This window comes from Micromonospora sp. NPDC047670, from assembly GCF_043204915.1.
Classification (GTDB): domain Bacteria; phylum Actinomycetota; class Actinomycetes; order Mycobacteriales; family Micromonosporaceae; genus Micromonospora.
Genome location: NZ_JBIDDA010000009.1, coordinates 1 through 112,555, shown reverse-complemented (window position 1 = coordinate 112,555; position 112,555 = coordinate 1). Strand labels below are relative to the sequence as shown.

Sequence of the window (112,555 nt, the reverse complement as noted above, 5' to 3'; positions counted from 1 at the left end):
CGCCACCCCGGTCGCCCGGCCGACCGCTCCCGTCGAGCCGACCAGGGCGAGCACACCGGCGCCGCGGGTGCCCGCCGGCACCGCCCCCGACAAGGCTTTCGCCGTCGGCGTACGCACCCTCAAGCTGAACCGTGACGGGGACCGGCCGCTGCCGGTGACGGTCTGGTACCCGGCGGCCGGCGAGGCCGGTGGGCAGCCGGAGCGGTCGGCGGCGGCCGCCACGGGGAGGTTTCCCGTCGTCATGTTCAGTCACGGCCTGAACGGGCGCCCGGCCGACTACGAGGCGCTGCTCACCCGGTGGGCGACGGCCGGGTTCGTGGTGGCCGCGCCGACCTTCCCGCACACCGCGCGGGGCGGCGACGGAAACGTGCTGGACGTGCTCAACCAGCCGGCCGACGTGTCGTACGCGCTGACCCAGGTGCTCGCCCTCGACGGCAGGGCCGGCGACCCGCTGCGCGGCCGGCTGGCCACCGACCGGGTGGCGGCGGCCGGGCACTCGGCGGGCGGGGTGACCACGATCGGCCTCTTCACGGCCGGGCGGGACGAGCGGCTGGACGCCGGGGTGGTCTTCGCCGGCACGGCGCTCGGCGTCGGCACCGCCTTCGCGGGCGCCGCCGCCCCGCAGCTCTTCGTGCACGGCGAGGCCGACGAGGTGGTCGAGTACGCCGCCGGCAAGGCCGCCTACGACAAGGTGCCCTGGCCGAAGGCGATGCTGAGCCTGCCGAAGGGCGACCACGGCCGGGCGCTGCTCAGCGACGGCGCCGCGCTGCGGGTGGTCTCGGACACCACCGTCGAGTTCCTGCGCTGGTCGCTCTACGGCGACGAGGCCGCCAAGCGGCGAATCCCCACCGACGCCGCCCGCAACGACATCGCCACCCTCGACAACCGCCTCTGACCGGCGCCCCAGGCCCTTCCCACAAGATCCGCACAACTGCCCGGAAGAAGTGGCCTCCCGGTGCTCGGGAGGCCACTTCTTCCGGGAAAGAGCGCGATCCCGCCGATCACAGCGCGGCGCGCCGGGTGCGGTGCGGCGCGCCGGGTGCGGTGCGGCGCGCCGGGTGCGGTGCGGCGCGCCGGGTGCGGTGCGGCGCGCCGGGTGCGCGAGAGAGGCGTCAGGCGGTGTGGTCGACGACGACCTTGCCGAAGACGTCGCCGGAGTGCAGGCGGGCGAAGGCGTCCTCGACCCTGCTGAACGGGACCACGGTGTCCACCACCGGCCGCACCCCCCGCTCGGCGCAGAACGCGAGGAGGGCGGTCAGCTCGTCGGGGGTGCCCATCGAGGTGCCCAGGATCTCCAGCTGCATGGCGAATACCCGGCGCAGGTTGACCTTCGGCTCGTGCCCCGCGGTGGCGCCGGAGACCACGATCCGGGCCATCGGCGCGGCCGACTTCATGGAGTGGTCGAAGGTGGCCGCGCCGACCGTCTCGATCACGACGTCGACCCGCTCCGGCAGCCGGGCGCCGGGCTCGACGGCGGTGGCCCCCAACTCGGCGATCCGCTCCCGCTTGGCGGCGTCGCGGCTGGTCGCGTACACCCGCTTGCCCATCGCGGCGGCGAGCGCGACGGCCGCGGTCGCCACGCCGCCGCCGGCGCCCTGGACCAGCACGGCGTCGGCCTCGTCGACCCGGCCCCTGGTGGTCAGCATCCGCCACGCGGTCAGCCAGGCGGTGGGCAGGCAGGCCGCGTCCGTCGCCGCCAGGCCCACCGGCAGCGGCACCAGGTTCGACCGGGGTACGGCGACCCGCTCGGCCAGCGTGCCGGAGAAGTGCTCGGAGAGGATGGAGACGCCGCGCGGGTCGCCCGGGGTGGCGACCACGGGGTAGACGACGACCTCGTTGCCGTCCGGGTCCACCCCGACGGCGTCGCAGCCGAGGATCATGGGCAGTTGCTCCGCGCGCAGCCCGACCCCGCGCAGCGACCAGAGGTCGTGGTGGTTGAGGGAGCTGGCCCGCACCTGCACGGTCACCCAGTCGTCGGCCGGGTGGGCGGGCTCGGGCCGCTCGCCGACGGCGAGCGCGGCGAGCGGGTTGGCGTCGTCGAAGCGGGAGGCGAAGGCGGCACGCATGATCGGCACGGTAACAAGCTGAGCGGGCGTTAAGAAGGGCTTCCCACCGCGCCGGGGGCTCGGAGGGGCCCCTCGGGTGAGGAAGGCCCCTCCGCGCACCGTCAGCGGGTGACGCCGTCGCGGCGGGCGGCTTCGGCCACCGCCTCGGCCACCGCGGGGGCGACCCGGGGGTCGAGCGGGGACGGGACGATCGCCTCGGCGGTGAGCGACTCGGCCACGACGCCGGCGATGGCGTCGGCGGCGGCCACCTTCATCCCGTCGGTGATCCGGGTCGCCCGGGCGTCCAGCGCGCCCCGGAACACACCCGGGAACGCCAGCACGTTGTTGATCTGGTTGGGGTAGTCGCTGCGGCCGGTGGCGACGACCGCCACGTGCCGGGCGGCCACCTCGGGGTGCACCTCGGGCGTCGGGTTGGCCAGCGCGAAGACGATGCCGCCGGGCGCCATGCCGGCCACCGCCCGCTCCGGGATCTGCCCGCCCGAGACGCCGATCAGCACGTCCGCGCCGCGCAGCGCCTCGGTGACGTCGCCCTCGCGGCCGTCGGCGTTCGTGCTCGCGGCCAGCTCGGCCTTGGTGCCGGTCAGCCCGGTGCGGTGCCGGCCGATGATGCCCTTGGAGTCGCAGACCACCACCTGGTCGGGGTTCACGCCTCCGGCGACCAGCATCTTCGTCACCGCCACCCCGGCCGCGCCGGCGCCGCTGACCGTCACCCGCAGGTCGCCGAGCTTGCGGTTGAGCAGTGTGGCGGCGTTGCGCAGCGCGGCGAGCACCACGATCGCGGTGCCGTGCTGGTCGTCGTGGAAGACCGGGATGTCCAGGGCCTCGTCGAGCCGGCGCTCCACCTCGAAGCAGCGCGGGGCGCTGATGTCCTCCAGGTTGATCCCGCCGAACGACGGCGCCAGCGCCCGCACCACCGCGACGATCTCGTCCACGTCCTGCGTGGCCAGGCAGACCGGCACCGCGTCGACCCCGGCGAACTGCTTGAACAGCACCGCCTTGCCCTCCATCACCGGCAGCGCCGCGCGGGGGCCGATGTTGCCCAGCCCGAGTACGGCCGAGCCGTCGGTGACGACCGCGACGGTGTGCGAGGCCCAGGTGTAGTCGTCGGCGAGGCTCGGGTCGGCGGCGATCGCCTCGCAGACCCGGGCCACACCCGGGGTGTACGCGAGGGAGAGGTCCTCCCGGCTGGTCAGCGGGACGGTCGAGGCGACGGCCATCTTGCCGCCCCGGTGCAGCCGGAAGACGGGATCAGCGGGGTCCACGGTGGACGATGACATGGTGACTCCAGGATCTGTCGAGCAGACGGGGCGGCCGGCGCGGACGCGAGGTGAGGCGCCGAGCGGCGACACGCGGTGCGGGGGTCACCCGGGCACCTCCCGAGCATAGTGTCGCCACCGTCACACGGATGTGAGCGGGGTCATAACGGACGCGGGCGCACCCGTCCCGGGCGGGGCCAGTAGCGCGCCACCACCCGGCCCCGCACGTCGGCCACCCCGTACGCCCGGGAGTCGTCGGTGACCAGGTCGTTGTCCCCGGACAACCACCAGCCGCCGTCCTGGGCGCGGACCGCGCGCTTGACCACGAGCAGGTCGGGGCGGCTGCGGAACACCGCCACCACGACGTCGCCGGGGCGGACGGCCCGCCCGCCGCGGCGGACCAGCACCGCGTCGCCGTGCCGCAGCGTGGGCGACATGGACGGACCGGTCACCAGCACGGCGGTCAGCGGCCACCGCAGCCGGGGCGCCCCCGCCGGGCGATCGGGCTCCATCGGTTTCACCTCCACCCGGCCTCTCGGCGCACGTCCGAGGAGTAATGTCGTGGTGGATCATCGCAAACTTCCCATGGAGGATCCTGATGCGACTTCCCCGCATCCTTACGCCCCGCGTGACCGCCAGCGCCCACTGCGACCTGCCCTGCGGCGTCTACGACCCGGCGCAGGCCCGGATCGAGGCCGAGTCGGTGAAGGCGATCTGCGAGAAGTACCAGGCCAACACCGACCCGGAGTTCCGCACCCGCGCCATCCTCATCAAGGAGCAGCGCGCCGACCTGGTGAAGCACCACCTGTGGGTGCTCTGGACCGACTACTTCAAGCCGGCCCACTTCGAGAAGTACCCGCACCTGCACCAGCTGTTCAACGAGGCCACCAAGCTGGCCGGCGCCGCCGGCGCCAAGGGCGGCACCGACCCGTCCAAGGCCGACGAGCTGCTGCAGAAGATCGACGAGATTTCCAAGATCTTCTGGGAGACCAAGAAGGCGTGACCGTCGCAGGTCCGCCGACGATCCGGCCGGCACGTCCCGAGGACGTGCCGGCCGTCGTCGCCATGGTCCACGAGCTGGCGGAGTACGAACGCGCGCCCGAGCAGTGTCACCTCACCGAGGAACAGGTCACCGCCGCCCTGTTCCCGACTGCCCCGGGTCGCGGCGCGGCGTCGGACGCGCCGAGCCGGAGCAGTCGCAGCCCGGCCCCCGCGCTCTTCGGTCACGTGGCCGTCGACGCGGACGACCGACCGGTGGGCTTCGCGCTGTGGTTCCTCAACTTCTCCACCTGGGCCGGCGTGCACGGCGTCCACCTGGAGGACCTCTACGTCCGCCCGGCCGCCCGGGGCACCGGGGCCGGTCGGCTGTTGCTCGCCACCCTCGCCGCGATCTGCGTCGAGCGGGGCTACCAGCGGCTGGAGTGGTGGATGATCGACTGGAACCCGGCCGCCGGCTTCTACGCCGCCATCGGGGCGCGGCAGATGCCCGAGTGGGTCCCGTACCGGCTCAGCGGGGACGCCCTGGCCGGCCTGGCCGCGCAGGCACGTGGCGGCCCCCACACGTCGGGGCGACCGAGCGGGTAGAGTCCCCGACCGGGGGGATGAGTGGTGACTCAACTGACCGGGCAGCCGACGACCGACGACGACGTCGTGCACCTCACCGTGCCCGCGGACGGGGGCTACCTCGGGGTGCTGCGTACCGCCACCGCCGGGCTCGCGGCGCGGCTCCAGTTCGCCCTCGACGAGATCGAGGACCTGCGCATCGCCGTGGACGAGGCGTGCGCGATGCTGCTCGCCATCGCCACCCGCGACGCCGAGCTCGACTGCCGGTTCGCGGTCACCGACGACGCGCTCACCGTCGAGGTGACGGTGCCGACCGTGCGGGGCGCCACGCTGCCGGCCGAGTCGTCGTTCGCCTGGAAGGTGCTCACGGCGCTCACCACCTCGGCGTCCGCGAGCGCCGCCGACGACCGGGCCACCATCTCGCTGCTCACCCGGCGCGCCTCCGGGTACTGACCGCGCCCATCCCGGCGCTTGGCGCCGGGCCGCTGTGGCGCGGGCGTCACTCGAAGCCGAGGGCCCGGGTGGTGGGGGTGCTGACCAGCAGCGCGGTGACGCCGAGGCCGAGCGCCATCAGCGGTACGCCGAGCCAGCCCACTCCGCCCTGGACCATGAACCATCCGATCGGCAGCAGCATGAGCTGAAGCACGATCGCCGGGGCCCGCGCACCCGCCCTGCGGCGTGCCAGCGCGCCGCCCAGCGCCCAGAGCGCCGCCGCCGCGCCGACCGCGAACGCGGTCACCAGCAACGCCGACGTCAGGTCGGTGGTGGTGGCGGTGAGATCGGCCCAGACCAGCCACGCGGCGATCAGCCCCACGGCGACCGCCTCGCCCCGCAGCAGGCGGACCGCCCAGCGGAGGGTGACGGGAATCGGGTCGGAGTCGATGGTCACGCGCGCCACGATACCCGGGGTGGCGCGCGGTACAGTGCCGCCCATGCGGGCCGTCCTGGTGGTCAATCCGAAGGCCACCACCACCAGCGAGCGCAGCCGGGACGTCCTGGTCCGGGCCCTGCGCAGCGAAGTCGACCTCTCCGTGCGCTACACCCGCCGACGCGGGCACGCGACCGACCTCGCCCGCGAGGCGGCCGAGGAGGGCGTCGACGTCGTCGTCACGCTCGGTGGCGACGGCACGGTCAACGAGGTGGTCAACGGCCTGATGACCGCGCAGCCGCCGACCATGCCGGCCGCGGCCACGCCGGCCGAGCGGTTGCCCGCCCTGGCGACCGTGCCGGGGGGCTCGACGAACGTCTTCGCCCGGGCCCTCGGCCTGCCCCGCGACTGGCCGGACGGGACCAGCATGATCCTGGAGGGCCTGCGGCTGGGGCGGTACCGGACCATCGGGCTCGGCCGGGCCGACGACCGCTACTTCACCTTCTGCGCGGGCTTCGGCATCGACGCGGCGGTCATCCACCGGGTCGAGCAGGCGCGCCGGCGGGGCCAGGTCTCTACCCCCGCGCTCTACTTCCGCTCCACCGTCGCCCAGTACTTCCTCAACTCCGACCGGCGTCATCCGGCGATCAGCCTGGAGCGGCCGGGCGAGTCGGCGGAGGGCGAGTTGGCCACCGTCATCATCCAGAACACCGCGCCGTGGACGTACCTGGGCGACCGGGAGGTCAACCCGAACCCGGAGGCGTCGTTCGACCTCGGCCTGGACGTGTTGGCGCTGCGTCAGCTCCGGGTGGCCAGCACGACACGCACCGTGACGCAGTTCTTCTCCCGAACGCCCGATCCGCACGGCCGCCAGGTGCTGCGGCTGCACGATGTCGCGGAGTTCACCCTGCTCTCCGCCCGCCCGCAGGCGTTCCAGCTCGACGGCGACTACCTCGGCGAGCGGGAGAAAGTCAGATTCACATCCGTTCCGGCGGCACTGAGAGTAATCTGCTAGGTCTCGGGTACTGCCGTAGGTCGACGCGGCGACGACACCGCACCGGCGGGGGCGGCCGCCACACCGAGAGGCAGGTGCCGGAAATGTCAGCAATGTCACGCGGACCGTACTATATTGATCCTCGACTGTGGTACGCCGGGTAACCAGGAAGGCGCTGGAATCCGGACAAATGGGTTGTGGGCTTGCTCACCGCCCGGAGTTTTTCCGAGCGTCACCCTTGACATCCCGGGCGTTCGTGAAAGTATTCACAAGCGAACTCGAGTTACCGGGACATTGCCTGGATATGCTCGTCCGGTTGAGCTGTTCCAGCAGGTCCGCGGGGCCAACACCGCCTGCTCACGCACTGCCGAATAAGCGGACGCGAACCGTCACCATCGGCGCTGCGGATGCATATAGGAAAAGCACCAAAGCAATAACTGCCACCCACCCAGAATGAGGAGTGTTGCCGCCATGGACTGGCGTCACCATGCTGTCTGCCGCGACGAGGACCCGGAGCTGTTCTTCCCGATCGGGACGTCCGGACCGGCTCTCCTGCAGGTCGAGCAGGCCAAGGCCGTCTGCCGGCGCTGCTCCGTGACCGACCAGTGCCTGCAGTGGGCGCTGGAGTCCGGTCAGGACGCTGGCGTCTGGGGCGGGATGAGCGAGGAGGAGCGGCGCGCCGTGAAGCGCCGCGGTGGCCTCCGGGTGCTGCGCGCTCACTCCGCCTGATCCCCCGCACCACAGCTGCACGCCCCGGCCGGGTTCGCCCGCCGGGGCGTATCGCTGTCCGCACGCCTGTCACCTACCCCCGGAGCGGCTGTTCCGATCATGGACCGGCCGTGATCCCGGCCACCCTCTCGGCGGCGTCGACGCGGCGCAGGACCAGATCGGCCAGCTCCGGGGCGTCGGTCAGCGGCGCGGACACCGCCACCGCACCGGCGTCCCGCGCCGCCGCTGTCACGGCGTCGTGGAAGAGGCCCGGAGCCAGGAAGTACGCCGATACCGCCACCCGTCGGGCACCCCGAGCGCGCAGCCGGGCCACCGCCGCGTCGACGGCGGGCGGGGCGGCCGAGGCGTACGACACCCGCGTGGGCACCCCGAGATCGGCCCGCAGCGCGGCGGCCACCCGCCCCACCGACCCGCGCGCCCGGGCGTCGGTGGTGCCCGCCGCGGCGAGCACCAGCCCGTCGAACCGCCCCGGCGCCGCCTCGCCCAACCGCCGGCACAGGCCGGCCAGCAACCCGCCGTCGACCTCCCCGTCGGCGGGGCCCAGCACGTCGGTCACCCGTACCGCCATCGGCGGCCCCGAATCGCGGGCCGCCGCCACCGCCGCCGGGATGTCCACCCGCCGGTGGTACGCGGCCGTGAGCAGCAGCGGCACCAGCACCGCCCGGCGATGCCCGGCGGCGGCCAGGTCCCGCAGCACCGCGGCGGGCCCCGGCTCGGTGTGGTCCAGCCAGCTCGCCAGCACGGGCGTGCCCGGCCGGGCGGTCGACACCGCCCGGGCCAGCGCCCGGGTCGCCTCGGCGGCCCGCGGATCCCGGCTGCCGTGGGCCACCAGGACCACCGGGTCGGCCGCCGGTGGCCCGGGCGCCCCCGACGCGGGAGCACCCGGGCCCGGCCCGGTCAGACGTGCAGGCCGCACTCGGTCTTCTCGAACATGGCCCAGCGACCCGCCCGCGGGTCCTCCCCCGCCTTGGTGCGCCGGGTGCAGGGCCAGCACCCGATCGAGCCGTAGCCCTGCTTGAACAGCTCGTTGACCGGCACGTTCCACCGGGCGATGTAGGCGTCCACGTCGGCCTGCCGCCACGCCGCGATCGGGTTGACCTTGACCTTGCCGCGCCGGGCGTCGAAGGTCACCACCGGCGTGTTCGCCCGGGTCGGCGACTCGTCCCGACGCAGCCCGGCGGCCCAGGCGTCGTACCCGGCGAGCGCCCGCTCCAGCGGCTCGACCTTGCGGAGCTGGCAGCAGTCGTCCGGCGACTTGTTGAACAGCCGGGGGCCGTACTGGCCGTCCTGCTGGCCGACGGTCAGCCGGGGCCGGATCGACCGGACGTTCACCGGCAGCGTCCGGGCCACCTCGTCGCGGACCCTCAAGGTCTCCGGGAAGTGCAGGCCGGTGTCGAGGAAGACCACGTCGATCCCCGGCGCGACCCGGGAGACCAGGTGCGCCAGCACGGCGTCGGCCATCGAGCTGGTGACGCAGAACCGGTTGCCGAAGGTCTCGGCCGCCCAGCGGGCGATCTCCAGCGCCGGCGCGCCCTCCAGTTCCCGGCCCGCCTCCTCGGCCAGCGCGCGCAGCTCGTCGGGGTCGCGCCGGGCCGGGTCGGCCGACGCCGGACCGGCTACGCCGACCAGGCCCAGGCCCGCCGCGGAGACGAGGCCCGGCTGGTCGCCGGTGCCCCCGCTCACCGGGCCACCGCCCTGCCGAGCAGGCCCGTGAACCGCACCGAGAACACCCGCGCGCAGGCGTGGCACTCCCAGGCGCCGTGGCCGGCCTCGCTCGGCCGCAGGTCCTCCTCGCCGCAGTACGGGCAGTACAGCGGCGCGGAACGGGTCTCGCTCATCGCGTCCCCCCGCTGCGCCCGGCGCCACCGCGCACGCCACCAGGCCGGCTGATTCGTTCGCTCATCGGAGTTCCTCCTCGTCAGCCCTGATCACCCAGTTGGCGAACGTCTCGCCCGCTTCCCGGCCGGCGAGGTAGCGGCGGGCGAGACGTTCCACGTACTCCGGAAGCTCCGCTGCCGTGGTCTTCAGGCCGCGCAGCTTGCGGCCGAAGCCGGCGGTCCGCCCCTCGGCCATGCCGAGCCCGCCGCCGAGGTGGACCTGGAAGCCCTCCACCTGGCGGCCGTCCGGGCCGACCACCAGCTGGCCCTTCAGGCCGATGTCCGCGACCTGGGTGCGGGCGCAGGCGTTCGGGCAGCCGTTGAGGTGGATGGAGATGTCGGCGTCGAAGTCCCGAAGCCGCTCCTCCAGCCGGGCCACGAGCTCCTCGCCGCGGGCCTTCGTCTCGACGATCGCCAGCTTGCAGTACTCGATCCCGGTGCAGGCCATCGTGCCGCGCCGCCAGGCCGACGGCTGCGCCTCCAGCCCGATCTCCCGCAGCTGCCGCACCAGCGAGTCCGTCCGCTCCGGCGCCACGTCGAGCACCAGCAGCTTCTGGTACGGGGTGAGCCGCACCCGGCCGCTGCCGTGCGCCTCGACCACGTCGGCGAGCCGGGCGAGCTGCCCGCCGGAGACCCGCCCGACCACCGGGGCGGCCCCGACGTAGTGGCGTCCGTCGCGCTGCGGGTGCACGCCGATGTGGTCCACCGGCTTCTCCGGCAGCTCCGGGGCCGGCCCGTCGAGCAGGGCGCGACCCAGGTACTCCTTCTCCAGCACCTCGCGGAACTTCGCCACGCCCCAGTCGGCGACCAGGAACTTCAGCCGCGCCCGGTTGCGCAGCCGGCGGTAGCCGTAGTCACGGAAGATGCCGACCACGCCGGCCCAGACGTCCGGCACCTCGGCCAGCGGCACCCAGACGCCGAGCCGCTGGGCCAGCATCGGGTTGGTGGACAGGCCGCCGCCCACCCACACGTCGAACCCCGGGCCGTGGTCCGGGTGGTCGACCCCCAGGAACGCGATGTCGTTGGCCTCGTACGGGGTGTCGACCAGCCAGGAGATGGAGGTCTTGAACTTGCGCGGCAGGTTGGAGAACTCCTTGTCGCCGACGTAGCGGCGGACGATCTCGTCGACCGCCGGCGTCGGGTCGACCAGCTCGTCGCGGGCGACGCCGGCGACCGGGCTGCCCAGCACGACCCGGGGGCAGTCGCCGCACGCCTCGGTGGTCTGCAGGCCGACGGACTCCAGCCGGCGCCAGATCTCCGGCACGTCCTCGACCCGGATCCAGTGGTACTGGATGTTCTGCCGGTCGGTGATGTCGGCGGTGTCCCGGGCGAACTCGCGGGAGATGTCGGCGACCACCCGCAGTTGCGCCAGGCTGAGCTCGCCCCCGTCCACCCGGACCCGGAGCATGAAGAACTCGTCCTCCAGCTCGTGCGGCTCCAGCACGGCCGTACGCCCGCCGTCGATGCCCGCCTTCCGCTGCGTGTAGAGCCCCCACCAGCGGAACCGGCCGCGCAGGTCCTGCGGGTCGATCGAGGCGAACCCGCGGTGGGCGTAGATGTTCTCGATCCGGGCCCGTACGTTCAGCGGGTCGTCGTCCTTCTTGATCCGCTCGTTGGGGTTGAGCGGCTCGCGGTGACCGAGCGCCCACTGGCCCTCGCCGCGCGGGCGGCGCGGGGCCCGGGCCGGTCGGGGGGCAGTCGGGTCCCCGGCCCGGGCCGGAATGCTGCTGACCGCCATCGCGGCGTCCTCCGTTGTCTGCGGTGCCTCGGGATGCGCGGGCGCGGCGGCCGGCCCGTCGGAACGGGCAGGGGACAACGGTGTCGGAACAGCCGGCGCGGGGGCGCGCCCGAGACAGATTGGTCGGGCGTCGTCAGTGGGCCGGACAGATCGCGCTGCGCACGCGGCCGTAGTCGACGTGGCGGCGGGCCACGAAGCGGCGGACGACAGCGGCGGTCATGGAAGTCATGCTGCCACACCCACCGGGGGCCGGCCAACGAGCGCGTGCGTGATCCCACATCACGGGCCACGCCCGCCGGCCGACCCGGACCCGCTCGGCGGGGGCGGGAGGCGACAACTTCGGGGAAGTAGTGCCCTCCTCGCCCGGGGAGGCCGCTACTTGCGGAAAGTTGTGCGATCTCCGGCGCGACACACGGGGTCGGCGGAGGTGTGGAAGGCTCGGCCGCGTGGGCAGATTGTCCGGAAAGTGGCGGTCCCGGAGGGCCGGCGCGGAGCACCCCCGACCGGCGCGCCCTCCTGCGGAGCCGGCCCGTACGGCGCGGGCCCGTGCGGAGCGGGCCCGCACCGGGCGGCTACGGCCGGATCGGCCCGACGCGGAGCGCTGCCGGCCGGATCGGCCCCGCCGGCCGTGGCCGGTCTGGCCGTGGCCGGCGCTGCTGACCCTGCTGGTGACCGCCGCCGGGATCGACCGCGCCCAACCGTGGCGGGACGAGTTCGCCACCTGGAGCGCGGCCACCCGACCGGCGGACGACCTGGTCCGGCTGGCCGGCACCATCGACGCCGCCACCGGCCCCTACTACCTGTTCATGCACGCCTGGGTCGCGGTCGCCGGCGATTCCGTGACCGCGCTGCGGCTGCCCGCCGCGCTGGCCATGTCCGCCGCGGCCGGACTGACCGCGGTCCTCGGCCAGCGGCTCGTCGACGCCCGCGCGGGGCTGCTCGCCGGGCTGCTCCTCGCGGTGCTTCCGGGCACCTCCCGCTACGGCCAGGAGGCCCGACCGTACGCGCTGGCCACGTTCCTCGCGGTGCTGGCGACGCTGCTGCTGGTCGAGGCGCTGCGCCGGCCCGGACGGACCCGCTGGACGGGGTACGCCGCCGCCGTCGCCGCGCTCGGGCTGACCCACCTGATCGCCCTCACCCTGCTCGCCGCGCACGCCGTCGCGGTGCTCGCCGCCCGCCGCCCGCCGCCCGGGCGGACCGGCGAGCCGCCGGAAAACGTCACGGGCGGCCCCGCCGGAACGGGCGGCCCCGCCGGAACGGGCGGCCCCGCCGGAACGGGCGGCCCCGCCGGAACGGGCGGCCCCGCCGGAACGGGCGGCCCCGCCGGGACGGACGGCCCGTCACCAGCCCGCCGCGCACCGGGGCGGACCGCCCCGGCGACGGACGCCGCGGGCGACCTCGCCGGGGCGGGCGGCCCGACGGGAGCCGCGTCGTGGCGCCGGCCACTGTGCTGGGCACTCGCGCTGGTGCCGGCCGCGCTGCTGGTGACCCCGCTGGTGCTGCTGGCCGTGGGCCAGCGGTCCCGGCAGCTCGACTGGGTCGACCCGGTCCGGCTGACCGACCTGACGGCGTTGCCGGGCGGGGTGGCGCAGAGCGGCGCGGTGGGCGGACTGCTGGTCGGCCTCGCCGCGCTCGGGGCGGCCCGGCTGGGCCGGCGCGCCCTGCTGCCCGGATGCGCGGTGCTGCTGCCGGTGCTGCTGGTCTTCGCCGCCGGCGCCGTCGTACCTCTCTGGGTGCCCCGCTACCTGGTCTTCGTCGTGCCGTTCGGCTGCCTGCTCGCCGGCGCGGCGCTGGCGACGGTGCGGTTGCCGGCCGCGCTGGCCGTGGTGGCCCTGGCCGGGCTGCTGGGCCTGCCGGACCAGGCGGCGCTGCGCAGGACCCACGAATGGCCCCGCACCGCCCCGGTCGACTACCGGGGGGCGGCCCGGGTCGTCGCCGACGGTCAGCGGCCGGGTGACGCCGTCGTCTACTCGCCCCGGGAGAGCTGGCTCTTCCTCGACCTCGGCATCGCCTACCACCTGGGCGACCGGCGCCCCCGCGACGTGCTGGTGGCGCAGGACCAGGTCCGCCAGGGCGACCTGTGGGCCGCCGAGTGCGACCGGCCGGCCGAGTGCCTGGCCGGCGCGGAGCGGATCTGGCTGATCGTGGCCGGCCGCCGGGACGACCCGCTGGCCGCCGTGCCCGGCGCCAAGGGCGACGCGCTGCGCGCCGGCTTCACCGTCGAACGGGTCTGGCCGCGCCCCGGCCTGACCGTCGCCCTGCTCACCCGCTGACGCCTGCGGGCCCGTCCGCGCCCGCGGCCCCGCCCACGACGGGTCAGCCGGCGGAGCGGCCCTCGGGGGCGCTGCGGGCCAGCGGGACGACGAGCGTCGCCTCGGTGCCGCCGTTCGCGCCGTCGCGCAACTCGATGGTGCCGCGCAGCTCGCCGGTGACCAGCGCCCGGACGATCTGCAACCCCAGGTTCCCGCCCCGCTCGGCGTCGAAGTCGGGCGGCAGCCCGCGCCCGTTGTCGGTCACCGAGACGTGCAGCATCTTCCGGAACCGGTGCGCCGAGACCACCACCTCGGGCGCCGCGCCGGCCGGGCCGGCCGCGTCCGGCGCGCCGGTCGGCTCGGCGGCCGGCGGGAACCCGTGCTCGACGGCGTTGAGCAGCAGTTCGTTGAGGACCATCACCAGCGAGGTGGCGACCTCGGCGGGGAGCACCCCGAAGCTGCCCATCCGCCGCATCCCGACCGTCGACTCGGTCGCCGCCACCTCGGTCGCGGCGCTCGCCACCCGGTCCACGATGCCGTCGAACTCGACCGCCTCGTCGCTGGACATGGAGAGGGTCTCGTGCACCAGCGCGATGGAGGCGACCCGGCGTACCGACTCCTCCAGGGCGACCCGGGCCTCCGGCATGGACACTCGGCGGGCCTGGAGGCGCAGCAGTGCGGCGACCGTCTGGAGGTTGTTCTTCACCCGGTGGTGGATCTCCCGGATGGTGGCGTCCTTGGTGATCAGGGCGCGGTCGCGGCGGCGTACCTCGGTGATGTCACGGACCAGCACCAGCGCGCCGATCGGCACCCCGGCGGGCATCAGCGGCAGGGCCCGGGTGAGCATCGTCGCGCCGCGGGCGTCGATCTCCCGGCGGGGCGGCGCCTCGCCGCGCAGCGCGGCGAGGATGCCGTTCGCCGCGTCCGTCCCCTCCAGCGGGTCGCCGGCCAGCCGGCGGTGCAGCGCCGCCAGGTCCTCGCCCACCAGGTGCGAGGCGTAGCCCAGCCGCCGGTACGCCGACTGCGCGTTCGGGCTGGCGTAGGTGACCTTGCCGCCGGCGTCGAGCCGGACCAGCCCGTCGCCCACGCGCGGGGCCGAGGTGGTCTCCCCCGGGTGGCGCGGCGGCGGGAAGGTGCCGTCGGCGATCATCTGCGCCAGGTCGTCGGCGGTGGTGAGGTAGTTCAGCTCCAACTGGCTCGGGGTGCGCGCGGTGGAGAGGTTGGTGTCCCGCCCCACCACGGCGATCACCTCGCCGGCCTCGCCGTCGGCGGTGCGCAGCCGGACCGGGATCGCCTCGTGTCGGGCGGGCACGTCGCCGTACCAGACGGGGTCGCCCTCCCGCCAGATCCGGCCCTGCCGGTGGGCCACCTCCAGGTGGGCCACCTCGGGCCCGCCGACGATCCGCCCCACCTGGTCGTCCAGGTACGCGGTGGGGGCGGTCGTCGGCCGGACCTGGGCGACGCAGAGGAAGGTCCCGTCGGCGTCCACGGGCACCCAGAGCAGCAGGTCGGCGAAGGACAGGTCGGACAGCAACTGCCAGTCCCCGGCGATCCGGTGCAGGTGGTCGATGTCGGCCGGGCGGAGACGGGTGTGCTCCTCGGCGAGGTCGCGCAGCGTGGACACGCTGACCAGCGTGCCACGCCGGGCGTCACATCGTCGCGGTGACCTTCTTCAGCCCCCGGGGCGCGTCCGGGTCCTCGCCCCGGGCCAGCGCCAGCGCCAGCGCCAGGCGCTGCAGCGGCAGGATGTCCAGCAGCGGGGCGTACCGCTCGTCGACCTCCGGGACGGCCATCCGGGTGGCGCCCCCGACGTCGGCGGAGCCGACCACCACCACGTCGGCGCGGCGCTCGCCGAGCCGGGGCAGCACCTCGCCCATCGACCGGCCGCCCGGCCCGGAGCCGACCACGGCCAGGACCGGCACGTCCGGGTCGGTCATCGCGAGGGGGCCGTGCAGCAGGTCGGCGCCGGAGAACGCGAGCGCCGGCAGGTAGGAGGTCTCCATCAGCTTCAGCGCGGCCTCGCGGGCGGTCGGGTACGCGTACCCCCGGCCGGTGGTGACGAGCTGGCCGGCGAACCGGTAGCGGGGCGCGAGCTGGGCCGGGGTCTGGTCCTCCAGGGTGCGGGCCGCCAGCTCGGGCAGGGCGGCGAGCGCGTCGCGCTCGTCGGCGGGCAGCGCGCCGTCGCCGGCCCGGATGCCCTCGACGAGCATCAGCAGAGCGAGCAGCTCCGCGGTGTACGTCTTGGTGGCGGCCACCGCGCGCTCGTGCCCGGCGGCGATGTCGACGCTGAGCTCGGCGACGTCGGCCAGCGGGGAGTCGGGCGCGTTGGTGACGGCCAGGGTCAGCGCGCCGGAGACGCGGGCGGTGCGGAGCACCTCGGCGAGGTCCGGCGAGCCGCCGCTCTGGCTGACGCCGACGACCAGCGCGTCGGAGAGGTCCGGGCGGGCGCCGTAGACGGTGACGGCGCTGGGCGAGGCGAGCCCGGCGGGCAGGCCGAGCCGGATCTCGGTCAGGTACGCCCCGTAGAGGGCGGCGTGGTCGGAGGTGCCCCGGGCGGTGAAGACCACGTGCCGGGGTCGGCGCTCCGCGATGACCGCCGCCACCCGGGCGATGGCGCCGGCGTGTTCGGCGGAGAGCAACCGGGCGTAGCCCGCCGGCTGCTCGTCGATGTCGGCGGCCATGCCAGCCCCTGCACGCGTCACGGAAACTCCTCCCACTGCGCGATTGCCGCGCGTTTCCTGCTCAGTCTTGCACCTTTGATCTGATCAGAGCAATCGAACGAGCAGTAGTGCGCAGTTGATCACCATGTCGGTGCAACATCACCTACGCTTGCCCGGCCCACCGCAGCACCGAGAGCGAGAGGACGACGTGGCCGAGGACGACCGGGCGCTGCCCGCGGCGGAGGAACTTGCCCTGGCCCGGCTCGCCATGGACGCCGGCGACCTGGAACACGCGGCCGGCCACGTCGCCGCCGCGCTGGCCCAGGCCCCGACCCTGCCCGAGGTGCACGAGACCCTCGCCCGGCTCGCCGCCGCCGACGGCGACGGCGGGGTGGAGCTCTTCCCGCTGCACCACCACGCCTTCGTCGGCGCCGTGGTCGCCCGCGCCCACCTGCTGGCCGCCGCCGGCCGGCCCGCCGAAGGGCTGGACCTGCTGGTCGCGGCGACCGGGCACGCGCCCGGGACGGACTGGGCCGGCGTGCCCTGGGTGACCGCGCCGGAACTCGCCGAGCGCCTCGAACCGGACCGGACCGCCCGGATCCTCATGCAGGTCTGCGCCGCCGTGCCCGATCCGGCGCCACGGGCCGGCCGGGCGGCGCTGGCCCCCTACCTGGCGCTGGCCCGCAACGCGGTCACCGTCCACGCCGAGCACGGCCTGCTGCTGGGCGCGGCGTCCGCGCTGGCCCGGCGGGTCGGCGAGGTCGCCCTGGCCATCCGCTGGGCCGCCCGGGGCGTACGCGCGGAGCCGTCGAAGATCGGCGAGGTGTGGCTGGGGTACGCGTACCGCAGCGCCGGCCGCACCCGGGAGGCGCTGGCGGCGCTCGGCCGTGCCGTGGAGCACGACCCCGACGACCTCGCCGTGTACGCCGACATCGCCGGCACCCTCGCCGACAACGGGCGACTCGACGAGGCGCTCGACTGGATCGACCGGGCCCTCGCCCGGGATCCCACGTTCGACTGCGCCGTGCACACCGCCCACCGGCTGCGGTACCAGCGCGACGGCGACGTGGCGCACCTGGTCGCGCTCGCCGACTTCGTCCGGGACCACCCCGACGACACGCACGAGCACGGCGACCTGGCCGAGTGCTGCCGCGGCCGGGCCTGGCTCGGGCAGGTCACGCCGGCCACCGGTGCGGTGGTGGAGGCGGTGCGCCAGGCCGTCGCCGACGACCACGGCGGCGTCGGCGCCGCCGTGCTGCTGGACTCGCCCGCGCCGCCGAGCGCGCTGCGTACCATCGCCACCGTCGTGCCCGCGATGCGGGTCGAGGTGGCCGACGTGCCCGAACCGGACCCGCGCGAGCCCCGACGGTCGGACGGCCGGCAGCTCTGGCGCTGGGACGGGACGGCCGTCGTGCCCGCGGTGCCGGCGCCCTCGGCGGAGGCCGTCGCCCGGCTGCGGCAACTCGCCCACCCCGCGTGGCCGCACCCCCCGGCGGCGTACGACGCGGCGGTCGGCCTGGCCACCCTGGACCTGGCCGACCTGCTCGGCCTGCTGGCGCACCCGCCGGACGCGCCGCCCACCGCGCTGGGCCGGGTGCTCGGGCAGGATCCCTCGCTCTGGGTGCGCTGCGTCCAGGTGTGGACCTGCCTCGGCCTGCTGCACCACCGCACGGACGAGCCGTGGGCGGAGTCGGCCCGCCGCCGGGTGCTGCTGGACCTGGTCTGGGGCGTCGAGGACTGGACCACCGAGGCGGCGCTGTTCGCCATGGTCACCGCCGCCTGGGTCGACCCGGCGGTCCGCCCCGACGTGGCCCGGGTGGTGGCCGAGCGGCTGGCGGACGTCGCGGCGGTGGCCCGGGTCCGACCGGTGCCGATCGCGGCGTCCCTGGCCCACCTGGCCCTGGCCGCGCCCGCCCTGGACGCCGAGACGGTCGCCCTGGCGACCTCGCTGGCCGCCGCGCGTCCGGTTCCCCGCCCCCGCGACCCCGGTTCCCGCCTGCGCCGTCTCTGGCGTCGCCTGACCGCCACCCTCCGCCGCCCCTGACCGCCTCCGCCGCGCCGCGCCGCCCCTGATGCTCCGCGCCGGCCCGGTGGGCCGGCGCGGCGCAGAGCCTACGGAACGTCCGGCGGATCGTGGCGGCGGGTCAGGGAGTGGGGGCCTTGGCCAGGGCGGTCTCGGCCTGCTCCTCGCCGGCGGCCTGGGGCGGGAGGTCGTTCGCGGTGCGCAGCGGGATCTCCCGGATGAACCAGGCGAGCACCGGGACGGCGACGCTGAAGAGCACCGCCCACCAGAAGACGTGCGAGACCGCGTCGGCGAGGCCGCCCAGCACCAGCTCACGGGCCTGCGCCGGCAGGTCCTTGAGCATCTTGAGGTCCATCGCGGCGCCGGCCTCCCCGCCGCCGCCGAACGCGTCGCCGGCCGGCGAGTCCGCCAGTCGGTTGGCGAAGATCGCCCCGAACAGCGAGATGCCGAACGAGCCGCCGATCGACCGGAAGAAGGTGGCCGCGCCGCTCGCCGCGCCCAGGTCCTTCTGCTCCACGCTGTTCTGTGCGATCAGCATCGACGTCTGCATGAGGAAGCCCATGCCGACGCCCAGCACGATCATGTAGAGCGACGACTCGGTCTTGCTGGTGTCGACGTCCAGCCGGGTCAGCAGCGCCATGCCGGCGGCCATCACCACGCCGCCGACGATCGGGTACGCCCGGTAGCGCCCGGTCTTGGTGATCGACCGGCCCACCACCAGCGAGACCACGAGCATGCCGAACATCAGTGGCAGCAGCAGCAGGCCGGAGTTGGTGGCCGAGGCGCCCTGCACGGTCTGCTGGTAGAGCGGCAGGAAGTTCATCGCGCCGAACATGGCGAAGCCGAGCAGGAAGCCGATCACCGAGATCAGGGCGAAGTTGCGGTTGGCGAAGAGCCCCAGCGGCAGGATCGGCTCGACGGCGCGCCGCTCGACGAGGCCGAACGCCACCAGGGTGACCAGCGCGAGGGCGGCGAGGCCGAGGATCTGCCCCGAGGCCCAGTCGTACTCGTTGCCGCCCCAGGTGGTGACCAGCACGATCGCGGTGATGGCGACCGAGAGCAGCGCCGCGCCGAGCCAGTCGATGCGGTGCTCGGTGCGGTGCTTCGGCAGGCGCAGGGTGGCGACGAGCAGCGCCAGCGCGACCCCGCCCAGCGGCAGGTTGACGTAGAACGCCCAACGCCAGGAGAGGTGGTCGGTGATGAAGCCGCCGACCAGCGGGCCGGCCACCATGGCGAGGGCCATGATGCCGGCGATCATCCCCTGGTAGCGCCCCCGCTCCCGCGGCGGGACCAGGTCGCCGATGATGGCCATCACGCCGACCATCAGACCGCCCGCGCCGAGGCCCTGCACCGCGCGGAACGCGATCAGCTCGGCCATGCCGTCGCCCGGTCCGCCGAGCAGTTCGGAGCCGGCCATGCCGCAGAGCGCCGAGCCGACCAGGAAGACGACCACCGAGGTGAGGAAGACGGACTTGCGACCGTAGAGGTCGCCGAGCTTGCCCCAGATCGGGGTGGAGACCGTGGTCCCCAGCACGTAGGCCGTGACGACCCACGTGAAGTGGTCCAGCCCGCCGAACTCGCCCACGATCCGGGGCAACGCCGTGCTGACGATCATGTTGTCGAGCATCGCCAGCATCATGGCGATCATCAGGCCGAAGAGCACGACCCGCACGTTGGGTCGCGCCGGAGCCTGGGTTGCCTGCGTCATGGGTAAGCTCCCCCCGAGATGTGCCGCACTTACTTGCCGGCCGGCTAGCTACCTTACTAGCCGGACGGTAAGTTCGGGGTCAGGGCCGGTCAAGCGAATTGGGTGGTGCGGGTGAGGGAGAGCACAGGCGGCACGCGGGAACGCATCAAGGCCGTCGCGCTGGAGCTCTTCACCGAGCAGGGGTACGAGAAGACCTCGCTGCGGGAGATCGCCGAGCGGCTGAACGTGACCAAGGCCGCGCTCTACTACCACTTCAAGAGCAAGGACGAGATCGTCACCAGCGTCGTCGAGGACCGGCTGGAGCGGTTGGACGCCCTCATCGCCTGGGCCGAGTCGCAGCCGGTCGGCCTGGCCACCCGGCGCGCGGTGATCGGCCGGTACGCCGAGGCCATGTTCGCCGGCGACCAGCCCTCGGTGATGCGGTTCTTCGAGCAGAACCAGACCGTGCTGAAGAGCCTCTCCGCCGGGCAGCAGATGCGCGGCCGGATGCTGCGGCTGGCCGACGTGCTGTGCCGGGACGACGACTCGCCGGCGGCCCAGCTCCGCGCCGTGCTGTCGATCTTCGCCGTGCACAGCAGCTGGTTCGCGGTCCGCGCCCCGGAGCTCACCGACGCGCAGCGGATGCGACTCGCGCTGGCGATGGCCGACGAGCTGCTCGCCCCCATCGGCGCGCAGCCCGACGCCGCCGCGCCCGGAGCGCCCTGACGCCTGCCGGGTCCCGGCCGGAACGGGCCCGGCGAGCGCCGGGTCAGGCGCCCGTCACGGGGCCGGCCGGGCCAGACGCCCGTCACGGGGCCGGCCGGGCCAGGCACGTCACAAGGGCCGGCGGGGCCAGGCGCCCGGCACGAGGGCGGGGTCAGGCGCCCGTGAGATCCAGCCGGAGGCCGAGCAGCTCCACGCCGGCGAGGGGTGACCAGTCCAGCTCCGGCACGCGCACGAAGCCCCGTCGCTGGTAGAGCCGCTGGGCGGAGGCGGCGAAGCCGCCGCGGACGCAGATCACCACCGCCGAGCAGCCCAGCTCGGCGGCCCGCGACACGCACGCCTCGACGAGGGCCGCGCCGACGCCCCGGCCCTGCGCGGCCGGGTCCACCGCCAGCATCCGGAACTCCGCCTCGCCGGCCCGGGACAGCTCGGCGTACCGGGTGCCGGGCAGGACGAACGTCACCGAGCCGAGCACCTCACCGGTGGCCGTATCGACGGCGACCAGCACCTCGCCGTGCTCCGCGCGGGTCGCCACGTCGGCGAGCACGGCCGCGTAGCCGTGCTCGCCCTTGAGCTGGCCGTCGGCCTCGTAGGCGGCGACCGTCAGCCGGGCCACCGCCGCGAAGTCGGCCGGGCCGGCCCGCCGTACCGAGACGCCGCTCAATCGATCACCGCGATGAGGTCACCGTCCTGGACGACGTCGCCCTCGTTGACCGCGAGCTGCTTGACGACACCGTCGGACTCGGCGACGACCGGGATCTCCATCTTCATCGACTCCAGGATCACCAGCGTGTCCCCCTCGGACACGGTGTCCCCGGCCGACGCGACGACCTTCCAGACGTTCGCCACCATCTCGGCGCGGATCTCCTCGGCCATCTCCACGGCCCCTTCTCTCGCGGTTGCCTGCCGACGTATCCAATCATGCGGGCCCCCCACGAGGGGCGTGGAGCGCCCCCGGGCGTCCGGATCCACCACTGGGTCGGGCGCGCGGTGGCGCTCCTTGCCCGCCGGGCGCGGCGACGCCGCCGGTGGCCGGCGTGTGGGGTCGTGACGTCGCGGCGGCCGGCGTGTGGGTGGTGACGTCGCGCCGGCCGGCGTGAGGGGCGGCGCGGCCACGTCACCGCCACCCCGGAGCGCGGCGGGGCGGGGGGAGACGGCCGGCGTGTCGCGCGGCGCGGCGCACGGCGGGCCGCCCCGGCGCACGACGGCGGGTGTCGGCCGCACTAGCATCAGCGGGTCGGACCCGGCGCCGGGGCGACCGGTGCGCGCACCGGAGCCGAGGTCGTGCGCAGGCGGATCCGACCATCACGAGGAGGTCACCATGGCGAAGAAGGCCCGAAAGAAGAAGGCCCGGAAGAAGAGCGGCGCGAACCACGGCAAGCGCCCCAACTCCTGAGCGGCGGCCGGGCCGGGGGCCCGGCGTCGATCAGTCAGCGGAACGCCGGTGGCCCGGGTCGGAGACGACCCGGGCCACCTGCTTCACGTCGTGCCGCCGACCTCAGTCGGCCAGCTCCCTCGACTCGCTGCTCTCGAAGACGACCAGCTCGGTGAGGCGCAGCCTCAGCCGCTCGCGCAACTGGTCCGGCGCGGTCTCGTTGCCGCAGCAGCGGGCGACCAGCGCCTTCACCTCCTGCTCGATGCCGTACTCGCGCAGGCACGGCCCGCACTCGTCGAGGTGGTGCCGGATCAGCGTCCGCCGCTCCTCCGCGCACTCCAGGTCCAGGTACAGGTAGACCTCGGCGAGGACCTCACGGCAGTCCGTCTCGTGCGGATCTCCACAGCTCACGTCACACCTCCCGGCCGGCCGCAGCGGTTGAGCCCTTCTTCGACGACGCGGGGGTGAAGCCCCGCTCCGCGGCGTACTGCTCGAGCAGCTTGCGCAGATTACGTCGGCCCCGGTGCAGTCGCGACATCACCGTGCCGATCGGCGTGCCCATGATGTCGGCGACCTCCTTGTAGGAGAAGCCCTCGACGTCGGTGAGGTAGACGGCCAGGCGGAACTCCTCCGGCAGCTGCTGGAGGGCCTCCTTGACGTCGCTGTCCGGCAGCCGGTCCAGCGCCTCGGTCTCGGCGGAGCGCAGCCCGCTGGAGGTGTGCGACTCGGCCTCGGCGAGCTGCCAGTCGGTGATCTCGTCGGTCGGCGCCTGGATGGGCTGGCGCTGCCGGCGACGGTAGGAGTTGATGTAGGTGTTGGTCAGGATCCGGTAGAGCCAGGCCTTCAGGTTCGTGCCCTGCTCGAACTGGTGGAAGGCGGCGTACGCCTTCAGGTAGGTCTCCTGGACCAGGTCCTCGGCATCCGCCGGGTTGCGGGTCATCCGCAGGCCGGCAGCGTAGAGCTGATCGACGAAGGGCATCGCGTCCCGCTCGAAGCGGGCCCTGCGCTCGTCCGTCTTCTCCGTGGTCAACCGCACATCCCCTCGCGTCGGATGCTTTCCCGCCGAGGATACGCGCACGGACCTGCCCACAGATTCACTTCCGGCGGGTGTGCTCGTGCTCACCGCCGCCACGCCGACCGGCGGCGCCGTCGCGGGCCACTCCGGAGCGCCCAGCAACTGCCGTAGCTGCCGCGCTCCCCGCTCGTCCCGTTCCCGGGCCTGCGTCTCGATCGGCACCCGGTCACCCCCCTCGCCAGAAATGTCGTCCCGGGGGGTGCAACGCGCACGGATGGGCACGGCATTCCGGCTGCGCCTCCCGTTCCTGGTCCCGGCCCCGGCGGAAGCCGACGCTGGGACCAGGAAGGGCCTGGGAGGACCGGCGCCGCCGCCCGAACCGGGCATCCGGCACCATCCGATGCAACGACCCGCCGCGGCCGCCGGACACGGCCGGTCGGAGCGCGGGTGATCCCCCGGCGCGCGCCGGCCGGCGCACAGGAAGCGCCCCGGTGCGCCGCGACGGGACGCCGGGCGCCGGGGGTCAGGCCCGCGCCCAGCCCCGGTCGCGCAGCCAGTCGCGCACCACCGCGGCCGTGCCGGCCGGGTCGCCCCGCAGGTCGTGCCGCTCGCCGGGGCGGGTCACCACGCGCACGGCGGGCCCCGGCTCCGGCACCCCGAACGGGTCGCGGTCGCCGTTGACCACGAGGGTCGGCAGGCCGGTGGCGAGTTCCGCCGCCCGGGAGCGCTCCGGCCGCCCGGGCGGGTGCAGCGGGAACGCGAGCGCGACGACGCCGACGGCGCCCACCGCCCGCGCGGTGCGGCAGGCCACCCGCGCGCCGCTGGAGCGCCCGCCCACCAGCAGGGGTACGCCGGGATGCCGGTCCCGCAGCACGGCGAGCACGGCGGCCCACGCCTCGTCGAGATGCCCGGCCGGGGCCGGCGCGCGCCGCCCGGCGACGCGGTACGGCTGGGTCACCCGGGCCACCACCAGGCCCGCGCCGGCCGCCGCGTCGCGCAGCGCGACCAGGTCCGGGGCGTCGACGTCGCCGCCCGCGCCGTGGCCGAGCGCCAGCAGGGCGGTCGGCGGCCCGGCCGGCGGGTCGACGGCGACCCGGGCGGGCCCGCGCGGGGTGGAGATCTCCTCGGTGCAGGACACCAGCCCATTCTCGGGCGTCCGGGACACGGCGCGGGGCCGACCCGCGTGGTCGCGGGCCGGCCCCGGCGGCTCAGTCGACGGTCAGCTCAACGGCACCAACGTGAGCAGCCGGTCCCGGACCGGCGGACCCGCCTCGTCGGCGGCGTCGGGATCCGGTTGCACCTCGTCGCGCCAGGCGACCAGCATCGCCCGCCGCTCGCGCGGGGTCGTGCCGCCCCAGACGCCGTGGCAGTCACCCACGTCCAGCGCCCAGGCAAGGCAGGAGCCCTGCACGTCGCAACTGCGACAGAGCGCCACGGCCGCGTCGGCCGGCTCGTTCGGCGCCGGAAAAAATGTTTCCGGGTCGACGTTCTGGCAGGTTCCTCTGGTCCGCCACGCCTCGTCCTGTCGCCGCTCGCGCAACGCCCGCAGCAGTCGCGGATCTCGTCGTGCGGCGGCCACCTCGTGCGGGCGGGGCATACGTGCCCGTGTCATCCACCCACCTCCCCCGTGGGACCGGCAAGATCGGTGCGACGTCGTCCGCCCCGTGCGAATCGGCGCCCACTACCGGCGCTGTGTTCTATCGCACTTCCGGACACGGAGACAAGACTCTACGGCAAATACGGTTAAACGACGGGGCGACGTTTCACCCGCAACTCTGGCAAATCACACCCGACAATGTGCCGGCACTGTCAGAAGAGCGTCATTTCCTCCGCCGCCGTCACCCGGGCCACCGGAACCCGGACGGTCAGCTCCGGCCCGTCGTTGCGCACGTCGCCCACCGCCGGTCCCACCGGGCGGATCTCCAGCCCGGCCAGCCAGTCGGGCGGGGGCGGGACGAGCAGCCCCGCCGGCTCGTCGGTCGACGCCAGCCACGGCCCCCACCGGTCCTCGGGCAGCAGCAACGGCATGCGGTCGTGCACCTCGGCCAGCTCGCCCAGCGCGGCGGTGGTGAGCACGCTGCAGGTCAGCAGCGGCCCGCCCGGCCCCTCCCAGACCGACCAGATGCCGGCGAAGGCGAGCACCGAGCCGTCCAGCGGAGTCATGTAGTAGGGCTGCTTGCGCCCGTCGGGCGAGCGGACCCACTCGTACCAGCCGTCGGCCGGGACGAGGCAGCGGCGGCGGGCGAAGGCCCCCGCGTACGCCCGGCTGGTGGCGACCGTCTCGGCACGGGCGTTGATCATGCGGGCGGCGGCGGCGGGCGACCGCGACCAGGCGGGCACCAGCCCCCAGCGCCCCACCGACAGCGCGCGGTGGCCCTCGGGGGTCACCCGCACCAGCGGCACCGGGTCGGTGGGCGCGACGTTGTGGTCGGGCCCGAGCCGGCCGTCGGTCTCGTCGTGGGACTCGAACAGCGCGCTCAGGTCGCCCGCGCTCCGGGTCGTCGCGTACCTCCCACACATGTGGCACACGCTAACGCGCCGGGCGACGCCCGGCTGTCCCGCTGGCCGGGAGTGCGGGCGGTGGTCGACCCATCCATCACCGGACACGGCAGAATGTAACCGTGGGGAACCTGACCGCGACCCGGCCGCCGCAGCCGTGGACCGCTCCGACCGCCTCCGACCCGGTCTCGGCCACGCTGCGCCTGCCCGGCTCCAAGTCGATGACCGCGCGCGCCCTGGTGCTCAGCGCGCTGGCCAGCGGTCCCTCGACGCTCGCCGGGCCGCTGCGCGCGCGGGACACCGAGCTGATGGCCGCCGGGCTGCGCGCGCTGGGCGCGCACATGTCGATCAGCGACGACGAGCGCTGGCTGGTCCGGCCCCACCCGCTGGTCGGCCCCGCGCACGTCGACGTCGGCCTGGCCGGCACGGTGATGCGCTTCGTTCCGCCCGTGGCCGGCCTGGCCGACGGGCGGATCACCTTCGACGGCGACCCGCAGGCCCGCACCCGGCCGCTCGGCCCGCTGATCGGCGCGCTGCGCTCCCTCGGCGTCCGCGTGGACGCCCCCGCCACCGGCAGCCTGCCGCTGACCGTGCTCGGCGCGGGGCGGGTCACCGGCGGCGAGGTGGTGATCGACGCCTCGGCCTCCAGCCAGCTGGTCTCCGGGCTGCTGCTGGCCGCCCCGCGCTTCGACCGGGGGGTGGTGGTCCGGCACGTCGGCCCGCCGGTGCCCTCCGCGCCGCACCTGCGGATGACGGTGCAGATGCTGCGGGCCGCCGGCGCGGCGGTCGACGACAGCACACCCGACGTGTGGGTGGTCGAGCCCGGCCCGCTGACCGGGCGCGGCTGGGAGATCGAGCCGGACCTCTCGGGCGCGGTGCCGTTCTTCGCCGCCGCCCTGGTCACCGGCGGCGAGGTGACCCTCCAGGGCTGGCCGCGCAGCAGCGCGCAGCCCGTCGAGCAACTCCGCGCGCTGCTGCAGCGGATGGGCGGCGACGTGACGCTCTCCACCGCCGGGCTGACCGTCCGGGGCACCGGCGCGGTGCACGGCCTGGACGCCGACCTCTCCGACGTCAGCGAGCTGACCCCGGCGCTGACCGCGCTCGCCATGCTCGCCGACTCGCCGTCCCGGTTCACCGGCGTCGGCCACATCCGGGGCCACGAGACCGACCGGCTGACCGCGCTGGCGCGGGAGTTCGCCGCGCTCGGCGCGGACATCACCGAGTCCCCCGACGGGCTGGAGATCCGGCCCCGGCCGCTGCGCGGCGGGGTGTTCGAGACCTACCACGACCACCGGATGGCGCACGCCGCCGCGGTCGCCGGCCTGGCCGTTCCGGGCATCGAGTTGAGCGACGTGGCGTGCACCTCGAAGACCATGCCCGAGTTCCCGGCACTATGGTCGGCAATGGTGACCGGCAAGAGCTGACACGACGGGGGGCGGGTCCTGGCGACCAGAAGGCGGGAGTACGACGAGGACGACGTCCGGGTCCGCCCCGGGAAGTCGTCGCGCCCGCGTACGCGCACCCGCCCCCGGCACTCCGACGCGGTCGACGGGCTCGTGATCGCCGTCGACCGGGGCCGCTACACGTGCGTGCTGTCCGACGCGGGGCCGGACGCGCCCCTGGTCACCGCCATGCGAGCCCGGGAGCTGGGGCGCAAGTCGGTGGTGGTCGGCGACCGGGTCGCCCTGGTCGGGGACACCTCCGGCGCGGCCGGGGCGCTGGCCCGGATCGTCCGGATCGCCGAGCGGACGTCGGTGCTGCGGCGCACCGCCGACGACGACGAGACCACCGCCGAGGGGCGGCTGGAGCGGGTGGTCGTCGCCAACGCCGACCAGTTGGTCATCGTCAGCGCGCTGGCCGACCCGCCGCCGCGCACCGGGTTCATCGACCGCTGCCTCGTGGCCGCGTACGACGCCGGCATCGAGCCGCTGCTCTGCCTGACCAAGGCCGACCTGGCCGGCCCCGAGGCGGTGCTCGGCTACTACGCCGAGCTGGAGCTGCCGTACGTGCTGGTCCGCCCGGACTCCGACCTCGACGCCCTGCGCAGCCTGCTCGCCGGCCGGATCTCGGTTCTGGTGGGGCACTCCGGGGTGGGCAAGTCGACGCTGGTCAACCGCCTGGTGCCCGACGCCGCGCGGGCGGTCGGCACGGTCAGCGCGATCGGCCGGGGCCGGCACACCTCCACGAGCGCGGTGGCGCTGCGCCTGCCGCGGCTGCCCGACCGCGACGACGGCGCACGGCAGCCTCCGTCCGGCGCGGCGCGCCCCGGAGCCGACCCGGGCTGGATCGTCGACACCCCGGGGGTGCGCAGCTTCGGGCTGGCGCACGTCTCCGCCGACAGCCTGCTGCACGGCTTCCCCGACCTGGTGGAGGGCACCGTCGACTGCCCCGCCAACTGCCCGCACACCCCCGACGCCCCCGGCTGCGGGCTGGACGCGTGGGTGGCCGCCGGCAAGGCCGACCCGCGCCGGCTGGCCTCGTACCGCCGGCTGCTCGCCTCCCGCGCCGGGGAGGGTGACGCGCGGGGTGAGCCCGACCAGCGGAATCCCGGCGACCCGCTCGCCGGCTCCTGACCGGGGCATCGCTACCGTTTGCGGCATGCCCGGGTACGCCGACGACATCGCCCTCGCCCACCTGCTCGCCGACGCCGCCGACGCCGTCTCCACGGCCCGGTTCCGCGCGCTGGACCTGCGGGTCGACGCGAAGCCCGACCTGACCCCCGTCTCCGACGCGGACACCGCGGTGGAGCGGGAGATCCGCGCGCTGCTGGCCGCGCACCGGCCGGCCGACGGCCTGCTCGGCGAGGAGTACGGCGAGCAGCCGGCCGGCGGCCCGGACGGCCGGCGGTGGGTGGTCGACCCGATCGACGGCACGAAGAACTTCATCCGCGGCGTGCCGGTCTGGGCCACCCTGATCGCGCTGCTGGAGTCCGACCGCCCCGTCGTCGGGCTGGTCTCGGCGCCGGCGCTGGGCCGCCGCTGGTGGGCGGCGCTCGGCGCGGGCGCGTACGCCGGGCCGGACGCCGCCGGCGGCGCCCCGATCCGGGTCTCCGGGGTCCGGGACCTCGCGGACGCCAGCTTCTGCTACTCGTCCCTGACCGGCTGGGAGTCCGCCGGCCGGTTGGACGCGATGCTCCAGCTCATGCGGGACACCTGGCGCAGCCGGGCGTACGGCGACTTCTACGGCTACATGCTGCTCGCCGAGGGCGCGCTGGACGTGATGGTCGAGCCGGAGCTGTCGTTGTGGGACATCGCCGCGCTGGTGCCGATCGTCACCGAGGCGGGCGGCACGTTCACCGACCTGGCCGGTCGGCCGGCCCCCTCGGGCGACGCCGGCACCGAGAGCAGCGCGGTGGCCAGCAACGGCGCGCTGCACGCCGATGTCCTCGCCCGGCTGGGTCGGCCAACCGAGCACTGACCTCCGGCAGCCTCTATCCTCGCCAGGTGGTCTCCTCCGGCTGGTGTTTCCTCGCGGCGATGATCGTCGCGTACGGCGTCGCCAACCTGCTCCAGTCGGTCGCCGCCGCCCGCACCACCGTGCACCACACCTTCGATCCGGGGCTGCTGCTGCGGCTGGCCGGCCACCGCACCTACCTGGTCGGGCTGGCCTGTCAGGTGGCCGGGTTCGTGCTGGCCTTCCTGGCCCGCCGGGACCTGCCGCTCTTCCTCGTCCAGTCCAGCGTCGCGGCCGGGCTCGGGGTCACCGCCCTGCTCGGCGTGCTGGTGCTGAAGTGGCGGTTGCCCGCTGCCGAGGTGGCCCTGCTGGTGCTGCTCTTCGCCGGGATCTGCGCGCTGGTGCTCTCCGCCCGGCCCGCGCCGTCCAAGCCGCTCGGCACCGCCGGCATGATCGTCCTGGCGGCGGTGCTCGGCGTGATCGCGGTGGTCGGCTTCTTCGCCGTACGCCTGCACGGGGCGCCCGGCTCGGTGGCGCTCGGCTCGCTGGCCGGGCTGGCGTTCTCCGCCGCCGCGGTGGCCGCCCGGCCGCTGGCCTCGGCCCCGACGGCGGAGGAGTTCGTCCGGGACCCGCTGCTCTACCTGCTGATCGCACACTCGATCGTCGGCCAGCTGCTGCTCGGCCTGGCCATGCAGCGCGGCTCGACGACGGCCGCCGTCGCGGCGATGGACGCCGCCGGGGCGGTGCCCGCGGCGATCGTCGGCCTGCTGCTGCTCAACGACAAGATCTGGCCCGGCCGGGAGTGGCTCGCCGCGGCCGGGTTCCTGGTCACCCTCGGCGCGGTCATCGGCCTCACCCGGTACGCCGAGCCCCAGCACCACCACGCGGTGGCCGGGGAACGGAACCGGGCCGTCGTCGGCGTCGGCGCCCCCGGCCGCCCCCTCTGAAGGGACGGCACCGGCGGGCCCCCGGTCAGGCCGCCTCGACCGGCTTGCGGCGGCGCACCACCCGCTCGTAGAGGCGCTCCAGCGCGCCCGCCGTCCGTTCCCAGGTGTAGCTGCACCGCACCCGGTCCACGGCGGCGTGCCCGTACGCGAACCGCCCGGCGTTGTCGGCGAGCAGCCGGCGCAGGGTCACGCCGAGCGTGCGGACGTCGCCCGGCGGCACCAGCCGCCCGGTGACCTCGTCGACCACCGCGTCGGCGATCCCGCCCATCGCGTAGCCGACCACCGGCACGCCGCAGGCCATCGCCTCCAGCGACACCCGCCCGGCGGACGAGTAGTGCGGGGTGCAGGCGACCACGTCCGCCGAGCGGTACCAGGTGGCCATCTGTTCGTGCGGGACCGCGCCGACCAGCTTCACCTGGTCGGCCACCCCGTTCCGCTCGGCCAGCTCGCGCAGCCGGCGGGCCTCGGCGTGCTGGGCGAGCTGCTCGGCGGGCGGGCCGCCGGCGATCACCAGCTCGGCGTCGCCGACCAGCCGCATGGCCCGGATCAGGTCCTCCTGGCCGTGCCCGGGCGAGAGCCCGCCGACGGAGAGGATCCGGGCCCGCTGGTCGCGGGGGGCGGCCTCGCCGTCGGGGTGGAACTGCTCGGTGTCGACGCCGGCCGGCACCATCGCCACGGAGGCGCGCTGCAGGCCCATCCGGGTCAGCTCGTCGACCTCGTCGTTGCACTGGGCGACCGCGATGTCCACCGCCCGGGTCAGCGCCCGCTCCAGCGGGATTCGCTCCCCCGGGCCGTCGTACTGCCGGCCGAGGTGGCGTAGCTGCTCGACACCGAGGGAGTGGAAGGTCTGCACCACCGGGATGTCGGTCTCGCGGACCGCGTGCGCGGCGGCGAGACCGCCGATCCAGTAGTGCCCGTGCACCACCTCCGGCTGCCAGCCGTCCGTCCACCGCTGCGCCAGCCACGAGCCGAACCCGGCCACGTACGGGACCAGCTCGGCGGTGGGGATCGGGACGGCCGGGCCGATGGGCACCCGCTCCACCCGGTAGCCGTCGACCGACGCCCGCTCCGGCAGGTCCGGGTCGTCGCGGCGTTCGTACACCCGGACGTCGTGGCCTCGCGCGGCCAGTTCCGCGGCGACCCTCGCGATGTGCTGGTGGGTGCCGACGGTCGGGGCGTCGGCACGCCTGGGCGGGCCGGCGTGCGCGCAGACGAGGCCGACGCGCATGGGTCACCTCCATGCGATCTTCTCAAGCGGTGGTCCTCGGTCAGAGGGTCCCATTAACCAGACTCTCGGGAGCCGAAACCTGGCAGATCGGGAAGAGCCCGGCGGGTGCTTGCGCGACGGCAAGCGTCACGCCCGACGGTCACCGCCCACCCACCCGTGGTTATCCGACGCGGAATTCCCGCATGACCCCTGTCAGCGGGGGTACGGGCTGACAATGCCTCTCACCCGCAGCCTCGCCGACGCCACCGTGGTGATCACCGGTGCCTCCAGCGGGATCGGCACGGCCACGGCGTACGCCCTCGCCCGCCGGGGCAGTGCCGTCGTGCTGGCCGCCCGCAGCGAGCAGGCCCTGCACCGGGTCGCGCAGCAGTGCCGTGAGCTGGGCGGACGCGCGTTGGTCGTGCCGACCGACGTGACCGATCCGGCGGCGGTCGAACGGCTCGCCGCTCGCGCGGTGGCCGAGTTCGGCCGGATCGACGGTTGGGTCAACAACGCCGCGGTCAGCGCCGTCGGCCTCTTCGACGAGATCCCGGTGGAGGAGTTCCGCCGGGTGCTGGAGGTGAACCTGCTCGGCGCCGCGTACGGCACCCGGGCCGCGCTGCCCCACCTCGGCGCGGCGGGAGGCGGGGTGCTGGTCAACAACGCCTCGGTGCTGGCCGAGGTGGCGATGCCCTACCAGTCGGCGTACAACGCCACCAAGCACGGCATCCGCGGCCTCGCCGACACGGTCCGGCAGGAGCTGCGGGTGACCGGGCGGGGCAACATCTCGATCTGCACGGTGTTGCCGGCCACCATCGACACCCCGTTCTTCCGGCACGCCGCCAACCACAGCGGGCACGAACTGCTGCCGCCGCCCCCGGTCTACCCGCCCGAGGTGGTGGCGGAGACGATCGTCCGGATGCTGCGGCGGCCGCGCCGCGAGGCGTACGCCGGCGGGGCCGCCCGGCTGATCGGCATGCAGTGGCGGCTCGCCCCGGCGCTGGCCGAACGGGTCCTCGGCTGGTACGCCCACCGCACCCAGTTCGGGCCCGCCCCGCGGCTGGACAGCACCGGCAACGTCTTCCACGCCGACGCGGCGGCCCGGCGCGAGGGCGGCTGGCACGGCCGGCGACGGCAGCTGGTGCGGATGACGGCCGCCTTCGGGCTGGCGGCGGCGGGAACGGCCGTCGGGACGATGGCCGCGATGACCCGCCGAGCGCGGACGGACCGCTGATGCGCGGGGCCGAACGGACCGGTGCGGGACCCGGGCCGGGGAGGCACAATGGGACGATCATGCCGACTGACGTGCGCTGCCGGGTGGAGACCGACCGGTCGTCCGGGGTGGTCCGGCTGACCGGCGTGCTCGACCGGGCCGAGGTCGGCACGGTGCGCGACGGGTTGCTGGCCCGGCTCTGCGACCGGCCCGGCCCGGTGGTGGTCGACGTGACCGACCTGCGGATGACCGACCCGGCGGCGCGGGACGTCTTCGCCGACGTGCGCCGGGAGGTCCTCGACTGGCCCGCCGCCGACCTGCTGCTCTGCGACCCGACCGGCACCGTCGAGGGCGTGCCCGCCTGGCCGACCCTGGGCGGGGCGATGGCCGGGCTGGCCGCCGCGCCGATGGCCGCCGTGGTCAGCGCCGACTTCCCGCCCGCCGTGGAGGCCGCCCGGCAGGCCCGGCAGCTGGTCACCGACGGCTGTCGCCGCTGGGGCCTGGCCGAGCTGGCCGAGCCGGGCTGCATCGCGGTCACCGAGCTGGTGGGCAACGTGATCGCCCACGCGCACACCGCGATGACGGTGCGGCTGGCCCCCCGGGACAGCACCCTGCACCTCGCCGTGCGCGACCACTCGTCGCGACAGCCGGCCTTCACCGGGCCGGCGCCGCTGGACACCGTCGGCGGGCGCGGCCTGCTGCTGATCGACACGGTCGCCCGCCGGTGGGGCAGCAGCCCGGTGCCGGGCGGCAAGGTCGTCTGGTGCGTCCTGTACGCCGCCGACGAGGCCGGCCTCGGGGGCTGACCGCCGCCCCGTTCCTCCCCCTCCGTCCCGGAGCACGGCGTTTCCGCCCGGATGGCCACGCCCGGCACCGGTTACGCCGGGAGGGCAGTGGGTAGTGGTCAGCCATGCGCGACGACGAGTACCCGACCCCCGTGTCCGACCCCGAGGCGGAGGGCCTGCCCGACACCGCCGACGACGACTCGACCGCCAACGACGACGTCCTGACCGGGCGCGAGGCGGACGGCCCGGAGCCGGCACAGTTGCCGGGCGACCGGACGCCGGTGGCGGTGGACCGGTACGGGACCACCGCCGAGGAACAGCTCGACGGCGAGTCGCTCGACTACAAGCTCGACCGGGAGCAGCGCGAGCGCCCCGCCGACGACCCGCTGGCGGGCCCCGTCGACCCGGACATCGCCGCCGAGGCCGACAGCGAGGAGGCCGCGGCACAGGCCCAGCTCGACGCGGACGTGCTCGAACCGGGGCCGACCTCCGACCCGAAGTCGCCGGTCTCCCTCTACGACCACGGCAAGCTCGGCAGCGTCGCCGACGCCCAGGTCGGCCGGCTCGTCGAACCCGACGAGGGGGCGCACACCGACCAGGAGACCGACTCGGTCGCGTACGACGCCGGGTCGGCCGGCGGCGGGGCGAGCGCCGAGGAGCTGGCGATCCACGAGACGCGCCCGCCGCACTCGGTCTGACGTGGCCCCGGGGGCTGGCGGGGAACCCTTCGGGGGAGGTTCCCCGCCAGCCCCTCAGTCGTCCAGGCCGCGCTCGATCGCGTACCGGGTCAACTCGACCCGGTTGTGCAACTGGAGCTTGCCCAGCGTGTTCTGCACGTGGTTCTGCACCGTGCGGTGGGACAGCCCGAGCCGGTCGGCGATCTGCTTGTAGGACATCCCCTTCGCCACCAGGCGCAGCACCTCGGTCTCCCGGTCGGTTAGCCGGGGCGCCGGGCCGGCCCCCGCGGCATCCCGGCCGGCCGTCGCGGCGGCGTCCGCCGGGGCCGCCGCCAACCGGCGGTACTCGCCGAGGACCAGCCCGGCCAGGCCGGGCGTGAAGACGGGCTCCCCCGCCGCAGTCCGGCGCACCGCGTCCAGGAACTCGGCCGGGGCGGCAGACTTCACCAGGTAGCCGGTGGCGCCCGCCTTCACCGCGTCCAGCACGCTCTGCTGCTCGCCGCTGGCCGACAGCATCAGCACCCGCACCTGCGGCAGCACGGCCCGCAGCCCCCGGATCACCTCCACGCCGGAGACGTCCGGCAGTTGCAGGTCGAGGACCACCACGTCGGGCCGGGTGGCGGCGGCGACCCGGACGGCCTGCCGGCCCTCGCCGCTGGTGGCGACGACGACGTGGCCGGCCTCGGTGAGGTCCCGGGCCACCCCTTCCCGCCACATCGGGTGGTCGTCGACCACCATCACGCGCACACCGCTCATGATCTCCCCCTCCGTCGCCCCTGCCGGGGACGGCCGATCCCCGGCCTCACCGCGCCGCCTCCCTCGGGACGGTCAACTCCACCTCCGTGCCGGCACCCGGCGCCGAGGTGATCCGCACCGTGCCGCCGAGGTCGGCGAGGCGGCCCCGGATGGACCGGGCGACGCCGAGCCGGCCCTCGGCGGCCGCCTCGTCCAATCGGCCGGCCGGGAAGCCCGGCCCCTCGTCGCGGACGGAGACGGTCACGGTCGTCCCCTCGTCCTCGATCAGCACCCAGGCCCGCCCGTCCGCGTGCCGGGCGACGTTGTCCAGCGCGGCGGCGGTCGCCGCGGCCAGCTCGTACGCCACCGGTCCGGGCAACGGCACCGGGGTGGCCGGCGCGGACACCGAGACCGTCGCGGAGGCGTACCGGCCGACCAGCGCCCGTAGGTCCGCCGGCCCGCTGTCGGCGCGGGCGCCGACCGGCGCGGCGCCGGCGATCAGGGCGCGCAGCGCGGCCTCCTGCTCCCCGGCCAGCCGGGCCAGCTCACCGGCCTCGCCGTCCAGGTGGGCACCGCGCCGCTGCACCAGGGCGAGCACCTGCAGGACGCCGTCGTGGATGTCCCGGGCCAGCCGCTCCCGCTCCCGGGTGGCGGCCTCCAGCTCCACCGCCCGGTGCAGCCGTTCCTCGGCGGTCACGGCCAGCCGGGCGACGTGCCCGACGACCACCCCGGCGAGCAGCAACAGGATCACCCCGGTGAGCGAGGACTGGCCGATCCGTTCGCGGGTGGCCAGGTCCGCCGCGCCGAGCACCAGGGCGGCCACCGTGCCCCGCCGCCGCCCACCGGAGACGGCCCACGCCAGCACCGGGCCGGCCAGCCAGGCCACCGCCAGGGTGGGCACGCCCGAGGCGAGCGCGGCGCGTCCGACCACCCACGGGTTGACCAGCAGGATGCCGAGGACGACCGCGAGGTCCGCGACGAGCAGCGGCCAGCCCCGTCGGGCCGGGCGGGCGTAGCCGACGGCGGTCACGCCGGTCCAGGCCACCATCAGCAGGACCACACCGCCGGCCGCGAGCGGGTGGGCGTACCGGTCGAGGTGCCGCACGGCCAGCACGCAGACGTACGCCAGGGAGGCGACCCGGAACACGGCGATGGCCCGCCAGAGCGGGACCTCGAAACCTCCGGGCGGCGTCGGCACGGTCGTCACGATGCCACAGCGGTGCCGGCGGCCGGCGGGCCGGCGGGTGCACGCCGGGAAACACTGACGTACGGTGGAAATGCCGCAAAAAACCTGTGATCCGCTGTCGGGACGGGGCCATGACGAATGCAGAATCCCCGGCACCGCGTACGGTTGTGCCCATCGAACCCTCCCTCCTGATCGCCGAGGCCTTCGACCAGGCTCAGGTGACCGAGCTACGGCACTCGGTCACCTCCTGCGCGCACGCCTCCGGGCTGACTGGCCAGCGCCTGGACGACTTCGTGCTGGCGGTCAACGAGCTGATCACGAACGCGGTCCGGCACGGCGGCGGCCGGGGCTGGCTGCGGCTGTGGCGGCAATCGGGGCAGCTCGTCTGCGAGGTCTCCGATCACGGCGGGGGGATCAGCGCGCAGCGGCTGGGCGACCGGAGCCGTCCCGCCCCGGACACCGCCGGCGGATGGGGGCTCTGGTTGGCCCGGGAGCTGAGCGACACCATGCAGGTCGACACCGGCGCCGCCGGCACGACGGTACGCATCAGCACCGCCGTCGGCGCCCCCGAACACATCGCCCGCCACCGCCGCGACTGACCCCTCGCCTCCCTCTCCCCTCCCCTCACCGCCGCGACCTTGCAGTTTCGGCCCCCGGATCGGGCGCCGTCGTCCGGTTCGTCCGGCCGGAAAGTGCAAGATCGCGGGCGCGGTGCGGGCCGGGGTCAGGCGAAGAGGGTGCTGACGGACTCGCCGTTGTGGATGCGGCGCATCGCCTCGGCCAACGCCGGTGCCACCGAGAGGACCTCCAGCTTCGGCACCCGCTTGTCGGCCGGGATCGGCACCGTGTTGGTGCAGACGATCTCCAGTACGCCGTCCTGCTCGCTGAGCCGCTGCAACGCGCCGCTGGAGAAGAGGCCGTGCGTGCAGGCCAGCCGGATCGAGCGGACCTTCAGCTCGCGCAGGTGCTCCATCAGCTCGATTACCGTGCTGCCCTTGGCGATCTCGTCGTCCAGCACGATCACGTCCCGGTCGGCCACGTCACCGATCACCGCGCTGATCTTGACCCGGTCGTCGCTGAACCGCTGCTTCGCCCCGGCGGCCACCGGCGTGCCGAGCCGGCGGGCGAACGCCGCCGCCTCCTTCGCGTTGCCCAGGTCGGGCGAGACCACCACCGTGTTGCTCAGGTCGTAGCGGGTGAAGTGCTCGGCCAGCTCGCGCAGCGCGTGCAGGTGGTCGACCGGCACGCTGAAGAAGCCGTGCACCTGGGGCGAGTGCAGGGTCATCGCCAGCACCCGGTCCGCGCCCGCGGAGGTGAGCAGGTCGGCCACGAGCCGCCCGCCGATGGAGATGCGCGGCGCGTCCTTCTTGTCCGACCGGGCGTACGCGTAGTGCGGCAGCACCACGGTGATCCGGCCGGCGGACGCGCCCCGGGCCGCGTCGATCATGAGCAGCAGCTCGACCAGGTTCTCCTGCACGGGCGGGACCAGCGGCTGGATCAGGAAGACGTCCCGCTCCCGGCAGTTGGCCTGCAACTGCACTTCCAGGCAGTCGTTGGCGAACCGGGACACCCGCACCGGGTGCAGGGGCACCCCGAGGTGGGCGCAGATCTCGGCGGCGAGTTCGGGATGGGCGGTTCCGCTGAAGACGGCGATGTCACGCACGTCCGCACATCGTACGGACGGTATCCGGGGCCGGGACCGACCGGGGCCGCGCCGGTCGGCGAAGCGCGGCCGGTCCGGGTACGGTGCTGCCGTGACCCCCCAGTACGTCGCCGCCATCGACCAGGGCACCACCTCCTCCCGGTGCATCGTCTTCGACCGCGCCGGAGAGATCGTCTCCGTGGCGCAGCGGGAGCACCGGCAGGTCTTTCCCCAGCCGGGCTGGGTGGAGCACGACGCCGAGGAGATCTGGGACAACGTGGAGCTGGTGGTCCGGGAGGCGCTGCGGGCCGCCGGGACCGACGCCGCCGGGCTCGCCGCCGTGGGCATCACCAACCAGCGGGAGACCACCGTGGTCTGGGACCGGGCCACCGGCCGGCCGGTGGCCAACGCGATCGTCTGGCAGGACACCCGGACCGGCCCGCTGCTGCGCGAGCTGGCGCAGGCGTACGGCGAGGAGCGGTTCCGCACCCGCACCGGCCTGCCGCTGGCCACCTACTTCGCCGGGCCGAAGCTGCGCTGGCTGCTGGCGCACGTCGACGGGCTGCGCGAGCGCGCCGAGCGCGGTGAGGTGCTCTTCGGCACGATGGACAGCTGGCTGATCTGGAAGCTGACGGGCCGGCACGTGACCGACGTGACCAACGCCAGCCGCACCCTGCTGATGGACCTGACCACCCTCGACTGGGACCCGGAGCTGCTCGACGCGATGGGCGTGCCGGCGGCGATGCTGCCGGAGATCCGCAGCTCCGCGGAGGTCTACGGGGAGGCGACCGGGGTGCTGGCGGGGGTGCCGGTGGCCAGCGCGCTCGGCGACCAGCAGGCCGCCCTGTTCGGGCAGACCTGCTTCCAGCCGGGCGAGGCGAAGTGCACCTACGGCACCGGCAGCTTCCTGCTGCTCAACACCGGCGCCAGTCCGGTCCCCTCCACCCACGGCCTGCTCACGACGGTCGCCTACCGCATCGACGGCCAGCCCGCCGCGTACGCGCTGGAGGGGGCGATCGCGGTGACGGGCTCGCTGGTGCAGTGGCTGCGGGACAACCTCGGCCTGATCTCCACCGCCGGTGAGGTGGAGGAGCTGGCGGGCACCGTCGACGACAACGGCGGCTGCTACGTCGTACCGGCGTTCTCCGGGCTGTTCGCCCCGCACTGGCGCAGCGACGCGCGCGGGGTCATCGCCGGGCTGACCGGCTACATCACCAAGGGGCACCTGGCCCGGGCGGTGCTGGAGGCGTCGGCCTGGCAGACCCGCGAGGTGGTCGACGCGATGAACGCCGACTCCGACGTGGCGCTGCGCCGACTGCGGGTGGACGGCGGGATGACCGCGAACGGGCTGCTGATGCAGTTCCTCGCCGACGTGCTCGACGTGCCGGTGGTCCGTAGCCGGATCACCGAGACCACCTGCCTCGGCGCCGCGTACGCGGCCGGCCTCGCGGTCGGCTTCTGGCCGGACCTGGCGACGCTGCGCGCCCAGTGGCGCTCCGACGCGCAGTGGGAGCCGACCATGGACCAGGCGCACCGGGAGCGGGAACTGCGCAACTGGCGCAAGGCCGTGCAGCGCACCCTCGACTGGGTGGACTGAGCGCCGCTCACTCCCAGCGGTTGCCGGTGAGCTTCTCGTAGACGTCGACGTAGCGGGCCCGGGTCGCCTCGACCACCTCGGCCGGCACCTCGGGCACCGGGGCCTGCTTGTCCCAGCCGCTCTCCACCGCCCAGTCCCGGACGTACTGCTTGTCGTAGGAGAACTGCGCCCGGCCCGGCTGGTACGACTCCGCCGGCCAGAACCGGGACGAGTCGGAGGTGAGCAGCTCGTCGCCGATCATCAGCGTGCCGTCGGGCGCCCAGCCCAGCTCGATCTTGGTGTCGGCGACCAGGATGCCCCGGTCGGCGGCCAACTCGGCGCCCCGCCGGTAGACGTCGATGGTGATCCGGCGCAGCCGCTCGGCGGTCTCGGCGCCGACCTTGTCCACCACCTCGGCGAAGGTGATCGGCTCGTCGTGCTCCCCCACCGGCGCCTTGGTCGACGGGGTGAAGATGGGCTCCGGCAGAATGGACGCCTCGACCAGGCCGCGCGGCAGCGCCACGCCGGAGACCGCGCCGGTGCGCTGGTACTCCTTCAGGCCGCCGCCGGTCAGGTAGCCCCGGGCGACGCACTCCACGGGGACCATCTCCAGCCGCCGGCAGCGGATCGCCCGGCCGGCGAACTCCGCCGGCACGTCGGTGGCCGAGATGACGTGGTTCGGCACCAGGTCGGACAGCTGCTCGAACCACCACAGGGACAGCGCGGTGAGCAACTTGCCCTTGTCGGGGATCGGCGTCGGCAGCACCACGTCGTAGATCGAGATGCGGTCGGAGGCGACCAGGATCAGGTCGTCGCCGTCGGCGTAGACGTCCCGGACCTTGCCCGAGTGCAGAAGTTCCACGCGGCCTATTACACCAGGCGACCTGCGTACGGCCGGCGGCGGTGGCGAACGGCATCGACGCGTACGCCCACGGGTGCGGCGGTGTGGCCGGACGGACGTTGACACCTCCCGCGCCGCCTGCGTGAATGATCCGGCCGCCCCGCCCACCGACCCACCAGGAGACTCCGTGCCCACCGCCCGCTCCCCGCTCCCCCGCGCCGGGGCGGACCCGGGCCGGCGGCGGGTGCTCGCCGCGCTGCTCGGGGCACCGGTGCTCGCGGCCGGCGGGCTCACCGGGTGCAGCCAGGAGCAGGCGGCGCCGACGGAGACCGGCCCGATCGAGCTGTCCGTCTTCTGGTACGGCGGGGCGAAGCGGGCCGAGCTGACCGAGCGGGTGCTGCGGCTCTACACCGACCGCAACCCCCGCGTCGGCTTCCGGATCACCTGGCAGGGCGTCGACGGCTACTACGACCGGCTGGCCACCCAGGCCGCGGGCGGCAACGTGCCCGACCTGATCCAGCTCGACGACGGTGTGCTCGCCGAGTACGCCCGGCGCGAGATCGTCCTCGACCTCAGCGGGTACGTCGCCGACCACCGGCTGGACCTGCGCGCCCTGCCCCCGGGTCTGGTGCGCTACGGGCAGGTCGACGGGCGCACGGTGGGCGTCGCCGCGGGGCAGACGGCCGCCACGTTGGTGCACAACCGCACGCTGCTGCGCCGGCTGGGCGTGCCCGAGCCGGACGCCGGGATGTCGTGGCCGGAGTACGTCGCCTGGGCGCGGCGGGTCACCCGGGCCAGCGACGGACGGGTGGCCGGCACGATGGACGCCTCCGGTGACTACCGCGCGTTCTGGTACTGGCTGCGCGGCCAGGGCGGTGAGCTCTACCAGGGCCGGCAGCTCGGCTTCGACGCCGACGCGCTGGTCGAGTGGTTCGAGCTGTGGCGGCGCGCCCGGTCCGACCGGGCCACCCCGAGCGCCGCCCTGGTCGAGCAGGCCGACAGCGGCGAACCCGCCCGGCAGCTGGTGGTCACCGGTGCCACGGCCGCCTCCTTCGCCTGGTCACACCAGCTTCCGGAGCTCCAGCGGCTCACCGGCGCCGAACTCGGCCTGGCCGCCCTGCCCGGTCCGGCGGCGGCGCAGTGGGCGCGGGCGTCGATGTACTGGGCGGGCTTCCGCGGCACCCGGCACCCGGCTGTGGTGGCGGACGTGATCAACTTCCTCACCGGCAACGGCGAGGCGGGCACCGTACTCGGTCACGAACGCGGGCTCAGCCCCAGCCTCGCCGTCCGCCGCTACGTCGAGGGCACCATCACCCAGCCGGCGCAGAAGCGCGCGGCGGCGTTCGGCGCCGCGCTGGCCGACCGGTTGGGGCCCGCGCCCGGCCCCCCGCCGCAGGGCCACCCCCGGGTGCGCGCGCTCCTGCTGGAGGCGGCCGAGAGCGTACGCAGCGGGGCGGCCGGCGCCCGGGCCGCGGCGTCGCGCTTCATGGGCCGGGCGGAAGCCGCACTCGCCGGCTGACCGCCGGCCCGGTCCGGCTTGCACGCCACAGGACCGGCCGGCACACGGGCGCGCGGGACCGGACCCGCGCCGCGGGTCAGCGCGGCGGGCCGCCGCGGCGGTTGCGCATCATCCGCAGCACCAGGAAGACGATCGCCGCGACCACGACCAGGCAGCAGAGCAGGCCGAGGAACCCGAAGCCGCCGCCGCGACGCCGCCGCGCGGCCTCCACCACCAGCTCACCCGTGCCGGTGGACGCCCAGGCCGCGACGGGCACGAACACCGACAGCACGACCGCACCGAGGACGGCGCTGAGCCGGCCCCACCACTTTCCGAATGAAGACATACAGACATCCTCGCCGACAACCGCAACCTCGGCACGTCGGTCGGCCGGGAACGCTCCGGCCGGGTTACGGGCCGGCGGGCGCCCGCGGGTGGGTTCCGCTGGCCGGGAACGCGCCGATGGGTTCGCCGGCCACGGTCACGGGCCGGCGGAGGCCGGCTCGTGCGATCGGGCCCGGAGACGCCGAGAGGCCCCGGAGATGATCTCCGGGGCCTCTCGCGGAAGTAGCGGGGACAGGATTTGAACCTGCGACCTCTGGGTTATGAGCCCAGCGAGCTACCGAGCTGCTCCACCCCGCGTCGGCTCGTTTACTCTATCGCATCCCTCGCACCGATGATCAGGGGCCCCCGGATCCCGGCCCCGGGTTCCCTTCCGGGCCGGCTCGAGCCGTCGCGGCGGCCCACCGCCGCCCGGCGCGACCGCCGCGCACGCAGCGCCGCGACCCGGAGACGCGGAACGGCCCCGAGGACATCCTCGGGGCCGTTCCGACGTGGTAGCGGGGACAGGATTTGAACCTGCGACCTCTGGGTTATGAGCCCAGCGAGCTACCGAGCTGCTCCACCCCGCGTCGGTTCGTACACCGTATCTCACCGACCCCGCTCGCCGCAAAACGACCGCCGACCGGGGCGGTCCGGGCCGCGCGCCGCCGCCCGGACCGCCGTACGAACTCAACCCAGCCAGTCCTCGATCGCGTCGACCGCCCGCCGGCTGTCGGCGTCGACCTGGGACCGCTCGGCGGAGGTGCCCTCCCAGCCCTGCTCCCACAGCACGGTCACCACGTCGCCGACCCGGACCGCCCGGATCAGCCGGACCTCCTCGCCGCCGGTCGGGTTGCCCTCGACGTCCCGGCCCGGCGTCCGGATCTCGAACAGCACCGCGTCGTCGCCGAAGCCGCCGTCGGCCAGCAGGCGCACCCGCGAGGTCGACGGGTTGCCGCCGCTCACCCCCGGTTGCTCCGGGCAGCCCCGCACCGCCGCCCGCAGCTCCCGCAGGAAGTCGTCGGCCCGGCCCGGACGGTAGACGGTGACGCTGTGCGCGTAGCTGCCGTCGGGGACATACCCCCGCGGGGTCTGCGGCAGTTTGTAGGCCAGGTTCCGGGTGCGGCGCTGCACGATCCCGGCGTCGCTGCGGTAACGGGCGTCGCAGAGCCCCGGCAGCGCGAGGGTGTCCCGGAAGACCGGCTCGATGCCCGTCCGGTTCGCGGCCGCCTGGACGAAGAACGCCCGGTCCGGGACCGAGGCGGGCGTACGCGGCGCCGCGCCGGTGCTCCCCGCCGTCGCCACGGGCGTACCCGTCGCCGGGGGTCGTCCCGTCGCCGCGGGCACGCCGGTCGGCGTGCCGGTCCCGGCCGGTGACGACGACGGGGTCGGCGCCGGGGCGGTGGCCGTCGACCCCGGGGTGCCGGCGGGCGGCGGAAGCGGGGTGACATCGCCGGCCAGCACCAGCCGGGTGCCGGTCGCCAGCCCGCCGACGAGCAGAGCCGCCGCGAGCGCGGCGCCGGCGATCCGGGCCCGGGCCCGCCGGTCGGCGCGCCGCCGCACCTGCTCGGGGACGGCCAGGCTGCGGCCGTCGGCGGCCTCGGCGAGCGACCGGTAGAGATCGGACAGTTCACGCGACATCGTTCGCCTCCAGTTCCTCCGCGGTCAGGTCGGGCAGCAGCGTGGCCAGCCGCGCCCGCCCCCGCGCCAACCAGGACTTGACGGTGCCGGTGGGCACCTGCGTCTCCCGGGCGATGTCCTGCACGGACATGTCGAAGAGGTAGTGCAGGGCCAGCGCCTGCCGCTGGGCGGCCGGCAGTTGGCGCAACGCGCCCGCCAGCAGCACGCCGTCCAGGCTCGGCGGCGGCACCGGCTCCGGCGGCCCCGTACGGCTCAGCATCGAACGCCAGCCCTGCATCCGGCGCCACCGGTCGGTGGCCAGCCGCGCGACCACCAGCCGCAGCCATGCCTCCGGCGCGGGGTGGGTGGTGAGCCGGCCCCACTGCCGCCAGGCGCGGGCGTACGCCTCCTGCACCAGGTCCTGCGCCTCGGTGTGGTCGCCCGCGACGGCGTAGCCGTAGCGGAGCATCCGTCGTGAGGTGCTCCGGTAGAACTCGTCGAAGCTTGTCGCGTCCCTCATGTCCCGACCACGCTCCCCCCGGCCGTTGCGGCCTCTTGCAGGAAGGACGAGGTCAGGGCGGGGTGGGTTGCGGCGGCCGGGCCGCCGGTCGGGAAAACGACAGCGCCCCCGGCGCCGGGACCTGGTCGGTCCGCGGGCCGGGGGCGCTGCGACGGTGGGCCGGGATCAGCCGCTCGGGGTCGGTGCGGCGCTGCCGCTGGCCGCCGGGGACGCCGGCGGACTGCCGCTGGGCGTGGCCCCGGGCGCCGGGGCGGCCGCCGCCCGCTGGGCCTGCTGGAAGGCGGTGAGCGCCTCGTCCAGCGCCTTCAACGCGCGGCCGTACCGCTCGAAGTCGCCGGACGTCTGCGCGGCCCGGACCTCCGTGATGGCGGTCTGGACCCGGTCGGCCGCCGCGGCCAGCTCACCGGTCAGCGCGGGCGGGGTGCCGCCCGGCGGGGTGCCGCCCGGCGGCGGCGCGCCCGGGGTGGCGGCCTGCTTGCCCTGCTCGATGAGCTGCTTGATGCCGTCGGCCACGTTGTTGGCCAGCACCACGTACGAACCGCCGTCGCCGTAGGACATCAGCACCCGCTGCAGCAGCGGCGGGGCGTTCTGCGCGGCGGTCTTCACGTAGACCGGCTCGACGTAGAGCATGCCGTCGCCGAACGGCAGGGAGAGCAGGTTGCCGTACTGCACCTGCGCCTGCTGGGACTGGAGCAGGTTGAGCTGCTGCCGGATGTTGGCGTTGTTGGTCATCGACTGGTGCACCTGCACCGGGCCGGAGACCCGGGTCTGGTCGGGCAGGTCGAGCACCTCCAGCTTCGGCTGCCCGTCGACGTACGACCCGGAGACCAGCGCGGCGAGGTTCTCCCGGCCGTTCGGGGTGAGCGCCGAGGTGAGCTGGAAGCGCGGCGACTCCTGGCCGGGGAACTGCGTGAACAGGTAGTACGGCGGCTGCTTCTGGCCGGTGTCGGGGGCGTCCGGCACGTTCGGCACCTGCCAGAAGTCCTGGGCGGAGTAGAAGTCGCCCGGGTCGGTCACGTGGAACCGGGTCAGCAGGTTGCGCTGCACCTTGAACAGGTCCGCCGGGTAGCGGAAGTGCTCGGCCAGCTCCACCGGGATCTCCGCCTTCGGCAGGACCAGGTCGCCGCCGAACGCCTTGTTCCACGCCTTGAGCACCGGGTCGGTCTCGTCGAACTCGTAGAGCCGGACGGTGCCGTCGTACGCGTCGACGGTGGCCTTGACCGAGTTGCGGATGTAGTTGACGTTCTCCCGGGCGAGCTGGAACGTGCCCCGCCCGGTCAGCTCGTCGGCCGTCTGCTCCTGGAGGTTGATCCGCTCGGCGTACGGGTAGGTCGCCGCCGTCGTGTAGCCGTCGACGATCCACTGGATGCGGCCGTCCACCACCGCCGGGTACGGGTCGCCGTCCAGGGTCAGGAACGGGGCCACCTTCTCCACCCGGTCCCGCGGGTTGCGCACATAGAGCAGCTTGGAGTTCTCGTTGACGGCGTCGGAGAGCAGGAAGTTCGACTCCTGCTCCTTGATCGCGTAGAGCAGCCGGCGGGTGAACGAGCCGATCTCGACGCCACCCTCGCCCGTGTAGGTGTAGGACTCGCCGCCCTCGCCCACGGGGCGGTCGAACTCCGCCTTCCGCTCCGGGTCGGTCTGGCCCACGATCGCGTAGTCGCCCTCGTCCATCCGCTCGCCGTAGTAGACCCGGGGCTGCTTCGCCGGGACCTGCTCGGTCTGCGCGGCGCACTGCTCGTTCGTCTGCGCCTGGCCTTCCTGCTTCTGCTGCTCCTGCGGGTCGCCGAGGAAGCCGGAGACGAAGAACGGCTGGCCGCCGCAGACCACCCGGTTGCCCGGCGCCGCCACCAGTCCGTAGCCGTGGGTGAAGACGGTGTGCCGGTTGATCCAGGTGTTCTGCTGCGCGGTGAGCTGCCGGTAGTTGACCTCGCGGAGGCCGACCACGTAGTCCTGCACCTTGCCGTTGACCGCGTACCTGTCGACGTCCAGCTTCTCGCCGAAGTCGTAGAACTGCCGTACCTGCTGCCGCTGGGTGTAGGTCTCGGAGACGAGCTGCGGGTCGAGCAGCCGGATGTTCGGCACCACGGAGGTGTCCGTGGCGAGGCTCGCCGGCGGGGTCAGGTTGCTGGCCGCGTACGGCCTGGTGGTGGCCGCGTCCAGCCCGAACGCCGCCCGGGTGGCCTTGATGCTGCGCTCGATGTACGGCCCCTCCTTCTCCTTGGCGCTCGGCTTGACCTCGAAGGTCTGCACCGCCCAGGGGTAGATGCCGCCGATGGCGACGGCGGAGACGCCGAGCAGGGCCAGCGAGATGCCCGGCCAGACCAGGTTCCGCATCCAGGCGTTGGAGAAGACGATGATCGCGATGGCCACCACGATGGAGATGTAGGCGAGGATCTCCTTGGCCGGCAGCAGCGCGTTGACGTCGGCATAGCCGGCGCCGTAGACGTTGGCGCCGTCGTTGTACTCCAGCAGCATCGCCCGCCGGTCCAGCACGTACGCGATGGCCTTGAGCAGCACGAAGACCGCGACCAGCGTGCTCAGGTGGGCCCGGGCGGCGTTGGTCATCCGGTCGCCGACGCCCTGGAGGCGGACGCCGCCGAAGATGTAGTGCACGGCCAGTGCGCCGATCACCGACAGCACCACCGCGGTGAAGCCGACCCCGAGCAGGTAGCGCCAGAACGGCAACTGGAAGACGTAGAACCCGACGTCCACCCCGAACTCCGGGTCCTTCACGCCGAAGTCCCCGCCGTTGCGGAAGAGCAGCCACTGGTTCCACCGGCTCTGCGCCGACAGCCCGGCGAAGAGGCCGACCACGCCGGCGACCAGCGCTGTCCACAGGCCGAGCCGGGGGCCCAGCGCCATCCGGTAGCGCTCCAGGGTGGCCTGTTCCGGTGAGTGCGGGCGCATCCTGGGCCGCATCCGGTGGGCCAGCCAGAGGTTGCCGCCGACGATCACGGCCATGCCGAGGCCGACGGCGAGGAAGAGCAGCAAGCGGGTCGCCAACACCCCCGTGAAGACCTGGGTGTAGCGGACCTCGTCGAACCACAGCCAGTCCGTCCACGCCTGGACACCCCAGCCGAGCAGGGTGAAAAGCACGAACACCCCGACCAGGACACCGATCGTGACGCGACCGCGTCGGCTCATCCTCGGCAGGGGGCTGCTGCTACGCATGACCACTGTTGGCTCCGCACGCTCGATGTGATCGGCTCCGACCAGGCACCCAGAGTACGGGGTGTTCCTGAACGTGGCGGTCCAAGGTCACGCGGCGGCCACGCGGAGCCGCCCGGTGGTCCGCGCGGCGGGGTCAGCAGCGGGTCGGCTGGCCGCCGGCGCGCAGCGTCTCCAGGGCGGCCAGCGCCTCGTCCAGCGTGCCGACCTTGAGCAGCGGCAGACCGGGCTGCGGGTTGCGGACGGCCTCGGCGCAGTTGTCCGCCGGGACCAGGAAGGCCGTCGCGCCGGCCTCCTTCGCACCCACCAGCTTCTGGGCGATGCCGCCGATGGGACCGACCCGCCCGGTGTCGTCGATGGTGCCGGTGCCGGCGATGATCTTCCCGCCGGTCAGGTCCTCCGGGGTCAGCTTGTCCACGATGCCGAGCGCGAACATCAGGCCGGCGCTCGGCCCGCCGATGTCCTCCAGGTCGATGCTGAGGGTGAACGGGTGCGGCTGCTGCTGCTCGATCTCGATGCCGATGCGGGGCCGGCCGTCCTGCTCCCGACTGGTCACCTTCGCCGTGGCGGCGGCGCCGCCGCGGGTGTAGCCGATCTCCAGCGCGGTCCCGGCGGGCTTGGCCCGGATCAGCTCGGTGAGCCGGGCGGCCACCGGCACCGGCTGTCCGTCCACCGACGTCACCACGTCGCCGGGCTTCAGCACGCCGGCGGCCGGGCCGTCGGCGGTCACGGTCTTGACCACCACCTGCACCGGGTAGCCCAGCTCGCGCAGCGCCGCGGTCTCCGCGCTGCTCTGGGAGACCTTGAAGTCCTCCGCGTTGCGTTCGTCGATCTGCTTCCGGCTCTCCCCGGGCGGGTAGACCAGCTCGCGCGGCACCACCGCCTCGTCGTCGGAGAACCAGCCCTGGATCGCCGAGCGCAGCTTGACCGTGGGCTGCACCCCGACCGTGGTCAGCCGGAGCTGCCCGGCGGACGTGGACGTCTCCCGGCCGGTGACCTGGATGACCTCCTTGCCGTTCTCCTTGCCCAGCGTGTTCACCGTCGGCCCGGGGCCGAGCACCACGTACGGGATGGGCGTGCCGAGCACGCCGATGCTGAGCAGGGTGGTGAGCAGAGCACCGAGCAGGACGGTCACGCCGCGACGTCTCATGCGGCAGAGCGTACCGACCGGGGTGGGGGGCTCCGGCGGGCGAACCGCGACTTCGCCCTCAGCGCAACGCCAGCGGCGGCGACCCGGGGTGTGGCGCGCGTACCGTAGACGTCGTGCCTGATATTCCGTTCGGTTTCGCGCTCCCGGGTGGGCAACCACCAGACCCCAACGATCCCGCGCAGATGCAGCAGTTCATGTCGCAGTTGCAGCACCTGCTGTCCGCGTCGGGCAGCGGGCCGGTCAACTGGGACCTGGCCCGGCAGGTGGCCGCCAGCCAGCTCGCCGCCGCCGGTGACCCGGCGGTCTCGCCCTACGAGCGCAACGCGGTGGAGGAGGCGCTGCGGCTCGCCGACCTGTGGCTGGAGCCGGCCTCCGCCCTGCCCTCGGGCATCCAGACCTCGGTGGCCTGGAACCGCAACGAGTGGATCTTCAAGACCCTGGACGTCTGGCGCAAGCTCTGCGACCCCGTCGCCAGCCGGATGGTCGGCGCGATGGGCGACCTGGTGCCACCGGAGGCGCGCGCCCAGCTCGGCCCGATGCAGTCCATGGTCGCCACCCTCGGCGGCGCGCTCTTCGGCGGCCAACTCGGTCAGGCACTCGGCTCGCTCGCCGCGGAGGTGCTCTCCGCCGGTGACATCGGGCTGCCGCTCGGCCCGGCGGGCACGGCCGCGCTGATCCCGGCCAACATCCGGGCGTACGGCGAGGGCCTGGAGCTGCCGGAGGACGAGGTCCGCCTCTACGTGGCCCTGCGCGAGGCCGCCCACCAGCGGCTCTTCCAGCACGTACCGTGGTTGCGCGGGCACGTGCTCAGCGCCGTGGAGACGTACGCCGCGGGCATCCGGGTCAACCGGGAGGCGATCGAGGAGGCGATGGGCCGGGTCGACCCGACCGACCCGGAGTCGATGCAGGCGATCGCGCTGGAGGGCATCTTCACGCCGGAGGACAGCCCGGCGCAGAAGGCGTCGCTGGCCCGGCTGGAGACGGCCCTGGCCCTGGTCGAGGGCTGGGTCTGCCACGTGGTGGACAGCGCGGCCGGCGGCCGGCTGCCCAGCGTCGTCAGCCTCGGCGAGGCGTTCCGCCGTCGCCGGGCGGCCGGCGGTCCGGCCGAGCAGACCTTCGCGGCCCTGGTCGGCCTGGAGCTGCGCCCGCGCCGGCTGCGCGAGGCGGCGGCGCTCTGGGCGGCGCTCACCGAGCGCCGGGGCATCGCCGGCCGCGACGCTCTCTGGGGTCACCCCGACCTGCTCCCCTCGGACGCCGACTTCGCCGATCCGGTGGCCTTCGCCATGGCCGAGCTCGACCTCAGCGAGCTGGAGAACTTCGACTTCAGCGCGCCGGGCGGCCCGGAGGAGAAGGCCCCGGGCGAGCCGGAGCAGCGACCGGACGACACCGACGGCGGCGACGCCCGCCCCTGACCCGCCCGCGGCGACGGTGCCGCCCGCCCCGGACCGGGTCGGGCGGCCCGGCCGGCGCCCTCTCGGGCGACGCGTCAGCGAAGCCGGCCGGTGCCGGAGAGCAGGGCGCGGGTGGTCTCCCAGCCCTCCACGGCCGGGTCGAGAAAGGCCAGGTCGGCCGGCCCGCGCAGGCGACGCCACGCCGGGGTGACCGCCAGGTCGCCGGGGCGCGGTGCCGCCGCCCGCAGGTCCGCGGGTCGCGCGGTGTCCAGGTCCAGCGCCGGCAGCCACGCCGGTACGGGCAGCCGGGCGGCCACGCCGAGCAGTCCCGGTTCGCCGCCCTCGACGGGCGCGACCGCCACCGGCCGGGTGGTGAGCGGGCGGAGCAGCTTGCCGATCGTCAGGCCCGGCACGTCGGGCGCGTCCCCGGCGACGACCGCCACCTGGTCGTGACCGGTTTCGGCGAGGGCGGTGAAGACGGCGTTCGGGGTCGCCTCCGGCACCTCGTGGACGGCCGTGTCCGGCCAGACCACCGCGTCGGCCAGCCACCGGTCCGCCGGCGTGACGGCGACCGCCGTCTCCACCTCGTTGAGCGTGGCGAACAGGTCGACCACGTCCTCGGCGAGCGCGGTCCGCCAGTCCACCGGATCGATGCCGGGCGGCGACCAGGTCACCGGTCCGAGCAACGCCACCACCACACGTCGGGCCACCCCACGACCCTAGCCGGGCGCCACGCGCACCACCGGCCCGACACGGTGTCGAGATCTTTGGTGGGCACGGGCCCCTGGAGGGGTCGTTCCGTACCAAGATCTCGTCGGCTGCGGGCGCGCGGTCAGCGCCGGTGGGTGCGGGACGGGACCGGCGGGGTGGTGTGGGCGAGGGGTCAGTCCGTCAGCGGCCCGCCGCCGGCCGCGGCGACGCCCTCCAGGTAGCCCCGCGCCCGCTCGGTCTTCGGGTAGCGCGCGACGAGCGCCCAGAACCGGTCGTTGTGGCTGGGCACGATGAGGTGCGCGAGCTCGTGCAGGAGCACGTAGTCGATCACCCAGTCGGGCATGTCCTGCACCCGGTGCGAGATGCGGATCGTGCCGTCGGCCGGGGTGCAGGAACCCCACCGGCCGTTCTGGTTGGTGACCCAGCGGACGCTCGTCGGCACGGCCTGCGTGCCGTGCTCGGCCAGGTAGAGCTTGATCAGCCGGGTGGCCCGGGCGAGCAGCTCGGCGTCGGAGCGCGCCAGGCGCCCCTCCCGGGCGGCGAGCCGGGCGAGCATCCGGTCGACCCACTCGCTCTCCTCGGCCCGGGAGAACTGGTCCGGAATGAGGACGACGACCCGCTCACCGTCGCGGTACGCGGACACCGTCCGTCGCCGGCGCTGGCTGCGCCGTACCTCGACGACCGGCTTGCGCGCCCCTGCCATCAGCGGGCCGCGCAGCCTCGGATTCCTGCCACGAAGGCAAGCTAATGCGTACTGACCAGGGGTCCGCAAGAGTCAACACGGCGACACGCGCCCGGAAAATGGTGATTGGTCGGCGGAGTCCCGAAAAAACTTTGACCGGGTGGCCGAGAATCGCTCTCGTCACCCTTCGTGGCGGTCGGTGCCGGGGGACGGGAGCCCACCCCCACCGTAGGTGATCACCGCGCGGGGCGCAGCTCGGGGGGCCCCGCACGGGGCATTCGACCGGGTTCGGTCGGCGTGTCCCCGCCAAACTGACTTATCAGACGTAATTCGCCATGCACACTCTCGACGTCGACTTGCTCACAGTGGCGAAGCACAGCTGACATGGAACTGCCCAGACCTGGGTAGGGTCCGCGGACCAGCGGTCACGACGGTGGCCGCGGAGAACGACCCAGCGCCGGCGCCCGCGTGGCCCGCCGCCGGGAACCCCGCCGGGACGGCATCGGCCGGCGGACGAGACGAGGAGGGCACCGTGGCCGACCAGGCCCAGACCTACAACGGTTACTGCGTCAAGTGCAAGGAGAAGCGGGACTTCGAGGGCCGCGTCGAGGTCTCGAAGACCGGGATGAACATGGCCAAGGGCAAGTGTCCGGTGTGCGGGACAACAGTGAACCGCATCCTGGGCAAGGCGAAGGTCTGACCCGTACGGGTGCTTCGGAGGGGGTGGCCGCTGGCCGCCCCCTCCGGCGTCACCGCACCTGATCCGCACCGCCCCCGGGCACCCGGCCGCGCCCGCCACCACCGCCCCCGGGCACCCGGCCGCGCCCGCCACCACCGCCCCCGGGCACCCGGCCGCCACTGTCGGCTCACCGACATGGTTACCGCTCGGTTGTGGATATCGCGGGATTTCCTGTGGACAGCCCTGGACAGGGAACCGCGCACCTGTGGACAACGATCGACCGACAGCGCGGACACGGCCACGATGCGTGTCATGCGCCGCGCCCCCTTGCCCCGTCCCACGCTGCTGCCGGGCCTCACCCGCCTCTGGCGGGACCGGCACACCCTCCAGCTCGGCGTCGAGCCGGGTCGCGCCGTCCTGCTGGAGATCGCCAACCCCCGGGCCGCCCGGCTGCTCGACCTGCTCGACGGCACCCGCAGTGAGCGGCTGGTGCTGGAGCACGCCGCCGGTGCCGAGGTGGCGCCGGACGAGGCCCGCACCCTGCTCGACACGCTGCGGGCCGCCGGCCTCGTCGTACCCGCGCACACGCTGCTGCCGAGGGATCTGGCCGGCCCGGCCCGGGCGCGCCTCGCCGCCGAGGCCGGGGCGCTGGCGCTGGCCGCCGCCCGGCTGCCCGGCACGCCCGCCCAGGTGCTGCGTCGCCGGATGGCCGCCCAGGTGGTGGTCACCGGTGCCGGGCCCCTCGGCGCCCCGGTCGCCCTCGCGCTGGCCCAGGCCGGCGTCGGGCACGTGCGCCCGGACCTGGCCGGCCCGGTCCGCCCAGCGGACCTGGTCGGCACCGGGATCCCGGCCGCCGCGATCGGGCGCCCGCTCGCCGGGGCGGTACGCGACGCCGTCGAGCGCGCCGCCCCGGGCACGGGCACGGGCCCGCTCCGGCGCGGCCGGGTCGACCTGGTCGTCCAGCTCGGCACGGACCGCCCGGCCGCCCTGCTCGCGGCCGGTCACGCCCGGCGCCGCCAGCCGCACCTGCTGGTCGGCCTGCGGGAGGGCGTGCCCGCGGTCGGGCCGCTCGTCCGCCCGCCCGCCGGCCCCTGCCTGAACTGCCTGGACCTGCACCGGACGGACCTCGACCCGGACTGGCCGGCGCTGGCGGCCCAGCTCGCCACCGGCGGCGTGGAGCAGGCGTGCGCGACCGCGACCCTCCTCGCGGCCGGGGCGTACGCGGCGGCGGAGGCGCTGGCCCAGCTCGACGGGGCCACCCCGGAGACGCTCGGCTGCGCCGTGGAAATCACCGGACCCGGCCGGTTCCGCCGCCGGGTGTGGCCTCCGCACCCCGCCTGCGGATGCTCCCGCGGCCGCCGATGACCGCCGGCCACCCTGCGACGCCCGTGACCGACGCCACGGGGGCGTCGTGCCGAGGGCGCCCGCGAGCCCGGCGGCGACCCCCAAGGGCGGGGACCACCACCCAGCCCGGCGGCAGAGCAGCCGTGGACCCCCGAAGTCGGTAACAATGGCCGGGTGACCGACATCCCGCGCCGGGCCGTGTCCCGGACCGCCAAGCTCGCCGCTCTGCCGCTCGGCTTCGCCGGTCGGACCGTCCTCGGCATGGGTAAGCGCGTCACCGGGCTCGCCTCCGACGTGATCTCCGCGGAGATCCAGCAGCGCACCGCCGAGCAGCTCTTCAGCGTGCTGGGGCAGCTCAAGGGCGGGGCGATGAAGTTCGGCCAGGCGCTGTCGGTCTTCGAGGCCGCCCTGCCCGAGGAGATCGCCGCCCCCTACCGCCAGGCGCTGACCAAGCTCCAGGAGGCCGCGCCGCCGCTGCCGGCGGCCAGCGTGCACAAGGTGCTCACCGAGCAGCTCGGCCCGGACTGGCGGGACCGGTTCGTCGAGTTCGACGACACCCCCGCCGCCGCGGCCAGCATCGGCCAGGTGCATCGCGCGGTCTGGCGGGAGCCGGGCTACGGCCCCTCCGGCGCGCCCAACACCCGCGACGTGGCCGTCAAGATCCAGTACCCGGGCGCCGGCGACGCCCTGCTCGCCGACCTCAAGCAGCTCTCCCGGCTCGGCGGGATGTTCCGGGCGATCCAGCCCGGGCTGGACGTCAAGCCGCTCCTGGCCGAGCTGCGGGAACGGATCACCGAGGAACTCGACTACGAGTTGGAGGCGGAGTCGCAGCGCGCCTTCGCCGCCGCGTACGCCGACGATCCGGAGATCCACATCCCGGCGGTGGTCTCCGCCTCGCCCCGGGTCCTGGTCACCGAGTGGGTCGAGGGCACCCCGCTGGCGGACATCATCCGCGAGGGCACGGAGGAGGAACGCGACGAGGCCGGCCGGCTGATGGCCATCCTGCACCTCTCCGCGCCGCAGCGGGCCGGGCTGCTGCACGCCGACCCGCACCCGGGCAACTTCCGGCTGCTGCCGGACGGCCGGCTCGGCGTGATCGACTTCGGCGCGGTGGCCCGGATGCCGGAGGGCACTCCCGAGCCGATCGGCCGCATCGCCGCGCTGGCGCTGCGGGGCGACGCCGACGAGGTGGTGGCGGGGCTGCGGTCGGAGGGCTTCATCGGGTCCACCGAGGAGATCGACGCCCAGGCGGTGCTGGATTTCCTCCGGCCGATGCTGGAGCCCATCGCCGCCGAGGAGTTCCGGTTCACCCGGGCCTGGCTGCGCGCCGAGGCGACCCGGCTGGCCAGCCCCCGGTCCCCCGCCTACCAGCTGAGCCGGCAGCTCAACCTGCCACCGTCGTACCTGCTGATCCACCGGGTGACGCTCGGGTCGATCGGCGTGCTCTGCCAACTGGAGGCGAAGGCGCCCTACCGGGGCATCCTGGAGCGCTGGCTGCCGGGCTTCGCCCCGGTCCCCTGACCCGACCGCCGGGGCGGCGGCAGCGCGCGGAACGCGCCGAGGGGCGGTGGCCGGAACCGGCCACCGCCCCTCGGGCATCAGTGGGATCTAGAGAACGCCCAGGTCGCGCGCCGATCGGTTACGGCCGTTCATGGCGACGGTACGGGCGGAACGGGTTGCCTCAGTGCTCGTGGTGGTACGACCGGCCTGAGGCCGGCGCATTCGAGCCCGGGACAACGCTTCGTGAAGTAGTTGCATTTCGGCGACTCCGTTAAGAACGTTCAGCATGGTGGTCAGCTCTCTCGTCGCCGGTGCGACACCGGCGTGGGTGGGACGGATCGGGAACATGTCAGGCCGCCAGCCGGACCGCGTTGCGCGACTCGGACAGCCCACTGGCCGCCAGCCGCGCCTCGGCCTCGACCCGGAGCGCCGCGTCGCGGGCGAGGTCCTCCTTGCGCGGGCGGCCACGGGGCCGCTTGCGCGGGACGACCGCGCCACGCTCGAAGATCTCGCCGCCCCAGACGCCCCAGGGCTCGGCCCGCTCCACCGCCCCGGCGAGGCACTCGACGCGCAGCGGGCAGTCCCCGCAGAGCGACTTGGCCAGCTCGAGCTCGGCGGGCGAGTCGGAGAACCACAGGTCGGGGTCGAACTTCCGGCAGGGCAGGTTCGCCTCCATCTCGACGCTCACGTCGAGCGGGGCCAACGCCAGACTCATCGCCCGGTCACCTCTCTCTCGTTTCGATCTCGTGGATCGCACTTCCGACGTACTTGGCGGGCAAAAAACTGAGGCCGCGGATCCCGGTAAGCGGGTTCCGCGGCCTCGAGGTGAGCCGGTGGTCTGATGATCAGACCGGTCTACCTCGAGGTGGAACTCCGCGGACGTCCATGCGCTTGCTGGCGGCATCGACACCCTTGCCCGTGAAGCCACTGGTCCCCTGGATCCCGTTCGGCGCGGTGGCGAGGATCAGCTCGGCCTGAGCCTCGACCTGGTGCACCTGCGGGACCGACGGTCGCGCAGCGGCGAGGGCCACCCGGACAGCCGACAGCGGAGCGACGGCAGCGGGCAGTGCCGCCGGACGCTCGTTGATGTAGAAGATCACCATTGGAACCACCTCCCTGACGTCTCTCTCGATGCCGACACGGTCTCGACCCCTCGTGAGCAGCCCGAATGGCGCCGCTCGCGAGGTGTGCCATGAGGCTATTCCTCGTCCGGGGGCGAGGGCAAACGAATTTACGACGAGATTTCGAAAGTTTTCTCCGGGCAGACGTCGTCGACCGCCGCGCCCGCCACCAGCGCCAGCACCGCCTCCCCGTAGAGGCCCAGCTTGCGGGGGCCGATGCCGGCGATCGCGATCAGTTCCTCCGCCCGCGCCGGACGCCGCTCGGCCAGCGCGACCAGTGTGGCGTCGGTGAAGACCACGTACGCGGGGACCCGCTGGCCGCCCGCCACCCGCAGCCGCCACTCGCGCAGCCGCTCGTGCAACTCCTCGTCGATGTCGGACGGGCAGGTGGGACAGCGGCCGAGCTTGCGGTCCGGCCCGGCGAGCAGGGTGGCGCCACAGATCCGGCAGGACACGATCTGGGTCCGCCGGCGCTCCGGCCGCCGCCCCGGGCCGGCGCCGGCCCGCTCCGTACCGCCCGAGCGGTCCAGCTGCGGCAGGAACCGCGACGGCCGCCGGGCCCGCCCGCCCGGCGAGCGGGCCGAGGCGTACGACAGCCACAGCCACTCCCGCGCCCGGGTGATGCCGACGTAGAGCAGCCGGCGTTCCTCCTCGACCTGCTCGGCGGTCTTGGCGTACGTGGTGGGGAGGGTGCCCTCGGAGAGGCCGACCAGGAAGACCGCGTCCCACTCCAGCCCCTTGGCCGAGTGCAGCGAGGCCAGCGTCACCCCGTCGACGGTCGGCACGTGCTGCGCGGCGGCCCGGCGGGCCAGCTCGTCGTTGAAGTCGGCCAGGGTGACCGGGCGCTCGACGGAGGCGGCCGGCCCGATCGGCAGCACCTGCGGGGTGGCCGCGTACTCCTCGGCGAGCTGGACCAGCGCGGCGAGCGCCTCCCAGCGCTCGCGGGCGGCGCCACCGGCCGGGGCGGCGTCGCGGGCCCAGCCGACCGCGGCGAGCGCCTCGACCACGGCGACGGGCAGCGGGGTCTCCCCCGGGATCGAGCGGGTGGCGGCCCGCAGCGCGACCATCGCCTGCCGGACCTCGGCCCGCTCGAAGAACCGCTCCGCCCCCTGCACCACGTACGGCACCTGCGCCTCGGTCAGCGCCTTCTCGTACGCCTCGGACTGCGCGTTGGTCCGGAACAGCACGGCGATCTCCTTCGCCGGGGTGCCCGCGTCGACCAGCGCGCGGCAGCGGGCGGCGACCGCGTTGGCCTCGGCCGGCTCGTCGGTGAAGATCCGCAGCTCCGGCTCGGGACCGGGCGGGCGCTGGCCGACCAGCTCCAGCCGCAGCCGCGCCTCGGCGCCCCGCGCCTGCGAGATGACCGCGTTGGCCAGCCCGACGACCTGCGGGGTGGAGCGGTAGTCGCGGACCAGCCGGATGACCGTCGCCCCCCGGTAGCGGCGCGGGAAGTCGACCAGGTAGGACGACGTGGCCCCGGTGAACGAGTAGATCGTCTGGCTGGCGTCGCCGACCACAGTCAGGTCGTCCCGCCCGCCCAGCCACGCCTCCAGCAGCCGCTGCTGGAGCGGGTTGACGTCCTGGTACTCGTCGACCACGAAGTGCCGGTACTGGGCGCGGACCTGCTCCGCGACGTCCCGGTGCTCCTCGATCCCCCAGACCGCGGCGCGCAGCATGTCCTCGAAGTCGATCACGCCGTTGGACCGCTTGAGGCGTTCGTACGCGGCGAAGACGTCGGCGACCCTCGCCGGCTCGTGCGGGGTGTCCCGCAGCGCCTTCGCCGCCGCCACCACGTACTCCCCCGGCTCCACCAGCGACGACTTGGCCCACTCGATCTCACCGGCCAGGTCCCGCGCGGCCGCCCGGTCGGCACGCAGGCCGGCCTTGGCCGCGGCGAGAGTGACCAGCCGGACCTTGCTGTCCAGCAGCTCGGGCATGGCCCGCCCCTCCAGGAGCCGGGGCGCGAAGTAGCGCACCTGGCGCAGGGCCGCCGCGTGGAAGGTCCGCGCCTGCACGCCCGGCACCCCGAGCACGGACAGCCGGGCTCGCATCTCGGCGGCGGCCCGGGCGGTGAAGGTCACCGCGAGCACGTGCCGGGCGGAGATCTCCCCGGACAGCACCCGGTGGGCGATACGGGAGGTGACGGCCCGGGTCTTGCCGGTGCCGGCGCCGGCCAGGATGCAGACCGGGCCGGCGGGGGCGGTCACCGCCGACCGCTGCTCCGGATCCAGACCGGCGAGCACGCGTTCGGACGCTGAGTGAACCACCACAGCGAGGAATTGTCTCAGCTCCCCCAGGCGTTGCAGCGGTTAGCCTGGGCTTGATCGGCAAGCCACCGGGCGGAGCGTTGGAGGATCTGACCATGCTGACGATGTATTCCACCCCCTGGTGCGGCTACTGCTACCGGCTGAAGTCGCAGCTCGACCGGGAGGGCATCGGGTACGAGGTGGTCGACATCGAGCAGGACCCGAAGGCCGCGGAGTTCGTGATGAGCGTCAACGGCGGCAACCAGACCGTCCCGACGCTGCGCTTCGCCGACGGCAGCGCCCTGACCAACCCCTCGATCACGCAGGTCAAGCAGCACCTGGCCAGCCTGTCCGCCTGACCTGACGCACCACCGGCCGACGAGCGGCCGACCCGTCCGGGCCGGCCGCTCGTGGCGTCACCGGGCCACCCTCCCGCGCCGCCCCGTCGACCACGAAATCATCGCCCGCGCCGTCGGCGTGTCGTGCCGACGACCTCGTGGTCGACGGGGCGGCGCGGGGCCGGGACGGTGGTGGGGCGGCGCGGGGCGGACCGGCGGAGGGCCGCCGCGCGGTGGGGGGCGGGAAGGTGCGGGGCCGGGGGGCGGCTGAGGGTGCGGCCGTGCCAGAGGTAGCCGCCGGCGAGCAGGGTGGCCAGGCCGATCAGGGCGAAGAGCAGGCGGTAGTCCAGCGCCCCGACGAGCAGCGCCCCGGCGCCGATGGAGAGCGCCTGCGGGCCGCTCACCACGGCCTCCGAGGCCGCGGCGACCCGGCCGAGCAGCCGGGGCGGGGTGCGCCGCTGGATGAGCGTGTGCAGTCCGACCATGGTCAGCGGCAGCGACACCCCCGCCAGCAGCACCGCCACGAAACCGAGCCAGAGGTTCGGGTACGTCAGCGCCAGCGAGGCCGGCCCGAAGAACGCCACCCCGGCCGCGAGCGTGCCCAGCTCGCCGACCCGGCGCACCACCGCCGGGGAGAGCAGGCCGCCGACCAGCCCGCCGATCCCCTGCACGGTGACCAGCACGCCGACGAACGCGGCGTCCCGGCCGAGCCCCCGGTCGACGTACGCGAAGATCAGCGACTCGCTGAAGCCCATCGCCAGCGAGCCCAGCGCGTAGCCGAGCAGCGCCCGGCGCAGCGCCGGCTCCCCGGCCAGGTGCCGCAGCCCGGCGCCCACCTCGGCGGGCCAGCGCAGCCCCGGCCCCGCCGACGGGGTCTCCGTCGTCCGCAGCGCCCCGACCACGGCGGCCGCCGAGAGGAAGCCCACCATGCCGATCGCGGCCAGCATCCATCCGCCGACGGCGGCGTAGAGGCCCGCGCCGGCCAGCGGGCCGATCAGCCGCAGCCCCTGGCGTACGGTCTGGAGCACGCCGTTCGCCTCGGCCAGCAGGTCGAGCGGCACGAGCTGCCGGATCAGGCCGCTGAGCACGGCGCTGAGCGTGATGTACGACAGGCCGTACAGGGCCGCCACCGCGTAGATGATCCACACGTCGGCCCGGTCCCGCACGGCGAACAGCGGGGTGAGCAGCACCGCCGTCACCAGGTTCGCCACCACGAAGAACGGGCGGCGCGGGTAGCGGTCGACGAACCACCCGACCAGCGGGGCCAGCGTCATCGGCGCGATGACCGCGAAGATGGTGGCGCCGGCCAGCCCGTCCGACCCGGTCAGGTCCTTCACCCAGATGGCGAGGGCGAGCAGCAGGATCGACTCGGCCGCCATGCTGGCGAGCAGGCCGCCGAAGAGCAGGCGGAATTCCGGGCGGCGCAGGACGGTACGCATGGGGTCCCTCCGGCGGGGGTGGTGCGCGTCTCGGCGTGGTCGGGGGTGCGCGGTCGGGTCGGGACGGCGCCGTACCGGCCGCCACGCCCTTCCACGGTCCTCTTTTCTGCGAGACACGCCCCCGCCGGGACCTCCGACGGGGGTTGCGCCGTCCATACTGACCGTGGGGGGCGAATTTCATACAGTTACCGTCGCGTCTGCGGCGGCCCACGGGAAAAGAGGACGTCGTGCCTCCTGCCTCACCCAGCCCGATCCTGCGCCGCCGCAGGTTGGGCACCGAACTGCGCCGGCTGCGCGAGGTCAGCGGTCTCACCGGGGACCAGGTCATCGAGCGGATCGGCTGGGCCTCCGCGTCCAAGTTGTCCCGCCTGGAGAACGGCCGCAGCCGTCCGGACCCGGACGACGTCCGCGTCCTGCTCCACCTCTACGGCGCCGACCGGGCGCTGCGCGAGGAACTCCTCGGCATCACCCAGGAGGCCGGCGACATCCGCGGCTGGCTGAAGAACTTCCCGGTGATGACCCAGCAGCAGCGCGGCTTCGCCGAGCTGGAGGCGGGCTGCGCGGAGATCTCCGAGTACAACCCCGTCCTGGTCCCGGGCCTGCTCCAGACGCCGGGCTACGCGTCGCTGCGGATCGCGTCGGCCCGCCAGGTCGGCGAGGAGGCCGGCGACCCGGAGGCCGGGGAGGACATCGACACCGAGGTGCAGGCCCGGCTGGCCCGCCAGTCGCTGCTGACCCGCACCCCCGACGCGCCGCGCTACACGGCGGTGCTGGAGGACGCGGCGCTCGGCGGCCGGGCCGGGCCGCCCGAGGTGCTGCGCGAGCAGCTGGTGCAGCTCTGCGAGCTGGCGACGCTGCCGAACGTCACGCTGCACGTCCTGCTCCGCGACACCCAGATCGGCGACTGGTACCTCCCGCCGACGGCGTTCTCCGTCTACCGGTTCGCGGACCCGCTCGATCCGGAGACGCTGGCCATCGAAGGCGGCTTCACCGACGTCATGTCGACCGAGGTAAACGCACTAAATCGCTATAAAGTGGTGTTCGAGTGGTTATGCACGGCGGCACTCTCCGCATCGGACACCCTCTCCTGGCTGATCGAGGCGACGGGACGGCTGCCCGGTACGGCGACCGCGTCCACGGTGGCGTACGGCTCGGCAACGGCGCCGACCCAGCGCCGCCGGCACTCCGGGCGTCTGACGGAACGGTGATCACGGGGGACCACCGTCGGGCCGTGCGCCCGCCACTCGTTCCATCGGTGCAGTTCACCTCAGGAGTGAAACGATGAACGAGATCCGCAACACGCCGTCCCTCCGTACGCACCTCGCCGACGCCCCGTGGCGCAAGAGCACGCGCAGCCAGACCTCGAACTGCGTCGAGGTCGCGCCACTGGGGACGGGGCCGGCCGCGGTGGCCCTGCGGGACAGCAAGGACCAGGGCGGCCCGGTGCTGCTGTTCAACCGGGCGGGTTGGCTGGGCTTCATCGCCGGCGCGAAGAACGGACAGTTCGATCTGAACTGATCCCCCGACCGTCGCGGGGCCGCCGGCACGCCGCCGGCGGCCCCGTCGCGTTCCCGCCCCGACGCCCGCGCTGACCAGGCATCCGCTGATCGGACGAGGCTCCGGACCGATAGTCGCGTTTCACTTGCTGAGACCCTCGCGCGGCGTAACATGACGGCAGAGTGACGTGGAACTTCCACCCGTTCTCAACCGTCGCGGTTCATCCGGAGACCCACATGCGTTTCCTGATCGTTCGCACCGACATCCGCGCCGCCTGCGACGTGGACATCGCCGCCGCCTGGGCGCGCGGCGGCCACCTGCGGGACGAGACCACCACGCCCGAACCGCGCCGGCAAATCGTGCACGCCGAGGACCGCGACGCCGCGCTGCTGCTGGCCCGCGCGCTGTCCACGGTGGGCGCGGTCCGCTCCGGGAAGCAGCGGGTCAAGGTGCTCCCGCTCGACGAGCCGACCCGCCGTTGGCGGGCCGCGCCCGACGACCGCGGCAGCTGACCCGCGCAGGGACGTCCGTCGTGGCCGGACCGGCTCCCCCGCCGCGTTCCATGCCCCAGCCGACCACGACGGCCCGTGTCCCCGGCCCGTGACCGTCGCGGCAACGGCGGCCACGGGCCGGGGCCGCACGACGGCCCACCGGCCTGACGGCGGACGGGTCAGCAGTGCCCGTCGAGCCAGCGGTGGATCAGGAACAGCGCGATCGACGACGGCGGCGGCAGCACCAGCCGGGCGCCGCCGACCTCCACCGGCCGCCCCGCCAGGGCGGCCCCGATCTCGTTGCGGCTGAACCACCGGGCGTACGCGATCTCCGCCGGGTCGACCTGCACCGGGTGCTCGGGGTCGGCGGTGGCGAGGAAGCCCAACATCAGCGAGCCGGGGAACGGCCAGGCCTGGCTGCCCGCGTACGCGATGTCGGCGACCGGGACGCCGACCTCCTCGCGGACCTCGCGCAGCACGGCGGCCTCGGCCGACTCCCCCGGCTCGACGTAGCCGGCGAGGCACGAGAAGCGGCGCTGGCCGGGGGTCTGTGGCCAGGTGGCGTTGTTGCCCAGCAGGCACCGCCCGGCCGGGCCGGGCACGCCGTCGTGCACCAGCACGATCATCGCCGGGTCGGTACGCGGCCAGATCCGCTCCCCGCCCCGGTCGACGCGGCTCCAGCCGGCCTCGTCCACCTCGGTCGGCTGCCCGGTGACCGACGAGTAGCGGTGCCGCAGGTGCCAGTTGACCAGCGCCAGCGCGGTGGTGAACAGCCCGGCGTCCCGGTCGCCGAGCAGGTGGCCGACCTCGCGCAGGTGCGTCGGCCGGGCCCCGGGCAGCGTCGGCAGTGGGGCGTCCACGGCGAAGACCGGCACCCCGTCCGGCTCGACGCCGAGGAACATCGGGGACGCCCCCTCCGGCAGGTCGGCGGAGTCGACCAGCACGAGCGCCGGCGGTGACGTGTCGGCGCGCACGAGCGCCCGGCCCTCGTCGCCGGAGTCGAGCACCAGCACCCGGGCCCGGGCCCACGCCTGCGCGAGCCACCCCGGATCGGTGCGCCGGTGCGCCGCCCGGTCCAGCGTGGAGCGGGCCAGCGGCGGCGCGGCCTCCCCGCTCACGGCCGCGCCGGCTCGGTGACGACCGGCGCGAGCGCCGCCAACTGGGGGGCGACCCGCTCGGCGTCACCCAGCACCACGGTCACCGCCCGGGCCGGGGCGAGGTAGCGGGCCGCTGCCTCGGCCACGTCGGCCACGGTGGCCTTCGCCAGCCGGGCGGCGTGCTCGGCCAGGAAGTCCAGGCGCAGCCCGTTGCCGGCGTACGCGCTGGTCAGCGAGGCGAGCCCGGCCTGGGTGGACATGCCGAGCTGGAGGGTGCCGAGCGCGTACTGCCGGGCCTGCTCCAGCTCGTCCTCGCGGGGCGGGAGGGTGGCCAGCCGGCCCAGCTCGTACGTCGTCTCCAGCAGCGCCGGCCCGGTGACCTCGGTGGCCACCTCGGCGGCGGCGACCAGCACCGACCCGGCCACCGAGTGCTCGACCAGCGAGTGCGGCCCGTACGTGTAGCCCTTGTCCTCGCGGATGTTCTCCACCCAGCGGGATGAGAAGTAGCCGCCGAAGACCAGGTTGGCCAGTTGCAGCGCGGCGTGGTCGGGATGGGTGCGGGGCACCGCCGGCAGCGCGATCCGCAGCGAGGACTGCACCGACCCCGGCCGGTCGACCAGCAGCAGCGGCCCGGGCTCCAGCGGCGGGGCGGGCGGCAGGTCGGCGGTGTGCCCGGCGCCGTTCCAGCCCGACAGGGCCTTCTCGGCGGCGTCCAGCGCCCGCTCCGGCTGCACGTCGCCGACGAGCACCAGCACCGCGTCGGCGGGGTGCACCCGCTGGGCGTGCAGGGTACGCAGCGCGCCCGACCGGACCGCGCGGACCGCCTCCGGGTCCGGGGTCTGCACCGCGTAGGGGTGCTTGCCGTAGACCCGCTTGAGCAGTGCGGTCCGGGCCAGGTGCCCCGGCTGGCTCTGCGCCACCTGGATCCGGTCGACCAGCCGGTCCCGCTCGGTGGCCACGTCGTCGTTCGGGTAGGTCGCGCCGGTGAGCACCTCGGCGAGGAGTTCCAGCATCCGGTCCAGCCCGGTGACCAGGCCGGCGCCGGAGAGCATCAGCCGGTCCGGGTCGATCCCGGCGGAGAGCCCGCCGCCGACCTTCTGCAGCTCGGCGGCGAGCTGCACGCTGGTCATGGCCTCCGTGCCGGAGAGCAGGGTCTGCGCGAGCATCGCGCCCCGGGCCAGGTGGGCCCGGCCGAAGGGCATCCAGAGCCGCAGCTCGACCAGGGGAACCGCCGGCCGGCGCACGGCGATGACGGTCAGCCCGTTGCCGAGCGTGCGCTCGGCCTGCTTCGGCAGCTTGAGCCTGCGGTTCGGGCCGAGCGGGGGCAGCGCCCGCGGCCCGGCCTGTGCGGTTGCCGTCACCTGGCCACCCTCCGTTCGCGACCGCGCGGCGCGCGACCCCGGCCCGCTCCTCGCGCTCACCTGGCGCCTCCGGCGATGACCTCGATGGACGCGCGGCGCTCCGGCCGCAGGGTGGCGGCGGCCGCCCGGACCTGCTCCTCGGTGACCTCGCCGACCAGCCGGGGCAGCTCGTTGAGCAGGCCCGGCTCGCCGCGCTGCTGCTCCAGCACGGCCATCCGCAGCGCCCGGGTGAGCACCGCGTCGGTGTCGCGCAGCAGGTGGGTCGCCATGCGGGCCTGGGTGCGGGCCAGCTCCCCCTCGGTCAGCCCGTCGGTGGCCAGCCGGTCCAGTTCCTCGTCGATGGTGCGCAGCACCTTGTCCACGTCCCCGCCCGGTGGCAGGTGCGCCTGGAGCAGCAGGGCCGTCGGGTCCCGCACGTCGAACGGGTCGCCCATGAAGCCGAGGTACCCGCCGAGGTTGGTCACCGCCCGGTCCCGCTGGACCAGCCGCTCCACCAGCCGGGAGGCGTCGCCGTCGGTGAGCACCTCGGCCAGCACGACGTACGGCAGGTAACCGGCGAAGTCGGTGACCGGGTCCGGCACCCGCCAGGCGCCGGCCACCGCCGGCAGCGGGGCCAGCTTGTCGGTGTACGAGGTGCGCCGCTCCGCGGTCAGGTCGGGCTCGGCGAAGTCGGGCCGCTCCGGCGCGGGCCGGGCCGGCACGTCGCCGAAGTGCCGCTCGATCAGCGCGGTCGCCTCGGCGACGTCGATGTCACCACTGACCGCCAGCACCGCGTTGCCGCTGGCGTAGTAGCGGCGGAAGAAGTCGGCGGCGTCGCCGACGGTGGCCGACTCCAGGTCGACGAAGGAGCCGTAGCCGTCGTGCGCGTTCGGGAACGTGTCGAACATGACCGGTGGCAGGGTCAGCCAGGGGAAGCCGCCGTACGGCCGGTTGAGCACGTTGACCCGGATCTCCTCCTTGACCACGTCGACCTGGTTGCGCAGGTTCTCCTCGGTCAGCCGGGGGCCGCGCATCCGGTCCGCCTCCAGGAACAGCGCCCGCTCCAGCGCGTTGCTCGGCAGCGTCTCGAAGTAGTCGGTGTAGTCGAGGTGGGTGGAGCCGTTGAAGGTGCCGCCCGCCCCCTGCACGTGCCGGAAGTGGGCCAGCTTCTCCAGGTTCTCCGAGCCCTGGAACATCAGGTGCTCGAAGAGGTGGGCGAAGCCGGTGCGCCCCTCGGGCTCGGAACGGATGCCGACGTCGTAGACCACCGCCACCCCGATCACCGGGGCGCTGCGGTCGGGGGTCAGGACCACCCGCAGGCCGTTGTCGAGGGTGAACCGCTCGACCGGGTACTTCGTCGCTGGAATTCTGGATCTCCGCGCCGCCACGGGATCGACCCTAGCGCGTCGGCACCCGTGCCACCGCCGACCTTCCGCCAGCCGCCCCGACCGGCGTCCCCGCCCGTTCGTTCGCCGCCCCCGACGACCGGGGACGACGCCGGCCACGGAGGCCGCAAAACCCATTCAACCAGTAGAGATTGCCGGCTTCCCCGGGACTCGGATCCCGCCATGTGGTTGGGCCTTGACGCGAGCTCACCGCCTGACCCACCCTTCCTACCAACTAAGTAGGAATACTGCGGATTGGATGGACGATGAGACGGCTCCCCTTGCGTCGGTTGGTCTCCCTGGCCACCCTCGCCGTCGTCGGCGCGGCGACCCTGGGCACCGCCGCCGCCTGCGGCGACGACAGCGAGAGCGCGGGTGGCGGCTCCGGCCCGGTGACCCTGCGGCTCGGCTACTTCCCCAACATCACCCACGCGCCGGCGGTCGTCGGCGTGGAGAAGGGCATCTTCGCCGAGAAGCTCGGCACCGGCGTCACGCTGGAGACGAAGACCTTCAACGCCGGCCCCGCCGCGATCGAGGCGATCTTCTCCGGCGCGCTCGACGCCACGTACATCGGCCCGAACCCGACCGTGAACGCCTTCTCGAAGTCCAAGGGCGAGGCGGTCCGCGTCGTCTCCGGTGCGGCCTCCGGCGGCGTGGCGCTCGTGGTGAAGCCCGACATCACCTCGGTGGAGCAGCTCCGGGGCAGGAAGATCGCCACCCCGCAGCTCGGCAACACCCAGGACGTGGCGATCCGCTACTGGCTCAAGGAGAAGGGCCTCACCACGACCAAGGAGGGTGGCGGCGACGTCAGGATCATCCCGCAGGAGAACGCCCAGACGGTGGAGACGTTCGGCAGCGGGGCCATCGACGGCGCCTGGGTGCCCGAGCCGTTCGTCTCCCGGCTGGTCAACGCCGGCGGCAAGGTGCTCGTCGACGAGCGGGACCTCTGGCCGGACCGCAAGTTCGTGATCACGAACCTGATCGTCAGCACGAAGTTCCTCAAGGCCCACCCCGACGTGGTGAAGAAGCTGGTCGAGGGACAGGTGGCGGCGAACGAGTTCGTCAACGGCAGGCCCGACGAGGCGCAGCAGGCCATCTCCGACCACATCGGGAAGATCAGCGGCAAGCCGCTGGACCTCAAGCTGATCAAGCAGGCCTGGCCGACGCTGGAGTTCACCAACGACCCGATCGCCTCGTCGCTGAAGACCGGGCTCGACCACGCCGTCGCGGTCGGGCTGACCCAGCCGGTCAGCCTCGACGGGCTCTACGACCTGACTCACCTCAACGAGGTGCTCAAGGGCCAGGGCAAGACCGAGGTCGTCCAACCATGACGTCGACCGCGACGACGCCACGCGGCGCGACCGGCCCGGTCGCGCTGCACGGCGTCACCAAGGTGTACGGGCGCGGGGCGAACGCCGTCCTCGCCCTGGACGGAGTCTCCCTCGACGTCGCGCCCGGCGAGTTCGTCTGCCTGGTCGGGGCCTCCGGCTGCGGCAAGAGCACCCTGCTCAACCTCGTCGCCGGCCTCGACCGCCCCAGCGGCGGACGGATCGACCTCGACGAGGGGGTCGAGCCGGGACTGATGTTTCAGGAGCCGGCCCTCTTCCCGTGGCTGACCGTCGAGGGCAACGTCGAGGTGCCGTTGAAGCTGCGCCGGCTGTCCCGGGCCGCACGCCGCGAGCGGGTCGCCGAGTTGCTGGGCACGGTGCACCTGGCCGACTTCGGCCGCAAACGCCCGCACGAACTCTCCGGCGGCATGCGCCAGCGGGTGGCGCTGGCGCGCACCCTCGCCCTGGACACCCCGGTGCTGCTGATGGACGAGCCGTTCGGCGCGCTGGACGCGATGACCCGGGACATCCTGCACGACGAGCTGGAACGGATCTGGGCCGAGCGTCGACTCACCGTCCTCTTCGTGACGCACAACGTCCGGGAGGCGGCCCGGCTCGCCGACCGGATCATCCTGCTCTCCAGCCGGCCCGGCCGGATCATCTGGTCCACCCCGGTCGACGTGCCCCGGCCGCGACGCATCGACTCCCCCGAGGTCGCCGCGATCGCCGCCGAGGTCACCGACCGCCTGCGTACGGAGGTGGGCCGCCATGGCCGGTGACACCCTCGCCGCCGTCGGCCGCACCGACGCGGAGATCTCCGGGCTGGACGCCCTCGATCTGGCCGGCCGGGAGGAGAGCCGGCCACGGGCCGCCCGGCTCTGGGCGGCGGCCTGGCCGAAGCTGGCCGCGCTCGGCATCGCCGTCGGCGCCTGGCAGGTCGTGGTCTGGACCGGCTGGAAGCCCGAGTACGCGCTGCCCGGCCCGGTCGCCGTGGGGCAGGAACTGCTGCGGCAGGTCAGCGGCGCGCAGCTCTGGGACGGGCTCGCCACCACCCTGCGCCGGGCGGCCGTCGGCTACCTCTTCTCGGTCGCCGTGGGCCTGCTGCTCGGGCTCGCGGTGGCCCGGTCGCGGATCCTGCGGGCCGCGATCGGCTCGATGATCACCGCGCTGCAGACCATGCCGTCGATCGCCTGGTTCCCGCTGGCGATCCTGCTCTTCGAGCTGAGCGAGAAGGCGATCTTCTTCGTGGTGGTGCTAGGCGCCGCGCCGTCCATCGCCAACGGCGTGATCGCCGGAGTGGACTACGTGCCGCCGCTGCTGCTGCGCGCCGGGCGCAACCTCGGCGCGCGGGGACTGAACCTGTACCGGTACGTCATCGCGCCCGCCGCGCTGCCGGCCATCGTGGCCGGCCTCAAGCAGGGCTGGGCGTTCTCCTGGCGCAGCCTGATGGCGGGCGAGCTGATCGTGGTCGGCATCTCGCAGACCTCGCTGGGCGCGCAACTGACCTACTCGCGGGAGCTCTCGGACTCCCCCTGGCTGATCGCCACCATGATCGTGATCCTGGTGCTGGGCCTGGTGGTCGACGCCGCGTTCGGCGCGGCGGACAAGGCGATCCGACGCCGCTGGGGCGTACTGGACCAGGCCGGTCAGTGACATGTACGTCTCCGCGCGCAGCGACTACGCGCTCCGGGCCATGCTCGCCGTCGCCGCCACCGACCCGGTGGGCGGCGGCGGGCTGGTCAAGGCCGCCACCCTGGCCGGCCGCCAGGACATCCCGCTCAGCTTCCTCCAGGGCATCCTGGTCGACCTGCGCCGGGCCGGCCTGCTGCTCAGCCACCGCGGGACGGAGGGCGGGTACACCCTCGCCCGCCCCGCGACCGAGATCAGCGTCGGCGATGTGCTCCGGGCGGTCGGCGGGTCACTGACGACCGTCCGCGGGCTGCCGGCCGAGCGGGCCGGCTACCAGGGCGCGGCGAGCGGCCTGCGGGACGTCTGGCTGGCCGTGCACGGGGCGGTCGCCCTGGTGGTCGACGGCACCACCCTCGCCGACCTGCTGGGCGCGGAGCACCCGACGCCCGGCGGGGAGCAGTTGCCCACCCGCTGACCCTCGACCCTCGACAAGGGTGGCCCGGCCGGCTCAGCCCGCGATGCTGGTCGGCCCTCCGGTCGGGCTGCGCAGCTCGACGGGAGCGGCCGGCGCCGCCCCGTCCGGGGTGGCGTGCCACGGTGTGAAGACCGCGACCATGGCGAGCAGCAGCCCGACGAACGCGACCGCGAGCACCAGCAGCAGCTCACGCACCGCGCCCGAGCCGACGTCACCCGCCATGGTCACCCCTCCTGCGCCGGGCGGTCCCGCCCGGGTCTTCCCCCCGCCGTCAGCTTCCACCACGACCGGCCGCCGGAACAGTCGCCGATCGGACGCAACGTCTGCTGATTCCGGACTCAGCCGGCGAAACTGTGCGGCAAGTGCTCACACACGGTGACGGCCGCCCCGGCGTCCACCGCCCCGCCGGCTGAGGCCGGAACGGGGACGGCAGGCGCGGGGCGGCCGGGCCGGGGAAGGTGATCGTCAGGAGGCACGGGGCGGACGGGGGCGCCGCGAGCGGCGGGGCCGTCCCGAGGCGCGGTGCGGAGCCCGGCCGCCCTCGCCGGCGCGGCCACCCGACCGTCCGGCGGCCGACGCGACGCCGGCCTGCGGCGGGGGCGGGGCGATCGTCACCGGCACGCCGGACGGCTCGCGGGCGCCGGTCACCCGGGCCAGCGCCTCGTCGCCGGGGCGCACCTGGACGGACTCGGGCCGGATGCCGGCGGTGGCCATCAGCCGGGACACGTCCCGGCGCTGCTCCGGCAGGACCAGGGTGACCACCGTGCCGGACTCCCCCGCCCGGGCGGTACGCCCGCCCCGGTGCAGGTAGTCCTTCGCCTCGGTGGGCGGGTCCACGTTGACCACCAGGTCCAGCCCGTCGACGTGGATGCCCCGGGCCGCCACGTCGGTGGCGACCAGCGCGGTCACCTGCCCGTTGCGGAACTGCTCCAGGATCCGGGTGCGCTGCGGCTGCGACTTGCCGCCGTGCAGCGCGGCCGCGCGTACGCCCTTGGCCAGCAGCTGGCGGGCGACCCGGTCGGCGCGGTGCTTGGTGCCCATGAACAGGATGGTCCGGCCCTCGCGGGCGGCGATCTGGGTCAGCGCGGCCGGCTTGTCCGCCGCGTCGACGTGCAGCACGTGGTGGGTCATCGCGGTGACGGTGGCGGTGCCCGGGTCGACCGAGTGCGAGACCGGGTCGGTGAGGAAGCGACGGACCAGCTTGTCCACGCCGCCGTCGAGGGTGGCCGAGAAGAGCATCCGCTGCCCGTCCGGGGCGACCTGCTCCAGCAGCTTCGTCACCTGTGGCAGGAAGCCCATGTCGGCCATCTGGTCGGCCTCGTCGAGCACGGTGATCCCGACCTGGTCGAGCCGGGCGTCGCCGCGGTTGATCAGGTCGTGCAGCCGCCCGGGGGTGGCCACGACCAGCTCGGCGCCCGCGCGCAGGGCGTCCGCCTGCCGCTGCAGCGACAGGCCGCCGACGACGGTGGCGCAGCGCAGCCCGACGGCCCGGGCGTACGGGTCGAGGGCGGTGGTGACCTGCTGCGCCAACTCCCGGGTCGGCACCAGCACCAGGGCCAGCGGCCGGCCCGGGCGGGCCCGGCGGCCGGCGGTGCGGGACAGCACGGGAAGGCCGAAGGCGAGGGTCTTGCCGGAGCCGGTGCGCCCCCGGCCGAGCACGTCCCGCCCGGCGAGCGAGTCCGGCAGGGTCGCCGACTGGATCGGGAACGGCTCGGTGATGCCCTGGGCGGCCAGCTCGGCGAGCAGCGCCGGGGCCAGCCCGGTATGGGCGAACGACGGAATGACAGTGGTCATGCGGAAGCCTTCCTCGACGCGGCACGTGTCGAGGGAGGGCGCCGGAGGCGGCGCTGTCACCGGCGGACCAGGCCGCGGATGACTCACAAGCACGAACCGAAAGGGGTACGGGCCGGCCCGCCGCCACGTTCCGCCGCCTGCACGGCAGGTCGACGGCGGGGGCGGACCGGTCCCGTCACCGTGCCCGGGAGGGCGCGGTGGGTGTTACGCGAAGATCCGAAGGATCAGAGCGGGCGGATGTTCTCCGCCTGCGGGCCCTTCTGGCCCTGAGTCACCTCGAACTCGACCCGCTGGTTCTCGTCCAGGCTCCGGTAGCCGGAGGACTGGATCGCCGAGAAGTGGGCGAAGACGTCGGCGCCGCCGCCGTCCGGGGTGATGAAGCCGAAGCCCTTGTCAGCGTTGAACCACTTGACGGTGCCAATAGCCATTTTTGTTTCGTCTCCTTGACGGAACGTCGAACCCGCACTTGTTGCGGGCTCGAAGAGGAGCGCGCCACGCGGAACTGCCTGGCTCGCTTGTCGCTTCTGGTCGCCCCGCCCGGAGAACTCCGGACACAACAAAGAGCGCCTGGGCCACAATCCTCCAGGCGCACACAGAGTCTCTGGGAACCATAACTGCAACACCGCCAACCTATCACGGATTCGCCGGATGGCCACCGTCTGCCGGATTTTCCGGTACCGAAGTGATCAGCGCCGTCAGCCCGTCCGCGTCGAGCAGGTCCGCCGGACGCACCGTGACGCCCTCGCGCACGTAGTGGAACGCCGCGCCGACCCGCTCCACCGGCACCCCGGCCAGCTCGGCCCACGCCAGCCGGTAGACCGCGAGCTGCACCGCGGCCACGTCGGCGGCGGGGCCGGTGGGCTGCCGGCCCGTCTTCCAGTCGACCACGTCGAACCGCCCGCCCGGGCGGGCGAAGACCGCGTCCATCCGACCCCGCACCACCACCCCGGCGATCACCGTGGCGAACGGCACCTCCACCTCGACCGGCACCCGGTCGGCCCACTCGCTGGCCAGGAAGCGCTCCTGGAGCTCCGCGAGCGCCTCGTCGGGCGCGGCGTCGGCGTCGGCCGCGCCGGGCAGCTCGTCCAGGTCGAGCAGCCGGTCGGCGCCGAACCGCTGCTCCAGCCAGGTGTGGAAGGCGGTGCCCCGGCGGGCGTACGGGCTGGGCTCGGTGGGGACCGGACGGCGCAACGCCCGGGCCAGCGCGGCCGGATCCTGGCGCAGCGCCACGAGCTGGGTCACCGAGAGCTGCCCCGGCAGCGCCACCTCGACCGCGCCGGTCTGCCGCGTCAGCTCGGCCCGCTCGGCGAGCAGCAGGTCGGCCTCCCGCCGCCACCGCGCGACGTCCGGGTCGCCGGCCAGCGGATCGACACCCTCCCCGGCGGTGTCGCCCGCGTCCACGCCGGTCGGCCGTTCCGTGCCCGCCCCGGCGGGCGCCTCAGGGCCGACCGCGCCCCGCTCGCCGGAAGCGGCAGCCGGACGGCCACCGGCGTCACCAACGGCAGCCGACCGGTGGGCGGCGTCACCGACGATGTCCGAGCTGTGAGCAGCGTCACCGGCGGCGGCAGACGGGTGGTCGGCGTCACCGGCGGCGCCCGACGGGTGGGCGCCCGCGCCCTCGGCGGGCGGACGGCGGGCGGCGTCGCCGTCGGCCAGGAAGCGGCGGACCAGGGCGGCCGCCTCCGCCAGCGCCGGTCGGCGGGCGCCCAGCGGGTCGGCCGGCCACTCGGCGCGGAGCACCACCTCGGTGGTCGGGTTGACCGCGTCGCCCGGCGGCTCCGGCGCCCACTCGTCGACGAGGTGCCCCGCGCCGCCGTCCAGGCAGGCGTCGTGCACCTCCCGCAGCAGCACCGACGGGCCGCGCGGCCGCTTGGTCCCCTCCCCCCACCAGTAGCCGGAGCAGAGCAGCAGCCGACGGGGCCGGGTCACCGCCACGTACGCCAGCCGGCGCTCCTCCCGCTCGTCGTGCGCCCGCCAGGCGTCGGTGAAGTCCTCCAGCGCCCGGGCCACCCCCCGCTGGTCCTCGGCCCCGGCCAGGCCCAGCTCGGGCAGCCCGTCGGCGTCGCCGCGCAGCGGGAACGGCAGCACGCCGAGCCCGCCCAGCCAGTGGTCGGAGTTGCGCACCGGCCCCGGCCACACGCCCCGGCTCAGCCCGGCCACCGCCACCACGTCCCACTCCAGGCCCTTGGCGGCGTGGGCGGTGAGGATCTGCACCGCTCCCTCGACCACCTCCACCTCGCCCGGGCTGAGACCGCGCTCCTCGTCCTCGGCGGCGGCGAGGTAGGCCAGGAAACCCGACAGGGTGGCGCCCGGCGTCTCCCCGCTGAACCGGGCGGCGACGTCGCCGAGCGCGTCCAGGTGGCCCCGGGCCAGGCCGGCGTCCCCGGCGCCGTCCCGACCGGCCCGCACGGCCACCTCCACGTCCAGGCCGATCGTCCGCTCGATGTCCGCGATCAGCTCCGGCAGGGACTGGTCCAGCCGGTAGCGCAGCAACCCCAGCTCCCGGGCGTACGCGCGCAGCCGGGCGTACCCCTCAGCCGAGTACGCCTGCGCCGGGCCGAGGTCGGCCAGCGCCTCGACCAGCGTCGCCTCGTCGAGCAGGTCGGGGGTGATCTCCGGGTTGCCGTCGTCGGCGAGCTTCCGCCGGGCCGCGGCGATGGCCTTCGCCCGGCGGTGCAGGGCCACCAGGTCACGGGGCCCGATCCGCCAGCGCGCCCCGGTCAACAGCCGCAGCAGCGCGGCCCCGTCCGTCGGGTCGGCCAGCACCCGCAGCGTGCACACCACGTCCCGCACCTCGGGAGTGTCCAGCAGGCCGCCCAGGCCGACCACCTCGACGGGCAGGCCGCGCTCGCGCAGCGCCGACTCGATCGCCGGGATCTGGCTGCGCAACCGCACGAGCACGGCGGTCGTCGGCCGCAGCGGCACCGGGATGTGCTCGGGCAGCGCGCCGGGTATGCCGGCCGCGCCGCGCCACGCGTGCAGCACGCTGTCGGCGATCCAGTCGGCCTCGTCGGCGTACGTCGGAAGCAGGGCGCAGTGGACGGTGCCGCCGGCGGCGCCGCGGGCGCTGCGGTGCGGCACCGGGTCCTTCACGCTCATCGCGGCGCGCAGCTCCGGCACCCGGGCACCGGCGGCCCGCAGCGGGGTGGCCAGGGCGTTGGCGACGCCGAGGATCTCCGGCCGGTTGCGCCAGCTCGTGGTGAGGCCGAGCACCTCGGCCGGCGTGCCGTCGGCGCGGGCGAACTCGGCGGGGAAGCGGTCCAACGTGCCGGCGCTCGCCCCACGCCACCCGTAGATCGACTGGCACGGGTCGCCGACCGCCGTCACCGGGTGCCCGCCACCGAAGAGCGCGTTGAGCAGCACCACCTGGGCGTGGCTGGTGTCCTGGTACTCGTCCAGCAGCACCACCCGGTAGCGGTCCCGCTCGATCGCGCCGACCCCGGGGTGGTCCCGCGCCACCCGGGCCGCCCGGGCGAGCTGGTCGGCGAAGTCCATCGCCTCGAAGTCCTCCTTGCGGCGGGCGTACGCGCGCACCAGCGGCAGGAGCTTCAGCCGGGTCTGCTGGAGGGCGAGGGCCTTGCGCACGTCCGCGTAGACCCGGCCGGGGCGGGCCTGCACCTCGGCGAAGAACCGGCCCGTCCAGGCGGCCAGCTCGTCCGGGTCGACCAGGTGCTCGTTCAGCTCGCCGGCGAGCGCCAGCACCGCGTCGGTGACCGTGCTCGGCATCCGGTCTACCTCGGACATGTCGCCGTCGTAGTTGCGCACCAGCAGGTCGACCAGTTGCCAGCGGGACGCCTCGGTGAGCAGCCGGGTGGACGGCTCGTAGCCGGCCCGCAGCCCGTGCTCGGTGACGATCCGGCCGGCGTACGAGTGGTAGGTGGAGACGGTCGGCTCCCCGGCCAGCGGGTCGTCGAGCGGGTCCCGCCCCCGCCGCCCGAGCCGCCGCACTAACTGGTCGAGCCGGGTACGCACCCGGTGCGCCAGCTCCCCGGCGGCCTTGCGGGTGAAGGTGAGCCCGAGCACCTGCTCCGGCCGCACGTACGAGTTGGCGACCAGCCAGACCACCCGGGCGGCCATCGTCTCGGTCTTGCCGGACCCGGCGCCCGCGACCACCAGCAGCGGCTCCACGGGCGCGGCGATGATGGCCGCCTGTTCCCGGGTGGGCGCCGGCAGGCGCAGCAGCTTCGCCAGCTCCACCGGCGTGTACCGGGGGCCGGCGTCGGCCACCCGGGGCGCCGGGGTCGCCGTGCCGAACAGGGCGGGCTGGGTCACCGCACGGCCTCAGTTCGCGGCTGCGGGGCTCGCAAGCTCACTCCTCGCGCTCACGGTGCCACCTCGGTTCGCGGCTGCGGGGCTCGCAAGCTCACTCCTCGCGCTCACGGGTGCTCCGGCGGACGGACGGTCGGGGGCTCGACCACCTGGCGGCCCTGCCCGGACACCGGGCAGCTCGTCCGCACCGGGCAGACCCGGCACTTGGAGTTGGCGACCGCGGCGAAGGTGGCGGCGGCCATCGTATCGGCGGTGCGCCGCACCAGCGCGGTCGCCCAGCCGGCCTCCGGGCCCTCCCCGGCCGGCGGCTGGCTCTGCTCCTTCGCGTCCTTCGCCCCGGTGCCGAGCTGCACCAGCGCCGCCCCGCCGGACTCCTCGCCGAACTCGGCGAACGCCCCCGCCTCCACCGCCGCCTGGTACGCGCCGAGCTGCGGGTGCTCGGCGAGGTCGTTCGCGGTGACCGCGGTGGACTTGCCGGTCTTCAGGTCGATCACGACCAGCCGGCCGTCGGCGTCGACCTCCAGCCGGTCCACCCGGCCGGCCAGCTCGACCGGCCGGTGCGGGTCGTCCAGGCGGACCGCGAACTCGTGCTCGATGGCGAGCAGCCGGCGCGGGTTGGCCGCGAGCCAGCGCAGCAGCTTGTCGACCATCGCCTCGGCGCGGACGCGCTCCGGGCCGACCATCCAGCGGGCGGCCAGCTCGATCGCGTCGAACCGGGCGGCGACGTAGTCCAGCAGTGCGCCCCGGTCGACGCTGGCGTCCTCGGCGAGCATCGCGGCGGCGTGCACCAGGTTGCCGACCCCCTGGGCGGCGCTGGCCGGGGCGCTGCCGCCGTGCCGCTCCAGCAGCCAGCGCAGGCTGCACCGCAGCGCGCTCTCCATGCCGGACGGGGTGACCCGGACCGGCTCGCCCTCCTCGACCAGCGGCCGGTCGTCGGAGAGCTGCCGCAGGCCCCACCAGTCGTCCGGGTGCGCGCCGGCCACCCCGGCGGCGGCGAGGCGGGCCAACTCGGCCGCCGCCGCCTGCCGCCGGGCGTAGGACGCGGCCGGGTCGCTGACGGCGGTACGCAGCTCCGCCACCAGCGCCGGCAGGGTGAGCGCGCGGGGTGGCCGGCTCACCGGCAACGTCCCCGGCCGGTCGGGCTCCTCCTCGGCCGCCGCGACCCCGCCGTCGCCCGGCCGCTCCGCCACCGCCCCGGACCTCGGCCGGTCGGCGCCCGACCCGCCCGCCGTCGGGTCTCCGCCCGGGGTCGGTCCCGCCGGGGTCGGCCCCGCGCCGTCCGGGCCGGCCGGGGGCGGCGGCGCGTCGTCGTCCGGCGGGGTCGAATCGGTCGGGCCCAGCTCGTAGAGGAAGCGGCTCGGCTGTTCCTCGTGGTCGTCGCCGCCCACCGCGGCGGAGGCGACCGCGCTCACCAGCAGCCGGCGCCGGGCCCGGGTGACGGCCACGTGGAACAGCCGCCGCTCCTCGTCGAGCAGCGCCGAGGTCTGCCCGACCAGGGTGGCCACCGTGCCGGCGCCGGCGGCCCGGCCGGCCAGCACGTCGACCAGCCGCTCGGAGCCGAGCAGGCTGCCGCGCAGCCGCAGGTCGGGCCAGACGCCCTCCTGCACCCCGGCCACCGCCACCAGATCCCACTCCAGCCCCTTCGCGGCGTGCGCGGTGAGCAGCCGGACCGCCTCGCCCCGGTCGGCGGTCGGGGCGAGGGTGTCGGCCGGCAGGTCCTGGTTGAGGACGTGGTCGAGGAACACCTCGGTGCGCGCACCGGGCAGCCGGTCGGTGAACCAGGCCGCCGCGTCGAAGAGCACCATCACGGCGTCGAGGTCCCGGTCGGCGGCCTCGGCGCGGCGGCGCCGGGCCACGTCCCCCTCGCCGGTCACGGTCTGGCCCCGGCCGATCGCCGCGGACCACAGCTCGGCCAGCCCGCTGGCCCGCCACACCGCCCAGAGCACGTCCTCCGCCGTGGCGCCGGGCCGGGCGGCGGTCTCCCGGGCGACGGCCAGCAGACCGGCCACCGTCTGCGCCGGCTCGGCCCAGCGCCGCTCGATCCCGGCCAGCTCGGCCGGGTCTCGCAGCGCCTCGACGATCAGCTCGCCGGAGGGGCGGCGGTCGCCGGCGGCCAGGGCCAGGGCACGCAGGCCCTGCCGCAGCCGCCGCTCGGCCAGCGGATCGGCGCCGCCGAGCGGCGAGTGCAGCAGCGCGACAGCGGCCTCCTCGTCGAGCCGCTCGGGCTCCAGCGCGCAGCGCAGCAGGAGCAGCAGCGGCGCGACCGCCGGTTGCAGGTGCAGCGGCAGGTCCTCCCCGTGCACCACGGTGGGCACCCCGGCGGCGTGCAGCGCGCGTTGCAGCGAGGGCAGCTGCCGCCCGGTGGAGCGCACCAGCACGGCCATCTCCGACCACGGCACGCCGCCGAGCAGGTGCGCCTCACGCAGCGCGTGGGCCAGCCAGGCCGCCTCGCTGGTGGCCGAGCGGAAGGTGCGCACCTCCACCGAGCCGGGCGGCGCGTCGGGCAGCGGGTGCACCCTGCGGTGCGCGGCCGGGCCGCGCAGCCGCCGGGCCAGCCGGCCGGCCGCCGCGAGCAGTCGGGGCCCGGCCCGGTAGGAGGTGGTCAGCACCACCTGCGCGGCGGGCGCCCCGGAGGCGGTGCGGAAGTGGTGCGCGAACGTGGTCACCACCGCCGGGTCCGCGCCGCGGAAGGCGTACGTGGACGAATCCGGGTCGGCGAACGCGACCAGGGGCTTGCCGCCGCCGGCCACCGTCGCGAGCAACTCCTGCTGGGCGGGATCGGTGTCGGCCAGCTCGTCGACGTAGACGTACGCCAGCCGGCGGCGCTCGGCCGCGAGCAGCTCGGGGTCGTCGAGCAGCATCCCGGTGGCGGCCCGGACCAGCTCGGCCGGGTCGTACGCGACGGAGCCGCGGTTGCTGACGTCGCGCAGGGCGAGCACGGCCACGTACTCCCGGAGGAAGCGCGCGGCGGCCGGCCAGTCGGCGCGACCGAGCTTCTCGCCCAGCCGGGCCAGCTCCACCGGGCCGACGCCGCGCTCGGCGGCGCGCATCAGCAGGTCGCGCAGCTGCGCCGCGAAGGCCCGGGTGCGCAGCGCGGGGCGCAGGTCCTCCGGCCAGCCGACCGGGTCGTCGCCCGGTTCCTCGCCGACGACGTCGAGCAGCTCGCGGATGATCAGATCCTGCTCCGGGCCGGTGAGCAGTCGGGGGGACGGCTCGCCCCGCTCGGCCGCCGCGCGGCGCAGCAGCCCGAAGGCGTACGCCGGGAAGGTGCGCACCAGCGGCTCGCGCAGCACCCGGCGCCCGTCGCCGGCCGCCCGGGCCTCGATCCGCCGGCGCAGCGCGGTGGCGCCCCGGCGGCCGAAGGTGAGCACCAGGATCCGCTCCGGGTCGACGCCCTCGGCCACCCGCGCGGCGACCGCCTCGACCAGGGTGCTGGTCTTGCCCGTGCCGGGACCGCCGAGCACCAGCATCGGCCCGTCGGTGTGCGCGACGACCTCCGCCTGGCGCGGGTCGGTCAGCCGGGCCGCCCCACGGTGCGCGTCATCGCCGGCCGGCCCCCCGGACCGCCGCTCGACCTCGGCCGGCCCCCCGGACCGCCCGTTACCCCGGGCCGCCTCGGCGGGCCGGCGCACCAGCCGGTACGCCTGCATCTCCTCATCCCACCACGCCTGTACGACACCTCCACCCCGCCACCCCGCCCCACGGACGGCACCGAGCCACCGTCCCGCCCTCGCGGCGGGGTGGGGCGGGTCAGGTCAGGCGAGGTCGAGTTCCAGTACGTCCAGGGCGGCCGAAACCGTGTCGGCGACGGTGAGCAGGTCCAGCCCGGCAGGCTTGAGGAAGGTCTGGTCGGCCAGGGCGCCCAGCCAGTCGAGCATCGGGCGGTAGAAGCCGTCGGTGTCGACCAGCACCATCGGCTTGGTGTGCAGGGCGAGCGTCGCGGTCGTCCAGACCTCGAACAGCTCGTCGAGCGTGCCGAGACCGCCCGGCAGGGTGAGGAACGCGTCCGACTTGTCGATCATGAGGGTCTTGCGGCTGGCCATCGAGTCGGTGACGAGCAGCTCGTCCGACGCCAGGTCGGCGACCTCCAGGTCGACCAGCGACTGCGGGATCACCCCGATCGTCCGCCCGCCGGCCGCCCGCGCGCCGTCCGCCAGCGCGCCCATCATGCCGACGCACCCGCCGCCGCTGACCAGCGTGTGCCCGCGTCGGGCGATCTCCGCGCCCGTCTCGGCCGCCAGGTCCAGCCAGCGCCGGTCGAGCGTGCGGGAGGAGGCGCAGAACACGCAGATGGCCGCCATGCCTCAGCGCTCCCGGCCCTCGTCGCCCGCCCGGCGCGGCCCGGCGGCGGACCCGCCGGAGGCACCGCCGCCCGGCCCACCACCGCCGGGCGCGTCGGTGCGGCCGGCCGACCGGGCGCCGTTCGCCGACCCGGCCGCGGCGGCGGCCTGCTGCTCGGAGGCGGTGACCGCGACGGCCTCCTCGCGGACCGCCTCCTGCTCGGCGGAGAGGGCGGCCTCGGCCTCCACGATGTGCCGGACGGCCGCGTCGACCTCGTCGGTCACGCAGATCAGCTCCAGGTCGACCGACCCGATCTTGCCGTCGGCGGCCATGGTGTCGCGCAGCCAGTCGAGCAGGCCACGCCAGTAGTCCGCGCCCATGAGCACCACGGGGAACCGGGTGACCTTGCCGGTCTGCACGAGGGTGAGCGCCTCGAAGAGCTCGTCCATCGTGCCGAAGCCGCCGGGCAGCACGACGAATGCCTGCGCGTACTTGACGAACATCGTCTTGCGGGCGAAGAAGTAGCGGAAGTCGATGGCCAGGTCGACCCAGTCGTTGAGGCCCTGCTCGAAGGGGAGCTCGATGCCCAGCCCGACGGAGAGCCCGCCCGCCTCGCTGGCGCCCCGGTTGGCCGCCTCCATCACGCCGGGCCCGCCACCGGTGATCACCGCGTAGCCGGCCCGCGCCAGGGCCGCGCCGAGCGCCTCGGCCAGCCGGCACTCCGGGCTCTCCGGCCGGCTGCGGGCGGAGCCGAAGACGCTGACCGCCGGCGGCAGGTCGGCGAGGGTGTCGAAACCCTCGACGAACTCGGAGAGGATGCGCAGCGCCCGCCAGGCGTCCTTGGTCTTCCAGTCGCCCCGCCCCCGCGAGTCGAGCAGGCGCTGGTCGGCCGTGCTGCCCGTGATCGCCTGCCGCCGCAGCGTCACGGCTCCCCGGTGCCGTTCCCGTCCCGGCTCGCGGCCGGCCTCCCGCCCGTTGCTCTGACCCATGGGAGCAACCGTAGTGGAGCGGCACCCGTCGGGTGTGCGGGGCGAGGAGCCCGGAAATTAGTTCCGGATCTTGGGCAACGAAATCGCTCGCGCGGACGTCTACTATTCACATACCGGGTATGCCCCGGCACGCGCCTTCGGGGGAGGAGCCAGCGTGATCAGCAACAGCGAGATGATCCGGATCCGGCGGCAGATGCAGCGCCGCATCCGCGATGTGGTGGCCGAGCGCCGCCGCGCCCGCCTGATGGAGCCGTCCGCCGCCGACCAGGGCGGCCCGACCGACGCCCGGCCCACCGCCGACGCGTCCGCCACCGTCTGACCGCACCCACGACACGGCGCCGACCGGGAGGTCCACGTCACCGAGCACCGCTCGGCCGAGCCGGACCTCCCGGTCGCGCGTGCGGACCGACACCACCGGGACGGCCGGCGCGCGCCACCGCCGGGGGTGTCGGCCGGGCACGCGCCCGACCCGCCGCGGGCCGTCAGGCGGAGGCGAGCCAGCGGTGCAGTGTGGCGGCGCCGTCCCGGATCTTGCTGATCTCGACGTGCTCGTCGGGGTGGTGGGCCAGGTTCGGGTCGCCGGGGCCGAAGTTCAGGGCCGGCACGCCCATCGCCGCGAACCGGGCGACGTCCGTCCAGCCCAGCTTGCCGATCGGCGCGGCGCCGACCGCCGCGAGGAACTCCCGGGCCGGGGCCGCCTCCAGCCCGGGCGGGGCCCCGGCGGCCGAGTCGGTGACCCGCACCTCGAAGCCGGCGAAGACCTCGCGCAGGTGCGCCTCCGCCTCGGCCGGGGTGCGGTCCGGCGCGAACCGGTAGTTGACCTCGATCTCGCACCGGTCCGGCACCACGTTGCCGGCCACGCCGCCCTGGATGCGGACCGCGTTCATCCCCTCCCGGTAGTCGCAGCCGTCGATGGTGACGCGCCGGGCCTCGTAGCGGGCCAGCCGATCGAGCACCTCGCCCGCCGCGTGGATCGCGTTCACGCCGTGCCAGGAGCGGGCGGAGTGGGCGCGTACGCCGGTGGTGGTGACGATCGAGCGCATGGTGCCCTGGCAACCGGCCTCGACGATGCCGTACGTCGGCTCCAGCAGCACCGCGAAGTCCGCCTCCAGCCACTCCGGGTGCGCCTCGGCGACCAGGAAGAGACCGTTGTACTTCGACTCGATCTCCTCGGCCTCGTAGAAGAAGTAGGTCACGTCGTAGCGCGGGTCCGGCAGGGTCACCGCCAGGTGCAGCGCGTACGCCACCCCGGACTTCATGTCGGAGGTACCGCAGCCGTACATGAGGTCGCCGCGCATGGTCGACGGGAAGTTGTTGTTGAGCGGCACCGTGTCCAGGTGGCCGGCCAGCACCACCCGCTGGTCCCGGCCCAGGTCGGTCCGCGCCATCACCGTGTTGCCGTGCCGGTGGGTGGTCAGGTGCGGCACGCCCCGCAGCACCTCCTCCACGCAGTCGGCGATCGCCTTCTCGTTGAGGGACACGGACTCTATGTCGACCAGCGCACGGGTCAGCGCCACCGGATCGGCCAGGACCTCGGGGGTCAGCGGGTTCTCCATGGTTCGCACGGTACCGTCAGATCGGGTGAGCGCGAGGAGCGAGCGTTCCGGGGCGGCCGCGTGGAGGCGGCCGCGCGGGGGCGCGCGGCGGGCCGCGACCCGCAGCCACGAACGAGAGGTGAATCAGTGACGTCCGAATCCGCCTGGGGCATCGGCCTGGCCACCGTGACCGCTGACGACCAGGTGCTCGACACCTGGTATCCGACCGGCAAGCTGGGGCTCGGCGAGCTGCCGCTGGTCGCCGGCGAGGACGAGGCGGACGTGCTGGACCTGCCGCCGGGAGCGGTCGGCGACCGGGCGCTGCCCGGGCTGCGTACCGTCCAGGTGGTCACCGTGATCGGCTCGCTGGACGACCCGATCAAGGACGCCGCGGACGCGTACCTGCGGCTGCACCTGCTCTCCCACCGCCTGGTGCGGCCCAACGAGCTCAACCTCGACGGCATCTTCGGCAAGCTGGCGAACGTGGCCTGGACGTCCGCCGGGCCGTGCCCGCCGGAGCGGGTGGACGAGCTGCGGGTCATCGAGCGGGCCGCCGGCCGCCACCTGGCCGTGTACGGGGTGGACAAGTTCCCCCGGATGACCGACTACGTGGTGCCCTCCGGCGTGCGGATCGCCGACGCCGACCGGGTGCGGCTCGGCGCGCACCTGGCCGCCGGCACCACCGTGATGCACGAGGGCTTCGTCAACTTCAACGCCGGCACGCTGGGCACCTCGATGGTCGAGGGGCGGATCGTGCAGGGCGTGGTGGTCGGCGACGGCTCCGACATCGGCGGCGGCGCCTCGATCATGGGCACCCTCTCCGGCGGCGGCACGGAGAAGGTCCGCATCGGCGAGCGCAGCCTGATCGGCGCGAACGCGGGTGTGGGCGTCTCCCTCGGCGACGACTGCGTGGTCGAGGCGGGCTGCTACATCACCGCCGCCTCCAAGATCACGCTGCCGGACGGCCGGGTGGTCAAGGCCCGCGAGCTGTCCGGGGTGGACGGCCTGCTGTTCTGGCGCAACTCGGTCACCGGCGCGCTGGAGGCGAAGCAGCGCAGCGGTCGGGGCATCGAGCTGAACGCCGCGCTGCACGCCAACGACTGACGGTCGCCCCGTCGGGTCCGCGGTCGGCCGCGGACCCGACGGGGGTACGCCTCACCGCAGGCGGTACGCCTGGATGACGCGCTGGGTGACCGTGTTGCCGGCGGTGTCCCGGGCGGTGGCCCGCAGCGAGACGTGTCCGGGGCCGGCGGGGTGCCGCACGGTGGCCGTCCAGCCGTCCCCGCCGGAGCGGACCCGGGCCCGCTGCCAGGTCTTTCCGCCGTCGTAGGAGACGTCGACGGTCAGCGCCGCGACCCGGGCCGAGGGCGCGCCCGGCTGCCGCTCCACCCGGACGGGGATCGCGAAGCTCCGGCCCGCCGGGGCGGCGTTCTCCCGGTCGAGCCGGGGCGTGAACCGGATCGCCGACGCCGGCAGCGCGGCCGGGTCGTCCCCGGCGACGTGCCGGGACCGGAACGTCCACGTGGCCGCCACCTCCGTGGAGAGGTCGGTGAAGCTCCGCTTCGACAGCACCTCCACCCGGTAGTCGGCCGCGCCCGGTGGCACCTCGAACTCCCCGTACGCCGGCTCCGCGTTCTCACCGACCAGCACCCCGTTGCGGTAGAGGGCGGTGCGGGCGGTGTCGGCGAGCGAGCCGCCGGGGTGCCCCTCGGCGTCGCTGTGCAGCGGCAGGTTCACCCCGATGCGGTCGCCCCGCCGGGTGATCCCCGCCGCCGGGAACGACGGCCCGTACGGCGCGCTGTTCCAGCTCTCCCGGTAGTGCCGCCCGGCCCGCAGGCTCCGCTCCTCGCCGAACAGCACCGCCTTCACGTCGGTCCAGCCGTCCGCCGCCGGGACCCCGAAGTCCAACTCCGAAGACCAGCGCACGCCACGGGTGTTGTGGTGCTCGACCCGCTGGCCGGGGGTCGCGGTGGGCAGGACGACCGCCCAGCCGCCGAGGTCCGGGTCCCGGTGCGGGAAGACCACGCGCTCGGTGACCAGGCCGGGGCTGCCGCCGTTGAACCGGTGGGTGACGGTGGCCAGGTCCTTCGCCCGGTAGTGCCGGACGAAGCCGGCCGGCATCCGGCCGGGCACCGCCTCGCTGAGCGCGTAGAGGTAGGGGCTGCTCTCCGCCTCCCGGTCGGCCCACTGGCTACTCACCGAGGCGACGAACCGGTCCCCGGGCGCCGGCTGCCCCATGCCGCCCGCGTAGAGACCGTCGAAGCTCTCGGACAGCAGGGTGAAGCCGTAGCCGCCCTGGTCGGTGACGAAGTCCGCCCCGACGGTGACCAGCGCCGGGGTGGCCGAGCGCTGCGGCACGGTCATCCGCACCGGGCCGGCCCGGCGGGCGTCGACGGTGACCGAGGTGTCCCCGGCCACCACCAGTTCCGGCTGGCTGATCTGGCTGGCCGCGAGGAACTCCTCGCCGTCGAAGTCGTACACCACGCTGGACAGGCCGTAGCGCCCCTTGGGCACCCGCAGTTCGACAGTGCCGTCGGAGTCGTACAGGTCGTACGAGGCGAAGCCGTCCAGCGAGATCAACGTGGTGCTGTGCGCGCTCGACGCCCCGCCGGCACGGTCGAGGTGCCGGGCGGTCAGCGTGTAGCTCTCCACCTCCCGGTGCACGGCCAGCGGGGTGATGGCCACGGTGGCGCCGGAGCGGGCGACGATCCGGCCGGTGTAGTGGCCGTCGGGGCCGTCGACGCGGGTGTCGGCGGTGACGGTGGTGCTGGCCGTGCCGCCGGCCGGCACGGTGAGCCGGCTCGCGCCGAGGGTGAACACGCCGGTCGGGGCCGGCTTGCCGTCCGGGCCGGTCGCCTCGACGGCGAGGTCGAGGGTGATCGGGGCCGGGCCGTCGTTGCGCCAGGTCACGGTGCGGATGACCGGCGTGTCGTCGCCGTGCGGCCAGAGCGTCCGGCCGAAGGAGACACTGGCCGGGTCGCTGGTCACCGCCTGGGTGACCGCGCGGGCCACGTCGACCCGCCCGGCCCCCTGCTCGTACCCGGTCTGCCCGGGGTGCGGCTTCGCCGAGGCCATGAGGGTGGCCTTGAGCCGCCCGGCGGTCCAGTCGGTGTGCTGCTGGGCGAGCAGCGCGACCGCGCCGGTGACGTGCGGCGCGGCCATCGACGTGCCGGACAGGGCCACGTACCCGTCTCCGGCCGGCTCGCCGATCACCCCGTCCCGGCTGCGCGCCGCGACGATCCCCACACCGGGGGCGGTGATGTCCGGCTTGAGGGCGTCGTCACCCGTGCGGGGGCCGCGGCTGGAGAAGTCGGCGAGGCTGTCGTCCCGGTCGACGGCGCCCACCGAGAGCGCGGCGTCGGCGCTGCTGGGCGAGCTGACGGGCGCGAACCCGCCGTCGTTGCCGGCGCTGATCACGAAGAGTGCGCCGGTCTGCGCGGTGAGCGCGTTGACGGCCTCCTCCAGCGGGTCTACCTCGGGGGTGTCGAAGCCGCCGAGACTCAGGTTGATCACGTCGGCTCGCTGCTCCACCGCGGCCCACTGCATCCCGGCCAGGATCGCCGACTCGGGGCATCCGGCGGTCTCGCAGACCTTCCCGTCCAGCAGCGTCGCGTCCGGGGCCACGCCGCGGTGCCGACCGCCGGAGGCGGCGCCGCTGCCAGCGACGATCGACGCGACGTGGGTGCCGTGCCCGACCACGTCGCCGGGCGCGGCCTCCTCGGTGAAGTTGCGCGCCTGCGCCACCCGGCCGGCCAGATCCGGGTGCGTGGCGTCCACCCCGGTGTCCAGCACGGCCACCCGCACACCCCGGCCGGTGAGGCCGGCCTGGTGCGCCGCCGGCGCGCCGATCTGCGGCACGCTGCGGTCGAGGGTGGTCCGCCGCCGGCCGTCGAGCCAGATCCGGTCGACACCCCCCGCCGCGCCGACTCTCGTGCCGGCGGCGGTGACCGCCGCCCAGACCTCGCCGGCCCGCCGCTTGGCCGCCGTGGCGGCGACCCCGCCGACGGCGGGCAGTTCGCGGGTGACCCGCACCCCGCCCGGCACGGCCGCGCGCCGGGCGGCGCCGGCCCCGCCGGTGATGAGCACGGGCAGGTCGTCGCGCCGGGAGTCGTCGTAGCCGGCGGCGATCAGCTCGGTGACGTCGAACAGCCGCCGGTCGACCCGGCCGGCCCGGATCAACGCCACGGCGTCCTGCGGCACGACGGAGAGGTGGCCGCGCTCCCGCCGGGTCAGGAAACGGATCTTCTCGCGCCCCGGCGCGGGACGCACGCTCGCCCCGGCGTCGGTGACGGTGACCCGGTCCCCGGTGAGCAGGGTGACCGTGGTGGAGCGCCTGTCCGCCGTGGGGGCCGGCGGGGCCGCTCCCGGGCCGGCGGTCGCCTCCGGACGGGCGTCGGGCCCGGTGGGTGCCTGGGCGACCGCCATGCCGGGGGTGCCGAGCACCAGAGCGAGCACCAGGCCGAGACCGACCATTCTTCTTCTTCGCTGCAACGGATCCTCCTCGTCGGGCGTTACTACCTGTGGGAGAGACGTGCATTGACGGTCATCATATTTACATACCCGGTATGCATAATGATGTCCGGAAGATGACGGACCAGCCAACGGACGGACCGACCGTTCGGCATGATCGACTGGTGACCTCCATGAAGGAACGCATGCTGGCCGGCGAGCCGTACATCGCCAACGAGCCGGAGATCGTCGCCGACCTGGACCGGGCGGCACGGCTGATGGAACGCTTCAACACCAGCTCCGCGGCCGACCCCGAGGGCCGACTCGCGGCCCTGCGCGACCTGCTCGGCGAGGTGGGCGACGGGACCTGGGTCCGGCCACCATTCCACTGCGACTACGGCTCGCAGATCCGGATCGGGCCGCGCAGCTTCGTCAACTTCAACGCGGTCTTCCTCGACGTCGCCCCGATCACCATCGGCGCGGACGTCCAGATCGGACCGAACGTGCAGCTGCTCACCCCCACCCACCCCGTCGAGCCCGGACCGCGCCGCGACAAGTGGGAGGCGGCCAAGCCGATCACCATCGGCGACAACGTCTGGCTCGGCGGCGGGGCGATCGTGCTCGCCGGCGTCACCATCGGGGAGAACACCGTCGTCGGCGCGGGGGCCGTCGTGACGAAGGACCTGCCGGCCAACGTCGTCGCGCTGGGCAACCCGGCCCGCGTCGTACGACAGCTCGACTGACCTCGGTCAAGCCCCGGTGAGCCGCCGTCCGGTCGGCCCGGCTCAGCCGCCGGTGGACCGGCCCGCCCCGACAGGCGGCGGCTCGTCCAGCCGGACGACCAGATCGGCGCGGTGCGCGGTGCCGGCCACCAGGGCGGCGTTGGTCTCGTCGCTGCCCGTCGCCCACGCCCGGGCCTGCTCCGCCGACCGCCCGTACGCCTGGTGCCGGGCGGTCAGCCGGCGCAGCCTCAGCTCGGCGTCCAGGTCCAGGAACCACGTCTCGTGCAGCAACTGCCGCACCTCGTCCCAGGGCGTCGCCGTCACCAGCAGGTAGTTGCCCTCGGTGACCACCAGCCGCACCGACGGCGGCACCTCGATCGACCCGGCCACCGGCTCCTCCAGGTCCCGGCGGAACGCCGGCGCGTAGACCGCGGTCGGCTCCAGCCGGCGCAGGCGTCGCAGCATCGAGACGTAGCCGTTGGCGTCGAACGTGTCGATGGCGCCCTTGCGCTCGGCTCGGCCCAACCGGCGCAGCTCGGCCTGGGCGAGGTGGAAGCCGTCCATCGGCACCAGCCGGGCCGCCGGGCCGACCGCCTCGACGATCCGCTCCGCCAGCGTGGACTTGCCCGCGCCGGGCGCCCCCGCGATGCCGAGCAGTTGCCGCGGGCCGGCGTCGGCCAGGGCGCGCGCCCGCGCCACCAGCTCGTCGACCCCGACGACCCGGGCGGTCTCCATCAGCCGAGCACCGGCTCGCTGATCGCGAACCGCGCGTGCACCGCCGCCTGCACGGTCTGCGGCTGCGGGTCGAGCTCCAGCTCGGGCGGCCCGCTCTCGGCGCCGCCGCCCATCCCGTACGCCATGCGGCTCATCATCGGCCGTTCCGCCGCGCCCGCGTCGGCCAGCTCGATCAGGGCGGTCACCCGGGCACCGAGCGCCTCCGCGTACTCGCGGGCGCGCAGCAGCGCGTCGGCGATCGCGGCGTGCCGGGCCTCGCGGTGGGCCGGGCTGTCCGGCCGCAGCGACCACCACGGCCCGGCCACCTCGACCTGGTCCTGGTCGGCCAGGCGCAGCATCAGCTCGCCCAGCGCGGTGAAGTCGCTGACCGTCACGGTGGTGGCCACGCTGCCGTGGTACGCGATCACGCGCTCGCCGGAGCGCCTGGTCTCCGGCCGGACCCGCAGCTCGCCGGTCTCGCGCCGGTCGATCGCGGCGCCGTAGCCGTCCAGCAGCACCCGGACGGCGGCGGCCCGCTCGGCCAGCCGGGTCAGGGTGACCTCCCGGTCCCGGTCGCGCGCCGTCGCGGTCACCGTGAACTGCGCGATCTCCGGCGCGACCTCCCGGTACGCCTCGCCGCGCACCGCCACCACCGGCCCGTCCACCATGCCCTCACCCTAACCGCGCGCCGGCCCACCCGCGCGCGGGAAACAACGGTCAGGCCGGTCCGGCGTCCGCCGGAAGGTGCGCGGTGTACGAGACGGTCCCGGCGTCGACGCGGCACCCGCTCAGGTAGCCGCCGGCCGCCCCGAGATCCCACAGGTACGCGACCTCCGCGGCAGCGTCCCCGGCGACGGGGAACGTGCGCTCCCGGCTGACGAAGTTCCGCCCGGACAGCACGGCACGGGCCGCCGCCGCCTCCCGGTACCGCGAGGTCAGTGCCTCGGCGTCCCCCGCCCGGACCGCCCCCGCCAGCTTGTCCAGGAAATCGGTGACCCGGGCCAACTCCTCGAGCACGCGCTCCCGGTTGCTGAGCAGCATGTTGGCGGTCCGCTCGGCAGGGGTGCCGGCGACCCGGCTACCGTCACGGAAGCTGCCGGCGGCCAGTGCGAGGACGGCGTCTCGCAGGGGTGCCCCCTGCACCGCCCCGGCGAGCGCGCCGGCCAGCAGGTGCGGCACGTGCGAGGACAGCGCGACCGCCGTGTCGTGCTGGGTCGGCGACATCGGCACCAACCTGGCCCGGAACACGTCGATGATCAGCGGAGCCAGCCGGCGGAACGCCGCCACTCCGGCCGGGTCCGGGCAGAGTACCCAAGCCGCGCGGTCGAGCAGCGCCGGACTGGCCGAGGTGACGCCGGCTCGGTCGGCTCCGGCCATCGGGTGGCCGGGGACGAAACGATGCCCGACGCCCCGCGTGTCGGCGAAGGCGGCCAGCGCCGCCTTCGTGCTACCCACGTCGGTGAGCACGCAATCCTCGTCGGTGGCGGCAGCCACCCGACTGAGCATCCTGGGCAAGCTGGGCAGTGGTCCGCAGAGGAAGACGAAGTCCCGGTCCGCCACCGCCTCCTCGACGGTGTCCGGGCAGGCGAACCCCTGCTCGTGAGCGTACCGTCGGGTCGCCGGGTCCGGGTCCCAGCCGGCGACGTCGAGCCCGGCGTCGCGCAGCCGGAGCAGCACCGAACCACCGATCATTCCGGTACCCACCACCGCCGTGCGCGCCCGTCCGCCGGTACTGCCTGCCAATCGGCCCACCTCGGCGTCTCCGTTTCGGTACGGGGCACACCAGACCACCCCGCCCCGGTCGGGCCGAGGATATCGCCCGGCCCTGGTCAGCCCCAGCCGCTGGTCACCTTCTCCCGCCATTGCGCGAACGGGGTGCCCGGGTCGTCACGGTCGAGGTACGCCCAAGGCAGTTCGGTCACCACGTCGCCGATCCGCCGAAACTGCTCTGCCGCCGCCGCGTACTCACCGCCCAGCGCGAAGCACATCGCAAAGTTGTTGTGCGGCGCGGCCCAGCCCGGGTACCGCCCGTGTTCCGCGTGGCGCACCGAACGATCCGCGGCCGAGTGCAGTTCGGCGAGCACCTCGGACTGTTGCAGGTACTGATCGTCTTCACCGTCCGGCAGCTTCAGCCAGATCTCCAGATGCGCCATCGACACGAGGTGCGCCAGTCCCGTCCCGGGCGGTGCCTCCGCCGCTACGGCGCGGGCGAAGTCGAACATCTCCTCGTGGCTGCCGAACCACTTCGCACAGCGGTACTGGAGCATCTGGACATGTGCCAGTCGGTGCCAGGGATGCCGCGCCACCACCTCGTGGAAACGCCGCTCCGCCTCCGTCCGGTCGACCTGGAGCCCTCGCGCGGCGGTGATCAGGAAGGAGCGTGCGGTCGTGTCCTCCGGTTCACGCGCGACGACCGCGTCGAGGCACTCCTCGGCCAGCGCCAGCCGCCGGTGGAACTCGCGGAACTGCTCCTCTCTCGTTCGCGACGCCCAGGCGGCGCCACGCGCCTCCCACGCCCAGTTGACCGCGTGTGCCCCGCGCACCAGCAGAGGGATGGTGGATCGGGGTTCCGCGTCCGACCACTCGCCGATCCAGTCCTGCACACCCGGTACCCGGCTTGCGGCCCAGAGGCAGAAGGCGTGATGGTCGGGGTCGGTGACCGGCGTCAGAACGTCCCGTGCCGCCCGCCAGTCCCGCCGTCGTAGTGCCTCACACAACGCCTGGGCGGCGGGGTCGCCCATCGCTGTGTCCACCGGCAGCGCTGGCCCGCTCCGCCCTGTCCTCCGCCGAAAGGGCCACATGTCGATGCTTCCTCTCCCTGCTGCCGCAGGCCGGCGAGAAGTGACCGAGGTGCGGCCGGTCAACCTCTGACCGGCCGCCAAGTGATCAGGGCTGGGCGAGTCGGCCGGCGACCGCCGCCACGTGCTCGTCGGACTCGGTCAGCGCCACCCGGACGTGCTGGCGGCCGGCAGGACCGTAGAAGGCTCCCGCGGCGACCAGGATGCCGCGGCGGGCCAGCCAGTCGACCGTCGCCCAGCAGTCCTCGTCGCGGGTCAGCCAGAGGTAGAGACCCGCCTCGGAGTGCTCGACGGTGAAGCCGGCGCCGGTGAACGCGGCGTGCAGGATCTCCCGCCGGGCCCGGTAGCGCTCCCGCTGCTCGTCGGCGTGCCGCTCGTCGCGCAGCGCGGCCACCATCGCGGCCTGCACCGGCGCGGGCACGATCATCCCGGCGTGCTTGCGGACCTTGAGCAGCTCCGCCACGAGCGCCGGATCGCCGGCCACGAACCCGGCACGGTAGCCGGCCAGGTTGGACCGCTTGGAGAGCGAGTGCACCGCCAGCACACCGTCGTACGACCCGCCACACACCTCGGGCGAGAGCACCGAGACCGGCTCGGCGGACCAGCCCAGCGGCAGGTAGCACTCGTCGCTGGCGACCACCGCGCCGCGCTCCCGGGCCCAGTCGACGACCTTGCGCAGGTGGGCCGCCGGCAGCACCCGCCCGGTGGGGTTGCCCGGCGAGTTGACCCAGACCAGGCGCACCCGGGGGGTCGGGCCGACCGCGGTGAGCGAGTCGGCGCGCACGACCGTGGCGCCGGCGAGCCGGGCCCCGTCCTCGTAGGTCGGGTAGGCGATCGACGGCACCACGACGACGTCACCCGGGCCCACCCCGAGCAGGGTGGGCAGCCAGGCGACGAGCTCCTTGGAGCCGATCGTCGGCAGCACGCCGAGAGCGTCGGCACCCGCCCCGCAGGCCCGCGCGACCCAGGCGGCGATCGCCTCGCGCAACGCCGGGGTGCCGGCGGTCAGCGGGTAACCCGGGGCGTCCGACGCGTCGGCCAGCGCCCGCCGGATCACCTCGGGCACCGGGTCGACCGGCGTGCCCATGGAGAGGTTGATCAGGCCCTCGGGATGCGCCGCGGCCAGCGCGGCCGCGGCGTCCAGGGTGTCCCAGGTGAACTCGGGCAGCCGCGACGAGACCGGCGCGGGGCGGTTCAGTGGCCCTCTCCGCGCGGCGGCTGCGCGGCGACGAAGGACGCGTCCTTCTCCACCTTGCCGATCTTCGAGGCGCCACCGGGCGAGCCCAGGTCCTCGAAGAACTCGTAGTTGGCGCCGGTGTAGTCCTTCCACTGCTCCGGGACGTCGTCCTCGTAGAAGATCGCCTCGACGGGGCAGACAGGCTCACAGGCACCGCAGTCGACGCACTCGTCGGGGTGGATGTAGAGCATCCGGTTGCCCTCGTAAATGCAGTCGACCGGGCACTCCTCGATGCATGCCTTGTCGAGCACATCCACGCACGGCTCGGCGATGATGTAGGTCACCGGTCTTCTCCTCCGCAAGACACGCCGCGATCACCCGCGACGCTAAGAGCCTAGTATCTCGCCGGGGAGGGGGTCGATCGTGCTCCGACAGCAGGATGTGGGACACCGGATCGTGGTTCGCCGGATTGTGGGGATTCGCGAAGGCCGGCCCCTCTTCTCGGACGCCCTGGGCGAGCTGGTCGAGCTGAGCGAGACCCATCTCACTCTCGCCACCGCGCAGGGCCGGCTCCGGGTCCCGGTCACCGAGGTGCACCGGGCCAAGCGGGTGCCGCCGACCCGCCGGCCCACCGCCGCGGCCGTCATCGAGTTGGAGCTGGCCTCCGACGAGGCGTGGCCGGCCGCCGTGCGGGGACGGCTGGGCGACTGGCTGCTGCGCGCCGCCGACGGCTGGTCCGGCCGGGCCAACTCGGCGCTGCCGGTGGGCGACCCGGACCGGCCGCTGCCCGCCGCGCTCGACGCGGTGGAGCGTTGGTACGCCGACCTCGGTCAACCGGCGATGGTCAACACCCCGCTGCCGCTGGCCGCCCCGGTCGGCGCCGAACTCGACGCGCGCGGCTGGGGCAGCCGCCCGCCGGTGCTGGTGCAGACCGTGCCGCTGGCGGCGCTGCCGCCGGCCGCGCCGGCGCCCGCCGACTCACCGCCGGTCGAGCTGGCCGCCGCGCCGTCGGACGACTGGCTCGCCATCGCCGCCGGCCGCAAGGGCGGCCTGCCCGACGCCGCCCGGCACGTGCTCACCGCCGTGGGACAGGTCCGCTTCGCCCACGTGTACGCCGGCGGCACGCTTCTCGCCATCGGCCGGGGCACGGTCACCGGGCAGGGGCGCTGGCTCGGGCTGAGCCTGATCGAGGTGCGGCCCGAGGCGAGGCGGCAGGGCCTGGCCGGCCGGGTCGTCCGCGCGCTCGCCGACTGGGGCGCCACGGCCGGCGCGTCGCGCGCCTTCCTCCAGGTCGAGCAGCGCAACACGGCGGCCGTGGCCCTCTACCGCACCCTCGGCTTCACCACGCACCACACCTACCTGACCCGCACCGCCCCGCGGTGACGCCCTGCGCCGGGGCCGCCGGCACCGCTCAGCGGCGGACGATCCTGCGTGGCTTCGTGGCCCTCAGCTCGGCGTACCGCTTGAGGGACTGCGAGCGGTGGTCGAGGCCGAGCGCCGTGAGCAGCAGGTAGCCGAGCAGCACGCCGATGCCGGTCGCCGCGAGGTAGAGCCAGATCTGGGCGAAGAACGTGCCGGCGCCCCCGCCGAACGGGTTCTCCCCGACCAGCAGCGGGCCGACCAGCACCGTCAGCAGCAGCGCGATGCCGACCGCGGCGGCCATGTCGGCCCCCCAGGCGGCGACCGGCCGACGCCTGCCCCAGACGAAGGCGACCGCGGCCAGCACCAGCCCGATCACCACGAACATCCCGAGCGACACCCGGTCGGCGGCGGTGTCGTCACCGTCGAAGCCGAACCGGGTGACCAGCCGGGCGACCACGTTGACCGCGAACAGCGCGACCGCGAGCACCCCGATCGCGCGCCACCGCTCCCTCATCGCACGCCTCCCGCCGTACCGCCCGCCTCCGCGGCGGGCTTCCTGGCAGGAATATCTACCACCGCAACCTGGGTGTCGTCAGTCCCCCGGACGGGCCGGCGGTGGCGCCAGGATCTGCCGGAAGCCCATCACGGCGAAGGTCATCGCGCCGGCCACGATCATCGCCAGGCCGACCCAGTTGTCGCCGGCGACGAGCAGGTCCCCCTCGGCGGTGCGGACCGCCGCGACCGCCATCAGGACGAACCAGGGCAGCGCGGGCAGCGCCACCGCCCAGCGGCGGCCGACGGCCTCGTGGGCGAACCAGCTCAGCGCGACGTTCGCCGCGACGGCGAGGAGCACCGAGACGCCGATCAGCTGCCCGCCGACCCGGAGCGTGGCGAGCAGCAGCTCCAGCACCGCGGTGAGCACCCCGCCGAGGACGGCGACCAGTCCGCCGGCCACCCGCAGGGCGAGGTCGAGCAGCGGCCGGTGCCGTGCGGGCGGCGGCGGGGCGCTCTCCTCGGGGACGACCGACATCGGCGCGGCGGGCAGCGTCACCGGAGGCCGGCCGCCCCGACCGGGGACCGGTCCGGGCCGTCGGCGACGTCGAGCCCGGCGAAGAGGTCGTCCTCCCAGCCGTACGGCCCGCTGCCCGGGCCCTTCTCGCCCACCGCGAGGGTGTAGTACTCCACGCCCATGAACTCGCTGCCGAAGTTGCCGGCGATCGAGTAGAGCCAGGAGGTGTCGGGGATCTGGGTGGCGTGCGCCCGCATCGCCGCCTCCTTGGCCGCGTGCTGGTCGGTGGCGTCTATCCGGGCCGCGATCTGCGCGTCCGGGGTGCCGAAGGGCAGCTCGGAGACGTCCCCGATGCCGGCGAAGGGATTGTCCGACGACTCGGCGAAGTGGGTCAGCCCGGCCTCCAGCACGCTGAGCGGCATCGCCGTCCAGTAGACCTTCGCCGGGGCGAAGCCCTCGGCGGCGGCCAGCTCGTACGCGCGCATCGCCACCCGGTGCGCCTGGATGTGGTCGGGGTGCCCGTAGAAGCCGTTGTCGTCGTACGTGATCATGACCTGCGGGCGCACCTCCCGCATGATCTCCACCAGGTGCCCGGCGGCCTCGTCGAGGTCGGCCTGCCAGAAGGCCCGGGGGTGCTCGTTGGTGGCGAGCCCCATCATGCCGGAGTCGCGGTAGCGGCCGGCCCCGCCGAGGAAGCGGTGGTCGGTGACGCCGAGCGCCGCGCAGGCGGCGTTCAGCTCGGCGATGCGCCAGCCACCGAGCTGGTCGGCCTCGGCGGCGGCGAGCTGGGCCAGCGCCGGCACGTGGATCTCGCCCTCCTCGCCGAGGGTGCAGGTCACCAGGGTGACGTGGGCGCCGGTGGCGGCGTAGTGCGCCATCGTCGAGCCGGTGCCGATGGACTCGTCGTCGGGGTGCGCGTGGACCAGCAGGAGGCGGCGGTCGGGCAGCGTCGTCACGGTGGTCACTCTAACCGGCGGTTCTCCCCCGCCGGCCCTGACGCGTCCACGCAGGTCGGCCACATCACCCCCGGCGCCGCTCTACGATCTGGCGTGTGGACTTTCCGGAGCTGGCCGCCCGCACCCGCCGGTTCAGCCGCGGAGCGCCGCGTGCGGTCTCCGTGGCCGACGACGGCTCCCGGGTGGTCTTCCTGCGCTCCGCCGGCCCGGAGGACCCGGCCGACGCGCTCTGGCTCCTCGACGTGGCCACCGGCGAGGAACGGCTGGTCGCCGACCCGGCGGCGCTGCTCGGGGCGGACGCCGACGTCGACGCGCTGAGCCCCGGCGAGCGCGCGCTGCGCGAGCGGCTGCGGCTGAGCGCCTCCGGGATCGGCTCGTACGCGCTGGACGGCGCCGGCCGGGTGGCGGTCTTCGCGCTGGCCGGCCGGCTGTTCCGGGCCGACCTGGTGCACGGCGACGTGGTCGAGGTGGCCACCGTCGGGCCCGCGCTCGACCCGCGACCCGACCCGACCGGGCAGCGCCTGGCGTACGTGACCGACGCCGCCGAGGGGGTCCGCCGGGGCCAGCTGCGGGTGGTCGAGGACGACGGCACCGACACCCTGCTGGCCGGCGAGGACTCCGGGGTGACGTGGGGGCTGGCCGAGCACATCGCGGCCGAGGAGTTCGACCGGTTCCGCGGCTACTGGTGGGCGCCGGACGGGCGCTCGGTGCTGGCCGCCCGGGTGGACGAGTCCCGGCTGGACCGGTGGCACCTGCACGACCCGGCCGACCCGGCGAGCCCGCCGACGACGGTCGCGTACCCCCGGGCGGGCGGCCCGAACGCGGAGGTCAGCCTGCACCTGCTCGACCTCGACGACGGCTGGGTCGACGTGCACTGGGACCGGGAGACCTACCCGTACCTGACCGCGGTGCACTGGGCCGACGGCGGGCCGCTGATCACCGTGCTGCGTCGTTCCCAGCAGCACGGCCTGGTGCTCGCCGTCGACCCGCGCACCGGCGAGACGCAGGTGCACGCCGAGCTGGCCGACCCGCGCTGGGTGGAGCCGATCCCCGGCACCCCCGCGCACCTGCCGGACGGCCGGGTGCTGGTCGGTGGCGAGCTGGCCCACGACGGGTACGACGCCCGCTGCCTCTTCGCCGACGGGACCCTGCTCACCCCGCCGTCGCTGTACGTGCGGCGGGTGGTGGGGCGGCTGCCCGGCGGCACCGGCCCGGCCGACCTGCTCGTGGAGGCGAGCGACGGGGAGCCGAGCGAGCGGCACCTGTTCCGGGTCCGCACCACCATCGGCGGCGGCGTCGACGCGCGCCGGGTCACCACGGACCCGGGCTGGCACACCGCCGCGGTGGGCGGCGACGTGCTGGTGGTGGGGAGCGCCTCGCTCGACCATCCGGGCACCCGCTGGACGGTGTGGCAGGGCGAGCGCGAGGTGGCCGTGCTGCGCTCGTTCGCCGCCACCCCGCCGTACTCGCCGTTGCCGCTGCTGGAGCGGGTCACCGACCGGCGGCTGCCGACGGCGGTGCTCTATCCGGACAACTACGTCACGGGGCGGCGGCTGCCGGTGCTGCTGGACGTCTACGGCGGGCCGGGGCACCAGGAGGTGCTGGCCGCCCGCTCGGCCTGGCTGGAGCGGCAGTGGTGGGCCGACGCCGGCTTCGCGGTGGTCACCATCGACAACCGCGGCACGCCGGGGGTGGCCCCGTCGTTCGAGAAGGCGATCCACCGGCGGGTCGCCGACGTCGTGCTGCTCGACCAGGTGGACGCGCTCACCGCGCTGGCCGGCAAGCACCCCGACCTCGACCTCGGCCGGGTCGCCGTGCGCGGCTGGTCGTTCGGCGGCTGGCTGGCCGGGCTGGCGGTGCTGCGCCACCCGGAGCTGTTCCGGTGCGGCATCGTCGGCGCGCCGGTCACCGACTGGGCGCTGTACGACACGGCGTACACCGAGCGCTACCTGGGCCTGCCGGACGACGGCACGGACATCTACGCGCACCACTCGCTGGTGGAGCTGGCCGGCGAGCCGGTGCGCGATCCGGCGGCGGCCCGGCCGCTGCTGCTGGTGCACGGCCTGGTCGACGACAACGTGGTGGCCGCGCACACGCTGCGCCTGTCGGCGGCGCTGCTGGCGACCGGCCGCCCCCACTCGGTGCTCCCGCTGACCGGCGCCACCCACATGGCCGCCGGCGGTACGGCGGAGCGCCTGCTCAAACTGGAGCTGGACTTCGTCCGACAACACCTGCTCTGAGGCCGGGTGGACGTATGGAGGCCCCGGCCGACGACGCTGTCGACCGGGGCCCGTCCGTGCGGTTGGTGCCTGGGGGTTACTGCTTCACGTACGCGTTCACGAAGGCCGGGTAGCCGAAGACGCTGGAGACGTAGACCCCACCGACCTTGGAGCCGTGCACGAGGTAGGCCACGTCGACGTAGAGCGGCACGACCGGGGCGTGCTCCTTCATGATCCGCTCGTCGAGCTTGGCCCACTCCGGGCCCTGGTCGGCCGGCGGGAGGGCCAGGATCCGGTCGAACTCGGCGTTGATCGCCGGGTCGTTGAAGTACGCGCTGTTGCTGTTGCCCTCGGCCTTGATGGTGCGGCCGTCGTAGAGCACCGGCAGGATCGAGGCGCCGCTCGGCCAGTCCGCCGCCCAGTTACCGATGTAGAGGTCCCAGGGGTTGTCCTTCTTCTTGACCTCGTCGAGCTTCGAGTCGTCCGGGATGTTCCGGACGGTGATCTTGAAGCCGGCCCGCTCCAGGTTGCCCTTGAGCTGGGTCGCGATCTGCTGCTCGGTCGTGCTGTCGGCGACGCCGAGGACCAGCGCCGGCGTCTGGCCGCCGAGCAGCTCCTTGGCCTTGTCGACGTTGCCGTTGGCGCCGGCCGGGTAGGCGTCGTACGCCTTGAAGCCGATCGTCGACGGCGGCATCAGCGTGGTCAGCGGCGAGGCGACGGTCTGGCCGCCGACCGCCTTGATCAGGCCCTCGCGGTCGATGGCGTAGTTCAGCGCCTGGCGGACCTTGAGGTCCTTGACCCGCTGGTTGTTGATGACGAGCTGGTTGGCGCTCGGCGTCGGGGAGAGGATGCTCCGCTGCTTGAGCGCCGGGTCGTTGGCGACCTTGGCGACCAGCGAGGCGGGCACGAAGTTCCAGGCGACGGCGCTCTGGTCCGCGCCGTTGTCGGCGATCACCCGGTTGTTGGCGGCGTCGGCGGTCGGGCCGAAGCTCCAGACGAACTGGTCCGGGTACTGGTGCCGCACCGGGTCGGTCTTCGGGTCCCAGTTCGGGTTGCGGTCCAGGGTGAGCTGCACGCCCACCTGGTTCTTGGCGACCTTGTAGGGGCCGGACGAGAACGGCGCGTTGTCCAGGTTGACGCCGGTGTCCTTGTCCGCCGGCAGCGGCGCGGTGGTCGGCAGCGAGGCCGCGAACGGCAGGTCACAGCGCGGCTTGGCGAACTCGAAGCGCAGGGTCTTCGCGTCCGGGGTGGTCAGGCCCGGGGGCAGCGAGGTCTTGTTCTTCTTGAAGTCCCACTTGGTGTCGAACTGCGGGCTGTCGGCCAGCCACTCCTGGATGTAGGTCGGGCCGCCCGACAGGTCCGGGTCGAACGAGCGGGCGATGCCGTAGGCGACCTCCTTGGAGGTGATCGGCCGGCCGTCCTCGAACTTGATCCCGTCCTTGAGCTTGAACTCCCAGACCTTGCAGTCGTTGTTGACGTTGGTGCCCGGCGTCTCGGCCAGGTCGCCGACGAGGACCAGGCCGCCCTTGCCGTCGTCCTTCCACGTGGTCAGGTAACGGGAGAACAGCGGCGAGGCCATCAGGCCGGCGAACGAGTACGTCCGCTGCGGGTCCAGGTGGGAGATGGGGGTCTCCCGGATGATGGTGAGCGTGCCGCCCTTCTGGGCGCCCGGCACCTCGGCCGCCGGACCCATCGAGTCCTTCGGGTCGCTCGCGATGACCCCGGTCTGCTGCCGGTTGGTGTCCACCGTGGTGCCCTCGCCCGTGTTCTCCGAGCACGCACCCAATGCCACAACCAGTGCGATCGCGCCGCCTGCGGCGGCCGCCACGCGTGGTCGCATCTCCTACCTCCTCCACCCAGGTGCCGCCGGGCGTGAACGCCGACGTCCCGAGGATCGTAAAGAAGAAAACCTACGAGTTGTGTAACAGTTGTCGATAAATTTCACCGTCGTCCGACCGGCGGACACCCGGCCCGGCGTCGCCGCCGGGGCGGGCGCTCAGCCCAGCCGCACGCGGGGGTCGATGGCGGCGTAGAGCAGGTCGACCAGCACGTTGGCGAGCACCACGAAGACCGCCGAGATGAGCACGGTCGCCATGATGGTGGGCAGGTCGCCGGCGCGTACCGCCTCCACCGCGGTCCGCCCCAGCCCCTGGATGCCGAAGGTGGTCTCGGTGATCACCGTGCCGCCCAGCGCCGCCCCGACGTCCAGGCCGGCGATGGTGACCACGGGGGTGATCGCGGCGCGCAGCGCGTGCCGCCCGTACACCTTCGGTTTCGCCAGGCCCTTCGCCCGCGCGGTGCGGACGAAGTCCTCCGAGAGCGTCTCCAGCATCTGCGCCCGCGACAGCCGGGCGTAGATCGCGGAGAAGAGGAAGGCCAGCGCGACCCAGGAGAGCACCAGCCCGCTCGCCCACTTCACCGGATCGTCGAAGATCGACGTGTAGCTCGGCACCGGCAGCAGGCGCAGGTTGTAGACGAAGACCATCAGCAGCACCGCGCCGACGAAGTAGAGCTGGAGCGAGGCGCCGGTCAGCGAGAAGCCGATCGCGGCGCGGTCCAGCCAGGTGCCCCGGCGCAGCGCCGAGAGCATGCCGAGGCCGACCCCGAGCAGCAGCCAGAGGATCGCCGCGGGGATCACGATGCTCAGCGTCACCGGGAGCACCCGCGTGATGGTGTCCAGCACCGCCTCGTTGTTGACGTACGACCAGCCCAGGCAGGGCGCGTCGCACCGGCCGCCCTGGGCGCTGCCCAGGTCGCGGCCGGTGAAGATGCCCTTCATGTAGCCGGCGTACTGGGTGATCAGCGGGTCGCGCAGGCCCAGTTCCTCGCGGACCCGCTCCAGGCGCTCGGGGTTGCAGTTCTTCGGGCACATGCCGCTGACCGGGTCGCGGGGCAGCGCGAAGAACATCAGGAAGGTCAGCACGCTCACCGCGAAGAGGGTGAGCACCGCGGAGAAGATCCGCTTGATCAGGAAGCGCGCCATCGGACACCCCTACCGGGACGACTTCGGGTCGAGCGCGTCGCGCAGCGCGTCGCCGAAGAGGTTGAACGCGAACACGAGCGCGAAGATCGTGACGCCGGGGAAGAACACGAACGCCGGGTCGGTCTGGAGGTAGTCCAGGCTCTGGTAGATCATCCGGCCGAAGCTCGGCGTCTCCTCGGTCAGGCCGACGCCGATGAAGGACAGCGCCGCCTCGCTGGTGATGAACTGCGGCACCGCGAGCGAGAACGACACCAGGATCGGCGCCCAGATGTTCGGCAGCAGTTGCCGGAAGAGCATGTGCCCCAGCCCGGCGCCGCTGGCCTTGGCGGCCTCCACGAACTCCCGCTCGCGCAGCGCGATCACCTGGCCGCGCACCAGCCGGGCCGTGCTGGTCCAGCCGAAGATCGCGAAGACGGCGATCAGCACCCCGACCCCGAAGGCCGGGTCGACCGCGTCCCGCTCGCCGTAGAAGCGCAGCGTCAGGGTCGGCGTCAGCGCGAGCGCGATGACCAGGAACGGCATCGCCAGCGTCAGGTCGGTGATCCAGTTGATCACCGCGTCGAGCCAGCCGCCCAGGTAGCCGGCCAGGGCGCCGAGCGCGATGCCGAGCGCCGCCGTGATGACCGCCGCCGCGAAGGCGATGAGCAGTGAGGTACGCAGGCCGTAGACCAGCCGGATGAAGATGTCCCGGCCGAGGTTGGGCTCCAGCCCGAAGAAGTGCTCCCCCGACACGCCGCCGGCGTAGCCGAGCGGCATGCCGAAGCCGTCCAGTTTGCCCTGGAACTGGTCGCGCGGGCTGATCCCGTAGAGCATCTCGATCAGCGGCGCGGCGAGCGCCACCAGCACGAAGAAGACCAGCATCACCCCGCTGACCATCGCCGTGCGGTCGCGGCGCAGCCTGATCCAGGCGAGTTGGCCGGGTGAGCGGCCGACGAAGCCCTTCTCCTTCGGCGCGTCGGCGTCGCCGCCCGACTCGATCTCGGCCAGCGCCACGCCCTCCACCGGGGACATGCTCATCTCGACACCTCCTCGACGCCCGCGTCCGTGTCCGCCGCGCCCGTCTCCGCCGCTTCGGCCTCGGCGCTCCGGCCTGCCGGCTCGGCGGCGGCGACGGCCGGCCCGCCCGGGGCCGCCTCGACGGGCCCGCGCTCCGGGAAGTGGCAGGCCGCGGCCTGGTTGCCGCCGTCGCGGGGCGCCAGCGCCGGCTCCTCGGTGGCGCAGATGTCCTGGGCCTTCCAGCAGCGGGTGCGGAAGCGGCAGCCCGAGGGCGGGTTGAGCGGGGTGGGCACGTCGCCGGCCAGCCGGATCCGGCCGGCCGGGCCGAGCTTGGTGACGTCCGGGATCGCCGAGAGCAGCGCCCTGGTGTACGGGTGCTGCGGGCGCTCGTAGATGTCGTCCCGGTCGCCGATCTCGACGATCTTGCCGAGGTACATGACGGCGACGCGCTGGCAGAAGTGCCGCACCACGGCCAGGTCGTGCGCGATGAAGACGAACGCGAGACCCAGGTCGCGTTGCAGGTCGCGGAGCAGGTTGACCACCTGCGCCTGGATCGACACGTCCAGGGCGGAGACCGGCTCGTCGGCGACGATCAGCTTCGGCCGCAGCGCCAGGGCGCGCGCGATTCCGATGCGCTGGCGCTGGCCGCCGGAGAACTCGTGCGGGTACCGGTTGTAGTGCTCCGGGTTCAGCCCGACCAGCTCCAGCAGCTCCTGCACCCGCGCCTTGATCCCGCCGGGCGGGTCGATCCCGTTGACCTGCAGCGGCATCGCGATGATCCGGCCGACGGTGTGCCGGGGGTTCAGCGAGGCGTACGGGTCCTGGAAGATGATCTGGAGGTCCTGCCGCAGCGGGCGCAGTTCCCGGCGCCCGGCGTGGGTGATGTCCCGCCCCTCGAACTCGATGCTTCCCGCGGTCGGCTCCAGCAGGCGGACCAGCATCCGGCCGGTGGTCGTCTTGCCGCAGCCGGACTCCCCCACCAGGCCGAGCGTCTCGCCCGGGCGCACGTCGAAGTCCAGCCCGTCCACGGCCCGCACCAGGCCGGTGCTCCGCAGCCCGCTGCGCACCGGGAAGTGCTTGCTCAGCCCGCGCACCCGCAGCAGCGGCTCCACCGTGTCCACACTCATCGGGCGACTCCCACGTGGGCGATGTCCTCGGCGTAGAGCCGGGTCCGGTCGTCGGCGGAGAGGTGGCAGGCCACCAGGTGGCCGGGCGCGCCCGTCGGGCGCAGCTCCGGGACCTCGGTGCGCGAGCGGTCGCCGTTGCGGTCGGCGTACCGGCAGCGGGGGTGGAAGGCGCAGCCGGACGGCAGGTTGATCAGGCTGGGCGGATTGCCCTTGATCGGCACCAGGTCCGCGTCGGCGTCGCCGTGCAGGGAGGGCACGCTGGAGAGCAGGCCCCAGGTGTACGGATGCTGCGGCCGGCGGAGCACCTGCTCCACGCCGCCGTGCTCGACGGCCCGGCCGCCGTACATGACCAGCACCTCGTCGGCGACCTGGCTGACCACGCCAAGGTCGTGGGTGATCATGATGATCGCGGAGTGGAACTCGGCCTGGAGGTCGGCCAGCAGGTCGAGGATCTGCGCCTGCACGGTCACGTCGAGGGCGGTGGTCGGCTCGTCGGCGATCAGCAGGTCCGGGTCGTTGACCAGCGCCATGGCGATCATCGCCCGCTGCCGCATGCCGCCGGAGAACTCGTGCGGGTACTGGTCGAAGCGGCGGGCGGGCTGCGGGATGCCGACCCGGCCCAGCATGTCCACCGCGCGCTGGCGGGCCTCGCGCTTGCCGGCCTTCGGGTGGTGCACCCGGTACGCCTCGGCGATCTGCCGGCCCACCGTGAAGTACGGGTGCAGCGCGGACAGCGGGTCCTGGAAGATCATCGCCATGTCGCGGCCGCGCAGCCGGCGCACCTCCTCCTCCGGCAGGCCGACCAGTTGGCGCCCGCCGACGGAGATCTCCCCGGTGATGGTGGTCCGCTTGGCGTTGTGCAGGCCGAGGATGGCCAGCGAGGTGACGCTCTTGCCCGAGCCGGACTCGCCGACGATGCCGAGCGTGCGCCCGCGCTCGACCGCGAACGACACCCCGTCGACCGCGCGCACCACGCCGTCCTCGGTGTCGAAGCGCACCCGCAGGTCGCTCACCCGCAGGTACGGGTCCTGGCCGGAGCGCTGCTCCGGCACGCTGGGGCGGCCCGGTCTCCCGGACGGCGCCGACTCCGGACTGCCCACGACCGCCTCCCTCAGTGACGAAGAGAACCTACAGGAATTCACTGAGGGTGAAAATAAGCTACATAGCCGGGGGCTGTCAGCGGGCCACAGCGTAACGACTCTGCAACGGGCGTGAACACCCCCCACCTCGGCATCCACGGGCGTTGACGCCTCGATCCGCACGCCGGGTGCGACGATGGGCGCGGCAGTCCGGGGAGGATTCCCGCCGGCACGAGGTGGAGGTGACCATGACTGCGGCGGTGTTCGGCCACGACGGCCCGTGGAGCGAAGAGGAGTACCTCGCCCTCGGCGAGACGCAGCAACGCGTCGAACTCTTCGACGGGAGCCTCCACGTGACCCCAGCCCCCACCCCCCGCCACCAGCGCATCTCACGCAAGCTGGGCAACCTCCTCGAACCTGGCGCCGAAGCCCTCGGGCTGGAGCTGCTGGAGGCGGTGAACGTCCGGCTCCGGCCGGGTCGCATCCCGATTCCCGACCTCGTGATCACGGGTCCGATCGACCTCGACGACCCCTGGATCGACGCGGCCGACGTGAAGCTGGTCTGCGAGATCATCGCGCCGGGCAACGCGGCCACCGACAAGGTGCTCAAGATGCACTACTACGCGGCGGCGGGCATCGAGTGGTATCTCCTGGTGGAGCAGGAGACGCTGACCACGCACCTCTACCAGCGGCAGGGCGCCCACTACGTCGAGCGGTCGGTGACCAAGGCCGGCGAGGCCCTGGAGCTGACCGAGCCGGTGCGGGCCGCCATCCGGCCGGAGGCGCTGCTCGCCTGACGGATGTCGGTGCGCTCGCCTAGGGTCGGGCGCATGAGCGAGTTCGACGCGGCGGCCGCAGCGGTGCAGGCGGCGCTCGACGCGGGCGCCCGGTACGCCGACGCCCGGGTGATGCACCGCCGCTACGAGTCCATGTCGGCCCGCAACGGCGACGTCGAGGAGCTGACGCAGGACGAGAGCATCGGGCTGGGCGTCCGCGCGCTGGTCGGGTCGAGCTGGGGCTTCCACGCCGTACCGGAGCTGTCGGACGCCGCCGCCCGCGAGGCCGGCCGGCGCGCGGCGCGGATCGCCGGCGCGAGCGCGCGGGTTCCGGGGCCGCCGATCGACCTGGTGCCGGCCGAGCCGGTCACCGCGAGCTGGGCGTCCCCCTGCGCGGTGGACCCGCTCGGGGTGCCGCTGACCGACAAGGGCGACCTGCTGGTCGGGGTTACGCGGACGATGGCGGAGCACGGCGCCGACGTGGCCGAGGGCCTCTACCAGGTCTGGGACACCGCCAAGTGGTTCGTCTCCAGCGAGGGGCACCGGATCGACCAGCGGATCCGCGAGTGCGGCGGCGGCATCTCCGCCACCTCCATCGGCGACGGCGAGACCCAGCGCCGCTCCTACCCCAGCTACCGCGGCCAGTACGGCACCACCGGCTGGGAGCTGGTCACCTCGCTCGACCTGGCCGCGCACGCGGCGCGGATCGCCGAGGAGTCCCGGGCGTTGCTGACCGCGCCGCCCTGCCCGGCCGGCGAGACCGACCTGATCCTCGGCGGCGAGCAGCTCGCCCTGCAGATCCACGAGTCGGTCGGGCACGCCATCGAGCTGGACCGGATCCTCGGCTGGGAGGCCGCCTTCGCCGGCACCTCCTGGTTGGACCTGGCCCAGCTCGGCTCGCTGCGCTACGGCTCCGAGCTGATGAACGTCACCATCGATCCGACCATCCCGGGCGCGCTGGGCAGCTTCGGCTTCGACGACGAGGGCTCCCCGGCGGTGAAGCGGGACGCGGTGCGCGAGGGGCGTTGGGTGGGCGTGCTCGCCGGCCGGGACTCGGCCGCCGTCGCCGGCCTCGGCTACGGCGGGAGCGTACGCGCCGACGGCTGGGCCCGGCTGCCGATGGTGCGGATGACCAACGTGGGCCTGGAGCCCGGCCCGCACACCCTGGAGGAGATCGTCGCCGCCACCGACGACGGGGTGCTCATGGACGTCAACCGCTCCTGGTCCATCGACGACAAGCGGCTCAACTTCCAGTTCGGCTGCGAGATCGGCTGGGAGGTGAAGAAGGGTCGGCGCGGGCGGATGCTGCGCAACCCCACCTACACGGGCATCGGGCCGCTCTTCTGGCGCTCGATGGACATGCTCTCCTCGGAGACCGTCGCCTGGGGCACCCCGAACTGCGGCAAGGGCCAGCCCGGCCAGGTCGGGCACACCGGCCACCCGGCGGCGCCGGCCCGCTTCCGTGACGTCCGGGTAGGAGTTCGCGCATGAGTGAGCTGGAGATCGCCGGCCGGGTGGTGGAGCTGGTCCGCCGGCTCGGCGGGCCCGACGCGCAGGCCGAGGCGGTGGTCACCCGGGCCGACCTGGCGCTGACCCGGTTCGCCAACTCCTTCATCCACCAGAACGTGGCCGAGTCCGGCGTCGAGGTCCGGCTGCGGCTGCACCTCGGTGGGCGCACGGCCGCCGGCAGCGGCAGCGTGGTCACCGCCGACGGGCTGCGCGCGCTGGTCGAGCGCACCCTCGCCGCGGCGCGGCTCTGCCCGCCCGACCCGGCCTGGCCGGGCCTCACCGCGCCGGCGCCCACGGCGACCGCCGCGGCCCTGGACGAGGCCACCGCGTACGCCGAGCCGGACGACCGTGCCGAGCGGGTCCGCGCGTTCGTGGCGGCGGTCGGCGGGCTGGAGGCGGCCGGCTACTGCCGCACGGCGCACCGCTCGTCGGCGTTCGCCAACTCGGCCGGCCACTCGGCGCGGGGGCGCTCCGCCGAGGTGGCGATGGACGGCATCGCCCGCACGGGGGGCTCCGACGGGGTGGCCCGGTTCTGCGCCGACCGGCTGGCCGATCTGGACGGCGCCGCGCTCGGCGTTCGGGCCGCGGCCAAGGCGCGCGCCGCCGCCGACCCGGTCGAGTTGCCGCCCGGCCGCTACGAGGTGGTGCTGGAGCCGGCCGCGGTCGCCGACCTGCTCCAGAATCTCTCCTGGTTCGGCTTCAACGGCAAGCGGTACGCCGAGCGGCAGTCCTTCGCCGAGCCGGGTGCGGCCCAGTTCGACCCGGCGGTCACGCTGGTCGACGACCCGCTCGGCGGCTCCGGGCTGCCGTTCGACGCGGAGGGCACGCCCCGGCGGGCGGTGACCCTGGTCGAGGCGGGCACCACCCGGGCGGTGGCGCACGACCGGCGTACCGCCGCCGAGGCCGGCGCGACCTCGACCGGGCACGCGCTGGCGGGCGCCGCGACGTGGGGTCCGATGCCCCGCAACCTCCGCCTCTCCGCCGCCCCGGCGGCGGGCGTCGGCGCCACCGGCGGGGCCCCGGCAGCGACGGCGGGCGGCGGGTCGGGCGCGGCGGGCGCGGGCGACGGTGTGCCGGGCGCGGTGGTCGACGGGGACACCGCCGAGCTGGTGGCGCGGGTGCGGCGGGGGCTGCTGGTCAGCGACCTCTGGTACACCCGCGTGCTCGATCCGAAGAGCCTGGTCGTCACGGGCCTGACCCGCAACGGGGTCTGGCTGGTCGAGGACGGCGTGGTGACCCGGGCGGTCCGCGACCTGCGCTTCACCGAGTCCTATCCCCGGGCCCTGGGCCCGGGCGCGGTGCTCGGACTGGGCCGCCGGGCCGCGCGCCAGCCGGACCGGACGGACGGCGTCTGGTGGGAGGCGCCGCCGCTGCGGTTGGCGTCCTGGAACTTCACGGGCGGCGCCTCCGGCTGACAGGCGTCCCGGCGGCGCCCGCCACCGGGACGGGGCGGGCCGGCGACGCTTCCGGGTGAGCCGCCCCGGTCCGCCGGACAGGCGTCCGGTGAGGTTCTTAACATCCGGACATCGATCATCGTCCGGGGCTTTCCACCGGCCGGGACACACGGGACACTGCCTTGCGCGGACGGCCCGCGAAGATCGGCGTAACGTGTGTCACTTAGCTGCGCCGGATCGCCGGCGCGGTCGTTGGTGTGCGCATGACGTGGCAAGCGGGTGCGGGTTCGCCGGTCCGCGTGCCGACCGGAACTTGATCCGCCCGTGAGGGTCCTGTCAGGGAGACGACTCGAATGACATCAACGGCAACGAGGCCGCGGGGAGCGCGGGCACGCGCCGCCATCGCGGCGAAGACGTTGCGTACCGACCGCTGGTGGCTCGCCCCGCTGATCACCGTGATCGGGCTTGGCGCCTGGGTCGCGTACGCGACGGTCCGGGTCTTCATGCACAAGTGGTACTGGGTCGAGGACTTCCACTACCTGACCCCGTTCTACTCCCCCTGCGTGACCGACCGGTGCGTCGAGGGCGCCGCGCACTTCGGACGGTTCCTGCCCGGCTGGTGGATCATCCCGGACGCCGCGCTGACGCTGCCGTTCCTGCTGCTGTTCCGGCTCACCTGCTACTACTACCGCAAGGCGTACTACCGGTCGTTCTGGCTGTCGCCGCCCGCCTGCGCGGTGCCGGACGGGCACCAGTCCTACAGCGGCGAGACCCGGTTCCCGCTGCTGGGCCAGAACCTGCACCGCTACTTCTTCTACGCCGCCGCGATCATCTCGCTGATCAACACCTGGGACGCGATCCTGGCCTTCCACTCGCCGAAGGGCTTCGGGTTCGGGCTGGGCAACATCATCCTGATCGGCAACGTGGTGATGCTGTGGGCGTACACGATCTCCTGCCACTCCTGCCGGCACATCATCGGCGGGCGGCTCAAGCACTTCTCGAAGCACCCGCTGCGCTACCGGGCCTGGACCGGCGTGTCCTGGCTGAACGTCCGGCACATGCAGCTCGCCTGGATCACCCTCGGCACCCTGGCCCTGACGGACTTCTACGTCATGGCGGTCGCGGCCGGCTGGTTCAACGACCTGCGGTTCATCAACTAGAGGGCCCCCTGACATGACGAATCCTCAACACCAGAAGAGCTCCGCCACGCGAATCGAACGGCACCACTACGACGTCGTCGTGATCGGGGCCGGCGGCGCCGGCCTGCGCGCGGCGATCGAGGCCCGGCTCGCCGGCAAGAAGACCGCGATCATCTCGAAGTCGCTCTTCGGCAAGGCGCACACGGTGATGGCCGAGGGCGGCGCCGCCGCCGCGATGGGCAACGTGAACAGCCGCGACAACTGGCAGGTGCACTTCCGCGACACCATGCGCGGCGGGAAGTTCCTGAACAACTTCCGGATGGCCGAGCTGCACGCGAAGGAGTCGCCGCAGCGGATCTGGGAGCTGGAGACGTACGGCGCGCTCTTCGACCGCACCAAGGACGGGAAGATCTCGCAGCGCAACTTCGGCGGCCACGAGTACCCGCGCCTGGCGCACGTCGGCGACCGGACCGGCCTGGAGCTGATCCGCACCCTCCAGCAGAAGATCGTCTCCCTCCAGCAGGAGGACAAGCGCGACCACGGCTCGTACGACGCCCGGATCAAGGTCTTCGCGGAGACCACCATCACCGAGCTGCTGCTCGACGGGGACCGGGTCGCCGGCGCGTTCGGCTACTACCGCGAGTCCGGCGAGTTCGTCCTCTTCGAGGCGCCCGCCGTGGTGCTGGCGACCGGCGGCGTCGGCCGCTCCTACAAGGTCACCTCGAACTCGTGGGAGTACACCGGTGACGGGCACGCGCTGGCCCTGCGCGCCGGCGCGACGCTGATCAACATGGAGTTCCTCCAGTTCCACCCGACCGGTATGGTCTGGCCGCCCTCGGTGAAGGGCATCCTGGTCACGGAGTCGGTCCGCGGCGACGGCGGCGTGCTGAAGAACTCCGAGGGCAAGCGGTTCATGTTCGACTACGTCCCCGACGTCTTCCGCAAGCAGTACGCGGACAACGAGGCCGAGGCCGACCGCTGGTACAAGGACCCGGACAACAACCGGCGCCCGCCGGAGCTGCTGCCCCGCGACGAGGTGGCCCGGGCGATCAACAGCGAGGTCAAGGCCGGCCGGGGCACCCCCGCCGGCGGCGTCTACCTGGACATCGCCTCCCGGCTGCCGGCCGAGGAGATCCGTCGCCGGCTGCCGTCCATGTACCACCAGTTCAAGGAGCTGGCCGACGTCGACATCACCAAGGAACCGATGGAGGTCGGGCCGACCTGCCACTACGTGATGGGTGGCGTCGAGGTCGACCCGGACTCGGGCGCCGCCTTCGGCCACGTACGCGGGCTCTTCGCCGCCGGTGAGGTCTCCGGCGGCATGCACGGCTCCAACCGGCTCGGCGGCAACTCCCTGTCCGACCTGCTGGTCTTCGGCAAGCGCGCGGGCGGCCACGCCGCCACGTACGCCGAGAGCCTGCCGGCCCGCCCGAAGGTGCACGTCGCCGCGGTGGAGGCCGCGGTGGAGACGGCGCTGGCGCCGTTGCAGCGGGACACCGGCGAGAGCCCGTACACCCTCCAGCAGGACCTCCAGGCGGTGATGGGGGACCTGGTCGGCATCATCCGGCGCGAGGGCGAGCTGGTCGACGCGCTGCGCCGCCTGGCGGAGCTGCGCGAGCGGGTCGCCAAGGTGAGCGCGGCCGGCGGCCGCCGCTACAACCCGGGCTGGCACCTGGCGCTGGACCTGCGCAACATGCTGGTCGTCTCGGAGTGCACCGCGAAGGCGGCGCTGGAGCGGCAGGAGTCGCGCGGCGGCCACACCCGGGAGGACTACCCGGCGATGGACCCGAAGTGGCGCCGGGTCAACCTGGTCTGCTCCCTGGACGGCGACACCGTGCGGCTGGATCGCAAGCCGCTGCCGAAGATGCGCGCCGAGCTGATCGGCCTCTTCGACCGCGCGGAGCTGGCCAAGTACCTCACGGACGAGGAGCTCGCCGAGTTCGACGCCCTCGTCGCGGACGCCGAGACCGAGAAGGAGCGCTGACGCAATGGGAAACCAGGACTCCCCGGCCCCCGGCAAGCCGGGCGCGAAGCGCCAGTTCCGCATCTGGCGCGGCGACGAGAACGGCGGCGACCTGCAGGACTACATGGTCGAGGTGAACGAGGGCGAGGTGGTCCTCGACGTCATCCACCGACTCCAGGCCACCGACGCCCCCGACCTGGCCTGCCGGTGGAACTGCAAGGCCGGCAAGTGCGGCTCCTGCTCGATGGAGATCAACGGCAAGCCGCGGCTGAGCTGCATGACCCGGATGTCCACCTTCACGGAGGACGAGACGGTCACGGTCACCCCGCTGCGCACCTTCCCGGTCATCCGGGACCTGGTCACCGACGTCTCGTTCAACTACGAGAAGGCCCGGGAGACCCCGGCGTTCGCGCCCCCGGCCGACCTGGCCCCGGGCGAGTACCGGATGCAGCAGGTCGACGTGGAGCGCTCGCAGGAGTTCCGCAAGTGCATCGAGTGCTTCCTGTGCCAGAACGTCTGCCACGTGATCCGCGACCACGAGGAGAACAAGCAGGCGTTCTCCGGGCCGCGCTACTTCATCCGGGCCGCCGAGCTGGACATGCACCCGCTGGACGCGAAGACGGACCGCAAGGAGTACGCGCAGGCCGAGCAGGGCCTCGGGTTCTGCAACATCACCAAGTGCTGCACCGAGGTCTGCCCCGAGCACATCAAGATCACGGACAACGGGATCATCCCCATGAAGGAGCGGGTCGTCGACCGCAGGTACGATCCCCTTGTGTGGCTTGGTAGCAAGATCTTCCGGAGGGGTCAGGTGCCTCAGACCATCGTGACCAGCGGGCACGCCAGCGGTGCGGTGCACGGCAGCGCGGCCCACGGGGGCGTGCACTCGCACGCGGGCGGCTCGCACGACCCGCAGGCCGAGGTGCAGGCGCAGCGCGGCGTCAACTGGCACCGCGAGGTGCCGAGGCCGACCGCGCCGGCCGTCGACGACCACGGCAAGCTGCCGCTGACGGAGCTCACCTTCGACCGGGCGGCGGCGCCGTCGCCGTTCGGCGAGGACGTGACCTTCCCGCTGCCCCCGGAGCACCTGAACTTCGCCCACCCGGAGCAGGACAAGCACTGAGAGCACGGACGATGACGGGGGCCGCGGCTGATGCCGCCGGCCCCCGTCCCGTTTCCGCCCGGTTGTCCGCTTCGACTCAGCCGGGCGCGAGGATCGGGCGGAGGGCGGCCACGATGGGGGCGTCTGCGGGCAGCCAGGTGACGCTGTCCAGTTCCTCGGCGGAGAGCCAGCGCAGCGCCGAGTGCTCCAGCGCCTGCGGCTGGTCGCCGTGCAGCAGGCGGGCCGCGTACACCTTGAGCACCGAGCGGCCGTGCGCCATCCGGACGTTGCGGCCGACCCGGTCGCCGATCTCCACGCGTACGGCGAGTTCCTCCGCGCACTCGCGGACCAGCGCGGCGGTCTCGCTCTCGCCCGGCTCCACCTTGCCGCCGGGGAATTCCCACATGCCCGCCACCTCGGGCGGGGCGGCCCGGGCGCAGGCGAGCACCCGGCCGTTCCTGATGATCGCCGCCCCGACGATCACCCTCAGGTCCCGTCGTTCGGCCTGCCCGCCACCGTTAGCCCGTTCGGTCCGCACGGGCGTCCAGCGTGCCAGATCAATCGGCGGTTTGGGTAGCGTGCCCGACCGTCAGGGCAGGAGAACTCGGAAGTGTGGGCGTGGACACACCCACCGTGCGACGACAGACTAGAGGGCACCGACAAGACACGGGACGGCGACGATTTGGCCACAAGCCGGCAACGGCGCCTGGGAGGTGCGGTGATGCGCGTGCTGTTCAACGGCCGGGCGAAGCACGACTACCTCAGCGACGCCCTCACCCTGCTGACCGGTTGGACCCGGGAGGGTGAGCAGATCCGACGGACCCTCGCGCTCGACGACACGCAGCACGCGGCCCTCACCGAGCGGGTGAAGGTCGTCGCCGACGCGCTGCACCTGCGCCCCGAGATCAGTCGCCGCGCCGACCACACACACATCAGGGTCGGGCATGGCAACGCCCCGCTGACCGAGCGCGAGGTCCTGCTGGCGGCGCGCATCGAGGACGCGTACCGCGCGGTCACCCAGCCCTGAGGCCCTTGGCGCGGCCGGGCCACGCCGCCGGCGCCGGGTTGGCCGGGACTCCCCCGCGACCGGCGTGCGTCAGGTTCTTTCGACGTGTGGGGCCACGTCGGCACCCCGGTCGACGGCCGGCCTGGGAAGAACCTGAGAATCCTGATGTTTTGCTGAAAGTGTGCGTGGGTATCGATTCGGTGCGGGAGCAGACAACAGGCCCGCTTCGGACTGAACCTCTGATAACGCACATTTTGGAGCTGACATGAGCGCGCCGACCCTGAACCGCGGCACCGACCACCTCGACCACGCCGACCACCACGTCGACCACGACGTCCGGCACGCACACCGGCACGGCGACGAGACCAAGCCGTCGTGGAAGACCACGGAGCTGGCCGTCTACCTGCTCTCCGTGATCGGCGTGCTGATGGCCTCGAACGCCGTCGGCGACGGTGCCGCCAACAACGGCGGCGACTACTTCGCCGCCGACAAGGCCTGGTGGTACGTCACCCTGCTGACCATCGGTTACCTGATCAGCCGGGGCCTGGCCAAGTCCGGCAGCCGCAGCCGCGACAACGACCCGCGGACCAACCGCTGATTCTGTCCCACCTCCCCCCCCGTTACCTTTTTGATCGTCCCCAGCCGGGGACCCTCGGTCGCCCGGCCCGGTATGACTTACTGCCCCTGTCGTACGGATGATCCGGGGG

104 protein-coding genes, 2 tRNA genes and 2 pseudogenes (1 of these 108 cut by a window edge) are annotated in these 112,555 nt (G+C 74.3%); 45 read left to right on the top strand and 63 right to left on the bottom strand.

Going from position 1 to position 112,555, the window contains the following annotated elements; all coding sequences use genetic code 11:
• Positions 1-895 carry the 3' portion of an alpha/beta hydrolase family protein gene (locus ACGF7U_RS22040; protein ID WP_393109404.1) on the top strand. Its footprint begins 74 nt before the window's first position, so the window shows 895 of its 969 coding nt (coding positions 75-969); its start codon lies beyond the left edge, outside the window; it ends in the stop codon at positions 893-895.
• A gap of 217 nt (positions 896-1,112) precedes the next feature.
• Here the strand turns inward: ACGF7U_RS22040 and ACGF7U_RS22035 are convergent, their stop codons facing one another.
• The 3 genes from ACGF7U_RS22035 to ACGF7U_RS22025 all read right to left on the bottom strand — a co-directional run bounded on the left by ACGF7U_RS22035 (position 1,113) and on the right by ACGF7U_RS22025 (position 3,834).
• Positions 1,113-2,075 (bottom strand): zinc-binding dehydrogenase, encoded by a 963-nt coding sequence (locus ACGF7U_RS22035; RefSeq protein ID WP_393109402.1) that lies wholly within the window; start codon positions 2,073-2,075, stop codon positions 1,113-1,115.
• Positions 2,076-2,167: 92 nt separating this feature from the next.
• Positions 2,168-3,343 carry an NADP-dependent malic enzyme gene (locus tag ACGF7U_RS22030; protein ID WP_393109400.1) on the bottom strand — a complete coding sequence of 392 codons (1,176 nt, stop codon included), beginning with the start codon at positions 3,341-3,343 and terminating at the stop codon, positions 2,168-2,170.
• Positions 3,344-3,483: 140 nt separating this feature from the next.
• Entirely contained in the window at positions 3,484-3,834 is a 351-nt protein-coding gene (locus ACGF7U_RS22025; protein WP_393109398.1) for a S24 family peptidase, read from the bottom strand.
• A gap of 86 nt (positions 3,835-3,920) precedes the next feature.
• Here ACGF7U_RS22025 and sodN point away from each other — a divergent pair, with 86 nt between their 5' ends.
• Genes sodN through ACGF7U_RS22010 form a run of 3 tightly spaced genes read left to right on the top strand, consistent with a single transcriptional unit; the run spans position 3,921 to position 5,338 of the window.
• The gene (gene sodN / locus ACGF7U_RS22020; RefSeq protein WP_091103276.1) at positions 3,921-4,325 is read left to right on the top strand and encodes a superoxide dismutase, Ni; all 405 of its coding nucleotides are present in this window, start codon (positions 3,921-3,923) and stop codon (positions 4,323-4,325) included.
• Positions 4,322-4,906, top strand: a complete 585-nt coding sequence (locus ACGF7U_RS22015) for a GNAT family N-acetyltransferase (RefSeq protein WP_393109396.1) — start codon at positions 4,322-4,324, stop codon at positions 4,904-4,906. Before sodN ends, ACGF7U_RS22015 begins: the two co-directional genes overlap by 4 nt.
• A gap of 24 nt (positions 4,907-4,930) precedes the next feature.
• A complete protein-coding gene (locus ACGF7U_RS22010; RefSeq protein ID WP_393109394.1) occupies positions 4,931-5,338 on the top strand; it encodes an anti-sigma regulatory factor in 408 nt (135 codons plus the stop codon).
• A 46-nt stretch (positions 5,339-5,384) separates the two neighbouring features.
• Here the strand turns inward: ACGF7U_RS22010 and ACGF7U_RS22005 are convergent, their stop codons facing one another.
• Complete coding sequence (locus ACGF7U_RS22005) at positions 5,385-5,774, bottom strand: hypothetical protein (protein WP_393109392.1); 390 nt, start codon at positions 5,772-5,774, stop codon at positions 5,385-5,387.
• 43 nt (positions 5,775-5,817) lie between these two features.
• On the opposite strand from ACGF7U_RS22005, the gene ACGF7U_RS22000 reads away from it, so the two are divergent.
• Positions 5,818-6,768, top strand: a complete 951-nt coding sequence (locus tag ACGF7U_RS22000) for a diacylglycerol/lipid kinase family protein (protein WP_393109390.1) — start codon at positions 5,818-5,820, stop codon at positions 6,766-6,768.
• A gap of 450 nt (positions 6,769-7,218) precedes the next feature.
• Positions 7,219-7,476, top strand: a complete 258-nt coding sequence (locus ACGF7U_RS21995; RefSeq protein ID WP_007072794.1) for a WhiB family transcriptional regulator — start codon at positions 7,219-7,221, stop codon at positions 7,474-7,476.
• 97 nt (positions 7,477-7,573) lie between these two features.
• On the opposite strand, the gene ACGF7U_RS21990 is transcribed toward ACGF7U_RS21995, so the two are convergent.
• From ACGF7U_RS21990 to ACGF7U_RS21975, 4 genes are all read right to left on the bottom strand, one after another.
• Positions 7,574-8,392: a sirohydrochlorin chelatase gene (locus tag ACGF7U_RS21990; protein WP_393109388.1), complete on the bottom strand. Its 819-nt coding sequence runs from the start codon at positions 8,390-8,392 to the stop codon at positions 7,574-7,576.
• On the bottom strand, positions 8,374-9,159 hold the full coding sequence (locus tag ACGF7U_RS21985; protein WP_393109386.1) for a phosphoadenylyl-sulfate reductase: 786 nt from the start codon (positions 9,157-9,159) through the stop codon (positions 8,374-8,376). The genes ACGF7U_RS21990 and ACGF7U_RS21985 overlap by 19 nt, the downstream gene beginning before the upstream one ends.
• Positions 9,156-9,314: a hypothetical protein gene (locus tag ACGF7U_RS21980; protein ID WP_350703763.1), complete on the bottom strand. Its 159-nt coding sequence runs from the start codon at positions 9,312-9,314 to the stop codon at positions 9,156-9,158. Before ACGF7U_RS21980 ends, ACGF7U_RS21985 begins: the two co-directional genes overlap by 4 nt.
• A gap of 61 nt (positions 9,315-9,375) precedes the next feature.
• Entirely contained in the window at positions 9,376-11,091 is a 1,716-nt protein-coding gene (locus ACGF7U_RS21975; protein ID WP_393109384.1) for a nitrite/sulfite reductase, read from the bottom strand.
• Between the two features lie 653 nt (positions 11,092-11,744).
• Between ACGF7U_RS21975 and ACGF7U_RS21970 the strand changes: the two genes are divergently transcribed.
• A complete protein-coding gene (locus ACGF7U_RS21970) occupies positions 11,745-13,364 on the top strand; it encodes a glycosyltransferase family 39 protein (RefSeq protein WP_393109630.1) in 1,620 nt (539 codons plus the stop codon).
• A gap of 43 nt (positions 13,365-13,407) precedes the next feature.
• On the opposite strand, the gene ACGF7U_RS21965 is transcribed toward ACGF7U_RS21970, so the two are convergent.
• Positions 13,408-14,967: a histidine kinase N-terminal domain-containing protein gene (locus ACGF7U_RS21965; protein WP_393109382.1), complete on the bottom strand. Its 1,560-nt coding sequence runs from the start codon at positions 14,965-14,967 to the stop codon at positions 13,408-13,410.
• A 25-nt stretch (positions 14,968-14,992) separates the two neighbouring features.
• Complete coding sequence (locus ACGF7U_RS21960; protein ID WP_393109628.1) at positions 14,993-16,024, bottom strand: SIS domain-containing protein; 1,032 nt, start codon at positions 16,022-16,024, stop codon at positions 14,993-14,995.
• 187 nt (positions 16,025-16,211) lie between these two features.
• Here ACGF7U_RS21960 and ACGF7U_RS21955 point away from each other — a divergent pair, with 187 nt between their 5' ends.
• Positions 16,212-18,047 (top strand): tetratricopeptide repeat protein, encoded by a 1,836-nt coding sequence (locus ACGF7U_RS21955; protein WP_393109380.1) that lies wholly within the window; start codon positions 16,212-16,214, stop codon positions 18,045-18,047.
• 100 nt (positions 18,048-18,147) lie between these two features.
• Here ACGF7U_RS21955 and ACGF7U_RS21950 read toward each other — a convergent pair whose 3' ends face one another.
• A complete protein-coding gene (locus ACGF7U_RS21950; RefSeq protein WP_393109378.1) occupies positions 18,148-19,734 on the bottom strand; it encodes an MDR family MFS transporter in 1,587 nt (528 codons plus the stop codon).
• A 105-nt stretch (positions 19,735-19,839) separates the two neighbouring features.
• Here ACGF7U_RS21950 and ACGF7U_RS21945 point away from each other — a divergent pair, with 105 nt between their 5' ends.
• A complete protein-coding gene (locus ACGF7U_RS21945; RefSeq protein WP_393109376.1) occupies positions 19,840-20,439 on the top strand; it encodes a TetR/AcrR family transcriptional regulator in 600 nt (199 codons plus the stop codon).
• Positions 20,440-20,590: 151 nt separating this feature from the next.
• On the opposite strand, the gene ACGF7U_RS21940 is transcribed toward ACGF7U_RS21945, so the two are convergent.
• Both ACGF7U_RS21940 and ACGF7U_RS21935 read right to left on the bottom strand, forming a co-directional pair.
• Positions 20,591-21,100, bottom strand: a complete 510-nt coding sequence (locus ACGF7U_RS21940) for a GNAT family N-acetyltransferase (protein WP_393109374.1) — start codon at positions 21,098-21,100, stop codon at positions 20,591-20,593.
• Entirely contained in the window at positions 21,097-21,318 is a 222-nt protein-coding gene (locus ACGF7U_RS21935; protein WP_176737378.1) for a biotin/lipoyl-binding carrier protein, read from the bottom strand. Before ACGF7U_RS21935 ends, ACGF7U_RS21940 begins: the two co-directional genes overlap by 4 nt.
• Before the next feature lie 439 nt (positions 21,319-21,757).
• On the opposite strand from ACGF7U_RS21935, the gene ACGF7U_RS21930 reads away from it, so the two are divergent.
• The gene (locus ACGF7U_RS21930; protein WP_369700219.1) at positions 21,758-21,832 is read left to right on the top strand and encodes a 50S ribosomal protein bL37; all 75 of its coding nucleotides are present in this window, start codon (positions 21,758-21,760) and stop codon (positions 21,830-21,832) included.
• Positions 21,833-21,934: 102 nt separating this feature from the next.
• Here ACGF7U_RS21930 and rsrA read toward each other — a convergent pair whose 3' ends face one another.
• The 5 genes from rsrA to ACGF7U_RS21905 all read right to left on the bottom strand — a co-directional run bounded on the left by rsrA (position 21,935) and on the right by ACGF7U_RS21905 (position 25,346).
• Entirely contained in the window at positions 21,935-22,222 is a 288-nt protein-coding gene (gene rsrA / locus ACGF7U_RS21925) for a mycothiol system anti-sigma-R factor (protein WP_393109372.1), read from the bottom strand.
• 1 nt (position 22,223) lies between these two features.
• Positions 22,224-23,048: a sigma-70 family RNA polymerase sigma factor gene (locus ACGF7U_RS21920; protein ID WP_393109370.1), complete on the bottom strand. Its 825-nt coding sequence runs from the start codon at positions 23,046-23,048 to the stop codon at positions 22,224-22,226.
• Positions 23,049-23,349: 301 nt separating this feature from the next.
• Positions 23,350-23,964, bottom strand: a complete 615-nt coding sequence (locus ACGF7U_RS21915; RefSeq protein ID WP_393109368.1) for an alpha/beta family hydrolase — start codon at positions 23,962-23,964, stop codon at positions 23,350-23,352.
• An 81-nt stretch (positions 23,965-24,045) separates the two neighbouring features.
• Positions 24,046-24,438, bottom strand: coding sequence for a WhiB family transcriptional regulator (locus ACGF7U_RS21910; RefSeq protein WP_357087957.1), 393 nt, complete (start codon positions 24,436-24,438; stop codon positions 24,046-24,048).
• A gap of 197 nt (positions 24,439-24,635) precedes the next feature.
• Positions 24,636-25,346, bottom strand: a complete 711-nt coding sequence (locus ACGF7U_RS21905) for an SOS response-associated peptidase (protein WP_393109366.1) — start codon at positions 25,344-25,346, stop codon at positions 24,636-24,638.
• A 101-nt stretch (positions 25,347-25,447) separates the two neighbouring features.
• Here ACGF7U_RS21905 and aroA point away from each other — a divergent pair, with 101 nt between their 5' ends.
• The 4 genes and pseudogenes from aroA to ACGF7U_RS21885 all read left to right on the top strand — a co-directional run bounded on the left by aroA (position 25,448) and on the right by ACGF7U_RS21885 (position 29,736).
• Complete coding sequence (aroA, locus tag ACGF7U_RS21900; RefSeq protein WP_393109364.1) at positions 25,448-26,749, top strand: 3-phosphoshikimate 1-carboxyvinyltransferase; 1,302 nt, start codon at positions 25,448-25,450, stop codon at positions 26,747-26,749.
• Positions 26,750-26,914: 165 nt separating this feature from the next.
• Complete coding sequence (locus ACGF7U_RS21895; protein WP_393109626.1) at positions 26,915-27,898, top strand: ribosome small subunit-dependent GTPase A; 984 nt, start codon at positions 26,915-26,917, stop codon at positions 27,896-27,898.
• A 25-nt stretch (positions 27,899-27,923) separates the two neighbouring features.
• Positions 27,924-28,742: a histidinol-phosphatase gene (gene hisN, locus ACGF7U_RS21890; RefSeq protein ID WP_393109362.1), complete on the top strand. Its 819-nt coding sequence runs from the start codon at positions 27,924-27,926 to the stop codon at positions 28,740-28,742.
• A gap of 59 nt (positions 28,743-28,801) precedes the next feature.
• Positions 28,802-29,736, top strand: a pseudogene (locus ACGF7U_RS21885) (hypothetical protein).
• Here the strand turns inward: ACGF7U_RS21885 and ACGF7U_RS21880 are convergent.
• Positions 29,691-30,893, bottom strand: a complete 1,203-nt coding sequence (locus ACGF7U_RS21880) for a glycosyltransferase (protein WP_393109360.1) — start codon at positions 30,891-30,893, stop codon at positions 29,691-29,693. The pseudogene ACGF7U_RS21885 and the gene ACGF7U_RS21880 overlap by 46 nt on opposite strands.
• Before the next feature lie 214 nt (positions 30,894-31,107).
• On the opposite strand from ACGF7U_RS21880, the gene ACGF7U_RS21875 reads away from it, so the two are divergent.
• From ACGF7U_RS21875 to ACGF7U_RS21865, 3 genes are all read left to right on the top strand, one after another.
• Positions 31,108-32,106, top strand: a complete 999-nt coding sequence (locus tag ACGF7U_RS21875; RefSeq protein ID WP_393109358.1) for an SDR family oxidoreductase — start codon at positions 31,108-31,110, stop codon at positions 32,104-32,106.
• Positions 32,107-32,165: 59 nt separating this feature from the next.
• Positions 32,166-32,891 (top strand): ATP-binding protein, encoded by a 726-nt coding sequence (locus ACGF7U_RS21870; RefSeq protein WP_393109356.1) that lies wholly within the window; start codon positions 32,166-32,168, stop codon positions 32,889-32,891.
• A 104-nt stretch (positions 32,892-32,995) separates the two neighbouring features.
• The gene (locus ACGF7U_RS21865) at positions 32,996-33,568 is read left to right on the top strand and encodes a DUF5709 domain-containing protein (protein ID WP_393109354.1); all 573 of its coding nucleotides are present in this window, start codon (positions 32,996-32,998) and stop codon (positions 33,566-33,568) included.
• Positions 33,569-33,622: 54 nt separating this feature from the next.
• Here the strand turns inward: ACGF7U_RS21865 and ACGF7U_RS21860 are convergent, their stop codons facing one another.
• Together ACGF7U_RS21860 and macS are read right to left on the bottom strand one after the other, a co-directional pair.
• Positions 33,623-34,303 carry a response regulator gene (locus tag ACGF7U_RS21860; protein WP_393109352.1) on the bottom strand — a complete coding sequence of 227 codons (681 nt, stop codon included), beginning with the start codon at positions 34,301-34,303 and terminating at the stop codon, positions 33,623-33,625.
• Positions 34,304-34,349: 46 nt separating this feature from the next.
• Positions 34,350-35,480: a MacS family sensor histidine kinase gene (gene macS, locus ACGF7U_RS21855; protein ID WP_393109350.1), complete on the bottom strand. Its 1,131-nt coding sequence runs from the start codon at positions 35,478-35,480 to the stop codon at positions 34,350-34,352.
• Positions 35,481-35,599: 119 nt separating this feature from the next.
• Between macS and ACGF7U_RS21850 the strand changes: the two genes are divergently transcribed.
• Positions 35,600-36,067 (top strand): ATP-binding protein, encoded by a 468-nt coding sequence (locus ACGF7U_RS21850; RefSeq protein WP_393109348.1) that lies wholly within the window; start codon positions 35,600-35,602, stop codon positions 36,065-36,067.
• A gap of 125 nt (positions 36,068-36,192) precedes the next feature.
• On the opposite strand, the gene ACGF7U_RS21845 is transcribed toward ACGF7U_RS21850, so the two are convergent.
• Entirely contained in the window at positions 36,193-37,131 is a 939-nt protein-coding gene (locus tag ACGF7U_RS21845) for a ribose-phosphate diphosphokinase (protein ID WP_393109346.1), read from the bottom strand.
• A gap of 91 nt (positions 37,132-37,222) precedes the next feature.
• Here ACGF7U_RS21845 and glpK point away from each other — a divergent pair, with 91 nt between their 5' ends.
• Positions 37,223-38,707, top strand: coding sequence for a glycerol kinase GlpK (glpK, locus tag ACGF7U_RS21840; protein WP_393109344.1), 1,485 nt, complete (start codon positions 37,223-37,225; stop codon positions 38,705-38,707).
• A gap of 7 nt (positions 38,708-38,714) precedes the next feature.
• Here the strand turns inward: glpK and ACGF7U_RS21835 are convergent, their stop codons facing one another.
• A complete protein-coding gene (locus ACGF7U_RS21835; RefSeq protein WP_393109342.1) occupies positions 38,715-39,548 on the bottom strand; it encodes a phosphoribosylaminoimidazolesuccinocarboxamide synthase in 834 nt (277 codons plus the stop codon).
• A 166-nt stretch (positions 39,549-39,714) separates the two neighbouring features.
• On the opposite strand from ACGF7U_RS21835, the gene ACGF7U_RS21830 reads away from it, so the two are divergent.
• A complete protein-coding gene (locus tag ACGF7U_RS21830; RefSeq protein ID WP_393109340.1) occupies positions 39,715-41,046 on the top strand; it encodes an ABC transporter substrate-binding protein in 1,332 nt (443 codons plus the stop codon).
• 76 nt (positions 41,047-41,122) lie between these two features.
• Here ACGF7U_RS21830 and ACGF7U_RS21825 read toward each other — a convergent pair whose 3' ends face one another.
• The 7 genes from ACGF7U_RS21825 to ACGF7U_RS21795 all read right to left on the bottom strand — a co-directional run bounded on the left by ACGF7U_RS21825 (position 41,123) and on the right by ACGF7U_RS21795 (position 47,807).
• On the bottom strand, positions 41,123-41,371 hold the full coding sequence (locus ACGF7U_RS21825; protein ID WP_393109338.1) for a hypothetical protein: 249 nt from the start codon (positions 41,369-41,371) through the stop codon (positions 41,123-41,125).
• A 222-nt stretch (positions 41,372-41,593) separates the two neighbouring features.
• Positions 41,594-41,667, bottom strand: a tRNA-Met gene (locus ACGF7U_RS21820).
• A 192-nt stretch (positions 41,668-41,859) separates the two neighbouring features.
• Positions 41,860-41,936: transfer RNA gene (locus ACGF7U_RS21815), tRNA-Met, on the bottom strand.
• Between the two features lie 100 nt (positions 41,937-42,036).
• On the bottom strand, positions 42,037-42,987 hold the full coding sequence (locus tag ACGF7U_RS21810; protein ID WP_393109336.1) for a hypothetical protein: 951 nt from the start codon (positions 42,985-42,987) through the stop codon (positions 42,037-42,039).
• Positions 42,977-43,486, bottom strand: a complete 510-nt coding sequence (locus ACGF7U_RS21805) for an RNA polymerase sigma factor (protein ID WP_393109334.1) — start codon at positions 43,484-43,486, stop codon at positions 42,977-42,979. Before ACGF7U_RS21805 ends, ACGF7U_RS21810 begins: the two co-directional genes overlap by 11 nt.
• A 165-nt stretch (positions 43,487-43,651) precedes the next feature.
• Positions 43,652-46,660 carry a UPF0182 family protein gene (locus ACGF7U_RS21800; RefSeq protein WP_393109332.1) on the bottom strand — a complete coding sequence of 1,003 codons (3,009 nt, stop codon included), beginning with the start codon at positions 46,658-46,660 and terminating at the stop codon, positions 43,652-43,654.
• 133 nt (positions 46,661-46,793) lie between these two features.
• Positions 46,794-47,807 carry a PDZ domain-containing protein gene (locus tag ACGF7U_RS21795; RefSeq protein ID WP_393109330.1) on the bottom strand — a complete coding sequence of 338 codons (1,014 nt, stop codon included), beginning with the start codon at positions 47,805-47,807 and terminating at the stop codon, positions 46,794-46,796.
• A gap of 113 nt (positions 47,808-47,920) precedes the next feature.
• Between ACGF7U_RS21795 and ACGF7U_RS21790 the strand changes: the two genes are divergently transcribed.
• Positions 47,921-49,219: a zinc-dependent metalloprotease gene (locus tag ACGF7U_RS21790; RefSeq protein WP_393109328.1), complete on the top strand. Its 1,299-nt coding sequence runs from the start codon at positions 47,921-47,923 to the stop codon at positions 49,217-49,219.
• A 74-nt stretch (positions 49,220-49,293) separates the two neighbouring features.
• Here ACGF7U_RS21790 and ACGF7U_RS21785 read toward each other — a convergent pair whose 3' ends face one another.
• Entirely contained in the window at positions 49,294-49,908 is a 615-nt protein-coding gene (locus ACGF7U_RS21785) for a hypothetical protein (RefSeq protein WP_393109326.1), read from the bottom strand.
• A gap of 173 nt (positions 49,909-50,081) precedes the next feature.
• On the bottom strand, positions 50,082-50,612 hold the full coding sequence (locus ACGF7U_RS21780; protein ID WP_393109324.1) for a M48 family metallopeptidase: 531 nt from the start codon (positions 50,610-50,612) through the stop codon (positions 50,082-50,084).
• A gap of 511 nt (positions 50,613-51,123) precedes the next feature.
• Here ACGF7U_RS21780 and ACGF7U_RS21775 point away from each other — a divergent pair.
• The 3 genes from ACGF7U_RS21775 to ACGF7U_RS21765 all read left to right on the top strand — a co-directional run bounded on the left by ACGF7U_RS21775 (position 51,124) and on the right by ACGF7U_RS21765 (position 54,135).
• Positions 51,124-51,291 carry a DUF5679 domain-containing protein gene (locus ACGF7U_RS21775; protein ID WP_012014940.1) on the top strand — a complete coding sequence of 56 codons (168 nt, stop codon included), beginning with the start codon at positions 51,124-51,126 and terminating at the stop codon, positions 51,289-51,291.
• A 291-nt stretch (positions 51,292-51,582) separates the two neighbouring features.
• A complete protein-coding gene (locus tag ACGF7U_RS21770; protein WP_393109322.1) occupies positions 51,583-52,635 on the top strand; it encodes a hypothetical protein in 1,053 nt (350 codons plus the stop codon).
• Positions 52,636-52,788: 153 nt separating this feature from the next.
• The gene (locus ACGF7U_RS21765; RefSeq protein WP_393109320.1) at positions 52,789-54,135 is read left to right on the top strand and encodes an ABC1 kinase family protein; all 1,347 of its coding nucleotides are present in this window, start codon (positions 52,789-52,791) and stop codon (positions 54,133-54,135) included.
• A 328-nt stretch (positions 54,136-54,463) separates the two neighbouring features.
• On the opposite strand, the gene ACGF7U_RS21760 is transcribed toward ACGF7U_RS21765, so the two are convergent.
• The 3 genes from ACGF7U_RS21760 to ACGF7U_RS21750 all read right to left on the bottom strand — a co-directional run bounded on the left by ACGF7U_RS21760 (position 54,464) and on the right by ACGF7U_RS21750 (position 57,505).
• Entirely contained in the window at positions 54,464-54,829 is a 366-nt protein-coding gene (locus tag ACGF7U_RS21760; protein WP_091103169.1) for a WhiB family transcriptional regulator, read from the bottom strand.
• A gap of 130 nt (positions 54,830-54,959) precedes the next feature.
• Positions 54,960-55,217, bottom strand: coding sequence for a hypothetical protein (locus tag ACGF7U_RS21755; protein WP_393109318.1), 258 nt, complete (start codon positions 55,215-55,217; stop codon positions 54,960-54,962).
• 128 nt (positions 55,218-55,345) lie between these two features.
• A complete protein-coding gene (locus tag ACGF7U_RS21750; RefSeq protein WP_393109316.1) occupies positions 55,346-57,505 on the bottom strand; it encodes an ATP-dependent DNA helicase UvrD2 in 2,160 nt (719 codons plus the stop codon).
• A 92-nt stretch (positions 57,506-57,597) separates the two neighbouring features.
• Here ACGF7U_RS21750 and ACGF7U_RS21745 point away from each other — a divergent pair, with 92 nt between their 5' ends.
• Positions 57,598-57,840 (top strand): mycoredoxin, encoded by a 243-nt coding sequence (locus ACGF7U_RS21745; RefSeq protein ID WP_350682269.1) that lies wholly within the window; start codon positions 57,598-57,600, stop codon positions 57,838-57,840.
• A 98-nt stretch (positions 57,841-57,938) separates the two neighbouring features.
• Here ACGF7U_RS21745 and ACGF7U_RS21740 read toward each other — a convergent pair whose 3' ends face one another.
• Entirely contained in the window at positions 57,939-59,258 is a 1,320-nt protein-coding gene (locus tag ACGF7U_RS21740; protein WP_393109314.1) for an MFS transporter, read from the bottom strand.
• Between the two features lie 227 nt (positions 59,259-59,485).
• Here ACGF7U_RS21740 and ACGF7U_RS21735 point away from each other — a divergent pair, with 227 nt between their 5' ends.
• From ACGF7U_RS21735 to ACGF7U_RS21725, 3 genes are all read left to right on the top strand, one after another.
• On the top strand, positions 59,486-60,466 hold the full coding sequence (locus ACGF7U_RS21735) for a helix-turn-helix domain-containing protein (protein ID WP_393109312.1): 981 nt from the start codon (positions 59,486-59,488) through the stop codon (positions 60,464-60,466).
• Between the two features lie 73 nt (positions 60,467-60,539).
• A complete protein-coding gene (locus ACGF7U_RS21730; protein ID WP_393109310.1) occupies positions 60,540-60,776 on the top strand; it encodes a DUF397 domain-containing protein in 237 nt (78 codons plus the stop codon).
• 215 nt (positions 60,777-60,991) lie between these two features.
• Entirely contained in the window at positions 60,992-61,267 is a 276-nt protein-coding gene (locus ACGF7U_RS21725; protein WP_393109308.1) for a hypothetical protein, read from the top strand.
• 158 nt (positions 61,268-61,425) lie between these two features.
• On the opposite strand, the gene nudC is transcribed toward ACGF7U_RS21725, so the two are convergent.
• From nudC to ACGF7U_RS21710, 3 genes are read right to left on the bottom strand one after another with little or no spacing between them, the layout of a single operon-like run.
• Entirely contained in the window at positions 61,426-62,364 is a 939-nt protein-coding gene (nudC, locus tag ACGF7U_RS21720; protein WP_393109306.1) for an NAD(+) diphosphatase, read from the bottom strand.
• Positions 62,361-63,704, bottom strand: a complete 1,344-nt coding sequence (locus ACGF7U_RS21715) for a M16 family metallopeptidase (RefSeq protein ID WP_393109304.1) — start codon at positions 63,702-63,704, stop codon at positions 62,361-62,363. Before ACGF7U_RS21715 ends, nudC begins: the two co-directional genes overlap by 4 nt.
• 56 nt (positions 63,705-63,760) lie before the next feature.
• Positions 63,761-65,071 (bottom strand): M16 family metallopeptidase, encoded by a 1,311-nt coding sequence (locus ACGF7U_RS21710; RefSeq protein ID WP_393109302.1) that lies wholly within the window; start codon positions 65,069-65,071, stop codon positions 63,761-63,763.
• A gap of 263 nt (positions 65,072-65,334) precedes the next feature.
• On the opposite strand from ACGF7U_RS21710, the gene ACGF7U_RS21705 reads away from it, so the two are divergent.
• From ACGF7U_RS21705 to ACGF7U_RS21690, 4 genes are read left to right on the top strand one after another with little or no spacing between them, the layout of a single operon-like run.
• Positions 65,335-66,399 (top strand): ABC transporter substrate-binding protein, encoded by a 1,065-nt coding sequence (locus ACGF7U_RS21705; RefSeq protein WP_393109300.1) that lies wholly within the window; start codon positions 65,335-65,337, stop codon positions 66,397-66,399.
• A complete protein-coding gene (locus ACGF7U_RS21700) occupies positions 66,396-67,175 on the top strand; it encodes an ABC transporter ATP-binding protein (protein WP_393109298.1) in 780 nt (259 codons plus the stop codon). Before ACGF7U_RS21705 ends, ACGF7U_RS21700 begins: the two co-directional genes overlap by 4 nt.
• A complete protein-coding gene (locus tag ACGF7U_RS21695; RefSeq protein WP_393109296.1) occupies positions 67,165-68,049 on the top strand; it encodes an ABC transporter permease in 885 nt (294 codons plus the stop codon). Before ACGF7U_RS21700 ends, ACGF7U_RS21695 begins: the two co-directional genes overlap by 11 nt.
• Before the next feature lies 1 nt (position 68,050).
• Positions 68,051-68,500 carry an RrF2 family transcriptional regulator gene (locus tag ACGF7U_RS21690; RefSeq protein ID WP_393109294.1) on the top strand — a complete coding sequence of 150 codons (450 nt, stop codon included), beginning with the start codon at positions 68,051-68,053 and terminating at the stop codon, positions 68,498-68,500.
• A gap of 33 nt (positions 68,501-68,533) precedes the next feature.
• On the opposite strand, the gene ACGF7U_RS21685 is transcribed toward ACGF7U_RS21690, so the two are convergent.
• The 7 genes and pseudogenes from ACGF7U_RS21685 to ACGF7U_RS21655 all read right to left on the bottom strand — a co-directional run.
• A complete protein-coding gene (locus ACGF7U_RS21685; RefSeq protein WP_393109292.1) occupies positions 68,534-68,722 on the bottom strand; it encodes a hypothetical protein in 189 nt (62 codons plus the stop codon).
• Between the two features lie 243 nt (positions 68,723-68,965).
• On the bottom strand, positions 68,966-70,294 hold the full coding sequence (locus ACGF7U_RS21680) for a DEAD/DEAH box helicase (protein ID WP_393109290.1): 1,329 nt from the start codon (positions 70,292-70,294) through the stop codon (positions 68,966-68,968).
• 224 nt (positions 70,295-70,518) lie between these two features.
• Positions 70,519-70,722 (bottom strand): cold-shock protein, encoded by a 204-nt coding sequence (locus ACGF7U_RS21675; protein ID WP_007464836.1) that lies wholly within the window; start codon positions 70,720-70,722, stop codon positions 70,519-70,521.
• 205 nt (positions 70,723-70,927) lie between these two features.
• Positions 70,928-74,566, bottom strand: a complete 3,639-nt coding sequence (locus tag ACGF7U_RS21670; protein WP_393109288.1) for a UvrD-helicase domain-containing protein — start codon at positions 74,564-74,566, stop codon at positions 70,928-70,930.
• A gap of 104 nt (positions 74,567-74,670) precedes the next feature.
• Positions 74,671-78,213 carry an ATP-dependent helicase gene (locus tag ACGF7U_RS21665; RefSeq protein ID WP_393109286.1) on the bottom strand — a complete coding sequence of 1,181 codons (3,543 nt, stop codon included), beginning with the start codon at positions 78,211-78,213 and terminating at the stop codon, positions 74,671-74,673.
• A 105-nt stretch (positions 78,214-78,318) separates the two neighbouring features.
• Positions 78,319-78,864 carry a TIGR00730 family Rossman fold protein gene (locus tag ACGF7U_RS21660; protein ID WP_393109284.1) on the bottom strand — a complete coding sequence of 182 codons (546 nt, stop codon included), beginning with the start codon at positions 78,862-78,864 and terminating at the stop codon, positions 78,319-78,321.
• Between the two features lie 129 nt (positions 78,865-78,993).
• Positions 78,994-79,833, bottom strand: a pseudogene (locus ACGF7U_RS21655) (TIGR00730 family Rossman fold protein); the annotation flags it as partial.
• Positions 79,834-79,987: 154 nt separating this feature from the next.
• Here ACGF7U_RS21655 and ACGF7U_RS21650 point away from each other — a divergent pair.
• Positions 79,988-80,152, top strand: a complete 165-nt coding sequence (locus ACGF7U_RS21650) for a hypothetical protein (RefSeq protein ID WP_393109282.1) — start codon at positions 79,988-79,990, stop codon at positions 80,150-80,152.
• Positions 80,153-80,315: 163 nt separating this feature from the next.
• Here the strand turns inward: ACGF7U_RS21650 and dapE are convergent, their stop codons facing one another.
• Positions 80,316-81,389: a succinyl-diaminopimelate desuccinylase gene (gene dapE, locus ACGF7U_RS21645; RefSeq protein WP_393109280.1), complete on the bottom strand. Its 1,074-nt coding sequence runs from the start codon at positions 81,387-81,389 to the stop codon at positions 80,316-80,318.
• 126 nt (positions 81,390-81,515) lie between these two features.
• On the opposite strand from dapE, the gene dapD reads away from it, so the two are divergent.
• The gene (gene dapD / locus ACGF7U_RS21640; RefSeq protein ID WP_393109278.1) at positions 81,516-82,472 is read left to right on the top strand and encodes a 2,3,4,5-tetrahydropyridine-2,6-dicarboxylate N-succinyltransferase; all 957 of its coding nucleotides are present in this window, start codon (positions 81,516-81,518) and stop codon (positions 82,470-82,472) included.
• 51 nt (positions 82,473-82,523) lie between these two features.
• On the opposite strand, the gene ACGF7U_RS21635 is transcribed toward dapD, so the two are convergent.
• Positions 82,524-85,841 carry a S8 family serine peptidase gene (locus ACGF7U_RS21635; RefSeq protein WP_393109276.1) on the bottom strand — a complete coding sequence of 1,106 codons (3,318 nt, stop codon included), beginning with the start codon at positions 85,839-85,841 and terminating at the stop codon, positions 82,524-82,526.
• A gap of 161 nt (positions 85,842-86,002) precedes the next feature.
• Between ACGF7U_RS21635 and ACGF7U_RS21630 the strand changes: the two genes are divergently transcribed.
• Positions 86,003-86,560: a sugar O-acetyltransferase gene (locus ACGF7U_RS21630; RefSeq protein ID WP_393109274.1), complete on the top strand. Its 558-nt coding sequence runs from the start codon at positions 86,003-86,005 to the stop codon at positions 86,558-86,560.
• Positions 86,561-86,602: 42 nt separating this feature from the next.
• Here ACGF7U_RS21630 and ACGF7U_RS21625 read toward each other — a convergent pair whose 3' ends face one another.
• The 6 genes from ACGF7U_RS21625 to fdxA form a co-directional block, all read right to left on the bottom strand.
• Complete coding sequence (locus ACGF7U_RS21625) at positions 86,603-87,274, bottom strand: nucleoside/nucleotide kinase family protein (RefSeq protein ID WP_393109272.1); 672 nt, start codon at positions 87,272-87,274, stop codon at positions 86,603-86,605.
• Positions 87,274-87,921 carry an SIMPL domain-containing protein gene (locus ACGF7U_RS21620; RefSeq protein WP_393109270.1) on the bottom strand — a complete coding sequence of 216 codons (648 nt, stop codon included), beginning with the start codon at positions 87,919-87,921 and terminating at the stop codon, positions 87,274-87,276. The genes ACGF7U_RS21625 and ACGF7U_RS21620 overlap by 1 nt, the downstream gene beginning before the upstream one ends.
• A gap of 49 nt (positions 87,922-87,970) precedes the next feature.
• The gene (locus tag ACGF7U_RS21615; protein ID WP_393109268.1) at positions 87,971-88,996 is read right to left on the bottom strand and encodes a prephenate dehydrogenase; all 1,026 of its coding nucleotides are present in this window, start codon (positions 88,994-88,996) and stop codon (positions 87,971-87,973) included.
• 86 nt (positions 88,997-89,082) lie between these two features.
• Positions 89,083-89,994: a DUF4034 domain-containing protein gene (locus ACGF7U_RS21610; protein WP_393109266.1), complete on the bottom strand. Its 912-nt coding sequence runs from the start codon at positions 89,992-89,994 to the stop codon at positions 89,083-89,085.
• A gap of 145 nt (positions 89,995-90,139) precedes the next feature.
• A complete protein-coding gene (dapC, locus tag ACGF7U_RS21605) occupies positions 90,140-91,249 on the bottom strand; it encodes a succinyldiaminopimelate transaminase (RefSeq protein ID WP_393109624.1) in 1,110 nt (369 codons plus the stop codon).
• Positions 91,246-91,572 (bottom strand): ferredoxin, encoded by a 327-nt coding sequence (fdxA, locus tag ACGF7U_RS21600; protein ID WP_089005361.1) that lies wholly within the window; start codon positions 91,570-91,572, stop codon positions 91,246-91,248. Before fdxA ends, dapC begins: the two co-directional genes overlap by 4 nt.
• 79 nt (positions 91,573-91,651) lie before the next feature.
• Here fdxA and ACGF7U_RS21595 point away from each other — a divergent pair, with 79 nt between their 5' ends.
• Positions 91,652-92,611, top strand: a complete 960-nt coding sequence (locus ACGF7U_RS21595; protein WP_393109264.1) for a GNAT family N-acetyltransferase — start codon at positions 91,652-91,654, stop codon at positions 92,609-92,611.
• Positions 92,612-92,639: 28 nt separating this feature from the next.
• Here ACGF7U_RS21595 and ACGF7U_RS21590 read toward each other — a convergent pair whose 3' ends face one another.
• From ACGF7U_RS21590 to mshB, 3 genes are all read right to left on the bottom strand, one after another.
• Positions 92,640-93,104 carry a hypothetical protein gene (locus ACGF7U_RS21590; RefSeq protein ID WP_393109262.1) on the bottom strand — a complete coding sequence of 155 codons (465 nt, stop codon included), beginning with the start codon at positions 93,102-93,104 and terminating at the stop codon, positions 92,640-92,642.
• A gap of 78 nt (positions 93,105-93,182) precedes the next feature.
• Positions 93,183-93,620, bottom strand: a complete 438-nt coding sequence (locus ACGF7U_RS21585; RefSeq protein WP_393109260.1) for a hypothetical protein — start codon at positions 93,618-93,620, stop codon at positions 93,183-93,185.
• 17 nt (positions 93,621-93,637) lie between these two features.
• Positions 93,638-94,564 carry an N-acetyl-1-D-myo-inositol-2-amino-2-deoxy-alpha-D-glucopyranoside deacetylase gene (mshB, locus tag ACGF7U_RS21580; protein WP_393109258.1) on the bottom strand — a complete coding sequence of 309 codons (927 nt, stop codon included), beginning with the start codon at positions 94,562-94,564 and terminating at the stop codon, positions 93,638-93,640.
• Positions 94,565-94,650: 86 nt separating this feature from the next.
• Here mshB and ACGF7U_RS21575 point away from each other — a divergent pair, with 86 nt between their 5' ends.
• Positions 94,651-96,795: a prolyl oligopeptidase family serine peptidase gene (locus ACGF7U_RS21575; protein WP_393109256.1), complete on the top strand. Its 2,145-nt coding sequence runs from the start codon at positions 94,651-94,653 to the stop codon at positions 96,793-96,795.
• Between the two features lie 76 nt (positions 96,796-96,871).
• Here ACGF7U_RS21575 and ACGF7U_RS21570 read toward each other — a convergent pair whose 3' ends face one another.
• The 5 genes from ACGF7U_RS21570 to ACGF7U_RS21550 all read right to left on the bottom strand — a co-directional run bounded on the left by ACGF7U_RS21570 (position 96,872) and on the right by ACGF7U_RS21550 (position 102,932).
• Complete coding sequence (locus ACGF7U_RS21570) at positions 96,872-98,614, bottom strand: ABC transporter substrate-binding protein (protein WP_393109254.1); 1,743 nt, start codon at positions 98,612-98,614, stop codon at positions 96,872-96,874.
• Positions 98,615-98,770: 156 nt separating this feature from the next.
• Positions 98,771-99,757, bottom strand: coding sequence for an ABC transporter permease (locus tag ACGF7U_RS21565; RefSeq protein WP_393109252.1), 987 nt, complete (start codon positions 99,755-99,757; stop codon positions 98,771-98,773).
• A gap of 9 nt (positions 99,758-99,766) precedes the next feature.
• Complete coding sequence (locus ACGF7U_RS21560; RefSeq protein ID WP_393109250.1) at positions 99,767-100,774, bottom strand: ABC transporter permease; 1,008 nt, start codon at positions 100,772-100,774, stop codon at positions 99,767-99,769.
• Positions 100,771-101,880 (bottom strand): ABC transporter ATP-binding protein, encoded by a 1,110-nt coding sequence (locus ACGF7U_RS21555; RefSeq protein ID WP_393109248.1) that lies wholly within the window; start codon positions 101,878-101,880, stop codon positions 100,771-100,773. Before ACGF7U_RS21555 ends, ACGF7U_RS21560 begins: the two co-directional genes overlap by 4 nt.
• Complete coding sequence (locus tag ACGF7U_RS21550) at positions 101,877-102,932, bottom strand: ABC transporter ATP-binding protein (RefSeq protein WP_393109622.1); 1,056 nt, start codon at positions 102,930-102,932, stop codon at positions 101,877-101,879. Before ACGF7U_RS21550 ends, ACGF7U_RS21555 begins: the two co-directional genes overlap by 4 nt.
• A 275-nt stretch (positions 102,933-103,207) precedes the next feature.
• On the opposite strand from ACGF7U_RS21550, the gene ACGF7U_RS21545 reads away from it, so the two are divergent.
• The 6 genes from ACGF7U_RS21545 (at position 103,208) to ACGF7U_RS21520 (ending at position 110,863) form a co-directional block, all read left to right on the top strand.
• Positions 103,208-103,756, top strand: a complete 549-nt coding sequence (locus tag ACGF7U_RS21545) for a Uma2 family endonuclease (RefSeq protein ID WP_393109246.1) — start codon at positions 103,208-103,210, stop codon at positions 103,754-103,756.
• A gap of 33 nt (positions 103,757-103,789) precedes the next feature.
• Positions 103,790-105,226, top strand: a complete 1,437-nt coding sequence (locus tag ACGF7U_RS21540; protein WP_393109244.1) for a TldD/PmbA family protein — start codon at positions 103,790-103,792, stop codon at positions 105,224-105,226.
• Positions 105,223-106,659 carry a TldD/PmbA family protein gene (locus tag ACGF7U_RS21535; protein WP_393109242.1) on the top strand — a complete coding sequence of 479 codons (1,437 nt, stop codon included), beginning with the start codon at positions 105,223-105,225 and terminating at the stop codon, positions 106,657-106,659. Before ACGF7U_RS21540 ends, ACGF7U_RS21535 begins: the two co-directional genes overlap by 4 nt.
• A gap of 332 nt (positions 106,660-106,991) precedes the next feature.
• Positions 106,992-107,798, top strand: a complete 807-nt coding sequence (locus ACGF7U_RS21530; RefSeq protein WP_393109240.1) for a hypothetical protein — start codon at positions 106,992-106,994, stop codon at positions 107,796-107,798.
• 13 nt (positions 107,799-107,811) lie between these two features.
• A complete protein-coding gene (locus tag ACGF7U_RS21525; RefSeq protein WP_393109238.1) occupies positions 107,812-109,761 on the top strand; it encodes a fumarate reductase/succinate dehydrogenase flavoprotein subunit in 1,950 nt (649 codons plus the stop codon).
• Positions 109,762-109,765: 4 nt separating this feature from the next.
• Positions 109,766-110,863: a succinate dehydrogenase/fumarate reductase iron-sulfur subunit gene (locus ACGF7U_RS21520; protein ID WP_393109236.1), complete on the top strand. Its 1,098-nt coding sequence runs from the start codon at positions 109,766-109,768 to the stop codon at positions 110,861-110,863.
• Positions 110,864-110,939: 76 nt separating this feature from the next.
• Here ACGF7U_RS21520 and ACGF7U_RS21515 read toward each other — a convergent pair whose 3' ends face one another.
• Positions 110,940-111,380: a (deoxy)nucleoside triphosphate pyrophosphohydrolase gene (locus ACGF7U_RS21515; RefSeq protein ID WP_393109234.1), complete on the bottom strand. Its 441-nt coding sequence runs from the start codon at positions 111,378-111,380 to the stop codon at positions 110,940-110,942.
• 183 nt (positions 111,381-111,563) lie between these two features.
• Between ACGF7U_RS21515 and ACGF7U_RS21510 the strand changes: the two genes are divergently transcribed.
• Both ACGF7U_RS21510 and ACGF7U_RS21505 read left to right on the top strand, forming a co-directional pair.
• Complete coding sequence (locus ACGF7U_RS21510) at positions 111,564-111,869, top strand: 4a-hydroxytetrahydrobiopterin dehydratase (protein ID WP_393109232.1); 306 nt, start codon at positions 111,564-111,566, stop codon at positions 111,867-111,869.
• Positions 111,870-112,113: 244 nt separating this feature from the next.
• Positions 112,114-112,446, top strand: a complete 333-nt coding sequence (locus ACGF7U_RS21505) for a hypothetical protein (protein WP_393109230.1) — start codon at positions 112,114-112,116, stop codon at positions 112,444-112,446.
• Positions 112,447-112,555: the final 109 nt, after the last annotated feature.

Excerpts from the sequence above, each read along its gene's own strand:
- ACGF7U_RS21570 (WP_393109254.1), bottom strand. The coding sequence starts at position 98,614 with ATGCGACCACGCGTGGCGGCCGCCGCAGGCGGCGCGATCGCACTGGTT.
- ACGF7U_RS21960 (WP_393109628.1), bottom strand. The coding sequence starts at position 16,024 with ATGGCCGCCGACATCGACGAGCAGCCGGCGGGCTACGCCCGGTTGCTC.
- ACGF7U_RS21760 (WP_091103169.1), bottom strand. The coding sequence starts at position 54,829 with ATGAGTCTGGCGTTGGCCCCGCTCGACGTGAGCGTCGAGATGGAGGCG.
- ACGF7U_RS21555 (WP_393109248.1), bottom strand. The coding sequence starts at position 101,880 with ATGAGTGTGGACACGGTGGAGCCGCTGCTGCGGGTGCGCGGGCTGAGC.
- ACGF7U_RS21685 (WP_393109292.1), bottom strand. The coding sequence starts at position 68,722 with ATGGCGGGTGACGTCGGCTCGGGCGCGGTGCGTGAGCTGCTGCTGGTG.
- ACGF7U_RS21880 (WP_393109360.1), bottom strand. The coding sequence starts at position 30,893 with ATGCGCGTCGGCCTCGTCTGCGCGCACGCCGGCCCGCCCAGGCGTGCC.
- ACGF7U_RS21860 (WP_393109352.1), bottom strand. The coding sequence starts at position 34,303 with ATGAGCGGTGTGCGCGTGATGGTGGTCGACGACCACCCGATGTGGCGG.
- ACGF7U_RS21565 (WP_393109252.1), bottom strand. The coding sequence starts at position 99,757 with ATGGCGCGCTTCCTGATCAAGCGGATCTTCTCCGCGGTGCTCACCCTC.
- ACGF7U_RS21545 (WP_393109246.1), top strand. The coding sequence starts at position 103,208 with ATGACTGCGGCGGTGTTCGGCCACGACGGCCCGTGGAGCGAAGAGGAG.
- ACGF7U_RS22030 (WP_393109400.1), bottom strand. The coding sequence starts at position 3,343 with ATGTCATCGTCCACCGTGGACCCCGCTGATCCCGTCTTCCGGCTGCAC.
- ACGF7U_RS21865 (WP_393109354.1), top strand. The coding sequence starts at position 32,996 with ATGCGCGACGACGAGTACCCGACCCCCGTGTCCGACCCCGAGGCGGAG.
- ACGF7U_RS21560 (WP_393109250.1), bottom strand. The coding sequence starts at position 100,774 with ATGAGCATGTCCCCGGTGGAGGGCGTGGCGCTGGCCGAGATCGAGTCG.
- ACGF7U_RS21540 (WP_393109244.1), top strand. The coding sequence starts at position 103,790 with ATGAGCGAGTTCGACGCGGCGGCCGCAGCGGTGCAGGCGGCGCTCGAC.
- ACGF7U_RS21700 (WP_393109298.1), top strand. The coding sequence starts at position 66,396 with ATGACGTCGACCGCGACGACGCCACGCGGCGCGACCGGCCCGGTCGCG.
- ACGF7U_RS21620 (WP_393109270.1), bottom strand. The coding sequence starts at position 87,921 with ATGGTGGACGGGCCGGTGGTGGCGGTGCGCGGCGAGGCGTACCGGGAG.
- ACGF7U_RS21610 (WP_393109266.1), bottom strand. The coding sequence starts at position 89,994 with ATGGGCGACCCCGCCGCCCAGGCGTTGTGTGAGGCACTACGACGGCGG.
- ACGF7U_RS21745 (WP_350682269.1), top strand. The coding sequence starts at position 57,598 with ATGCTGACGATGTATTCCACCCCCTGGTGCGGCTACTGCTACCGGCTG.
- ACGF7U_RS21755 (WP_393109318.1), bottom strand. The coding sequence starts at position 55,217 with ATGGTGATCTTCTACATCAACGAGCGTCCGGCGGCACTGCCCGCTGCC.
- ACGF7U_RS21910 (WP_357087957.1), bottom strand. The coding sequence starts at position 24,438 with ATGACACGGGCACGTATGCCCCGCCCGCACGAGGTGGCCGCCGCACGA.
- ACGF7U_RS21740 (WP_393109314.1), bottom strand. The coding sequence starts at position 59,258 with ATGCGTACCGTCCTGCGCCGCCCGGAATTCCGCCTGCTCTTCGGCGGC.
- ACGF7U_RS21850 (WP_393109348.1), top strand. The coding sequence starts at position 35,600 with ATGACGAATGCAGAATCCCCGGCACCGCGTACGGTTGTGCCCATCGAA.
- ACGF7U_RS21825 (WP_393109338.1), bottom strand. The coding sequence starts at position 41,371 with ATGTCTTCATTCGGAAAGTGGTGGGGCCGGCTCAGCGCCGTCCTCGGT.
- ACGF7U_RS21680 (WP_393109290.1), bottom strand. The coding sequence starts at position 70,294 with ATGACCACTGTCATTCCGTCGTTCGCCCATACCGGGCTGGCCCCGGCG.
- ACGF7U_RS21635 (WP_393109276.1), bottom strand. The coding sequence starts at position 85,841 with ATGGTCGGTCTCGGCCTGGTGCTCGCTCTGGTGCTCGGCACCCCCGGC.
- ACGF7U_RS21585 (WP_393109260.1), bottom strand. The coding sequence starts at position 93,620 with ATGTCGGTCGTCCCCGAGGAGAGCGCCCCGCCGCCGCCCGCACGGCAC.
- ACGF7U_RS22025 (WP_393109398.1), bottom strand. The coding sequence starts at position 3,834 with ATGGAGCCCGATCGCCCGGCGGGGGCGCCCCGGCTGCGGTGGCCGCTG.
- ACGF7U_RS21725 (WP_393109308.1), top strand. The coding sequence starts at position 60,992 with ATGCGTTTCCTGATCGTTCGCACCGACATCCGCGCCGCCTGCGACGTG.
- ACGF7U_RS21665 (WP_393109286.1), bottom strand. The coding sequence starts at position 78,213 with ATGCAGGCGTACCGGCTGGTGCGCCGGCCCGCCGAGGCGGCCCGGGGT.
- dapE (WP_393109280.1), bottom strand. The coding sequence starts at position 81,389 with ATGGAGAACCCGCTGACCCCCGAGGTCCTGGCCGATCCGGTGGCGCTG.
- ACGF7U_RS21980 (WP_350703763.1), bottom strand. The coding sequence starts at position 9,314 with ATGAGCGAGACCCGTTCCGCGCCGCTGTACTGCCCGTACTGCGGCGAG.
- hisN (WP_393109362.1), top strand. The coding sequence starts at position 27,924 with ATGCCCGGGTACGCCGACGACATCGCCCTCGCCCACCTGCTCGCCGAC.
- ACGF7U_RS21730 (WP_393109310.1), top strand. The coding sequence starts at position 60,540 with ATGAACGAGATCCGCAACACGCCGTCCCTCCGTACGCACCTCGCCGAC.
- ACGF7U_RS21695 (WP_393109296.1), top strand. The coding sequence starts at position 67,165 with ATGGCCGGTGACACCCTCGCCGCCGTCGGCCGCACCGACGCGGAGATC.
- ACGF7U_RS21675 (WP_007464836.1), bottom strand. The coding sequence starts at position 70,722 with ATGGCTATTGGCACCGTCAAGTGGTTCAACGCTGACAAGGGCTTCGGC.
- ACGF7U_RS21510 (WP_393109232.1), top strand. The coding sequence starts at position 111,564 with ATGCGCGTGCTGTTCAACGGCCGGGCGAAGCACGACTACCTCAGCGAC.
- ACGF7U_RS21905 (WP_393109366.1), bottom strand. The coding sequence starts at position 25,346 with ATGTGTGGGAGGTACGCGACGACCCGGAGCGCGGGCGACCTGAGCGCG.
- ACGF7U_RS21770 (WP_393109322.1), top strand. The coding sequence starts at position 51,583 with ATGCGCCGCGCCCCCTTGCCCCGTCCCACGCTGCTGCCGGGCCTCACC.
- ACGF7U_RS21590 (WP_393109262.1), bottom strand. The coding sequence starts at position 93,104 with ATGAGGGAGCGGTGGCGCGCGATCGGGGTGCTCGCGGTCGCGCTGTTC.
- ACGF7U_RS21535 (WP_393109242.1), top strand. The coding sequence starts at position 105,223 with ATGAGTGAGCTGGAGATCGCCGGCCGGGTGGTGGAGCTGGTCCGCCGG.
- ACGF7U_RS21705 (WP_393109300.1), top strand. The coding sequence starts at position 65,335 with ATGAGACGGCTCCCCTTGCGTCGGTTGGTCTCCCTGGCCACCCTCGCC.
- ACGF7U_RS21995 (WP_007072794.1), top strand. The coding sequence starts at position 7,219 with ATGGACTGGCGTCACCATGCTGTCTGCCGCGACGAGGACCCGGAGCTG.
- ACGF7U_RS21950 (WP_393109378.1), bottom strand. The coding sequence starts at position 19,734 with ATGACGCAGGCAACCCAGGCTCCGGCGCGACCCAACGTGCGGGTCGTG.
- ACGF7U_RS21810 (WP_393109336.1), bottom strand. The coding sequence starts at position 42,987 with ATGTCGCGTGAACTGTCCGATCTCTACCGGTCGCTCGCCGAGGCCGCC.
- sodN (WP_091103276.1), top strand. The coding sequence starts at position 3,921 with ATGCGACTTCCCCGCATCCTTACGCCCCGCGTGACCGCCAGCGCCCAC.
- ACGF7U_RS21795 (WP_393109330.1), bottom strand. The coding sequence starts at position 47,807 with ATGAGACGTCGCGGCGTGACCGTCCTGCTCGGTGCTCTGCTCACCACC.
- ACGF7U_RS21530 (WP_393109240.1), top strand. The coding sequence starts at position 106,992 with ATGACATCAACGGCAACGAGGCCGCGGGGAGCGCGGGCACGCGCCGCC.
- ACGF7U_RS21505 (WP_393109230.1), top strand. The coding sequence starts at position 112,114 with ATGAGCGCGCCGACCCTGAACCGCGGCACCGACCACCTCGACCACGCC.
- ACGF7U_RS21875 (WP_393109358.1), top strand. The coding sequence starts at position 31,108 with ATGCCTCTCACCCGCAGCCTCGCCGACGCCACCGTGGTGATCACCGGT.
- ACGF7U_RS21870 (WP_393109356.1), top strand. The coding sequence starts at position 32,166 with ATGCCGACTGACGTGCGCTGCCGGGTGGAGACCGACCGGTCGTCCGGG.
- ACGF7U_RS21525 (WP_393109238.1), top strand. The coding sequence starts at position 107,812 with ATGACGAATCCTCAACACCAGAAGAGCTCCGCCACGCGAATCGAACGG.
- ACGF7U_RS21800 (WP_393109332.1), bottom strand. The coding sequence starts at position 46,660 with ATGCGTAGCAGCAGCCCCCTGCCGAGGATGAGCCGACGCGGTCGCGTC.
- ACGF7U_RS21690 (WP_393109294.1), top strand. The coding sequence starts at position 68,051 with ATGTACGTCTCCGCGCGCAGCGACTACGCGCTCCGGGCCATGCTCGCC.
- ACGF7U_RS21805 (WP_393109334.1), bottom strand. The coding sequence starts at position 43,486 with ATGAGGGACGCGACAAGCTTCGACGAGTTCTACCGGAGCACCTCACGA.
- ACGF7U_RS21625 (WP_393109272.1), bottom strand. The coding sequence starts at position 87,274 with ATGGAGACCGCCCGGGTCGTCGGGGTCGACGAGCTGGTGGCGCGGGCG.
- ACGF7U_RS21520 (WP_393109236.1), top strand. The coding sequence starts at position 109,766 with ATGGGAAACCAGGACTCCCCGGCCCCCGGCAAGCCGGGCGCGAAGCGC.
- ACGF7U_RS21975 (WP_393109384.1), bottom strand. The coding sequence starts at position 11,091 with ATGGCGGTCAGCAGCATTCCGGCCCGGGCCGGGGACCCGACTGCCCCC.
- ACGF7U_RS21780 (WP_393109324.1), bottom strand. The coding sequence starts at position 50,612 with ATGGCAGGGGCGCGCAAGCCGGTCGTCGAGGTACGGCGCAGCCAGCGC.
- ACGF7U_RS21660 (WP_393109284.1), bottom strand. The coding sequence starts at position 78,864 with ATGGCGGCCATCTGCGTGTTCTGCGCCTCCTCCCGCACGCTCGACCGG.
- ACGF7U_RS22000 (WP_393109390.1), top strand. The coding sequence starts at position 5,818 with ATGCGGGCCGTCCTGGTGGTCAATCCGAAGGCCACCACCACCAGCGAG.